Origin of the sequence: Pseudomonas sp. FJ2-5-13, from assembly GCF_029201605.1 — a bacterium.
GTDB lineage: Bacteria > Pseudomonadota > Gammaproteobacteria > Pseudomonadales > Pseudomonadaceae > Aquipseudomonas > Aquipseudomonas lactis.
This window is the reverse complement of record NZ_CP104045.1, coordinates 287,221-401,890: the sequence shown is the minus strand read 5'-3', so window position 1 is coordinate 401,890 and position 114,670 is coordinate 287,221. Positions and strand designations below refer to the sequence as shown.

At 59.7% G+C, this 114,670-nt stretch carries 101 protein-coding genes, 2 tRNA genes and 1 pseudogene (2 of these 104 running past the window's edge); 67 read left to right on the top strand and 37 right to left on the bottom strand.

All coding sequences use genetic code 11. The features are described 5' to 3' along the window. From hisH to N2A98_RS01735, 3 genes are all read right to left on the bottom strand, one after another. Positions 1-492, bottom strand: partial view of an imidazole glycerol phosphate synthase subunit HisH gene (hisH, locus tag N2A98_RS01745; RefSeq protein ID WP_003187782.1) — the 5' portion only. 147 nt of this gene lie to the left of the window's left edge; only the first 492 of its 639 coding nucleotides appear in the window; it begins with the start codon at positions 490-492; its stop codon lies beyond the left edge, outside the window. Continuing rightward, positions 492-1,088 carry an imidazoleglycerol-phosphate dehydratase HisB gene (hisB, locus tag N2A98_RS01740; protein WP_003187781.1) on the bottom strand — a complete coding sequence of 199 codons (597 nt, stop codon included), beginning with the start codon at positions 1,086-1,088 and terminating at the stop codon, positions 492-494. The genes hisH and hisB overlap by 1 nt, the downstream gene beginning before the upstream one ends. Before the next feature lie 277 nt (positions 1,089-1,365). After that, the gene (locus N2A98_RS01735) at positions 1,366-3,027 is read right to left on the bottom strand and encodes an OFA family MFS transporter (RefSeq protein ID WP_047712368.1); all 1,662 of its coding nucleotides are present in this window, start codon (positions 3,025-3,027) and stop codon (positions 1,366-1,368) included. A gap of 326 nt (positions 3,028-3,353) precedes the next feature. Here N2A98_RS01735 and N2A98_RS01730 point away from each other — a divergent pair, with 326 nt between their 5' ends. From N2A98_RS01730 to N2A98_RS01715, 4 genes are all read left to right on the top strand, one after another. Beyond that, complete coding sequence (locus N2A98_RS01730) at positions 3,354-5,570, top strand: AsmA family protein (protein ID WP_275622949.1); 2,217 nt, start codon at positions 3,354-3,356, stop codon at positions 5,568-5,570. Continuing rightward, positions 5,567-6,634 (top strand): A/G-specific adenine glycosylase, encoded by a 1,068-nt coding sequence (mutY, locus tag N2A98_RS01725; RefSeq protein ID WP_275622948.1) that lies wholly within the window; start codon positions 5,567-5,569, stop codon positions 6,632-6,634. The genes N2A98_RS01730 and mutY overlap by 4 nt, the downstream gene beginning before the upstream one ends. Beyond that, entirely contained in the window at positions 6,631-6,903 is a 273-nt protein-coding gene (locus N2A98_RS01720) for an oxidative damage protection protein (RefSeq protein WP_017529562.1), read from the top strand. Before mutY ends, N2A98_RS01720 begins: the two co-directional genes overlap by 4 nt. A gap of 103 nt (positions 6,904-7,006) precedes the next feature. Continuing rightward, positions 7,007-7,082, top strand: a tRNA-Phe gene (locus N2A98_RS01715). 129 nt (positions 7,083-7,211) lie between these two features. On the opposite strand, the gene N2A98_RS01710 is transcribed toward N2A98_RS01715, so the two are convergent. Genes N2A98_RS01710 through N2A98_RS01695 form a run of 4 tightly spaced genes read right to left on the bottom strand, consistent with a single transcriptional unit; the run spans position 7,212 to position 11,989 of the window. Then, positions 7,212-8,939, bottom strand: coding sequence for an FAD/NAD(P)-binding protein (locus N2A98_RS01710; protein ID WP_275622947.1), 1,728 nt, complete (start codon positions 8,937-8,939; stop codon positions 7,212-7,214). 56 nt (positions 8,940-8,995) lie between these two features. Beyond that, complete coding sequence (locus N2A98_RS01705) at positions 8,996-10,654, bottom strand: CoA-transferase (protein ID WP_078802325.1); 1,659 nt, start codon at positions 10,652-10,654, stop codon at positions 8,996-8,998. Then, positions 10,651-11,034 (bottom strand): cupin domain-containing protein, encoded by a 384-nt coding sequence (locus N2A98_RS01700; protein WP_032894038.1) that lies wholly within the window; start codon positions 11,032-11,034, stop codon positions 10,651-10,653. The genes N2A98_RS01705 and N2A98_RS01700 overlap by 4 nt, the downstream gene beginning before the upstream one ends. A 58-nt stretch (positions 11,035-11,092) precedes the next feature. After that, complete coding sequence (locus N2A98_RS01695) at positions 11,093-11,989, bottom strand: EamA family transporter (RefSeq protein ID WP_275622946.1); 897 nt, start codon at positions 11,987-11,989, stop codon at positions 11,093-11,095. Between the two features lie 101 nt (positions 11,990-12,090). On the opposite strand from N2A98_RS01695, the gene N2A98_RS01690 reads away from it, so the two are divergent. Further along, positions 12,091-13,029: a LysR family transcriptional regulator gene (locus N2A98_RS01690; RefSeq protein WP_044270607.1), complete on the top strand. Its 939-nt coding sequence runs from the start codon at positions 12,091-12,093 to the stop codon at positions 13,027-13,029. A gap of 163 nt (positions 13,030-13,192) precedes the next feature. Then, entirely contained in the window at positions 13,193-13,864 is a 672-nt protein-coding gene (locus tag N2A98_RS01685; RefSeq protein ID WP_044270606.1) for a hypothetical protein, read from the top strand. Positions 13,865-13,900: 36 nt separating this feature from the next. Here N2A98_RS01685 and N2A98_RS01680 read toward each other — a convergent pair whose 3' ends face one another. Together N2A98_RS01680 and N2A98_RS01675 are read right to left on the bottom strand one after the other, a co-directional pair. Then, a complete protein-coding gene (locus tag N2A98_RS01680; protein WP_275622945.1) occupies positions 13,901-15,508 on the bottom strand; it encodes a hypothetical protein in 1,608 nt (535 codons plus the stop codon). An 87-nt stretch (positions 15,509-15,595) separates the two neighbouring features. After that, entirely contained in the window at positions 15,596-16,561 is a 966-nt protein-coding gene (locus tag N2A98_RS01675; protein WP_275622944.1) for an arsenic resistance protein, read from the bottom strand. Positions 16,562-16,719: 158 nt separating this feature from the next. Here N2A98_RS01675 and N2A98_RS01670 point away from each other — a divergent pair, with 158 nt between their 5' ends. Then, the gene (locus N2A98_RS01670; RefSeq protein ID WP_014716505.1) at positions 16,720-17,133 is read left to right on the top strand and encodes a hypothetical protein; all 414 of its coding nucleotides are present in this window, start codon (positions 16,720-16,722) and stop codon (positions 17,131-17,133) included. A 119-nt stretch (positions 17,134-17,252) separates the two neighbouring features. Here the strand turns inward: N2A98_RS01670 and gabP are convergent, their stop codons facing one another. Then, entirely contained in the window at positions 17,253-18,644 is a 1,392-nt protein-coding gene (gabP, locus tag N2A98_RS01665; RefSeq protein WP_003187762.1) for a GABA permease, read from the bottom strand. Between the two features lie 555 nt (positions 18,645-19,199). On the opposite strand from gabP, the gene N2A98_RS01660 reads away from it, so the two are divergent. From N2A98_RS01660 to N2A98_RS01590, 15 genes are all read left to right on the top strand, one after another. Then, entirely contained in the window at positions 19,200-19,973 is a 774-nt protein-coding gene (locus N2A98_RS01660; protein WP_044270596.1) for an ABC transporter ATP-binding protein, read from the top strand. Positions 19,974-19,986: 13 nt separating this feature from the next. Beyond that, on the top strand, positions 19,987-20,748 hold the full coding sequence (locus N2A98_RS01655) for a transporter substrate-binding domain-containing protein (RefSeq protein ID WP_044270594.1): 762 nt from the start codon (positions 19,987-19,989) through the stop codon (positions 20,746-20,748). A gap of 74 nt (positions 20,749-20,822) precedes the next feature. Continuing rightward, positions 20,823-21,518, top strand: coding sequence for an ABC transporter permease (locus N2A98_RS01650; protein WP_044270592.1), 696 nt, complete (start codon positions 20,823-20,825; stop codon positions 21,516-21,518). A 38-nt stretch (positions 21,519-21,556) separates the two neighbouring features. Then, positions 21,557-22,246, top strand: a complete 690-nt coding sequence (locus N2A98_RS01645) for an ABC transporter permease (RefSeq protein WP_032803763.1) — start codon at positions 21,557-21,559, stop codon at positions 22,244-22,246. Next, a complete protein-coding gene (locus N2A98_RS01640; RefSeq protein ID WP_275622943.1) occupies positions 22,227-23,414 on the top strand; it encodes a methyltransferase in 1,188 nt (395 codons plus the stop codon). Before N2A98_RS01645 ends, N2A98_RS01640 begins: the two co-directional genes overlap by 20 nt. Before the next feature lie 489 nt (positions 23,415-23,903). Beyond that, positions 23,904-23,979, top strand: a tRNA-Thr gene (locus tag N2A98_RS01635). A gap of 361 nt (positions 23,980-24,340) precedes the next feature. Further along, on the top strand, positions 24,341-25,261 hold the full coding sequence (locus tag N2A98_RS01630; RefSeq protein WP_275622942.1) for a LysR family transcriptional regulator: 921 nt from the start codon (positions 24,341-24,343) through the stop codon (positions 25,259-25,261). Positions 25,262-25,548: 287 nt separating this feature from the next. Further along, entirely contained in the window at positions 25,549-26,574 is a 1,026-nt protein-coding gene (locus N2A98_RS01625; protein WP_044270588.1) for a nucleoid-structuring protein H-NS, read from the top strand. Then, positions 26,571-27,761: an isocitrate/isopropylmalate dehydrogenase family protein gene (locus N2A98_RS01620; RefSeq protein WP_078802322.1), complete on the top strand. Its 1,191-nt coding sequence runs from the start codon at positions 26,571-26,573 to the stop codon at positions 27,759-27,761. Before N2A98_RS01625 ends, N2A98_RS01620 begins: the two co-directional genes overlap by 4 nt. Further along, a complete protein-coding gene (locus N2A98_RS01615; protein ID WP_078802321.1) occupies positions 27,745-28,458 on the top strand; it encodes an RraA family protein in 714 nt (237 codons plus the stop codon). The genes N2A98_RS01620 and N2A98_RS01615 overlap by 17 nt, the downstream gene beginning before the upstream one ends. A gap of 104 nt (positions 28,459-28,562) precedes the next feature. Next, positions 28,563-29,018, top strand: coding sequence for a flavin reductase family protein (locus N2A98_RS01610; protein ID WP_223816913.1), 456 nt, complete (start codon positions 28,563-28,565; stop codon positions 29,016-29,018). A gap of 30 nt (positions 29,019-29,048) precedes the next feature. Beyond that, positions 29,049-29,411, top strand: a complete 363-nt coding sequence (locus N2A98_RS01605) for a hypothetical protein (RefSeq protein WP_003187739.1) — start codon at positions 29,049-29,051, stop codon at positions 29,409-29,411. 73 nt (positions 29,412-29,484) lie between these two features. Next, a complete protein-coding gene (locus N2A98_RS01600; RefSeq protein WP_275622941.1) occupies positions 29,485-30,456 on the top strand; it encodes a nitronate monooxygenase in 972 nt (323 codons plus the stop codon). A gap of 68 nt (positions 30,457-30,524) precedes the next feature. Then, the gene (locus N2A98_RS01595; protein ID WP_125969364.1) at positions 30,525-31,298 is read left to right on the top strand and encodes a hypothetical protein; all 774 of its coding nucleotides are present in this window, start codon (positions 30,525-30,527) and stop codon (positions 31,296-31,298) included. Next, positions 31,295-32,164 (top strand): DUF6282 family protein, encoded by an 870-nt coding sequence (locus N2A98_RS01590; RefSeq protein ID WP_044270579.1) that lies wholly within the window; start codon positions 31,295-31,297, stop codon positions 32,162-32,164. The genes N2A98_RS01595 and N2A98_RS01590 overlap by 4 nt, the downstream gene beginning before the upstream one ends. Positions 32,165-32,207: 43 nt before the next feature. On the opposite strand, the gene N2A98_RS01585 is transcribed toward N2A98_RS01590, so the two are convergent. The 4 genes from N2A98_RS01585 to N2A98_RS01570 are packed head-to-tail and all read right to left on the bottom strand — an operon-like array spanning position 32,208 to position 37,189. Beyond that, complete coding sequence (locus N2A98_RS01585; RefSeq protein ID WP_003187734.1) at positions 32,208-33,398, bottom strand: LLM class flavin-dependent oxidoreductase; 1,191 nt, start codon at positions 33,396-33,398, stop codon at positions 32,208-32,210. 17 nt (positions 33,399-33,415) lie between these two features. Further along, the gene (locus tag N2A98_RS01580; RefSeq protein ID WP_275622940.1) at positions 33,416-34,654 is read right to left on the bottom strand and encodes an MFS transporter; all 1,239 of its coding nucleotides are present in this window, start codon (positions 34,652-34,654) and stop codon (positions 33,416-33,418) included. Beyond that, the gene (locus tag N2A98_RS01575) at positions 34,647-35,621 is read right to left on the bottom strand and encodes an LLM class oxidoreductase (protein WP_047712359.1); all 975 of its coding nucleotides are present in this window, start codon (positions 35,619-35,621) and stop codon (positions 34,647-34,649) included. The genes N2A98_RS01580 and N2A98_RS01575 overlap by 8 nt, the downstream gene beginning before the upstream one ends. Before the next feature lie 8 nt (positions 35,622-35,629). Next, the gene (locus tag N2A98_RS01570; RefSeq protein WP_044270572.1) at positions 35,630-37,189 is read right to left on the bottom strand and encodes an MFS transporter; all 1,560 of its coding nucleotides are present in this window, start codon (positions 37,187-37,189) and stop codon (positions 35,630-35,632) included. A gap of 159 nt (positions 37,190-37,348) precedes the next feature. On the opposite strand from N2A98_RS01570, the gene N2A98_RS01565 reads away from it, so the two are divergent. Further along, positions 37,349-38,248: a LysR substrate-binding domain-containing protein gene (locus tag N2A98_RS01565; RefSeq protein WP_047712358.1), complete on the top strand. Its 900-nt coding sequence runs from the start codon at positions 37,349-37,351 to the stop codon at positions 38,246-38,248. Between the two features lie 114 nt (positions 38,249-38,362). Here the strand turns inward: N2A98_RS01565 and N2A98_RS01560 are convergent, their stop codons facing one another. After that, entirely contained in the window at positions 38,363-39,679 is a 1,317-nt protein-coding gene (locus tag N2A98_RS01560) for an OprD family porin (protein ID WP_044270569.1), read from the bottom strand. A gap of 408 nt (positions 39,680-40,087) precedes the next feature. On the opposite strand from N2A98_RS01560, the gene N2A98_RS01555 reads away from it, so the two are divergent. Beyond that, on the top strand, positions 40,088-42,163 hold the full coding sequence (locus N2A98_RS01555) for a TonB-dependent siderophore receptor (RefSeq protein ID WP_275622939.1): 2,076 nt from the start codon (positions 40,088-40,090) through the stop codon (positions 42,161-42,163). A 133-nt stretch (positions 42,164-42,296) separates the two neighbouring features. Here N2A98_RS01555 and N2A98_RS01550 read toward each other — a convergent pair whose 3' ends face one another. From N2A98_RS01550 to N2A98_RS01540, 3 genes are all read right to left on the bottom strand, one after another. Beyond that, positions 42,297-42,512: a hypothetical protein gene (locus tag N2A98_RS01550; RefSeq protein ID WP_044270565.1), complete on the bottom strand. Its 216-nt coding sequence runs from the start codon at positions 42,510-42,512 to the stop codon at positions 42,297-42,299. A gap of 235 nt (positions 42,513-42,747) precedes the next feature. Then, positions 42,748-43,854: an agmatine deiminase gene (aguA, locus tag N2A98_RS01545; protein WP_275622938.1), complete on the bottom strand. Its 1,107-nt coding sequence runs from the start codon at positions 43,852-43,854 to the stop codon at positions 42,748-42,750. Between the two features lie 121 nt (positions 43,855-43,975). After that, on the bottom strand, positions 43,976-46,885 hold the full coding sequence (locus N2A98_RS01540; protein ID WP_275622937.1) for an aminotransferase: 2,910 nt from the start codon (positions 46,883-46,885) through the stop codon (positions 43,976-43,978). A gap of 151 nt (positions 46,886-47,036) precedes the next feature. On the opposite strand from N2A98_RS01540, the gene rfbB reads away from it, so the two are divergent. Genes rfbB through N2A98_RS01505 form a run of 7 tightly spaced genes read left to right on the top strand, consistent with a single transcriptional unit; the run spans position 47,037 to position 54,118 of the window. Next, positions 47,037-48,119, top strand: coding sequence for a dTDP-glucose 4,6-dehydratase (rfbB, locus tag N2A98_RS01535; RefSeq protein ID WP_069556673.1), 1,083 nt, complete (start codon positions 47,037-47,039; stop codon positions 48,117-48,119). After that, positions 48,116-48,991 carry a glucose-1-phosphate thymidylyltransferase RfbA gene (gene rfbA, locus N2A98_RS01530; RefSeq protein ID WP_044270562.1) on the top strand — a complete coding sequence of 292 codons (876 nt, stop codon included), beginning with the start codon at positions 48,116-48,118 and terminating at the stop codon, positions 48,989-48,991. Before rfbB ends, rfbA begins: the two co-directional genes overlap by 4 nt. Continuing rightward, the gene (gene rfbC / locus N2A98_RS01525) at positions 48,988-49,533 is read left to right on the top strand and encodes a dTDP-4-dehydrorhamnose 3,5-epimerase (RefSeq protein ID WP_078802316.1); all 546 of its coding nucleotides are present in this window, start codon (positions 48,988-48,990) and stop codon (positions 49,531-49,533) included. Before rfbA ends, rfbC begins: the two co-directional genes overlap by 4 nt. A gap of 8 nt (positions 49,534-49,541) precedes the next feature. Then, on the top strand, positions 49,542-50,411 hold the full coding sequence (gene rfbD, locus N2A98_RS01520) for a dTDP-4-dehydrorhamnose reductase (protein ID WP_200888181.1): 870 nt from the start codon (positions 49,542-49,544) through the stop codon (positions 50,409-50,411). A 34-nt stretch (positions 50,412-50,445) separates the two neighbouring features. Further along, positions 50,446-52,254, top strand: a complete 1,809-nt coding sequence (locus N2A98_RS01515; RefSeq protein WP_034134664.1) for an ATP-binding protein — start codon at positions 50,446-50,448, stop codon at positions 52,252-52,254. Beyond that, positions 52,251-53,636 carry a sigma-54 dependent transcriptional regulator gene (locus N2A98_RS01510; RefSeq protein WP_047712351.1) on the top strand — a complete coding sequence of 462 codons (1,386 nt, stop codon included), beginning with the start codon at positions 52,251-52,253 and terminating at the stop codon, positions 53,634-53,636. Before N2A98_RS01515 ends, N2A98_RS01510 begins: the two co-directional genes overlap by 4 nt. 26 nt (positions 53,637-53,662) lie before the next feature. Then, positions 53,663-54,118 (top strand): thioesterase domain-containing protein, encoded by a 456-nt coding sequence (locus tag N2A98_RS01505; protein WP_275622936.1) that lies wholly within the window; start codon positions 53,663-53,665, stop codon positions 54,116-54,118. A gap of 129 nt (positions 54,119-54,247) precedes the next feature. Here N2A98_RS01505 and cysQ read toward each other — a convergent pair whose 3' ends face one another. Both cysQ and nudE read right to left on the bottom strand, forming a co-directional pair. Beyond that, positions 54,248-55,084: a 3'(2'),5'-bisphosphate nucleotidase CysQ gene (gene cysQ, locus N2A98_RS01500; RefSeq protein ID WP_044270548.1), complete on the bottom strand. Its 837-nt coding sequence runs from the start codon at positions 55,082-55,084 to the stop codon at positions 54,248-54,250. Beyond that, a complete protein-coding gene (gene nudE, locus N2A98_RS01495; protein ID WP_032894100.1) occupies positions 55,081-55,647 on the bottom strand; it encodes an ADP compounds hydrolase NudE in 567 nt (188 codons plus the stop codon). Before nudE ends, cysQ begins: the two co-directional genes overlap by 4 nt. Positions 55,648-55,734: 87 nt before the next feature. Here nudE and yrfG point away from each other — a divergent pair, with 87 nt between their 5' ends. Next, positions 55,735-56,400 (top strand): GMP/IMP nucleotidase, encoded by a 666-nt coding sequence (yrfG, locus tag N2A98_RS01490; RefSeq protein ID WP_044270546.1) that lies wholly within the window; start codon positions 55,735-55,737, stop codon positions 56,398-56,400. Positions 56,401-56,527: 127 nt separating this feature from the next. Here yrfG and lysM read toward each other — a convergent pair whose 3' ends face one another. Beyond that, positions 56,528-56,968, bottom strand: coding sequence for a peptidoglycan-binding protein LysM (gene lysM, locus N2A98_RS01485; protein WP_032894105.1), 441 nt, complete (start codon positions 56,966-56,968; stop codon positions 56,528-56,530). Between the two features lie 242 nt (positions 56,969-57,210). On the opposite strand from lysM, the gene fdhD reads away from it, so the two are divergent. The 3 genes from fdhD (at position 57,211) to N2A98_RS01470 (ending at position 61,198) form a co-directional block, all read left to right on the top strand. Further along, positions 57,211-58,050: a formate dehydrogenase accessory sulfurtransferase FdhD gene (gene fdhD / locus N2A98_RS01480; RefSeq protein WP_275622935.1), complete on the top strand. Its 840-nt coding sequence runs from the start codon at positions 57,211-57,213 to the stop codon at positions 58,048-58,050. Further along, positions 58,047-60,395, top strand: a complete 2,349-nt coding sequence (locus N2A98_RS01475) for an FdhF/YdeP family oxidoreductase (RefSeq protein WP_275622934.1) — start codon at positions 58,047-58,049, stop codon at positions 60,393-60,395. The genes fdhD and N2A98_RS01475 overlap by 4 nt, the downstream gene beginning before the upstream one ends. 320 nt (positions 60,396-60,715) lie before the next feature. Beyond that, positions 60,716-61,198, top strand: coding sequence for a glycine zipper domain-containing protein (locus N2A98_RS01470; RefSeq protein ID WP_275622933.1), 483 nt, complete (start codon positions 60,716-60,718; stop codon positions 61,196-61,198). 146 nt (positions 61,199-61,344) lie between these two features. Here the strand turns inward: N2A98_RS01470 and N2A98_RS01465 are convergent, their stop codons facing one another. The 3 genes from N2A98_RS01465 to N2A98_RS01455 form a co-directional block, all read right to left on the bottom strand. Further along, positions 61,345-61,776 (bottom strand): thioesterase family protein, encoded by a 432-nt coding sequence (locus N2A98_RS01465; RefSeq protein ID WP_047712346.1) that lies wholly within the window; start codon positions 61,774-61,776, stop codon positions 61,345-61,347. Between the two features lie 12 nt (positions 61,777-61,788). Further along, the gene (locus N2A98_RS01460) at positions 61,789-63,726 is read right to left on the bottom strand and encodes a RecQ family ATP-dependent DNA helicase (protein ID WP_078802313.1); all 1,938 of its coding nucleotides are present in this window, start codon (positions 63,724-63,726) and stop codon (positions 61,789-61,791) included. Positions 63,727-63,952: 226 nt separating this feature from the next. Beyond that, complete coding sequence (locus N2A98_RS01455) at positions 63,953-65,128, bottom strand: tetratricopeptide repeat protein (RefSeq protein ID WP_044270540.1); 1,176 nt, start codon at positions 65,126-65,128, stop codon at positions 63,953-63,955. A 175-nt stretch (positions 65,129-65,303) separates the two neighbouring features. Between N2A98_RS01455 and N2A98_RS01450 the strand changes: the two genes are divergently transcribed. The 6 genes from N2A98_RS01450 (at position 65,304) to N2A98_RS01425 (ending at position 69,017) form a co-directional block, all read left to right on the top strand. Next, positions 65,304-65,474, top strand: a complete 171-nt coding sequence (locus tag N2A98_RS01450; protein ID WP_005783831.1) for a YhfG family protein — start codon at positions 65,304-65,306, stop codon at positions 65,472-65,474. Then, positions 65,474-66,073: a putative adenosine monophosphate-protein transferase Fic gene (locus N2A98_RS01445; RefSeq protein ID WP_275622932.1), complete on the top strand. Its 600-nt coding sequence runs from the start codon at positions 65,474-65,476 to the stop codon at positions 66,071-66,073. The genes N2A98_RS01450 and N2A98_RS01445 overlap by 1 nt, the downstream gene beginning before the upstream one ends. Before the next feature lie 170 nt (positions 66,074-66,243). Continuing rightward, on the top strand, positions 66,244-66,567 hold the full coding sequence (locus N2A98_RS01440) for a hypothetical protein (RefSeq protein ID WP_044270537.1): 324 nt from the start codon (positions 66,244-66,246) through the stop codon (positions 66,565-66,567). 261 nt (positions 66,568-66,828) lie between these two features. Further along, entirely contained in the window at positions 66,829-67,410 is a 582-nt protein-coding gene (locus N2A98_RS01435) for a hypothetical protein (RefSeq protein ID WP_275622931.1), read from the top strand. Between the two features lie 317 nt (positions 67,411-67,727). After that, positions 67,728-68,084 (top strand): DUF1493 family protein, encoded by a 357-nt coding sequence (locus N2A98_RS01430; RefSeq protein ID WP_275622930.1) that lies wholly within the window; start codon positions 67,728-67,730, stop codon positions 68,082-68,084. 69 nt (positions 68,085-68,153) lie between these two features. Next, positions 68,154-69,017, top strand: coding sequence for a DMT family transporter (locus N2A98_RS01425; protein ID WP_275622929.1), 864 nt, complete (start codon positions 68,154-68,156; stop codon positions 69,015-69,017). A gap of 59 nt (positions 69,018-69,076) precedes the next feature. Here the strand turns inward: N2A98_RS01425 and N2A98_RS01420 are convergent, their stop codons facing one another. Beyond that, complete coding sequence (locus N2A98_RS01420) at positions 69,077-70,618, bottom strand: phosphoenolpyruvate carboxykinase (protein ID WP_005783824.1); 1,542 nt, start codon at positions 70,616-70,618, stop codon at positions 69,077-69,079. A gap of 179 nt (positions 70,619-70,797) precedes the next feature. Next, positions 70,798-71,700 (bottom strand): Hsp33 family molecular chaperone HslO, encoded by a 903-nt coding sequence (gene hslO, locus N2A98_RS01415; protein ID WP_003187686.1) that lies wholly within the window; start codon positions 71,698-71,700, stop codon positions 70,798-70,800. Between the two features lie 124 nt (positions 71,701-71,824). Here hslO and N2A98_RS01410 point away from each other — a divergent pair, with 124 nt between their 5' ends. Continuing rightward, entirely contained in the window at positions 71,825-72,628 is an 804-nt protein-coding gene (locus N2A98_RS01410; RefSeq protein WP_275622928.1) for a phosphatase PAP2 family protein, read from the top strand. A 235-nt stretch (positions 72,629-72,863) separates the two neighbouring features. On the opposite strand, the gene N2A98_RS01405 is transcribed toward N2A98_RS01410, so the two are convergent. Further along, on the bottom strand, positions 72,864-73,271 hold the full coding sequence (locus N2A98_RS01405) for a S4 domain-containing protein (protein WP_032894118.1): 408 nt from the start codon (positions 73,269-73,271) through the stop codon (positions 72,864-72,866). A gap of 116 nt (positions 73,272-73,387) precedes the next feature. Between N2A98_RS01405 and N2A98_RS01400 the strand changes: the two genes are divergently transcribed. From N2A98_RS01400 to rimK, 3 genes are all read left to right on the top strand, one after another. Then, a complete protein-coding gene (locus tag N2A98_RS01400) occupies positions 73,388-74,167 on the top strand; it encodes an EAL domain-containing protein (RefSeq protein WP_275622927.1) in 780 nt (259 codons plus the stop codon). Between the two features lie 79 nt (positions 74,168-74,246). After that, positions 74,247-74,663 carry an ATP-dependent zinc protease gene (locus tag N2A98_RS01395; RefSeq protein ID WP_229999889.1) on the top strand — a complete coding sequence of 139 codons (417 nt, stop codon included), beginning with the start codon at positions 74,247-74,249 and terminating at the stop codon, positions 74,661-74,663. Continuing rightward, the gene (rimK, locus tag N2A98_RS01390; RefSeq protein WP_003187674.1) at positions 74,660-75,565 is read left to right on the top strand and encodes a 30S ribosomal protein S6--L-glutamate ligase; all 906 of its coding nucleotides are present in this window, start codon (positions 74,660-74,662) and stop codon (positions 75,563-75,565) included. The genes N2A98_RS01395 and rimK overlap by 4 nt, the downstream gene beginning before the upstream one ends. Positions 75,566-76,172: 607 nt before the next feature. On the opposite strand, the gene N2A98_RS01385 is transcribed toward rimK, so the two are convergent. Together N2A98_RS01385 and ompR are read right to left on the bottom strand one after the other, a co-directional pair. Beyond that, positions 76,173-77,486 (bottom strand): ATP-binding protein, encoded by a 1,314-nt coding sequence (locus tag N2A98_RS01385; protein WP_003187671.1) that lies wholly within the window; start codon positions 77,484-77,486, stop codon positions 76,173-76,175. Positions 77,487-77,603: 117 nt separating this feature from the next. Further along, entirely contained in the window at positions 77,604-78,344 is a 741-nt protein-coding gene (gene ompR, locus N2A98_RS01380) for a two-component system response regulator OmpR (RefSeq protein ID WP_003187669.1), read from the bottom strand. A gap of 356 nt (positions 78,345-78,700) precedes the next feature. Here ompR and N2A98_RS01375 point away from each other — a divergent pair, with 356 nt between their 5' ends. From N2A98_RS01375 to tauD, 7 genes are all read left to right on the top strand, one after another. Next, a complete protein-coding gene (locus tag N2A98_RS01375) occupies positions 78,701-81,025 on the top strand; it encodes a Tex family protein (protein ID WP_014716472.1) in 2,325 nt (774 codons plus the stop codon). After that, positions 81,025-81,408: a PaaI family thioesterase gene (locus N2A98_RS01370; protein ID WP_044270474.1), complete on the top strand. Its 384-nt coding sequence runs from the start codon at positions 81,025-81,027 to the stop codon at positions 81,406-81,408. Before N2A98_RS01375 ends, N2A98_RS01370 begins: the two co-directional genes overlap by 1 nt. Positions 81,409-81,622: 214 nt before the next feature. Beyond that, positions 81,623-83,206, top strand: a complete 1,584-nt coding sequence (gene gshA, locus N2A98_RS01365) for a glutamate--cysteine ligase (RefSeq protein WP_047712341.1) — start codon at positions 81,623-81,625, stop codon at positions 83,204-83,206. 258 nt (positions 83,207-83,464) lie between these two features. Further along, on the top strand, positions 83,465-84,442 hold the full coding sequence (gene tauA / locus N2A98_RS01360) for a taurine ABC transporter substrate-binding protein (RefSeq protein ID WP_275622926.1): 978 nt from the start codon (positions 83,465-83,467) through the stop codon (positions 84,440-84,442). 18 nt (positions 84,443-84,460) lie between these two features. After that, positions 84,461-85,240: a taurine ABC transporter ATP-binding subunit gene (gene tauB, locus N2A98_RS01355; protein WP_275622925.1), complete on the top strand. Its 780-nt coding sequence runs from the start codon at positions 84,461-84,463 to the stop codon at positions 85,238-85,240. Next, complete coding sequence (gene tauC / locus N2A98_RS01350; RefSeq protein WP_275622924.1) at positions 85,237-86,073, top strand: taurine ABC transporter permease TauC; 837 nt, start codon at positions 85,237-85,239, stop codon at positions 86,071-86,073. The genes tauB and tauC overlap by 4 nt, the downstream gene beginning before the upstream one ends. A gap of 14 nt (positions 86,074-86,087) precedes the next feature. Then, the gene (tauD, locus tag N2A98_RS01345; RefSeq protein ID WP_275622923.1) at positions 86,088-86,924 is read left to right on the top strand and encodes a taurine dioxygenase; all 837 of its coding nucleotides are present in this window, start codon (positions 86,088-86,090) and stop codon (positions 86,922-86,924) included. 146 nt (positions 86,925-87,070) lie between these two features. On the opposite strand, the gene mgrA is transcribed toward tauD, so the two are convergent. The 3 genes from mgrA to epsC all read right to left on the bottom strand — a co-directional run bounded on the left by mgrA (position 87,071) and on the right by epsC (position 91,522). Beyond that, entirely contained in the window at positions 87,071-88,108 is a 1,038-nt protein-coding gene (mgrA, locus tag N2A98_RS01340) for an L-glyceraldehyde 3-phosphate reductase (protein WP_044270464.1), read from the bottom strand. A 127-nt stretch (positions 88,109-88,235) separates the two neighbouring features. Continuing rightward, entirely contained in the window at positions 88,236-90,197 is a 1,962-nt protein-coding gene (gene betT / locus N2A98_RS01335; protein ID WP_171905481.1) for a choline transporter BetT, read from the bottom strand. A 398-nt stretch (positions 90,198-90,595) separates the two neighbouring features. Further along, positions 90,596-91,522, bottom strand: a complete 927-nt coding sequence (gene epsC / locus N2A98_RS01330; RefSeq protein ID WP_014716464.1) for a serine O-acetyltransferase EpsC — start codon at positions 91,520-91,522, stop codon at positions 90,596-90,598. Between the two features lie 166 nt (positions 91,523-91,688). Here epsC and N2A98_RS01325 point away from each other — a divergent pair, with 166 nt between their 5' ends. The 13 genes and pseudogenes from N2A98_RS01325 to N2A98_RS01265 all read left to right on the top strand — a co-directional run bounded on the left by N2A98_RS01325 (position 91,689) and on the right by N2A98_RS01265 (position 104,271). Further along, positions 91,689-92,684 carry a D-cysteine desulfhydrase gene (locus tag N2A98_RS01325; protein ID WP_044270460.1) on the top strand — a complete coding sequence of 332 codons (996 nt, stop codon included), beginning with the start codon at positions 91,689-91,691 and terminating at the stop codon, positions 92,682-92,684. A 172-nt stretch (positions 92,685-92,856) separates the two neighbouring features. Then, on the top strand, positions 92,857-93,651 hold the full coding sequence (tcyJ, locus tag N2A98_RS01320) for a cystine ABC transporter substrate-binding protein (RefSeq protein ID WP_044270458.1): 795 nt from the start codon (positions 92,857-92,859) through the stop codon (positions 93,649-93,651). Continuing rightward, positions 93,651-94,316 carry a cystine ABC transporter permease gene (tcyL, locus tag N2A98_RS01315; RefSeq protein ID WP_003187646.1) on the top strand — a complete coding sequence of 222 codons (666 nt, stop codon included), beginning with the start codon at positions 93,651-93,653 and terminating at the stop codon, positions 94,314-94,316. The genes tcyJ and tcyL overlap by 1 nt, the downstream gene beginning before the upstream one ends. Before the next feature lie 3 nt (positions 94,317-94,319). Further along, positions 94,320-95,066: an L-cystine ABC transporter ATP-binding protein TcyN gene (tcyN, locus tag N2A98_RS01310; protein WP_014716461.1), complete on the top strand. Its 747-nt coding sequence runs from the start codon at positions 94,320-94,322 to the stop codon at positions 95,064-95,066. A gap of 370 nt (positions 95,067-95,436) precedes the next feature. Then, positions 95,437-96,225 carry a hypothetical protein gene (locus N2A98_RS01305; RefSeq protein ID WP_275622922.1) on the top strand — a complete coding sequence of 263 codons (789 nt, stop codon included), beginning with the start codon at positions 95,437-95,439 and terminating at the stop codon, positions 96,223-96,225. 185 nt (positions 96,226-96,410) lie between these two features. Further along, positions 96,411-97,652 carry an SfnB family sulfur acquisition oxidoreductase gene (locus N2A98_RS01300; protein ID WP_047712332.1) on the top strand — a complete coding sequence of 414 codons (1,242 nt, stop codon included), beginning with the start codon at positions 96,411-96,413 and terminating at the stop codon, positions 97,650-97,652. Between the two features lie 40 nt (positions 97,653-97,692). Continuing rightward, a complete protein-coding gene (locus N2A98_RS01295; protein ID WP_047712331.1) occupies positions 97,693-98,886 on the top strand; it encodes an SfnB family sulfur acquisition oxidoreductase in 1,194 nt (397 codons plus the stop codon). Then, on the top strand, positions 98,886-100,247 hold the full coding sequence (locus tag N2A98_RS01290) for an LLM class flavin-dependent oxidoreductase (protein ID WP_275622921.1): 1,362 nt from the start codon (positions 98,886-98,888) through the stop codon (positions 100,245-100,247). Before N2A98_RS01295 ends, N2A98_RS01290 begins: the two co-directional genes overlap by 1 nt. Positions 100,248-100,255: 8 nt before the next feature. After that, a pseudogene (locus N2A98_RS01285) lies at positions 100,256-100,345 on the top strand (outer membrane lipoprotein carrier protein LolA); the annotation flags it as partial. 10 nt (positions 100,346-100,355) lie between these two features. Continuing rightward, on the top strand, positions 100,356-101,171 hold the full coding sequence (locus tag N2A98_RS01280; RefSeq protein WP_078802306.1) for a MetQ/NlpA family ABC transporter substrate-binding protein: 816 nt from the start codon (positions 100,356-100,358) through the stop codon (positions 101,169-101,171). Beyond that, a complete protein-coding gene (locus N2A98_RS01275; protein ID WP_078802304.1) occupies positions 101,168-102,283 on the top strand; it encodes an ATP-binding cassette domain-containing protein in 1,116 nt (371 codons plus the stop codon). Before N2A98_RS01280 ends, N2A98_RS01275 begins: the two co-directional genes overlap by 4 nt. After that, entirely contained in the window at positions 102,273-102,917 is a 645-nt protein-coding gene (locus N2A98_RS01270; protein ID WP_078802303.1) for a methionine ABC transporter permease, read from the top strand. Before N2A98_RS01275 ends, N2A98_RS01270 begins: the two co-directional genes overlap by 11 nt. Before the next feature lie 91 nt (positions 102,918-103,008). Further along, on the top strand, positions 103,009-104,271 hold the full coding sequence (locus N2A98_RS01265) for a hypothetical protein (RefSeq protein ID WP_047712326.1): 1,263 nt from the start codon (positions 103,009-103,011) through the stop codon (positions 104,269-104,271). A 306-nt stretch (positions 104,272-104,577) separates the two neighbouring features. On the opposite strand, the gene N2A98_RS01260 is transcribed toward N2A98_RS01265, so the two are convergent. Further along, on the bottom strand, positions 104,578-105,681 hold the full coding sequence (locus N2A98_RS01260) for a hypothetical protein (protein WP_047712324.1): 1,104 nt from the start codon (positions 105,679-105,681) through the stop codon (positions 104,578-104,580). A 176-nt stretch (positions 105,682-105,857) separates the two neighbouring features. Between N2A98_RS01260 and N2A98_RS01255 the strand changes: the two genes are divergently transcribed. After that, positions 105,858-106,484 carry a class I SAM-dependent methyltransferase gene (locus tag N2A98_RS01255; RefSeq protein ID WP_047712323.1) on the top strand — a complete coding sequence of 209 codons (627 nt, stop codon included), beginning with the start codon at positions 105,858-105,860 and terminating at the stop codon, positions 106,482-106,484. Between the two features lie 103 nt (positions 106,485-106,587). On the opposite strand, the gene N2A98_RS01250 is transcribed toward N2A98_RS01255, so the two are convergent. The 4 genes from N2A98_RS01250 to N2A98_RS01235 form a co-directional block, all read right to left on the bottom strand. Then, positions 106,588-108,780, bottom strand: a complete 2,193-nt coding sequence (locus N2A98_RS01250) for a glycoside hydrolase (protein WP_275622920.1) — start codon at positions 108,778-108,780, stop codon at positions 106,588-106,590. Between the two features lie 242 nt (positions 108,781-109,022). Further along, positions 109,023-112,088, bottom strand: a complete 3,066-nt coding sequence (locus tag N2A98_RS01245) for an efflux RND transporter permease subunit (RefSeq protein WP_032894148.1) — start codon at positions 112,086-112,088, stop codon at positions 109,023-109,025. Next, positions 112,085-113,155: an efflux RND transporter periplasmic adaptor subunit gene (locus N2A98_RS01240; protein ID WP_044270439.1), complete on the bottom strand. Its 1,071-nt coding sequence runs from the start codon at positions 113,153-113,155 to the stop codon at positions 112,085-112,087. The genes N2A98_RS01245 and N2A98_RS01240 overlap by 4 nt, the downstream gene beginning before the upstream one ends. Further along, positions 113,152-114,234 carry an efflux RND transporter periplasmic adaptor subunit gene (locus N2A98_RS01235; RefSeq protein WP_034125475.1) on the bottom strand — a complete coding sequence of 361 codons (1,083 nt, stop codon included), beginning with the start codon at positions 114,232-114,234 and terminating at the stop codon, positions 113,152-113,154. The genes N2A98_RS01240 and N2A98_RS01235 overlap by 4 nt, the downstream gene beginning before the upstream one ends. Before the next feature lie 121 nt (positions 114,235-114,355). On the opposite strand from N2A98_RS01235, the gene N2A98_RS01230 reads away from it, so the two are divergent. Further along, positions 114,356-114,670, top strand: the beginning of a protein-coding gene (locus N2A98_RS01230) for an AAA family ATPase (protein ID WP_003187620.1). 849 nt of this gene lie beyond the right edge of the window; only the first 315 of its 1,164 coding nucleotides appear in the window; its start codon is at positions 114,356-114,358; the stop codon falls past the right edge of the window.

Genomic DNA, 114,670 nt, shown 5'->3' with positions numbered 1-114,670 from the left:
CTGGCGCGGGTTACCGGCGGCGATGTAGTAGCTGTGCACGAAGTAGAAACGCGCCATGTCCGGGATGTCGTGCCACAGCGGGTGGTCGACGGTGCGGCGCACTTCGTTCCAGCCCATGTGCGGGACTTTGAGGTGCTCGCCCTCTTCATGCAGGTCTTTGCCGAAGAACTTCACCTGGCCCGGAAACAAGCCGATGCAGTCGACTCCGCCGTTCTCTTCACTGCTGTCGAGCAAGGCTTGCATGCCCACGCAGATGCCGAGGAACGGACGATCCTGGCTGACCTCGCGCACCAGGCTGTCAAAGCCCAGGCGGCGGATTTCGGCCATGCAATCGCGAATCGCGCCTACACCGGGGAACACCACGCGGTCGGCTTCGCGAATCACGTTGGCATCGCTGGTGATCAGCACCTTACCGGCACCTACATGCTCAAGGGCCTTGGCCACCGAGTGCAGGTTACCCATGCCGTAATCGATAACCGCGACCGTCTGCATTACAGGACGCCCTTGGTCGACGGCATTTGCCCGCCCATGCGCTCATCGACTTCCACAGCCATGCGCAACGCGCGGCCGAAAGCCTTGAACACGGTTTCGATCTGGTGGTGAGTGTTGGTGCCGCGCAGGTTGTCGATGTGCAGGCTGACCAGTGCGTGGTTGACAAAGCCCTGGAAGAATTCCTGGAACAAATCCACATCAAAGCCACGGCCCACGTTCGCGCGGGTGTAAGGCACGTGCATCTGCAAACCCGGGCGACCGGAGAAGTCGATGACCACACGCGACAGCGCTTCATCCAGCGGGACATAGGCATGGCCGTAGCGACGGATGCCTTTTTTGTCGCCGATGGCCTTGGCAAACGCCTGGCCGAGGGTGATGCCCACGTCTTCCACCATGTGGTGGTCGTCGATATGCAGGTCGCCTTTGCCGACGATATCCAGGTCGATCAGCCCGTGACGGGCGATCTGGTCCAGCATGTGCTCAAGAAAAGGGACACCGATATCAAATCGGGCCTTTCCGGTGCCATCCAGGTTGATCGAGGCTTTGATCTGGGTTTCCAGAGTGTCGCGCTCGACAGATGCCTTACGTTCGGCCATCACCAGCTCCGCAAAATCATTGGGCGAAAAAGGCAGCCATTATAGGGGCGCGGGCGCTAAACAGAAACAACGAAGGGGATAAGACTGACGAGTTGGAGCGAGGAATGTCGGGGATAGACATGTGCATACATGTGAGCATGGGTTTATGTGGGAGCTGGCTTGCCTGCGATAGCATCACTGCGGGGCAACTGGTACACCGAGGTGCCTGTATCGCAGGCAAGCCAGCTCCCACACAAGCCCGGCCCCCACAGGAGCCGGGCCCACCCTTATTGCGGTATCAGTGGAACAGTACTGCGGTCTTCTGCAGGGTCACCCACACACCCCACGCCAACGGAATACCTACCACCAGCCACGCGGCAATCGCCAGCGGCTTGCTGGCGGCGGAGGCTTTCCACTCCAGCACGGTGCTGGCATCGGCACCTTTGTCATGGCCCAGCGCCTGTTCGGCTGCCAGTTCGGCATCGGTCATGAAGTACTTGTCGGCCACCGGGCGCACCAGCAGGTTGCAGATGAAGCCCAGCACCAACAGTCCGGCGAGGATGTACAAGGTGATGTCGTAGGCCGCGGCCCGTTCAACGCCGATGCTCAACTGGTATTCACGCAGGTAGTTCACCAGCACCGGGCCCAGTACGCCCGCAGCGGCCCAGGCGGTCAACAGGCGACCGTGGATCGCGCCAACCATCTGGGTGCCGAACAGATCGGCCAGGTAGGCCGGGACCGTGGCAAAACCACCGCCGTACATCGACAGGATGATGCAGAACGCGGCCACGAACAGCGCCACATTACCCAGGTGCCCCAGGTTCGGGATCAGCGCATACAGGGCAAAGCCCAGGGCGAAGAACACGAAGTAGGTGTTTTTACGCCCCAGGTAGTCAGAGAACGAGGCCCAGAAGAACCGGCCACCGATGTTGAACAGGCTCAACAGGCCGGTAAAACCAGCGGCAATGGCTGCAATGGATGCCAACTGGCCCGCATCCAATTGACCAAATGGCACATCGACACCCAGGAGTTTGCCGCCAAACACTTCCTGCAGCAGCGGCGAAGCCATGCCCAGGATGCCGATACCGGCCGACACGTTCAGGCACAGCACCAGCCAGACCAGGCGGAACTGTGGGGTTTTCCACGCAACATTCACATGCACATGGCGGTGAGTGATCATCGCATTGCTGGCTTTCTTCGCTGGCGCGGTCCAGCCCTCAGGCTTCCAGCCGGTCGGGGGTACGCGATACAGCAGGGCGCCACCAATCATGAACACGAAGTAAATCGCCGCCATGACCACAAAGCTCTGCCATACACCGACGCTGGTCGGCGAAGAGAAATGGCCCATCAGCGCCGCGGCCAAAGGTGCACCCACCATCGCGCCGCCGCCAAAGCCCATGATCGCCATGCCGGTCGCCATGCCGCGCTTGTCCGGGAACCACTTGATCAAGGTCGAAACGGGCGAGATATAGCCCAGGCCCAGGCCAATACCGCCAATGACCCCGGAGCCGATCCACATCAGCCAGATCTGGTGGGTATAGATACCCAGGGCCGAGATCAGCAGGCCACCACACCAGCACAGCGCCGAGACAACCCCGGCCTTGCGCGGCCCGGCGTGTTCCAGCCAGCCGCCCCAGATCGCTGCGGAGCAGCCCAGGAAGATGAAGAACAGGGTGTAGATCCAGCCCAGCATGGAAATGGGCCAGTCGCATTGAGACGAGAAGACTTGAGCGATAAAGCCCATGTCCGGTGCGCAAGCCACCGGCGCGGTGATGCCCAGCGCCTTGGACAACGGCAGCCAGAACACCGAGAAACCATAGGCCATGCCGATGCACAGGTGGATGGCCAGGGCGGCCGGTGGAACCAGCCAGCGGTTGAAGCCCGGCTTGGCGATGATGCGCTCCTTGGACAGGAACGCAGGCTGTGCGGCGGCAGTGCCGGCCACAGTGCTAGTGCTCATTGGTGTTTCCCCCAGTTATTGGTATGCGTCCGTCAGGCGCTCTCTCCCTCGGCCTTGCACGCAAAGCGTGGCCGTTTCGTTGAGTGAAGCTCCCTTTTAGGCGCGACGTTAAGTCGCAGAAGGCGGACGAACGTGCAGAGATTAGCACCAGTGGATGACAGAAAAATCAAACTGCCACTACCTTTTTTGGATTATCTGTACTTTTCTGACGTCAAAATCCTATTTCCGCGCCCATGGATACAATGTAACGATCCGTGAACTGACGCAGGCCGTCGGGCGTTATACTCTGCGGCTACATTTTGAAATCGACATACAAGGACTCGCCCATGAAAGCGTTCGGCAAAATCCTGGGTCTGGTACTTCTCGGGCTGTTGCTGATCATTGTGGCGCTCGGCTTTGCCCTGACCCACCTTTTCGATCCCAACGACTACAAAGAAGAAATTCGCCAGATAGCCCGCGACAAGGCCCACATCGAGCTGACGCTCAATGGCGATATCGGCTGGAGCCTGTTCCCCTGGCTGGGCCTGGAGCTTCACGAAGCCAGCGTCGCGACCCTGACCGCACCGACTCAACCCTTTGCCGACTTGCAGATGCTCGGCCTGTCGGTACGCGTACTGCCGCTGCTGCGCCGCGAAGTGCAGATGAGCGATGTGCGTGTCGAGGGCCTGAACCTGCGCCTGAACCGCGACAAGCAAGGCCACGGCAACTGGGAAGACATCGGCAAGAACCTGCCCGACGAAACCACAGGCACCCCCGCTCCCGCGCCGGTCGAACCCGTGGCTGAAACCAAGCCGGAAAAGCCACCGCAGCCGATCCGCCTGGACATCGACAGCCTGACCATCAACAACGCCCGCGTCGAATACACCGATGAACAGACCGGCAAGCACCTGAGTGCCGAAAGCATCCAGCTGAGTGCCGGTGCCATCCACGAAGGCGCCAGCATCCCGCTGAAACTCACGGCCTTCCTGGGCAGCAACCAGCCGCTGATGCGGGTCAAGACTGAGCTGAACGGCAACTTGCGCATCCAGCGTGCGCTCAAGCGTTATCAGTTCGAAGACATGCGCTTTAGTGGCGAGGCCACTGGTGAGCCGTTGCAGGGCAAAACGGTGAGCTTCTCCACCCAAGGCCAATTGCTGGTGGACCTGGCGGCCAATGTCGCCGAATGGACCAACCTGAAACTGGCGGCCAACCAACTGCGCGCCTTGGGCGAACTGAAGGCCAATGACCTGGACAAGACCCCGCAGATCAGCGGCGCCCTGTCGGTCGCCCAGTTTGACCTGGCCAAGTTTCTTGAAAGCGTCGGTCATCCGTTGCCTGCCATGGCCCCCGGTAGCCTGAGCAAGGTCGAGCTGGTGAGCCGCCTCAAGGGCACGCCCACCAGCGTCGCCCTGGAAGACCTGAACCTGAAGCTCGATGGCAGCACCTTCACCGGCCGTGTCGCCGTGGATGATTTCGCCAAGCAGTCCCTGCGTGTGCAGCTCAAGGGCGATACCTTCAATGCCGACAATTACCTGCCGGCCAAATCCGAAGCTGCCAAAGGTGCAACCGCCGCACGCCAGGCCGAAGTACAGAGCAGCGAAGCCGGCGCCATGGCCGCAGGCGGCAACACGCCATTGCCGGAGGCGCCGACCAAAGGCGCCTGGAGCAACGACAAACTGCTACCGCTGACCCGCCTGCGCAGCCTGGACGTGAATGCAGACCTGGCCTTTGGCGAGCTGACCCTGAGCCAGCTGCCCATTCAGAACGCGGTGCTCAAAGCCTCCGGCATTGATGGCCAACTCACGCTCGACACCCTAAGCGGCGGGCTCTATAACGGCACGTTCCAGGCCAACGGCACACTCGACGTACGCCAGGACACGCCCGTACTGGCCCTGCAAAGCCACATCAAGCAGGTGCCTGTTGAACGCATCCTGCAGGCCCAAGGGAAAACCCCGCCGGTCAAAGGCCAGCTCACCCTCGACAGCAACCTCAACGGCCGTGGCAACAGCCAGAAAGCGCTGATCGACAGCCTCAACGGCACCGCCAGCCTCGTGATCAACAACGGCGTGTTGCTCAATGCCAACATCGAGCAGCAACTGTGTACCGGCATCGCCCTGCTCAACCGCAAGACCCTGAGCACCACGCCAGGCGGCAAGGACACGCCCTTCCAGGAGCTGCGCGGCAACCTCACGTTCCGTAACGGCGTGGCCAGCAACCCCGACCTGAAAGTGCGCATCCCCGGCCTGACCCTCAACGGCAACGGTGATGTGGATTTGCGCGTGCTGGGCATGGACTACCGCGTGGGCATCATCGTCGAAGGCGACAAGCGCGACGTGCCGGACCCGGCCTGCCAGGTCGGCTCCAACTTCCAGGGCATTGAGGTGCCGCTGCGTTGCCGTGGCCCGCTTGAGCTGGGCGCCAAGGCCTGCCGCCTGGACAAGGACGGCCTGGGCCAGGTCGCCCTCAAGGCGGCCGGCAATCGCCTTAACGAGAAGCTGGAAGAAAAGCTCGACAAGGTTAACCCCAAGCTCAAAGACGCATTGAAAGGCCTGTTCAACCGATGAGAAGCGAGCAGTTTTCACAAGCGGTACTGGACTGGTACGACCGCCATGGCCGCCACGACCTGCCCTGGCAACAGGGCATCACCCCTTACCGGGTGTGGGTGTCGGAGATCATGCTGCAACAGACCCAGGTCAGCACCGTGCTCAACTACTTCGACCGGTTCATGGCGTCCTTGCCGACGGTCGAAGCCCTGGCCGCCGCGCCGGAAGATGAAGTGCTGCACCTGTGGACGGGCCTGGGCTACTACACCCGGGCGCGCAACCTGCAAAAGACCGCGAAGATCGTGGTGGCCGAATACGGCGGCGAATTCCCTCGCGACGTGGAGAAACTCACCGGGCTGCCAGGTATCGGCCTGTCGACCGCTGGCGCGATTGCCAGCCTGAGCATGGGCCTGCGCGCACCGATCCTCGACGGCAACGTCAAACGCGTACTGGCGCGCTTTACCGCGCAAGAGGGTTACCCGGGCGAGCCCAAGGTGGCCAAGCAGCTGTGGGCCACTGCAGAGCGCTTCACGCCCTTTGAACGCGTCAACGCCTACACCCAGGCCATGATGGACATGGGCGCCACCCTGTGCACCCGCAGCAAACCCAGTTGCCTGCTGTGCCCGCTGGAAAAAGGCTGCGAAGCCCACATGCTCGGGCTGGAGACGCGCTACCCGATCCCCAAGCCGCGCAAGACCATCCCGCAAAAGCGCACGCTGATGCCCATGCTGGCGAACGCCGAGGGCGCGATCCTGCTTTACCGTCGCCCGTCCACGGGCTTGTGGGGCGGCTTGTGGAGCTTGCCGGAGCTGGACGACCTGCAAGACTTGGATCACCTCGCCAACCAGCACGCGCTGGCGCTGGGCAAGCATCAGGAACTGCCGGGGCTGATCCACACCTTCAGCCACTTCCAGCTGGCCATCGAACCCTGGCTGGTCCAGGTCGAGGAATCCGCCCATCACGTGGCCGAGGCCGACTGGCTCTGGTATAACCTCGCCACCCCGCCGCGCCTGGGCCTTGCCGCCCCGGTGAAAAAACTGCTGAAGCGCGCGGCCGACGTATTGAACGCAGGAGTTTCGTCATGACCCGCACCGTTATGTGCCGCAAGTACAAAGAAGAACTGCCAGCCCTGGAACGCCCTCCTTACCCAGGTGCCAAGGGCCAGGACATTTACGACCACGTCTCGGCCAAAGCCTGGGGCGACTGGTTGAAACACCAGACTCTGCTGATCAACGAAAAACGCCTGAACATGATGAACGCCGAAGACCGCAAATACCTGGCCGGCGAAATGGACAAGTTCTTTTCCGGCGAGGAATACGCCCAGGCCGAAGGCTACGTCCCACCTGCTCAATAATTGATCAAAAACCGGGGTCTGCACGTAAGCGACGGTAATAATTAAATATTTTTTGAAAACTTGCTTGACGACCCCCTGAAAAACCCGTTTAATGCGCCCCGTTGCCCAGATAGCTCAGTCGGTAGAGCAGGGGATTGAAAATCCCCGTGTCGGCGGTTCGATTCCGTCTCTGGGCACCAAAATACCGAGAAACCCCAAGGAACAATGTTCCTTGGGGTTTTTTATTGCCTGCGATTCAACCGGCTTCAGGTCCCGGAGCCGAAACGATCTGCGCGGGCTTGATTTAAATGGCCAGGCTCAAAGCGCCCTCAGACCAGCTGAGTCGTCGGCGACGCCAGTTCCCCTCGCACGGGTGACCCAAGCACGCTTGCGTTCCCCTGAGCAGCCTTCAGGCCGTAGCGCCTACTCTGCCTGGTGCTCGCCGACGCGGAGGCCGTACGACCTCTTCGAGTGACAGAGCGACGACGAGGCGCTCGCGCCGAAGGCAACGCCGCGTGAGAAATGCTGCCTGACAATACGCTGAGCGCATCTTCAACCTGACGCCGGGCCAACCTGACATTGACGTCCATCGCATTCGTCCAGAAATACGTGCCAGCGGCCAGGCTGCCAAGCACCGAGACATGCGGCCAGGCCTCACCGGCTGCACCCACCAACCTTCCTGTCTCGAAGTCCAACTCAAAGCCGCCGAACTCATTGGGCTTGGCCAACTTGCGACGGAGCAAATTCACCACGAGCGGCACGTCAGACTGCTCCACCTGAACGGAGTACCCGGTGGCGTTAATGACATATTCACTTTCGATGACGGTACGGAATGCGCTGCGACGGTCGTCAATGCGCGTCTCAAAGACCTTTGAAGCCTGGTTGTAAGTGACCTGGCTGACGCCGCCGAGTACCAGTAGGCGATCAGCCTTCAGCAACGCCTGCAACTTATGGGCATTTTTGACCGGCACCGAGACTCGGTAAGAAGACCAGAGACTGCCGAATGTCGTCTGAAATACCTGCTTGTCGTCGCGAGACAGGCGATGCCAGACATAATCGATAATGGAGTTGGTCGAGTAAATGACCGACTGCCACAGACGCTCGGCATTGTCTGCCTGGATGATTTCGGACGTTATGTAGTCCAACACACCGGCGCCCGAATTCAAGATGCGCGTCAAGTCCAAGGCGTCACCGGTAACCTCCTCGATCTCACGCAGCAACATCGTAAAGACGTCATGCAGCTTGAGCTGGCCACCATTTGCATCACAGAAGTTATCGATGTGGGCCCGGGTCAGATGAGTCAATGTATGAGGCCGATTAAAGGTACCGCGCACGCTGGGCAGACGGCCGGTGCGCGATGCCATGACAATTTTTCCCTGGTGCCCGGCTTCCGTCAGTGAGAGCACAGTGTCAATGGCCGACAGTCCGGTCCCTAGCACACACACCGACGCGTTGGCCGGTATGTTGCGCACCATGTCCCGGGTTGGGTATGGGGTGCGCACGAAGCCAGCCACGTCATTGAGCTGAGTAAACCGCGTCGATGGCAGGTTTCCCATGCTGAGGACAACCCGATCCGCCACGTAGGCCACGCCGCTCTCGGTATCAATGCAAGGGCGCTGGTCAGACAGTGAGATCAAGTCTGTGACGGTTGAGGTCACTGCGGTGACCTTAATGCCATGGGCGCGGGCCACGGCCATCGTCTGCTCATACTGATGTGCCAGGTATCTGCCGAACAGGCTGCGCGGCAGGAAGGCGTGATCGTCGATGACTGTTTGTGGAAAATCGATCGCCTGATCTGCGCCATGCTGTTCCAGCCAGCGAATAAAATGCCGCTTGTCGCCTGCCACCGCAGACATGGCGTCGGCTCGCGTGTTGAGCAAGTTGCACTCGAAGTCGGCCTGGTACGCATAACCCGGCCCAGGTGTTTTCTGTGACTCAAAGATCAGCACATCCAAATGATGACTCAGCCCCTGACGAACAGCTTCATCAATGAGTTGCGTAAAATATGCGACGCCGACAGAACCACCGCCCACTATGGCAATTGTTATTTTTTTCATGGTGTTTTCCAAAACGCGTAGTGCGAAGAATGAAGAGCCATCAATGAAATGATGAGTTAGTCACGCGAACGCCAGTACTTGTCTGTGACAGAGAGCGGCTGATGCAGAAAAATCGACGCAGGCATCAACTCCACGTGGTCAGCCACGATGATATCGGCCGTACTGCGAGCGAGAATATCGCGCTCGATGTCGATACCCGGCGCAACTTCCTTGAGTATCAAGCGGCCGTCCTTCAATACGAGCACAGCCCGTTCAGTGATGAACAGAATCGGGCAGTTGCGTGATTGCGCATGGGCGGCATTGAAGCTCATGTGCTCAACGGCCTGGATAAACTTGGTGATACCCCCTTCACGCTCAATGCTTAACTGCCCGGATTCAAACCCCAGCTCCAGACCACCGGCCGTGAAGGTTCCACAAAACACCACGCGCTTGGCGCTTTGCGAAATGTTGATAAAACCACCGACACCGTTGAGCCGCCCGCCGAATCGACTGATGTTGACATTGCCACGGCTGTCGGCCTGACCAAACCCGAGGAAGGCCAGATCGATTCCGCCACCGTCATAGAAGTCGAACTGGCTGGCTTGATCGAGAATCGCTTGAGGGTTGCTCGAAGCGCCGAATGACAGCCCGCGAGCAGGCGTGCCACCGATAACCCCGGACTCGACAGTAAGCACATGGGCGGAGCAGCGCTCCTCGCTCGCCACCCTTGCAATGTACTCCGGGGTGCCAATACCCAGGTTAACGATCGGCGCGTTGTACCGGGCTATTTCATACAAGGCTCGGCGCGCGACGATTTTTTTGGCGCACAGCGGTAACGGCGTGACTGCGGTATCGGAGCGCGACCGCCCGGTATAGGTGTTGTTTCTGACCTCACCGTAGGTTTGCCAATGTGTGTCTGGTGTGGATAAAACCAGATAATCAACAAAGATCCCCGGAATACGGATCGCCTGAGGATCGAGCGAGTTACGGTCGACCAATTCCATCACTTGCACGATGACGATACCGCCGCAATTGTGAACGGCCTGCGCCTGGGCGAGGCTGTCCTGAAAGTTGGCTTCGTCCTCCATGCTGATATTGCCGTCGACATCTGCTCGGCTTCCGCGCAAAAAGGCGACATTGATGGGCATCGACGGATAGAAAAGTTCTTCACGCCCCCCAACGTTTACCACTGAGATCAGCTCTTCAGTCGTAGCCGGGCCGACTTTGCCCCCCTCCTGCCTGGGGTCGATAAAGGTGTGCAAGCCAATCCCTGAGAGCACCCCACTTTTGCCCCCGGCGATTGAGCGGAACAGGTGGCTTATCACGCCCTGAGGCCAGTTGTGCGCTTGGATTTCACCACGCAGTGCCATCTGGCCTATCGACGGTGCAAGCGCCCAGTAGCCTCCGATCACCTTTTTCAGCAGGCCTTTGACAGCCAGTTGATTAAGCCCACGGCTGGCCTTGTCACCCTGGCCGGCCGCAAAAACCAGGGTCAGGTCCGATGGTTGTGCGGTAGCGGCAAAACGCGCCGCCAGTGCTTCGGTGAGCAAGTCTGGGTGCCCACAACTGCCGAACCCCCCAGTGGTGATCGTGCAATTATCGGGTACCAGGGCCGCCGCCTGGCTGGCGGTAATGACGCGCTTAGGCTCCATCACATAATCACTGCCGAACGAGGCCGCTGCGAGCGTCGCCGGGGGAGCCTGGACGTTGAAGCCGCTATTGAGGGCGCCCATCATGCCTGCGCCTGCGCCAGGGAAACGGTCTGCACGGGCTTTTCCCACACTACCAGGAAGGTGCAGCCTTCATCGCTCCACAGCGCATGCTCACTGTCAGGCGGGCAGACTTCAAGCGTGCCGGCTGGGTGTGCACCGGCATCGTTATGCAGCACGCCATCGAGCACGAAAATCAGTTCGTAGCCAGGATGAAGGTGGCGCTGGGTACGGGCACCCGGCTGATAACGTACCAGGGCCGCTGATGGCCCATCCACTTCCGGGCCTTGGTACAAATGCACGATATCGGTCTTGGTTCGGCCATTGGCGGTATAGGGCACCCACGGCAAGGCTTCTTTGCTGCGTACTGCGTTGAGTACATCTTTAAGGATTTGTCCGGTATGCATGATACTTCCTTGTTCGCTGGATAAAGAGGCGTTAGATAGGGGTGGTTAAACGTTGAGCTCACTTCTTGACATGGGTGCACGCATAAACAGCCAGTGCGGTAATCGCAAAACCTACAGCGTTAATTGCACTGAACGATTCACCGAGGAATACAAAGCCCATTAAGGCTGTTACTGCGGGAATAAGATGGAACAGGCCTGCTACTTTGCTCGCCTCACCTTTGCGCATGAGGATGTAGAGGATGCTGATAGCGCCAATAGAGTTGACCAGTGACAACCAACCGGACGCGAAGATCATTGTTGGGGTCCACTGAACCGCTAGATTTTCAAAGTGGTCGGCGAGAAAGAACATCACGAAAGAGGCCGTGGCCAACTGGATAAAACCACCCGTGCGTAAGTCCATGCCGGTGCAGTATTTCTTCTGATACAGGCTGCCGGCCGTGATGCCAACCAGTGCCAGCACTACGCACAAGTAACCTGTCAGGCTCGCCGTTGCACTTACACCCAGCTGTTCATAGACCACCAGGGCGACACCGAACAATCCGCCCACCAAGCCGAGCCACTCGACACGACTGACTTTTTCGTTAAGAAACCGAGTGGCGCCCAACGCGGTAAACACCGGCATCGTGCCGACAATCAGCGCGGCCACAGCAGCCGACACGCCCAGATCCAGCCCCATGTACAGGCCAGCAAACTGAAGCGCCTGGATCAAGATGCCCACCACCACCAGATGGCCGAACTGAGCGCGGGTTTTCGGCCACGGGGCTTTAGTCGCAAGCGCCACGCCCAGCAGGATCAGCGCGGCACTGGCAAAGCGAATGAAGATCAGGGTGTAGGGCCCCACAAAGGGGAGTGCCACTTTGCCAACGACATAACCGGAACTCCACATGACGATGAAGAGCAAAGGCAGTAGAGTGACGGGCAGGGCAATATTGAAACTTCTGGTCAGGGCTTTCATGAATCCTCCAAGGTTTAACCGCTAGAGAATTCAAAGTATTTAACCCACCCGCTGCGCACAATACGGCCAAAAAGAACAAGCCTGTGTCCTCTGGAGAAACAATGGAATCTTTCTCAGATAATATTTCGGATGTCTTTGTTTTCGTTAAAGTTGTCGAACTGAAAAGTTTCTCCAAAGCGGCCCGTTTCTTCGGTTCGACCACCTCAACCGTCAGCAAACAAATGCGCAGGCTTGAGGAAACGCTCGGGGCCAAGTTGTTAAACCGCACCACGCGAAGCCTGGCGCTCACAGAAGCGGGAGAACTTGCCTATCAGCACGGTGTTCGGATTACCGAGGAAACCGGCGCCTTACTCAACTCGGTCGAGAGCTTGCAATCAGCGCCCCGGGGCCACCTGCGGGTCACCACATCGGTTGCCTTTGGCAATCTCCACTTGAGCAACCTGGTTGGGCAATTCCTCAACGCCTACCCCGATATCAGCGTCACGCTCTCCTTGAGCGACCGCTATGTGGATATTGTCGAAGAGGGGTTCGATATTGCGATACGCCTGACCAGTACGCCCGTGGACAGTTTTATAGCGCGACGCTTGGCCAAACTCGATTACGTGTTATGTGCAACACCCGGTTATTTAAGCAGCCACTCCCCCATCGCCACTCTCGGTGATTTGGCCGCACATAACTGCTTGATCAATGGCCTGGCGCGGGAAGCATCCTGGCGTTTTCTTCGCGACGGCGAAGTGACCGAAGTGCGCGTATCAGGGCGTTTCTGTGTCAACAGCAGTGAGTCGGTGAGGCAGGCCGTGATGGAAGGTGTGGGCATAGGCTTGCTGCCCACGTTCTCCATCGCCGACGATTTGCGCAAGGGCAGCCTTAGCGTGATTTTGCCCAAGTACATTGCAGAGGGTACGTTCGGCGACAGCATTCATGCGATTTTCTTGCCGAGCAAGTTTGCCGTGCCCAAGTTGCGGGTCTTTGTGGACTTCCTGATCGAGAAATTCGAAGACGGTGGTGGATGGTTGCCAGCCCCCCAGAAGGCGGAATAACCACGGGCGCCATGACGACCAGGACCGCTGCCCTGTATCCTTAGTGGCCTAGTGCCTGCGATTGGCAGAGGAAAGCCATCAGGCTTTTATCCTCCGTGCTGGTTATTTTTCTCTGGGTTCAATCGTTCAGCCTTTACCCAATTCTCAGTTGTAAGGTTTTTTCATGACCCGCTTCTTGCTTTGCACCCTATTCATACTGACCGCCCTGCTCAGTGGGTGTGCCACGCAGTTGGACGTAGCAATCAACGCGACGCCTGATCCCGATTATCAATTTGACCGACAGGCAACCGTGTTGGTGACCTCCACGGGCGGCAGCGATGAAAACTCGCTCAATGCCCGCTACTACCTGCGCGACATGGTCCGCGCCATGCAGGACCAGGGCTTTGGCAATGTTTTTACCGATACCACGCTGCCCAAGAACCACGCGCCGATCAAAATGACCGTCACCCTGGATGTCGATAGCAAGCAGGTGACTTATCGCTACACCGCTACCGAATACGGGCAAGTGGCAAACAGCACCACCACCCAATGCAAGAAGAACAAGAAAAAGACCGACCAACTGACCTGCACTAGCACCCCAAACACCTCCTACGGCCCGGTAGGAACTTCGGAGCGCACCGGCTACACCACGCTTACCACCTTCCGGGTCACCGCTCGCGATGAAGCGAGCAGGCGCGCGGTCTACCTGCTACGGGCGTCGTCCTATAACGACGATTGCCAAGCCGCCAAGGTCGAAGCCTTTCTGGTACAGCAGGGTTTGCAGAACCTGAATTTCCAGGACCGTGTGCAGCGCAATTACACGGTCACGATGCCTGAAAGCTTCCGTTGCAAGTAATCAGCTGCTCGGCAGGCCCTTGGCTCAAGGGCCTCCTTACTTGAGCAAAAACACCATCAACGGGTTGTCATTCAAACGCCCTTGATAGCTCGGTGCCAGGTGCTCCACCGGCGACCTCTTCAACAGCGCAGTCTCCTTGCGCGACACAATCACCCAGGAAGGCCGGGGCAGCGCCGCCAGCTTCTCAAGCTCGTGACGCCCGACAAACAGCGGCTGTTCATCGTGATCCAGGTTCATCATGTAGCGCACAGCCCAGGTGTCCCGCGCCAGGTCGACAAACACCAAAGGGCCCGGCTGAGCCTCGCGCAACGCCTCCACCTGGCTGACAAACCGCCGGGTGTCGAATTGCAGGTCCTTGGCCGGTTCTATCACCGTCACCAGCAACAGCCATTGCGCCGCCAGGGCGATCAGACTGAGCCACACCAACCGCCATGCTCGCTGCCAGGCAATCAACGCTGCGGCTTGCAGCACCACCAGCACGCCGATCATCAACGGCAAGGAAATCTGCGGCCAGTAGCCCTGCTTGTGCCAGGCGTGTCGGCACACAAACAACACCACCACGCACAACGTCGGCAGCGCCGCGACCAGCCATTCATAGCAACGGCGCACGCCCACCAGCCAGCCTTGCGCGTGAAGCAGCCCATAGGCAGCGACAGCCGCAAACATCGGCACCATCGGCAGGATGTAATAAGCGCGCTTGAAATGCGGTACCGACAGGCCAAGCAGAATTATCAAGCCGCAGCCCCCCAAGCGCACCAGCAATTGCAGGTGCTCATTGGCCCAACGCTCGGGCCAGCGATGGCGCAACGCAAACAGGCTCGCAAATGCCAGGGGTACCACCGGGAAGTAGCGGTACAAGCTCAGTTGGAAGTAAAAGTAAAACGGCTCACCCGACTCATCCAGACGCCCACCGACTTGCATCCTGAAGACCTCATCGGCAAACGCAGCGCCACCACTGAACCGCGCAAGCTTCATCAGAAGCCACCAGCACGCTGCGAGCAGCACCAGGCCGACAACGCCGTGGCTCAGCACCTGCCGGACACGCTCCAGAGGGTTGCCCAACGCCCAATACACACATACCACCGCGCAGACCTCAATCAACCCCAGCGGCCCCCGTATCGCAAACCCGAGGATGAACAACGGGAACACCGCCAGTTGCCTCAGCCGTGACCCGAGGCGCTCGCCGGTGTGCAGCAGGTAGAAACTGCCCACGCATAACAACGCGACCATCTGATCCAGGCACACCGAGCGCGACTTTTCGAGCAACTGGGCGGTGAGCAGTGTGAGCAGCACTGTCAGCAGCGCCCAAGCACGGCTGTAGGGTGCCAGCAGGCGGTACATCAGCGCGATCACCCCCGCCGAGGCGAGCGCCGTGGGCAGCACATTCGCCAGGTGGTTCGGCGCATCGAACAAGCGGGCGAAGACATAACTGAAGAAGGTCGCGGTGCCGGGGTAATCCGCGTAGGGCTGGCCGTAGGTGGTGGGGAAAAGACTCGCGCCATGGCGATACATTTCCTGCAGGAACAGCGCCCAACGCCCGTCAAACCCCTGGGGCTGCTGATCCCAAATGCCCACTGTGAATAACAAGAGAGCGACCAGGAAAATACCCAGTGACTCCAGGCGAAAACGGTTGCGATGATCCATCGGGTGACCTGTCAGGTGGGAAGCGCTGGCGTATGGTGCCGAACGTGTCCCTGAATAGCGCCTGAACAGACCTGAACATTCACGCAGTTACCGGCTGGTGGGCCACACCACGGCAGGGATCAGGCGGACGTAGGCCAACTCGGCAACCAACTCGATCAGGGTTTGCAGGATCACCACCGTTGCGGCCAAGCCGCGCACATCCTCCGGCAGGGCCAGCGCCAATGGCAAAACCACCAGCGAGTTACGGGTCGACGCACTGAAGGTCACCGCCCGTGCCGTCAACGCTGGCAGTGCGAACAGCCGCGCAGCCACAATGCCCGTCAACGGCGCCAGCAACACAAAGGCCACGTAGACCGGAATGACTGGCAGCAACAAATTGATATCCCGTACCACCGCCGTGATGTGCGAAGCCAGCACTACAAACAACACCAACGCCATTGCCGGCACCGGCATCCACGCCCAGGCACTGTTCCAACGTCCAATAGCGCTCGAACGCCGCGCGAGAGCGCTGGTCAGGACCGCCAGAAGCATCGGCAGCACAATCAACCCCACGAACGCCTCGACAAAAGGCCCTGCATCCACCACCACGGAGGATTGCTCGCCCAACATTAGCCCCAGGTAGACCGGCAACAACAGCAGTTGCAGCAACAGCAGCAGCGGTGTTGCCGCCAGCATCGACCGCGAATCGCCCTTGCCGATATGGGTAAACACCACCACATAGTCGATACAGGGCGTCAGCAACACCAGCAGAGCGCCCACCAGCAACGCCGGGCGTTCCACCAGGCCGCGGGTCAACCCCCACACCAGCAAGGGCACCAGGATGAAATTGGCCAACAGCAAGGCCGCCATGAAACGCTTATTGCCCACGGCTTGGCGCAGCTCAAGAAAGGGAATTTGCAAAAACATCGCATACATCAGCACGGCGATGGCAGGTGTCACCCAAAGGCTGAGGCCCTGCGCCGACAAGGGCCAGAGCAGGCCAAACGTGACGGCCACAAAGACGGCAACGAAGTAGATCGGGACCTGATGGTGTTCCAGGGTGTCACGGGTCATGGGCGAGCTCTGGTGGGTCAATAGACTGTCAGCCTAAGTATCCGCGCAGATAAGGTCGAGCATTACAGCAATCACTGCCGCCCCGGAAACCCTTGGGATTTAACCCAACCTGCGCTTCAATACACCCTCTAGACCCAGACCCCAAGGACGTCGAGCCCATGGCCTCGCCAAACAAGCAGCAAAAACGCGCCCACCGGGCAAAAGCCAAGGCCAAGCAAAACCGTACCCAGCGCGCCGTGGCGCACAAACCGGATGCTTTCGCGGGCGACGACAGCCGCATCGACCTTGAGTCGGTGGATTTGACTGAACTGTTCGTCGAAATGCGTACCGCCGGCGAGATCAGCCAGCAGGCCCTGTGTGCGGTGTTCCTGGCCCACCCGTTGCTGGCGTTGGTGCTGGAGCAGGAAGGCGAAGAGGAAGCGACCGACTTTATCCTGGCGGCGCTGATCGAGTATCGGCAGTGGGCGACAGACAGCGATGATGAGGCCGCCGCGCTGGCGTGGATTGAGTCGCCGCAGTTCCAGGCCGATTACGTGGCGGCGTCCCAGGCCCTGGCCAACGCCCCCGACTAACACCAAACAAAAATGTGGGAGCGGGCTTGCTCGCGAATGCGCTAGACCAGTCAATAATTGAATGACTGTCAGAATGCATTCGCGAGCAAGCCCGCTCCCACAGTTTGAATAGCGGCGTATCAGTTAAGCGCCGCAGCCCCCACTCTTTGGGCCTTGCGACGGCTCGCCACCACCAACCCCGCCAATACCACCAGCAAGCTCAGAACCCCGGTGGCGATGATCTCGACCCGGTGCGCTTCCTGGAACAGCATGATGGTCAACGTACCGACGATAAACACCATTACCGCGTACGTCAGGCCTGGGAACAGCCACATCTTGAAGACGATCTTCTCGCCCGCCGCCGTTCGCTTCTGGCGCATGCGCAGCTGCGACACGGCAATCACCAGGTACACCAACAACGCGATGGCGCCAGAGCTGGCCAGCAGGAATTCGAACACCGCCGCCGGGGCGACGTAGTTAGCGAATACCGCCAGGAACGCAGCACCGGTAGACAGCAACACCGCCCAGTAAGGCGTGCCGCTCTTGTTGGTACGCTTGGCCACGGCCGGTGCGTCACCGCGACGGCCCAGGGAGAACAGCATGCGCGACGCGGTGTACAGCGCCGAGTTGAGGCAGCTGGTCACGGCAACCAGCACCACCAGGTCGACAATCAGCTTGGCGTTCGGAATGCCCATGCGTTCCAGCACAGTCTGGTAGGAACCTACGGCCGCCAGGGTCGGATCGTTCCAAGGCACCAGGGATACCACGATGAAGATCGACAACAGGTAGAACAAACCAATCCGCCAGATCACCGAATTGGTGGCCTTGGTGATTTGCTGGCCTGGGTTCTTCGATTCGGCGGCGGCGATGGTGACAATCTCGGTGCCCATGAACGAGAACATAGTGGTCAGGATCGCTGCCAATACCGCGCCCATGCCGTTGGGCATGAACCCTTGGGTATCGAACAGGTGCGAAACACCGCTGACCTGGCTGGTAGGCAAGAAGCCGAAGATCGCGGCGAGGCCGAGGATCACAAAGCCGACGATCGCAACGACCTTGATCAATGCAAACCAGAACTCGAATTCACCGTAGTTTTTCACGCTGAACAGGTTGGTTGCGGTGAGCAACAAGGTAATCACCAGGGTGAACACCCAGATCGCCACGTCGGGGAACCAGGCGTGCAGGATGGTCGCCGCCGCGTTGGCTTCCAGCGGAATCACCAGCACCCAGAACCACCAGTACAGCCAGCCGATGGTGAAACCGGCCCAGTGGCCGATTGCCCGGTCGGCATAGGTAGAGAACGAACCGGTATCCGGTGACGCAACGGCCATCTCGGCCAGCATGCGCATCACCAAGACCACCAGCGTGCCGGCGGCTGCATAGGCCAACAGTACAGCCGGGCCGGCAGCAGCGATCGCATGGCCGGAGCCGACAAACAAACCGGCGCCGATGACACCGGCAATCGACAGCATGGTGACGTGACGCGGTTTGAGCCCCTGTTCGAGGTCATTGGAGCTTTGCGTACTACTCATTGACACACCTTTGCGAGGAATTGCGAAAACGGTTCGCCCGGCTTGTAGCCTTTCTCGTGAAAAGAATCCAACAGGGCGTTCTTTATTTTTTACGCAAGATTTGCGCCAAAATATTTCAGAGCCACAGTTGACGGGGGCTGTAGGACAATTCGCCACCCATCGCAAGTCATTGAGAACAATGGCATTCCGCTATAGCGTTACCGTGCGACTCACATTCACGGCGCACCGACGCACCAAAAACACACACAAAAAGTACGTGACGCCCCATAAGCGGGCTGATATGGACCGTTTGCCGGGTTAACCCTTCCAACACCCGGCCAAAGCTGGCACCATCGCGCCCTTTTTTACGCGAAGCCTGTGGATCTTTCCGGGTCAAACGTCTGTAGGTTGTTGATGGCGCGACACACTGCTGCGCCGATGCGACACCCTGCCGCAGGCCACCGGTTAACCGTCCGCAGCGCTGTTGGCTGTCGTCCAAACGCTATGCTAGCTTGGCGCCTCGCCAGGAAGGCGGCCCAACAGCGAAGATCGCAACGAACACAATGAGGACCGCACATGGCCCAGGCCACGCCCGCGCTTGAAATCCGCAACTTGCATAAACGCTATGGTGAGCTTGAGGTACTCAAAGGTATCTCGCTGACCGCTCGCGACGGCGATGTGATCTCGATCCTGGGTTCCTCCGGTTCCGGCAAGTCCACCTTCCTGCGCTGCATCAACCTGCTGGAAAACCCGCATCAGGGCCAGATCCTGGTGGCCGGCGAAGAACTCAAGCTCAAGGCCGCGAAAAACGGCGAACTGATGGCAGCCGACGGCAAGCAGATCAACCGCCTGCGCAGCGAAATCGGGTTTGTGTTTCAAAACTTTAACCTATGGCCGCACATGACCATCCTCGACAACATCATCGAGGCCCCTCGCCGCGTGCTCGGCCAGAGCAAGGCCGAAGCCATAGAAGTGGCCGAGGCCCTGCTGGCCAAGGTCGGGATCGCCGACAAGCGCCACGCCTACCCTGCCCAGCTCTCTGGCGGCCAACAACAACGCGCGGCGATTGCGCGTACCCTGGCGATGCAGCCTAAAGTCATTCTGTTCGACGAGCCGACTTCTGCGCTTGACCCGGAAATGGTCCAGGAAGTACTTAATGTGATCCGCGCACTGGCCGAAGAAGGCCGCACCATGCTGCTGGTCACCCACGAAATGGGCTTCGCCCGTCAGGTATCCAGCGAAGTGGTGTTTTTGCACCAGGGCCTGGTCGAGGAGCAAGGATCGCCACAGCAGGTATTTGAAAACCCGCTTTCGGCGCGCTGCAAACAATTCATGTCCAGCAACCGCTAACGGAGCAACATGCATGCAGAACTATAAAAAATTCCTTCTGGCCGCGGCCGTCTCGATGGCGTTCAGCGCCACAGCCATGGCAGAAACCTTGAAGATGGGGATCGAAGCGGCCTACCCGCCATTCAACAATAAAGACGCCAGCGGCAACGTTGTCGGCTTCGACAAAGACATCGGCGACGCCCTGTGCGCCAAGATGAAAGTCGAGAAGTGCGAAGTGTATGTGTCCGACTGGGACGGCATCATCCCGGCCCTGAACGCCAAGAAGTTCGACTTCCTGGTGTCCTCGCTGTCGATCACCGACGAACGCAAGCAGGCAGTGGACTTCACCGACCCGTACTACTCCAACAAGCTGCAGTTCATTGCGCCCAAGACCACCGACTTCAAGACCGATAAAGCTTATCTCGGCGGCAAGACCATCGGTGCCCAACGCGCAACCCTGGCCGGTACCTGGCTGGACGACCGCAATATGGAAGACGACTACAACGTCAAGATCACCCTGTACGACACCCAGGAAAACGCCTACCTCGACCTGACCTCCGGCCGTGTCGATGGCATCCTGGCGGATAAGTACGTGCAGTATGAGTGGCTCAAAAGCGAAGCCGGCTCCAAATATGAATTCAAAGGTGAGCCTGTTGTAGAAAGCGACAAGATCGGTATCGCCGTACGCAAAGGCGATCCACTGCGCGAGCGCCTGAACAAAGCCCTGGCAGAGATCAAGGAAGACGGCACCTACAAGAAGATCAACGACAAGTACTTCCCGTTCAGCATCGAATGATCTGAACGGCCTGCCCGACGCGCTCTTGTGAGCGCGTCGGCTTTTAGCAATGCCTGCCGCGATATGAAAACACCATGAATTTCGATCTCTACGGATTCGGGCCGGCCCTCGCCGCCGGCGCGCTGATGACCGTCAAACTGGCGCTCACGGCCCTGTGCCTGGGGCTGCTGCTCGGCCTTGCCGGCGCCTTGGCCAAGACTTCCCCGTACAAGCCACTGCAATGGCTGGGCGGCGCGTATTCGACCATCGTTCGCGGTATTCCCGAGCTGCTGTGGGTGCTGCTGATTTACTTCGGCACCGTCAATCTGATGCGTGCGCTCGGTGAGTTCTTCGGCAACCCCGACCTGTCGCTGAGTGCCTTCGCCGCCGGCGTCATCGCCCTGGGCCTGTGCTTCGGCGCTTACGCAACGGAAGTGTTTCGCGGCGCGATCCTCGCCATTCCCAAGGGCCACCGCGAAGCCGGCGTGGCGTTGGGGCTGTCGAAGTTTCGGATTTTCACCCGGCTGATCATGCCGCAGATGTGGCGTATCGCCCTACCGGGCCTGGGCAACCTGTTCATGATCCTGATGAAAGACACCGCGCTGGTGTCGGTGATCGGCCTGGAAGAAATCATGCGCCACGCGCAGATCGGCGTGACCGTGACCAAGCAACCGTTCACCTTCTTCATGGTCGCCGCATTCATGTACCTGGGCCTGACCGTACTGGCGATGACCAGCATGCACTTTCTGGAAAAACGCGCCGCCCGCGGCTTTGCAAGGAGCACCCAATGAGCGGCGACTACAGCTGGTTATCGCACTTTGACCTGGGCCTGAACTGGGCCGTGATCATCAAGTGGCTGCCGAAGTTGGCCCAGGGCGCCACACTGACCCTGGAGCTGGTGGCAATCGCCGTGATCGCCGGCCTGCTGCTGGCGATCCCACTGGGCATCGCCCGCTCTTCGCGCCGCTGGTACGTGAGTGCCCTGCCCTATGGCTACATTTTCTTCTTCCGTGGCACACCGCTGCTGGTGCAGTTGTTTTTGGTGTACTACGGCCTGGCGCAGTTCGATGCCGTGCGCAACAGCTTCATGTGGCCGTACCTGCGAGACCCGTTCTGGTGCGCCACCGCCACCATGACCCTGCACACCGCCGCCTACATTGCCGAGATCCTGCGGGGCGCGATCCAGGCCATACCGCCTGGCGAAATCGAAGCGGCGCGCGCCCTGGGCATGTCCAAGCCCAAGACGCTGTTCTACATCATCCTGCCCCGCGCCTCGCGCATCGGCCTGCCGGCCTACAGCAACGAAGTGATCCTGATGCTCAAGGCCAGCGCCCTGGCCAGCACCGTGACCCTGCTGGAACTGACCGGCATGGCGCGCACCATCATTGCCCGCACCTACCTGCCGGTCGAGATCTTCTTCGCCGCCGGGCTGTTCTACCTGCTGATGGCCTACGTGCTGGTGCGCGGCTTCAAACTGCTGGAAAAATGGCTGCGCGTCGATGCGTGCCAAGGACGTTGAGGCACGCTTCCAGGAGCTAGATGCATTCCTGACTGAACACCAAGGGCTGTGGCGACCACGGCCCTTTACCCAGTTACAGTTGCCCTGGGAAACCGAGCTCCCTGCGTTATCCCAATGGCTGCGCCAGCGTTCACTGGCCGAGGCCGAAGCCAGTCACAACCAACCTCACCACCTGCCCGCGCCCGCCCCTTTTCCACAGCTGGCCGCTCACGCGCTGCGCCTCGGCACTGTGGATAAGTTGCCCACACACACCCTTGAACCCGCTCGCCATCGCCTGAATGTCGACGTGCCCGGGCGCAAATGGCAACAGATCGAAGCCTTCGGCGCCGCGCTGACCTTTACCCAAACGCCTGCCCACTGGCTGGACTGGTGCGCCGGCAAAGGCCACCTAGGCCGCCGCCTGCTGCAACCCGGCCAACATCTGACCTGCCTGGAATACGACCCCGCCCTGATCGCCTCCGGCCAAGCCTTGAGTGATCGCCACGGCCTGCCCGCAACCCATCACCTCCAAGACGTGATGGCGGATGTAGCGATCCAGCCTGAACACACCCCCGTCGCCCTGCATGCCTGCGGTGACCTGCACGTGCGCCTGTTGCAACTGGCCAGCGCCGTCGGTTGCAAACAACTGGCCCTGGCGCCCTGCTGCTACAACCGCATCACCGCCGACAGTTATCAGGCCCTCTCCGCCGCTGGGCGCGCCTCCCTGCTACAACTGTCGATTGACGACCTCGGCCTGCCCCTGAGCGAAACCGTCACCGCCGGCAACCGCGTACGCCAACAACGAGACACCTCCATGGCCCGACGCCTGGGCTTTGACCAACTGCAACGTCAACTGCGTGGCTGCGACGACTACCTGCCAACACCCTCCCTGCCCGCCAGTTGGCTAGATAAACCCTTTGCCGACTATTGCCAAGAACTGGCAAGCCTCAAAGGCTTATCCACAGACAAACAGAATTGGCCGGCACTTGAGGCCCACGGCTGGCAGCGCCTGGCCGAGGTGCGCAACCTGGAACTCGTGAGAGGCTTGTTTCGACGCCCATTGGAACTGTGGTTGGTGCTGGATCGGGCCCTGTTTATGGTGGACCAGGGCTACAACGTCGAGGTAGGCAGCTTCTGCGAATCGTCGTTGACTCCTCGCAACTTGATGGTGCTGGCCGAGCGCCAATAAAGGGCAAAAAATCCTACACGCGACCTGTGGATAACTCTGTTGATGAATTCTTTACAGAGGCCGTAGATACCGGCCCTTCACACCAAAAGCCAATCTGGTCATTTTTTGTTCACAAAATAAAGTGCACACAAAACAGGCAGTTGCAGCGTGTTGAGAACTGCTGCACAAAATGGCTGTTTCGTGACAGCTATTACCAACCGATTGTGCATAAGCATCTGGCGCCACGCGCATAACGGGCGCCTTATGCGGGCTGTTTTGGCGTGTTCGGCAACGAGTATCAGGTTAGGAGGGAGGTCTGCCCAAGCGATGCTTGAACCTATCGGCGTTCGTCTGCTGCCTGGAGCTGGACCCGAACTATGCAAGTCCTTTTCAACCTGTGAAAACACAGGGAAAACGCCCTAATCGAGAGAAACTTCCGATTTTGCAAAAATAGTCAGAATTCAGGGGTTTACAGAACCTTTCCAATCGCTATAATCGTCGCCCTAACACGCCGGTATAGCTCAGTTGGTAGAGCAACTGACTTGTAATCAGTAGGTCCCGGGTTCGACTCCTGGTGCCGGCACCATATCTCGAAGCCCCGCAATGCGGGGCTTTGTGGTTTCTGCGGTTTGGAAATTAAGCACTACACTTCAGCGCACTCCGATGACGCGGTAACCTCCTATCGCCGCTCGACAGCTGCCAATTGCATCGCCCCCCCTACCAGAAAAACACAACGCGAGTCACCAAAATATCGGACAGTTTTGTCCTTTGTGATCTGACATTTGCGACGCACATAGACCCTGCGCAAACACATAACATCGATGCGATTCAGTTTCCACATTGGATCCAATAGGACTTATCCAGCATTGAGCCTGACTGGATAATTACTACGCCGTCGGTTGTGCCCGACATTTTTTACCGTTGCTATTGATATAAGGAAATATTAAATGAATATAGCATCCAGGAATAGAATCGCGTCGAATGCAGAGCCAGCTATATCCTGTCAAACAGCACATTTAAACTGGGAAGACCTTCGTTACTTCGTGGCGTTCTCCCAAGTGAACTCCTTGAGTGGAGCGGCGCGTGTCTTGGGCGTCGAGCATGCTACCGTGTCTCGACGTATCGCGGCGCTAGAAAAATCACTCAGCGTAAAATTAGTTGATCGTAGAAAGCGCCTGTACGAACTTACAACGGTCGGGCGCAAACTCGCAGACCTGGGAAAACAGATCGAGACTCAAACGGAGGCGATTGAACGCCTGGCTGTCGCGGCCGCGCAAACCCAGCAAGTTGTCGAGGTGACGGTCAGCGCCCCGCCTTCCGTTACCTCCGAGAAACTGATACCCAGCCTGGGACGTTTCCGGTCAACGCATCCGAACATAGTTTTGCGTCTTCTAGGCGATAGCCAATATTCGTCTCTGTCCAAGTGCCAGACACATCTGTGCATTCGCTTCGCCAAGCCTCGCCAAATTGGAATTGTCGCGCGCCGGATAGGTTCGGCCTCCTTTTCATTCTATGGCGCCAAGGCCTATCTGCAAGACCGTTCTCCGGAGCAATATGAGTTCATCGGCTACGAAGCCGAAGCCATGACCCTTCCTCAAAATGACTGGCTAAAAAAAATTGTCGGGGATCGTCCATGCGTCCTCAAAGCAAAAACGGTCGAGCTGCAGGTTCGGGCAGCCGAGGCCGGCGTGGGCATTGCGCTGCTGCCCAGCTTCGCAGTGCAAAATAGCTCACAGCTTTGCCGGCTTGAGCTTGCAGACCCGTTGATGGTGGACGTCTGGCTAGGGGTGCACGAGGACTTCCGTGCGATCCCCTCCATCCAGGCCGCCATGAATTACGTTGAGGCCTGCTTCCACGACAATGATTAAAGGCAACAAACTGATCAAGCGCCCTGTGTCAGTCGGCATTGATCCAGTATGGGAAAAAATTCACAGGCACCGGTGATTAACGCACGTTTACAAAACTATACGTATTGACGAGGATCAATACCGAACACCTCAACAGGTGTTTGCAAGACCGAACTGCAATGAGTTTCGGCTGGCTCTATATACCCAACGAAGGTCACCCCCTACAAAAAAAATAAAGGGGGGATTAACTACCTTCGGTCAAATGTGTGCCCACCTCTTAACTGCCATCAACCGCAGGAGAAATTATCATGGGGAAAGTAAAAGTTGTGGACGTCACGCTGCGTGACGGAGGATATCGCAATAATTTCAACTTCACGGACGAACAGGCCCTGGTAATAACATCAAGCTTGGCAGAGGCCGGGATTAATGTATGTGAAGTTGGTTATTGCAGGGGGTCGTTCGCGCCCAACGTTGAGCATGGACTGACAAGCAATATAAATGCTGAATTTATCGAGCGCGTTCGCCGGGCTGGCGGTGGCCGAATCGAGCTTGCGGTGATGGTCCACCCTAAAAACGTGGGTAACGAGGATTTCGCCATGCTCAAGGAGCAGGGCGTCTCGATGATCCGAGTCTGCTTACGCCGAGAGCAGTTGACCGAAGGGCTTGCCACTCTTTCACTCGCTCGCGATTACGGTTTCAGCGTTAGTGCAAATGTCACCCATGTGACCGCACAAACGCTCAGTGCCGTCATTGACACCTCGGTGCGCGCTGAGGGCGCTGGTGCAGACATCATCTGTTTCGCAGACTCTAATGGGCACATGCTCCCAAGCGATGTCGATCGACTGATCAGTCGCCTCTCCAACCGACTGGCAGTGCCATTGGGTTTCCACGCCCATAACAATCTTTCAATGGCTCTGGCTAACGCAGCCGCTGCCATCGAATCGGGCGCCGAGTACATCGACACGTCCATCTGTGGGATGGGGAAAGGGGCCGGCAACTTGCACTTGAGCATGCTCGTCGCCTATCTCGAGCGCATTGGCACTAATCATGGATTTGACCTCGTCAAGGTTCTTGAACTTTCGAACCTGACCGCGGCGTCTATCCCATTCAACAACATCCCAAGCCCTCTGCTGGACATCATTATGGGGGCGTACAACTTCCCGTTCGACAGTACAAAACGCATGCGAGAAACCGTCGAGCGCTTTCAACTGACGTCCGAGTATCGTGCTCTTGAAATCATGCATCAACAGGATCAGGTCGCACGCCTTGCACCCAGAGCCATCGCGAATGTTTACGGTCGCGACACCATGACCGCACAGGAGATAGCTGGATGAGCGACTACCTGACACGCAAGCGTATTTGTGTGCTTCCCGGTGACGGTATTGGCATCGAAGTCATGGAGGCCGCACTGCCAGTCCTTAAGGCCTTGAACCTGCCGTTCGATCTCGAGTTCGGGGACATCGGTTGGGAATGCTGGAAGCGGGAGGGCAATACCGTTCCGGATGAAACCTGGGAAAAGATCAATCAGTGCGACGCCACCTTGTTAGGCGCCATCACTAGCAAACCCCTTGCCGAAACAGAAGCAGAGCTGCCCCCTCATCTTCAGGGGCAGAACCGCCGCTATGTAAGCCCGGTGATCCAGCTAAGGCAAAACCTGGATCTTTACGCAAACGTGCGGCCGGTCACTGACATCACGGGCGAAAATCGATTCCGTTTTGTCGTCATCCGGGAAAACACTGAAGGGCTGTACGCCGGTCTGGATTATGGACGGATACCTGATCAATTCCTGCCCTTGCTGCAAGAGCGGGAAGCATTGGGCGCGCCATGGCGTCGTGAAGGGCAGGAGGACGCGACCATTTCCGTGCGCCTACAAACGCGCAGCGGGCTTGAGCGCATCTTCGAATACGCATTTGACTATGCGTCCCGGCATGGATTCGACCGAGTCACCTTCGTAGACAAACCCATGGTACTTCGTCACAGCAGCGCTTTCACTCGAGGTGTATTTGAAAGTGTCGCCCAGCGATACCCCGGCATTGAAGGCGTAATCGAGAACGTGGACGCAGTAGCGCTTTGGATGGTGCAACGCCCGGAGCGTTTCTCCGTTGTAGTGGCTGAGAATATGTTCGGCGATATCCTTTCTGATCTCGGCGCAGGCGTCATGGGTGGCCTGGGTTTCGCCCCGAGTGGGAACTTCGGAAAGCTGGGCGCATATTTCGAGCCGGTTCACGGCAGCGCTCCGGCCCATGCAGGGCTCAACAAAGCCAATCCCAGCGCGATGTTCATGACCATCGCTCTGATGCTCGAGCATCTGGGTTATCCGCAGGAAGCACACTACGTGACGGCGGCGGTCAGCCGGGTGGCGCGTTCAAGCGTGCGCACCTATGACATGGGGGGTTCGCACTCCACCGCGCAGGTTGGCGAAGCCATTATTGGAGAATGCGTTTCCATGGCCGCGCTGAACTGGGCACAACCTTGCGTTTCAACCTCACCCCAGGGAGCAACACATGCCCAAGCTCTTTGAATCGGTCCAACTCTCTCAAGCATTGCTGGACGAATGCGAACAATTGGATACCGCGTCACTGTCCGATGCCCTGGACAGCCTTGGCGTTTCTGGCGGCCTTCTGGGCATCACCACCCAAGTTCCTGGTAGTCGCTGCGTGGGCATTGCTTTTACCGTGCAGTATGAGCCGGTCGGAGATTCTCATGGGTTCAAAAATGCGGCCAATTATATTGATCAGGTCCCGCCTGGAGCCGTGATCGTCAGCTCCAATGCGGGGCGCCAAGACTGCACGGTATGGGGCGATATCATGACGCACTTCGCCGTGGCCAGAGGCATAAAAGGCACTGTAATTGATGGAGTGGCCAGGGACATCGATACCGTCGTCAAGCTGGGGTATCCCCTGTTCAGCCGCGGACGGTTCATGCAGTCCGCAAAAAACCGGACTCAGCTCAAAGCGGTGCAGGTCTCGCTTGAGATCGGTGGCGTCACCGTCAATCCTGGAGACCTGCTGGTCTGCGATGGCAGCGGCTGCCTTGTCATTGCGCAGCATATAGCGGCCGAAGTTATTCGCCGTGCGCGTGCCGTAGAACACACCGAACGCCAGATTATCGGAGCGATAACCGCGGGGGCCTCATTAGAGCAGGCTCGCAAGACCTACCGCTACGACCAGCCTTGGTTGGGTGCTGCTCAGAAGGTAGAAGCGGAGTTAGCCCAATGAGCCTTTCGCATGAGCTATCCGCCAGCGCCAGGGTCTTGAGCGCGCCGTTGAAACCGCACTGCTTCACAGACAAGGGTTCAGTCACTCAAGAGTTCAAGAAAGCGATGCGTCGCCTGACCTCCACGGTCACTCTTATTGCGACTGAACATGAGGGTGCACCTTTTGGGATGGCTGCAACCGCCGTAACGTCGGTGTGTACAGACCCTTCCTCCATCCTTGTCTGCATTAATCACGGGGCAAGCATGTACAGGCCTCTGATTGGTCATGGAAGGTTTTCGGTGAACTTGCTTCGGGTTGGCCAAGAGGACTTGGTGAAGGTTTTTGGTGGCGCAGTCACCGGCCCTGCCCGGTTCGAGACAGCCGACTGGCAACACTCCAACGGCCTACCGTATCTGCCCAGTGCCCAGGCTTCTCTTTTCTGCACCGTTGCCCAACGCATGAGCCATGGAACCCACGAAATAATCATCGGTCACGTCGACGACCTTGTCGTGGCGCAAGACATCACTCCACTGCTCTGGCAGGACGGGAAACCCACAGGCTCCATACCTGTAATGCCTTGAACACTCGTTTTTCACTATTGGAAGATAATCATGAAAATGGAATTGTTTGATCCTCAATCTGTTTCGGATGACACCGCGATTTATCTCGTGAATGTGGTGCATGTTGAAGAAGGCGCGCAGGACCTTGCAGTGGAAATACTGGAGGACACGGTCAACTATGTTGCGCGAACGTACAGTGCCTTTCAGTGGAGCCGTTTGATGAAGAGCACAGACGGCAAGACGGTCATCAACCAGGCTCAGTGGAGCGATCGTGGGCAGTTCGAATCGCTTTTCATCGACGAAGAGTTTTTATCACGTTATTCGCGCTTGAAAGAAACCGGTACCTGGGAATATCACTTGTACACCGTCGCCACCTACATCACCCCTGCCACCGCCCGCGAAACTGTCGGCTAACTGCAATCGCATGCGCAGCGCTTGGCGCTGCGCAATACCCAAGCCTATTCAATATTCGATCAAGGAAGAAGTTATGGCCGCAATCCGTTCAGCATTGACAACCTTCTTGGGCATCCAGCACCCACTGGTCCTCGCACCGATGGGAGGTGCATCAGGAGGACACCTGGCAGCCGCCGTTTCAAACGCAGGGGGGCTAGGCCTGGTGGGAGCAAGCTACGGAGATCCTGACTGGATGGTTCAACAGTTGTCGCTCATGCAGGATTTGGACAAGCCCTGGGGCGTCGGGCTGGTCATGTTCACGGTGGCGAAACGTTTCGAGCTACTGCATTTGGCACTGGAGTTCGGCCCGCAGGTTGTAGCGCTGTCCTTTGGTGACGCTCGTCCATTTATCGAGCCCATTCATCAAGCGAACGCCAAAGTCATCGTGCAAGTACATGACGTTGACCAGGCGTTATACGCACTCGACGCCGGTGCCGATGCACTGATCGTGCAGGGTGCAGAAGCTGGGGGGCACAGCTTGCGCAGATCCTCCATGCCTTTGTTCCCGGCAGTTCGCGATGCCGTGGGCGAGAGCGTAATCCTGATCGGAACAGGTGGGATAGCTGATGGCCGAGGAATGGCCGCCGCCATGGCACTCGGAATGGATGGGGTAATGATGGGAACGCGATTCCTGGCCTGCGACGAAGCGCTTCCCTCTGACCGTGTGAAAAACAGGCTGCTCCACGCCGTCGCAAGCGACACTGTCAGAACTCGCATCTTTGATGATGTGCGCGGAATATCTTGGCCCGCAGAGTACAGCGGTCGGGCGATCGCGAACCAGTTTTCCGAGTCGTGGGTTGGTAACGAGCAGGCGTTCTCGCTGGCCCTTGATGAGTTGCGGCCCCAGTACGAACGGGCACTGGCAGCAGACGACGTAGGAACTAAAGCGATCTGGGCAGGCGAGGTGGCCGATCTGATCAAGGACGTACAGCCGGCACGCTCGATAGTCGAGGCCACTCTCAAGGGCTATGCCGATACGGTCGCCAAGCTGGGACGCACCCTCTAAACGGACTCACGGGGCACAATCAGCCTGCTTGTAAAAGTAGGCTTTGTTATTTCTGCAGGAGCGAAACAATGAACCAGGACGTGCAATTCAAAGTGTATGGGCAAGGAAAACAGTGCGTTTTTGTACTTTCACCCGTCATGCCCACATGGGACGAGGGCGCCTTTATCGCGCCGCTGACAGGTCATTTTCTCAGCGCAGGCTATCGGGTGGTGGTGTTTGATTCGCTCTCGATACCCGTTGCCTGCGGTGAGACGCTGAACACTTTCAGTGAGCGTTGGGCTGAGTTGCTGCAACCCTGGGGCGTACCCGACGTGCTTGTCGGTGTCGCGTTGGGCGGCGCGCTGGCGCTGGAACTGGTGCATACCTCCTCGCTTGCGTCAACGGCAGCTTTGTTGCTGCTCTCTTCCCCAGCCAAAGCCGACGCTATATTGGATGCCAGGCTTGGAAGAATGGCGGAACTTGCACAGCTTGGCCACGTTGAAGAGGCCAAGCGTCTGCTGGATGCACTCGTCCTACCCGAAGGCAAACACCCCCAGCAAAGTCCAGAAACCCAAAACAGTGTTCATCTTGAAATACAGGGGCAGCGCCTCTCAGGTGGTTTTGGGTTGTTAGCCGGTATCGATCTCAGTCACAGTCTGCTGGCATACCAAGGAAGGGTTCTGAGCGTTTTTGGCGAGCGCTCCCAACTTGTCAACCAACCGCACGTGGTACGCACCTCTGGAACCCACCAACGCACACTGTGCATAAGAGCGGGAGGCATGCGGCCGTTGGCTGACGATCTCGATTCGGTTGTGAACGCTATCGACACTTTTCTTATACCTCGCTCGGAACACGCGGCATGAACGCGCTCAAAGATACCAGCCATTCCCCGAACTTTATCGACCTGCACTACCACGCGAACCCGGACGCGTTCGTTCGCCGCCACGGCGCAATAGATGCCGGAAAACTGTACGCAGCGGCCAACGGCCGGGTGGTATTGAAAAACCACTTGGGCTGCACTGCCGCACAGGCCTGGGAAGCACGCTCACAGGGTTTCCCTGTCAGTGGTTCCTTGGTTTTGAATGAGATTGCAGGCGGTGTGGACTTCAGGGTGGTGGAGCGAAGCCTATGTATGCGCGGCGACGAACCGGGACGCTTCATTGTGCACTTCCCGACGGTGACAGGACGAAAGCACACCAGTACCCTCGCGCGAAATGTCAGCCATCCATTGTTGGTAAGTAAACCCATCAAGCCTCTGCGCGTCACAACAGACGCCGGGCGCTTGACGCCCCAGGCCCTGGACATACTCAAGATGGCGTGTGATTACCCCCTGGTCATTTCTACCGGCCACGCTGACGCTCGCGAGGTACGTGCTCTGGTAGATGAATCTGTTCGATTAGGCGTGCCGCGCCTGATGCTCAACCAGCCGGCCAATCCATTGACTGATTTGAAGGCTGCCGAGCTTTTGGAGATCGCCACGGCTCCTAACGTATTCATTGAGCAGACCGCACTCACCTATCTTTTAGGCTATCAACAAGAAGACGACTTTCGCGAGGTGCTATCGACCGTCCCCAATGTTGTCTACAGCTCGGATTTGGGCCAAACGAGCCAGATGGACGTCAACGACTGGCTCGAACAAAGCCAGCGGTGGTTTGATACGTTTGAGCTGGATAACGCTCGCCGCGTGCAAGTGACCCTTGCCAATCCGCAGAAAATGTTGGAGCTCTAAATGGGAGTTGGGCCCCCAGGTGCATTCGCCTGGGGGCCAGCGATCACACCATTTCCACAGCTTCGCGCGCCTCGTTGAGCACGGGCGATGCATCACTGAGGAACGGCTCGCGCAAACCTGCCGCTTCCATGAGCGGTTGAACGCCCGCTACGAAGTCCTTGATGCCTTGGTGGTAGTCCAACCAGGTGAGCGCAATGCCATCAATGCCCCAGTCTGAATATTTCTTGAAGAGCTCTACAATCTGTTCTGGCGTGCCCACTAACGGTACGCCGGCAAAACCGGCCTTGAAGTGGAAACGGAACCGAACCGCATCCTCGGGAGTGAAAATCCCGGTCTGAATGCCCAACTCGGTCGTGATGATGTCGCATCCTTCATCGTCGCCCATTTGGTTGGCGTAATAATCCAGGTACGCCTCGGCTTCTTCCTGAGTGTCTTTTTGAACAACGTAGCCATAGCACCAGATCTTGAGGTCTCTGCCGAACTCATTTTTGGCCAGATCCTTGTAGGACGCGATCTGTTCACGCACCGCCGCTTCGCCATCCAAGTGCTTGATGATCAAGAACGCCGCATCACAATGTTCTGCACAAAACCTTTTTCCACGTGGGGAGCCGCCAGCGTTGATGAGGTAGGGCTTGTTGAGTGGCTGTGGCTGGGAGATCGCGTCGCAGATCGTGAAGTACTCACCTTTGAAATCAAAAGGCGTCTGCTGCTGCCAGGCGTTCTGCGCGATGTGCAACCATTCCTCAGCGTAGTCATATCGCTTGTCGTGTTCCATCATGTGACCGCTGAACATCCTCATCTCAGCGCCGTACCAGCCACACAAAATATTCAGGCCAAATCGTCCGCCGCTGATGTGGTCAATCGTAACCGCCTGTTTGGCGGCAAACAGAGGGTGCACAGTGGGTAAGTGCGAGGTGGTGAACACTGCGATCTGATCGGTCAATGCGGCAATGCCCGCCGCCCAAGTGTAAGTTTCGTAACACACACCACCGGTGTTGTTGGCACCACCAAAGCCTTTCCAACGGCCTACCGGAATGAACGCTTCAAACCCTGCCCGGTCCGCGTCTTTTGCAATTTCCAGATTGCCCGCCCAGTCATCCCCGCGAATCCGCTCGGGCGCATTCGTCACCGTACAGCCGCCCTCGGTGTTCGTAGAAAATACCCCTAGTTGCATCTTGTTACGACTGACACGCATTGGATTAGGTTTTACAGGGGTGGACTTTGTCGTGCGCATGATGACCTCCCAGGTCGTCAGTAGTGGTGAACTTCTTGCTTATTTCTCGCAACAAACCAGGCGGCGAGCAGGGCACAGCTAGCGAGCAGACCCGCCAGCGTATAAGCGCCGAAGGCCAAGTCAGTTCGATCGATCAGGAAACCTGTTGCTACAGGCAGCAGACCTGCAGGGACATAGCCCCCCATATTGAGCAATGCGTTAGCCTGCGCTCGCTTGTTGTCCGATATCCTTAACGCGATTAACGTCAATCCTCCCAACTGCCCCAGCCCCTGACCCGCACCCGCTAGCAAGGCGGCGATAATCAGGACGACGGGAGAGGAAATCGCTATCGCAGTGCAGATACCCAGCATCGAGAAGAAGGTCGCAGTGGCACTGAAATAGAAGATATGTTCCACAGTGCGTCGGCGCAGCGCCATCTGGACGACGAAAGCCGAGATGAACATTAGAAACGCAGTGGCTCCTGCCATCAGCGGCGTCTTGATGTTAAGCAGACTTGCCAATAGCGATGGCCCTAACGACAAGACAAATGAGGTCGCTGTAATACCAGGACCGAACAGCGCGATTCCTAACAGTATGTGAAGGCGATGATGTCGCTCGACCGAAGGGAACCTCCATTTTGCATGGCCTATTGGCTGGGCCTTATTGGCTTCGTCTGGCATCGTCCAGGCGATCAGGAAAGCGAGTGCAAGTATCCCTAGCTCCAAGGTAAACACCTTTTCGATCGGCTGACTTGCAAACGTGGCAAAGCTGCCAGCCAGCAAGGGCCCGAGACCTGCTCCCAGCACCATTGACATCGAGGCCACTAGCGAAGATAACCTTCGCCGCGGTAGACCTCCTTGATCCACCACACTTGCCATCCCCGCCGAGACAATGATCCCTACGGCAATACCTGTAAGCAGCCTTGCGAACAGCAAACTCTCCACCGATTCGGCGGACTTGAATAACCATGCAGCCGACATCGCGCAGACCAGGCCCGGCAGGAGTACCACCCTGCGCCCGTAGCGGTCAGAGACTTGCCCGGCAACCAGCAAACTGAGCAATAGCCCCAGGATATAGGCCGCGAATATTAACGTGAGGGTCGAAGATGCAAACCCGAGTTGCCCCTGCCACACGACATAGAGCGGGGTCGCGGTATTGGACAGAATAAACACCGACACCACCATCCAACCCGCCAGCCACATACGTAGCGGACTGCGTGGGACAACCATGCTTTGATTCAACAAGTCCTGAGCTGACGGCGCGTTTTGTTCAGACAAGGTTTGCTCCCTGGGCTGGAAAATGCGGCAGCACATATTCTGCTAGCTCCTGTAAGACATCTTTGGCAGGACGACGTAACGGCTTCAGGTTCAATGCGACATGTGAAACACCTTGCGCTTGTTGTCGCTCCCACAAATCAATAAGCGCATTGCGTCCGGTGCTTATGCCTCGCCCCACCTTCAACGGAGCGTCGGGATTTTCTTCCAGATTGAAGAATGTCGCATAACCATATGGCTTGAACGTTCCTGGCGCAGAACAAGACCTCCACTGCTCAATCAAATTGGGCAGGCTGCCAAAGTCACTCTGGTGCCAGAGCCATCCATCCATATTCGACGCCAACCACTTCATGTCTTGACCACAACGGCCAACGGCAAGCATCGGCATTGCCGTAGACCAGGGCTTTGGAAGCAAATCCAGGGTGCCGTCGAGCCTGCCATAGTGGCAAAACTCGTACGTGGGAAACGCCTGTTGGGTCGCTATACGCAGGACTTCGCAACCCTCCCTGAAACGCTGCGCACGATTGTCGAACTCCCGGCTGAACGCTGGGTATTCGCTGGGCCGATCACCCGTTGAGAGCCCAAGCAGAAAGCGCCCCTGCAGTAACACATCAAGGGTCGCGGCTTGCTTGGCAACCATCAAGGGATCGCGCAACGTCAACACCACGCCGGCAGTGCCGATGCAGATACGTTGAGTAACCACGCCTAAGTGAGCGGCGTACACCAGCGGATCGAACATCTGCCCCGCGTCCCCGAACTCCGGGTCCAGCAAGGGCACGTCGCGCAGCCATATCGCGGAGAAACCCGCGATGTCGGCTTGGCGCGCCAGATCAACATGATCCTGCATGGTCGGTGCCATGCGATCGGGATACCCTTCCAGCGGCGCGATCAGCCCAAACGTAAGATGGCCAGGCGCAAACACACGTGAAAACGCAGGGTGAGTTCGATTGGAATCGTCGCTCGTTTGCATCTGGCCAATCATTCGCCGTCACCCACGATCACCGGGCGGACTGCTTCCGCCGGTTGATGATCATGCGCGCTGACTCGACCCAGTGTTGCGTACACAGCAATGGCCGTCAGTACGCTACCAGCCCCAAGGATGAACAGCAGGTGCCGAAACCCTTTCGCATACTCGAGGCGCAACAGCTCCGACTGCCCTGGCAGCTGATTACCTGCGCTGTGCAGATCGCCGAGCGCTGCCCGGCTGGAGGCTCCCATAATCTGATCCACAGCAAAATGGGTAGCGGCGTCGAACAGCCCCCATTGAATGAACGTCGCCAGCAACGCACCGGCGATGGCGATCGCTATTCCGTCGGCGGACACACGAACAGCGTTGAAAATGCCAGTCGCCATTCCCGCACGTTCTTTCTCCACCACGCTGACGGCCATCCCATCCATCAACCCCCAAGGCAGGCCAATGCCGATACCGATCAGCGCCATGGGCATCACTGCATTGCTGGCACCACTATCGAGCACAACACCCAGCCAGAATAGCCCGGCAGCCACCAACACCAGCCCGACTGCCGAGAGCATCCCTGAGGTGTAGTGACGCGCGAGCTGGGCCGCTAGAAACGGTACAAACAACAACGGTGCAGCCAACGCAATCATCATTTTTCCGGTTTGCAGGGCACTGAGTCCATCGACCCCGATAAATCGCGCCGGCAGCATGATAATAAGCACGACAAAAAAGAACGCCGGGCTGGCTGCAAGAATCTGCACGCCTACGAATTTGGCTTGTTTGAACAATGAAAGGTCGAGCATCGGGCTACTGACACGACGCTCAATCGCCACGAAAATCATGAACAGAATGATCGCGCCAGCGACACAGCCCAACACGATGGGGCTGGCCCAACCATCCTCTGGCGCGAGAAGGACGCCATAGGTAAACAACGTCAATGCGGCCGTAAAGCTCAGAGCTCCCGGCCAATCCATACCGTTGTTAGCCGGATCTTTAGAGTCCGTCGCACTCACGCACACGAGCACGAAGCCCGCGATGCCTATCAATGCAGTCGCATGGAACGTCCACTTCCAACCAGCCGAGTCGACTAATACTCCCGCGGCCAGCGGGCCGAAGGCTAGCCCAATGCCGAACGTCGTACCGAGCAGACTGAATACTTTGGTGCGCTCTGCGCCGTGGAACACCTGGGCCAATGACGACATGGCGCCCGCGAACGCCGCTGCTCCGCCCAACCCCTGCACAAGGCGCAGGATGTCGATCTGCAAAACAGTCGAAGAAAAGGGAATAGCGACGGTAGACAACACGAAGATGACCAGGCCAACCAGCCATACCCGCTTGCGTCCATAGATATCCGTCAGGCTCCCCGCCGCCATCATGGCGCTGCCATAAGTGAGGATATAAGCGTTGACCACCCAACTGAGCTCTACAGCAGATCCACCCATGGCAGCACTGATGGAAGAAAGCACTACGGCTGGCCCGGTAAAGCAAAGCGGAATGAGTACGCCTGTGAGGCAAGCTGCGAAAAGCTGCAGCCACTTCAATAACGGGGGAGCCGTCTGAGCGCTGTGTGTTGAGTTCATCTGAATGGTTCCTTCATTGATATGCGCAGGTGTCGGTCCTTCGCGCACAGTTGTCTGCGGTGATCGGCCCATCCAAAGGTTAGGGCTTGCGTCTCCAAACAAAAACAGGCCTATAATCCGAACATATCGGACTCTGGTGTCCGCAGTGAGGGCCATCCGTTGGAGTCGCTTGGCAGCATTTCATTATTTGTATTGGTGGCTGAAACTCGAAGCTTTACCGAGGCAGGGAAACGATTGGGCATCTCTTCGTCGGGTGTCGGTAAAAGTATTGGTCGGCTGGAAGACAGGCTCGGGGTACGTCTTTTCCAGCGCAATACGCGAAGCATCGCCCTGACGCTGGAAGGCTCACTGTTTCTTGAACGCTGTCGACGAATACTTTCAGAGCTTGAAGCTGCAGAAATGGAGCTGAGCAACGCGCGTGAAAAACCGAGGGGCAAATTGCGAATCAGCCTGCCTCTCGTCAGCGGCCTCGTCATGCCGGCAATCATTCAGTTCATGCGCACCTACCCGGAAATAGAACTCGACATCGACTTTTCTGATCGCATGGTCGACGTTATCGAGGAAGGTTTTGACGCCGTGTTACGCACAGGCGAGCCCACTGACTCGCGGCTGATCTCTAAACGGCTGGGGGGCTTCCAGCTGCAGATTGTGGCGTCTGCAGCCTATCTCGCAGCGTATGGGGTACCCAAACGCCCAGCGGATCTGGCCATGCATTCATGCCTGCTGCACAAGTTTCCTTCGACGGGAAAAGTGGAACCTTGGCCTTTACGCGTTGCGGCTGGAGAGCCGGATTTCGAGCTGCCTCAAACAATGGTGTGCAACACGACTGAAGTGATTGTCGATGTGGCTCGTTCAGGTTTGGGCGTTGCCTGCCTGCCTGATTTCATGACGACCCAATCCATCAAGAACGGCGAATTGGTGCAAGTGCTGACGGACTATACGGTTCATACCGGAGTCTTTCGGCTTGTATGGCCTTCCAGCAAACACCTTTCACTGAGGCTGCGAGTCTTCATAGACTTTATGCACAGTCAGCTATTTAACAGCGCCGTGAACGAATAATAAGCGGGTGGCGTATGTGCACCTCCAGGTCGCCCGCTTAGCCGGCGAGCAATAAAAAACCCCGAACCAGTCGGGGTTTTTTATTGCCTGGCATCAGGCACGACATTCGATCAATTAGAAAACGTTGATCGGGTAGTCGGCGAACAGACGGATTTCGTTACCGCCTACGTTGTACTCGCTGGCGTTGTTGGAAACGCGCAACCACGAGGCGCGCGCACGCAGGCTCAGGTCTTTGGCTGGGCCGCTCTGTACCACGTACTTGAACTGGTTCCAGATTTCACGCTCGGTGCCATCGCCACGGTTGGTGCCGTCGTCGATGTTGGTACCGCGCACGTAGGCAATGTTGTAGGTCAGGCCCGGTACGCCGAAGGTGGCGAAGTCGATGCCGTAACCTGCTTGCCAGGAGCGCTCGTCCTTGCCGTTGAAGTCGGACCAGTAGGAGTTGGCCAGCAAGATGGTATTGCCGCCGTCGCCGATGCCGCCAGCGTTGCGGTAGCCGCCGTACAGGTAGCCGGTGTCACCGGTGCTACGCTGGTGAGCGATGGTGAAGCTGTGCGGGCCAACGGCCCAGGTAGCGCCCAGGCTCCAGATTTTGTTGTCGCGAGCGTCCGCGTCTTTTTGGTTTTCCAAGGCGAAGCTGCGATCCAGCTTGGTCTTGTAGCCATTGAAGTCAAACGTCAGCGACTGCTGCTGCGGCAAGGCCAGCACGTAGTTGACGTTGACGTATTGCTTCTTCAACACGTCCTGCATGTCGGAGGCATACAGCGCGGCCGATAGGCTTTCGGTGAATTTGTAGCTACCACCGATATAATCGATGCTTTTCAGGCGGCCGCTGTCGGTGCCTTCCATGCTCTTGCGCGCTTCTTTGGTGAAATGACCCGCGTCCAGTTGCAGACCGGCGATCTCTTTAGAGACGATCGAAGTACCGGTGTAGGTTTCCGACAACAGGCGAGAGTTGTCGTACTGCAGCACAGGCACAGCCGGGAACTGATCACCGTACTTGAGTACAGTGTTGGAAACGCGGAACTTCACGGCAGCGCCGCCTTTGGCCAGGTCGTGTGGTGCCGAGCCTGGGTTTGGCTTGCCGTTGTCATCAACAGTGCCGTTGCCCTGCTTGAAGAAGTCGATACCGCCGGCGCCAGCGCGACCTTTACCACCGTCCAGGCGGATAGCGTATTGGCCAATCACATCCACACCCACACCTACAGTGCCTTGGGTGAAGCCGGACTCGAACTTGCCGATGAAGCCTTGGCCCCATTCAGCTTTGTCCTGCTTGCCGTTTTTGTAGTCACGGCTGATGTAGGCGTTACGTGCTGCGATGTTCAGGTGGCTGTCTTCAACGAAACCCTTGGATTGCTCCTGGTCGTTTGCCATTGCTGTCGATGCGCTCAAAATCCCCAGAGCGATCAGACTCATCCGTTGCTTCAACATTTTCTTATATTCCTTATTACGGGTTGAGTACGCGCTGTGACACCAGGCTCCTGTTGCTTTTTCTGGTGTCGACTTTGCCGGCAAAAAGAAGGCCCGCGGACGACTGAACTGCCGCGGGCCTTTTTTTATTGGATTAGTCATGGTGGTGAGCCACAGGCGTTGGGCGCAATCCTATGCGGGCGTTGAACTATGTGTCAATTTCGTGAATCGTCTGTATTTAGGCGATATTCGTCTAAGCGGCGCGATGAAGCCCGGGGATGAAAGCCTGAAAAGCGCCTTGAATCCCCCTCGAAACACATTAAGTAACAAATCCGACAGGGTAGGCATCAGGGAATAGATAACGCGCGCAAATGCAAAGCATTACCATTCGCGCACAATTTTCCTGCCACATCATTTGGATACACTCCCATGCCTGCCCCTCGCCTGACGCCCCTCTCCCTAGGGCTCTCTGTTCTGCTGTCTGCCGGTTTTGCCGGTGCGGCCACGGTCTTGCCCGAAACCTCGATCAGTGTGGAAGCAGATGAAGACGACCCCCGGGTCAAGGAAACCAGCACCGCCACACGCACCGCGACGGCCGTTCGCTATGTGCCCCAGGCGATCGACTCAGTCAAAACCGAAAGCCTGCGTTCCTATGGCACCAACGACCTGGGCCAGGCCTTGAGCGGTATCCCCAACGTCAGCAGCGGCGCCGATACACGCTTCGACAGCCTGCGCATACGCGGCTTCGACGCCAGCAATGACTTCTATCTGGACGGTATTCGCGACGACAGCCAGTACGTGCGCGACCTGCATAACATCGAGCGTATCGAAGTGCTCAAGGGGCCGGCCGCCGTGCTTTACGGGCGAGGCGGCCAGGGCGGGATCGTCAACCGGGTGAGCAAAATGCCCACCCCAGGGCAAAAGTCCAGTATCGAAGCCCAAGGCGGCAGCAACGATTTGCGCAGCCTGTATGCCGACCTGAGCACCGACCCCACCGACAACATCAGCCTGCGCCTGAACATGGGCAACCAGGACAACAACAGCTTTCGCGATGGCGTCAGCGGCAACCGCCAGTTGTTCGCGCCGTCGATGAGCTGGCAGCTCACTCCAGAGCTGAACTGGCTGGTGCAATACGAATACAGCCGCTACAACCGCACCCCAGACCGTGGCATTCCGGGCGTCAACGGGCGCCCGGCGGATGTGAGCCGCAGCACCACTTACTTTGATCACGGCGATTACATCGACGATAAGTCTCAGTCCCTGCGCTCCAAACTCGCCTACGAGCTCAACGCCGACTGGCAACTGCACCACACCCTCGGCGTGTTCAAGCTAGACAGTGATTTCGACAATACCTACCAGACCGGCTATGAGCCGAAAACCAACACCGTCACCCGCCAACACTGGCAGCAGGACCTGACCACCCGCAACGTGTTCAACAACCTGGAGCTGGAAGGCGGTTTCGACACCTTTGGCCTGGAACACCGCCTGCTCACTGGTATCGAGCTGGGCAGCCAGCGCCGCGATCCGAAGCTGTACTCCGCTCGGGATGGCAAGACAGTGCCGAGCCTGGACCTCAACCAACCCAATCGCCGCCTGAGCCACACCGGGAGCATGCGACTGTCGAGTAACAACCACACCGAAGTCGAAAGCCGCGCCCTGTACGTGCAGGACCAACTGCGCCTGAATGACCAGTGGCAACTGCTGGGCGGACTGCGCTACGACCGTTTCGAAGTGGACACCACCAACAAGCTGCTCGACATCCAACAGAACGTGAAAAGCCACAGCACCAGCCCCCGCGTCGGCCTGGTGTGGACGCCTCTGGAGCACCACTCGTTCTATGCCTCGTGGAGCAAGACCTTCTCGCCAGCCGGCGGCGGCCTGATCGGCATCACGCCGAACGCCACCGGCAACGCCAACGACCTGAGCCCGGAGCTGACCAAGCAAAAGGAAATCGGCGTGAAGAGCGACTGGTTCGACGAGCGCCTGAGCACCACCCTGGCCGTGTACGAGCTGGAACTCTACAACCGCCGCACCACCGACCCGCTGGACCGTACCGTTACCCTGCTTACTGGCGAACAACGCTCACGCGGCGTGGAGCTGACCGCCACCGGCAAGATCGTCGATAACTGGTATGTGCGCGGCGGCGTGGGCCTGCAGGACGCCAAGGTCGAGAAAGACAACAATGGCTTTGAAGGCAAACGGATCAGCGATGTGGCCAAGCGCAACGCCAGCCTGTTTATCACCTGGAAACCAGAGATGGGCTGGTACGCAGAAACCGGTTTGACCCTGGTGGGTGATCGTTATGCCGACAACCTCAACACTGTGGTGTTGCCGGGTTATGGCCGCTGGGACGCGCTGGCCGGGTTCCGTCAGAAAGAATGGGACGTGCGGGCAGCACTGAACAATATCGCCGACAAAAACTACTACGCCTCGGCGACCAGTGCGGCGCAGATTCAACCGGGTGAGCCGCGAAGTCTGGTGGTTACTGGCACCTACAGCTTCTAATATTTCATCTGGAAAAATACAGTCCGTGTGGGAGCGGGCTTGCTCGCGAATGCGGTAGATCAGTCAGCATATCCGTCGCCTGACACATCATATTCGCGAGCAAGCCCGCTCCCACATTTGTATTTTGGTGTCTTTAGTTGCTCATCAACTCGCACAACGCCTGCACTTCGTCCTCCGTGAACAACCCCACCGGGTAGCGCTCACTCATCACGCTACGCAAGTCAGGCGCTTGCCTGACCTGTCGCGAGCCGTTTGCCTTCAACCAAAGCGCCAACGCATGGATCGCATCACCGTCGACCCGCAAAGGGTGGAACGTACGCGTGTTCATCAGGTGGACATCGGCATTCATTTCAGCGCTCTCTCCTACTGCGTGAGCGGCTAACTTACTCAAGGTTTGTGACAGAACTGCGCGGTCATCCCCCTTGGGCCACTGTAACCACAGCGATACAAGAGCTATGCCAATGTGCCCTGTTCATTGGCATACAGGCATGAAAAAGCCCGCGACCGGGCTGGGTCGCGGGCTTGCGGGGAGCACTGCAATGGCGCAGTGCTCGTACGCCATCAAGGCGCTGTTACAACTGCACTCACTTTCGCTGCGGGGCTGGCTGCTGTTGGGTCAGGCAATGGATATTGCCCCCACCCAGTAACAGTTCGCGGCCCGGCACCATCACCACTTCATGCTGTGGGAAGAGGTTCTGCAGAATCTGCTTGGCCTGGCCGTCCAACGGGTCATCGAAACTCGGCGCGATGATGCCGCCGTTGACGATAAGGAAGTTGACGTAGGAACCGGCCAACCGCACGGTCGGATTACGCTCCTGGCTGCCGTCAACCAGGTCTACCCCGGCGCATTCCTCTTCGGTGGCATACAGCGGACCCGGGATCGGCATTTTATGCACGATGAACGAGCGGCCCTGGGCATCGGTGCTGCTTTGCAGCACGTCCAAGGCTGCGTGGCAGCGTGGGTAGTTCGGGTCTTGCGGGTCATCGGTCCAGGCCAACAGCACCTCGCCCGGGTGCACGTAGCAGCAGAAGTTATCCACATGGCCGTCGGTTTCGTCGTTGAACAGGCCGTCCGGCAACCAGATGATCTTATCCACAGCCAGGTTATCGCTGAGCACCGCCTCAATGGCCGCACGATCAAGGTGCGGGTTGCGGTTGCGGTTCAACAGGCATTCTTCGGTGGTGATCAGGGTGCCTTCGCCGTCGACATGAATCGAACCGCCTTCAAGCACAAAGCCTTCAGTGCGGTACCGCGGTGCGCGCTCCATCTCGAGGATCTTGCCTCCCACCTGGGAATCACGGTTCCACGGCGAATACAGGCCGCCGTCAAAACCACCCCAGGCGTTGAAGTCCCAGTTCACACCCCGTACTTCACCACTGCCGTTGATCACGAAAGTCGGGCCGGTGTCGCGAACCCAGGCGTCGTCATTGGACATTTCCACCAGGCGGATATTGGGTACGTCCAGGCGGGCACGGGCGTTTTCATACTGGCCGGCGGAAACCGCGACAGTCACCGGCTCAAAACGCGCGATGGCCTTGGCCACCGCCACATGGGCCGCCTGCGCAGGCTTGCCGCCCAGGCGCCAGTTGTCTGGGCGCTCGGGCCAGATCATCCAGGTCTGGGTCTGGGGCGCCCATTCGGCAGGCATGTGAAAGCCATCGGCGCGGGGTGTGCTGTGCAAGGTGGTCATGGCGATCAGGGCTCCGAATGGGGTGAAGGGCAACTTTATAATGGATAAAAATCGGCTTTAACAGCCTAAAAAAAGGATAGGTGCTTTCTATTGCAAAAAATAGCCGATAACCATCGATAAATCACAGTTGCTCATCCAGTACTTTCGACAGCATGTCCACAAAGAAATCCACGCTGCGCCGGGAAGTGACCATCGGCGGCTTGATCTTGAGGATATTCAGGTAATCCCCGGTAGGCTGCATGAAAATCCCCAACTCACGCAGGCGATCACACAACAAGGCGGTTTCCGCCGTCGCAGGTTCGAGGGTATGGCGATCACGCACCAGTTCAAGGCCCAGATAGAATCCCGAACCGTGTACAGCACCGACGAGTGGATGGCGGTCGATCAATTCCTCCAGTCGTGCCTTGAAATGCCCGCCTACCACTTGGGCGTTTTCCCAGAGCTTTTCCTCCGCCATCACGTCCAGCACTGCCATCCCGATCCGGCAGCTGACCGGGCTGCCTCCGGATGACGAGAAGAAGTAACCCTCGGCCTCCAGCGCCTCGGCAATTTCTCGGCGGGTGATCACTGCGCCCAACGGCTGGCCGTTGCCCATGCCTTTGGCCATCGTGATGATGTCGGGCACCACTCCCTGCTGTTCAAATCCCCAGAAGAAATGCCCCATGCGGCCGTAACCCACCTGCACCTCGTCGGCGATGCACACGCCACCCTGGGCACGGACCAAGCCATACACCTGTTTTAGGTAACCCGCTGGCAGGGAGATGCCGCCGGCATTGCCGTACACCGGCTCACAGATGAACCCGGCCAATTGACGCTGGCTCGCGGCAATTTTCGCCAGGTTATGCTCCACGCTTCGTACATAGTCCGGCGCGCTATCTGGCCCACGGAACTCACCGCGGTAGGTATTGGGCGCGGTCACTGGGTGCACCCAATCCGGGCGGCTGCTCAAGGCCTGGGGGTTATCGGCAATCGAGGTAGACACGGCATCCGCCGCCACCGACCAACCGTGATAGGCCTCCAGCACGCTGAGCATGTCGCGCCCGCCGCTGTAGGCCCAGGCCAGGCGAATCGCCAGGTCATTGGCCTCGGTGCCGCTGTTGACCAGGAACACCCGGTCCATGCCCTCCGGCGCCAACGCCAGCAGGCGCTCGGAGAACTCGGCAATTGCCGCATAGTGAAACCGCGAGTTGGTGTTGAGCAACGACCACTGCCGCGCTGCCACTTCAGCCATGCGCGGGTGGCCATGGCCCAGCACGGCCACGTTGTTGAGCATGTCGAGGTAGGATCGGCCCTGCATATCGATCAGGTGGTTACGCCAGCCACGCTCGATACGCGGCGGGTCGGCGTAGTAGTGCTTCTGGGAGCGCGCAAAGCTGGCATCCCGCCGGGCCAGCAGGGCCTCTGGGTCCAGTTCCGGCTCCGCATCACAGGCCAGGCCCAACAGCGCCGAGGGTGACGGGCACAACGCCTGCCATGCCAACGCCCGGGAAGGTGTGCAGAACAGCGGTGGCTCAAGGTCGGCGCGGCACAACTGCACGGTCAACGGCGCATGAACCTCGCCCAGCACCTGCCCTTTGACCAGCGTTGCGCCCGGCTTGAGTGATGTGCGTACGCCCCACAGGCGCAGACTCAGCCCACTGCTATGCAAACACAGTAAGCCGTCGGTGCCCTCGCGCAGCGTTCCCGCAAAGGGCGCCTCCAAAACCGTGCCGTGGGGCAGATGCAGCTCGACATGCAGAGGGAAGGTCTCGGGCTCCACCGCACTGTCGGGACGGGTGCGCGACAAGCGGTATTGCCCATAACGACTGGCCGCCTGCCCATGCGCCGTCGCCGCTTCATCCAGCAAGCGCCGATCTATGCCGGGAGTCTCCCAATTGCCTGCCTCGAAATGCGGGCTGAGTACGCCCAGGTCGATCAGGGCGAACTCGCGCCCCACCAAGCCTGGCAATAAAGGCGCGAAGTCTTGGATGGCGACGGGCGGTAATGTTTCGCCGACGCTGCTAAGAATCGCCGTTTGCATGAGTTCAAAGGACACCGACGTGGCGATATGGAAGATTTCCCACTCGTGTTCGGCGTTTTTCTTTAGATAAGCGTTATCCGGGTCCAGGCGTTGCTGCTGCTCACTGCTGAGCACCAACACCGCCGCGCGAGCGACGATCAACGGCCACAGCACCTCTAACTCTTCGCGCTGCAACGGCGTGACCGCGTGACAGGCCTGGATCGCCGGCAACAGGGCAAATGGATCACCGTCGGCATGGTGCAACAGCGACGCGCAGGTCACCGACAGGTCGGTAATTCGCCAGGTGCGCACCAGATCGCCAAAATCGATCACGCCTTGAATACGCCAGTGCCGCTGGGCATCACGCTGCCACACCACGTTGTCATCGGTGATGTCCATGTGCACCGCTTGCCAGGGCAGGCGTGCCGCCAACGGCTGCACATGCGCCTCGACCTGCCTGGCCACCTGTTCCAAAGCGGCACGCTGCGGCAGATCGGGCAAGGTTGCCAGCAGGTGGGTGATCAATGCCTGGGCGTGGCGCGGGTCCCATTGCAAGGTGCGCTCCAGGCCAGGGTGTTCGAAACCTGCCAGCGCATGGCTCATTTGCCCGCACAGCTCACCAAAGCCTTCGATCACGGTGCGGCTCAGGTGGGGCAAATGCGTCAGGGGCTGGCCGTCGATGTAGTCCAACAGCCGCAGGTGCAGGGTTTGGCCGTCGACGTTGACCGTCAGCAGCTCCTCGCCCTCAACGGTCTGGATGACCTTGGGCACCCGCAGGCCGGGGTGCGTGCCCAGGCTGTGGAAGGCTGCGTGCTGGGCCTGGAGTTCAACCGCGGCGTAGTCACCCCGGCAGATTTTCAGAACGAAACGGCCCCGCGTGCTGTCAATTCTGTAGTTGAGGTCTTGTTGGCTGCCCAATGAGCGTAATTTGCCCGTCAGTCCATAGTGTCGATCGAGCAGGCATGCGGCCTGCTCGGGGGTGACTTGTGGGCAAGGCAAGCTGGCACGGTGGGTCAACGTGGCTAACGACATTGTGACGACCTTTGATTTTTCAGGCGTCTATATCGCCATTGTTCTGTGGCGTTAATCAACCCCTTCTGCTCACGGCACTTGCGCCGGCCCGATTCACAACTCAAGCTATGCTACTTTCGCCCAGTGTCCGTCTAAGGAAAAGGCCCTCGACATGCGTATTCTCATCACCGGCGGTGCCGGATTTATTGGCTCGGCCCTGATCCGGCACTTGATTCAACACACTGAGCATGAAGTGCTCAACCTGGACAAGCTGACTTACGCCGGCAACCTCGAGTCGCTGGCCAGCATCGCGTCCAACAGCCGCTATGAGTTTGTCCAGGCCGATATCATCGACCAGGCCACCGTCAGCGCCGTGCTCGCACGCTTCGAACCCGATGCGATCATGCACCTGGCGGCCGAGTCCCACGTCGACCGCTCCATTGACGGTCCGTCGGATTTTATCCAGACCAATATCGTCGGCACCTACAGCCTGCTAGAAGCCACGCGCGCCTATTGGCAGAAGCTGGCGGAGCCGGCAAAAAGCGCATTCCGTTTCCACCACATCTCTACTGACGAGGTGTATGGCGACCTGCACGGCGTGGACGATCTCTTCACCGAGACCACGCCTTACGCACCGAGCTCGCCCTATTCCGCGAGCAAGGCAGCGTCTGACCACCTGGTACGCGCCTGGCAGCGCACCTATGGCCTGCCTGTGCTGCTGACCAACTGCTCGAACAACTACGGGCCGTTCCACTTCCCCGAAAAATTGATCCCGCTGGTGATTCTCAACGCCCTGGCGGGCAAGCCACTGCCGGTATATGGCGATGGTCTGCAGGTGCGTGACTGGCTGTTCGTTGAGGATCACGCCCGTGCGCTGCTCACAGTGGTCACGACTGGGGTTGTGGGCGAAACCTACAACATCGGCGGCCACAACGAGCAGAAGAACATCGACGTGGTACGTGGCATCTGCGCCCTGTTGGAAGAATTGGCGCCACAACGCCCAGCCGGCGTGGAGAAATTCACTGACCTGATCACCTTCGTCAAGGATCGCCCAGGCCACGACCAACGCTACGCCATCGACGCCAGCAAAATCGAACGCGAACTGGGCTGGGTCCCGGAAGAAACCTTCGAGACCGGCCTGCGCAAAACCGTGCAGTGGTACCTCGATAACCTGGAATGGTGCCGCAGAGTCCAGGACGGCAGTTATCAAGGTGAACGACTGGGCAATACTGACGTGAAGGATTTGATCGCATGATGAAGGGAATTGTATTGGCCGGCGGTTCCGGCACGCGTTTGCACCCCATTACCCTGGGCGTGTCCAAACAGTTGTTGCCGGTGTATGACAAGCCAATGATTTACTACCCGATCTCGGTACTGATGCTGGCCGGGATCAAGGATATTCTGGTGATCTCCACGCCAGTGGACTTGCCGCAATACCAGAATCTGCTGGGCGATGGCAGCCAGTTCGGCGTGCGCTTCACCTACGCGGAGCAGCCTTCGCCGGACGGCCTGGCCCAGGCATTTATCATCGGCGAAGAGTTCATTGGCGATGACCCTGTGTGCTTGATCCTGGGGGACAACATCTTCCACGGCCAGCATTTCGGCGAGCAACTGCGCACCGCCGCCGAACGTCCTTCGGGCGCCACGGTGTTCGGCTACTGGGTCAAAGACCCTGAGCGTTTCGGTGTGATTGACTTCGATAGCGAAGGCCGCGCCTTGTCCATCGAAGAAAAACCGGCTAAACCCAAGTCCCACTACGCGGTAACCGGCCTGTACTTCTACGACAACGACGTGATCAAGATCGCCAAGGCGGTCAAGCCTTCGCCACGTGGCGAGCTGGAGATCACTGATGTCAACAATGCCTACCTCCAACGTGGCGATCTGCACGTTGAACGCTTCGGCCGTGGGTTCGCCTGGCTCGACACCGGCACTCATGACAGCCTGCTGGAAGCCTCGACTTACGTTCAGACCATCGAGCACCGCCAGGGCTTGAAAGTGGCCTGCTTGGAAGAAATCGCCTACGAAAATGGCTGGATCAATCGTGATTATCTGCTGGAGCGTGCCAAGTACTTTGGCAAGACCGGCTATGGTCAGTACCTGTATATGCTCGCTGGAAACACTAAATGAACGTGATTGCCACTGAGCTGCCCGGTGTATTGATCATCGAGCCGAAGGTTTTTGGCGATGAGCGCGGTTTTTTTTATGAGAGCTTCAATGCCCGCGCGTTTGAAAAAGACAGCGGGTTACAACTGCAGTTTGTGCAGGATAATCACTCGCGCTCGCAAAAAGGCGTGCTGAGAGGTCTTCACTACCAGGTAGAACACGCTCAGGGAAAACTCGTGCGTGTGACTGCCGGCGAAGTATTGGACGTGGCGGTGGATATCCGCCGCAGCTCGCCGCATTTTGGCAAGTGGGCCAGCGTACGCCTATCGGCAGAAAATAACCGCCAGTTATGGATTCCACCAGGCTTTGCCCATGGATTCGTCGTGCTGAGCGACTACGCCGAATTCCTTTACAAGACCACGGATTACTACACGCCGTCTGCGGAGCGTTGTATCCGTTGGGATGACCCGGATCTCAACATCGACTGGCAGCTCAATGGCACCCCGACGCTGTCCGCCAAGGACCAGAGCGGTAAAACCCTGAAAGACGCGGATCTATTCCTGTGATGGCGCCTCTGAAAATCCTCATCACCGGCCAACACGGCCAAGTCTCCCAGGAGCTGCAACAGCGGCTCCAGGACCTGGGCGAACTCATCGTCCTGGGCCGCGACCAGCTTGACCTGGCAGACGCAGACCTCATCCGCCAGCAAGTGCGCGCCCATCGCCCTGGCCTGATCATCAACGCGGCGGCCCACACCGCCGTCGATCTGGCCGAGAGCGAACCGGACGCTGCGTTCGCCATCAATGCCATCGCCCCCGGCATCCTCGCCGAGGAAGCCAAGGCGCTGGGTATCCCGCTGATCCATTACTCGACCGACTACGTGTTCGACGGCAGCAAACCTGGCCCGTACACCGAAAACGACACCCCAAACCCCTTGGGCGTCTACGGCCAGAGCAAGCTGGCGGGTGAGCAGGCGATTGCGGCTGTAGGTGGCCAGTACCTGATCTTGCGTACCAGTTGGGTCTATTCGAGCCATGGCAAGAATTTCCTGCTGACCATGCAGCGCCTGCTGCAGGAAAAACCGCAGATGCGCATCGTGGCCGACCAGATCGGTGCGCCGACCTGGGCCGGGACTATCGCCAACAGCACCCGTGTGCTGATCGAGCAGTGGCAGGCCGGTAAGGCAGGGGATTGGGGCGTTTACCACCTCACTGCCCAGGGTGAAACCTCGTGGTTCGGTTTTGCCGAGGCGATTGGCGAGCAACTGCGCGCCGAAGGCAAGGCCTGCGCCGAGCTGGAACCGATCCCTTCCAGCGCCTACCCGACCCCCGCCAAGCGCCCGCTGAACTCGCGCCTGGACTGCACGCGCCTGCAACAGCAATGGCACGTCAGCCAGCCACAGTGGCAGGACGCATTGCACGAGTGTCTTGCACAGCAGCACTAGGCATAATGCGCCTGTACCCACAGGCGCGACTTCCATGACCCCACCTCTTGCGCGAAGACCCCGCTGGCGCAGCCTAGCCCTGCTGGCTCTGTGCCTGGCACCGCTGTTGTGGCCGCTGGAGCATTTGGCCGAGCGCTATTACCGCAGCGAACTGGCCGGGCAAAATCGCCAGACCCTCGACCTCTACGTCGCCAACTTGCTGGGCACCCTGCACCGCTACGAAATACTGCCGCAGATCCTCGGTGACTTACCGGCCCTGCGTACTGCATTGGACGCTCCCCATGTCAGCACCCACCTGGTCAGCGCCAACCAGTTGCTCAAGGATGTCGCCGCCCAGGCCGGGGTAGAGGTGATGTATCTGATGGACACCACCGGCAAGACCCTCGCCGCGTCCAACTGGGACAAACAAGACAGCTTTGTCGGGCGCAACTTTTCCTTCCGTCCGTATTTCAGCGAAGCCATGGCCGGGCGCCTCGGCCGGTTCTTCGGCCTGGGCACCACCTCGGCCAAGCGCGGCTACTTCTTCGCAGCAGCGGTACGTGACGGCGATACTATCATCGGGGTGCTGGTGGTGAAGGTCGACCTGGACCACACTGAAAGCCTGTGGGGCAATACCCCCGAACAACTGTTGGTCACCGACCACAACGGCGTGGTGATCCTCACTTCGCGCCCGCAATGGCGATTCCGCGCCACGCGGCCACTGACCGCCGAAGAACGCCAGGCCATCATTGCTATCCAGCCCTACCCCACCCGCGACCCGCAGCCACTGAGCCTCAGCAGCAGCGCTTGGCTGCGCCAATCCACGGCCATCGCCGAAACCGGCTGGAACGTGGAAATCCTCGCGCCGCGCTCGCTGATCAACCGTCCGGTGCGCACGGTCGTCGCCGTAGGCGGCGCCACGTTGTTGGTGCTGATGCTGTTGCTGGGGTTGCTGATGCAGCGCCGCCGGCACTACCTGGAACGCATCGCCTTCGAAGCCAAGGCCCGCCGCGAGTTGGAGATGCGCGTGGCCGAGCGTACCAGCGACCTGGAGGGCCTGAACCGGCGCCTGAAACAGGAAGTGCTGGAGCGCGAGCATGCCCAGCAAGAACTGGTGCGCGCCCAGGACGACTTGGTCCAGGCCGGTAAACTCTCGGCGCTGGGCACCATGTCGGCGAGTATCAGCCATGAATTGAATCAGCCACTGGCGGCGATTCGCAGCTATGCCGAAAACGCCGAAATCCTGCTCGACCATGAGCGCACCAACGACGCCCGCGGCAACCTCAAGCTGATCAGCGAATTGACCGGGCGCATGGCCTCGATCATCGCCCACCTGCGCGCATTCGCCCGCCGCGACCGGCATGCGCCGGAGAGCGTGGCTTTGCAACCGGCGCTCGACGACGCCCTGGCATTGCTGGCCAAGCGTCGGCGTTCGATGGAGGTGGAGTTGATCCGCGACCTGCCAGAGGCGACCTTGTGGGTGCAGGCAGGTGAAACTCGCCTGCGCCAGGTGCTGGGTAACTTGCTGGCCAATGCTCTGGACGCCCTCACCGAAAAAGGCCCGCCACGCAAACTGTGGCTGAGTGCCGAAACCACGCCCCAAGGCGTCAACTTGTATATTCGCGACAACGGCCCGGGCTTTTGCATGGAAGCCCTGGGCCGTGCCAGCGAGCCGTTCTACACCACCAAGACGCGCACCCAAGGCCTGGGGCTAGGGCTGGCGATCTGCGACACCCTGATGCGCGCCTTTGGCGGCGAACTGTCGTTTGCCAACCACAAGGAAGGCGGCGCGCTGTTAACCTTGAAATTGCGTGCCGGCTCGCCGGGCGTCAGTCTGCAACCGTCCGAGGACCGCAGTGTATGAGTATCGACAACTCGATTCAGGTGGTCTTGATCGACGACGATCCACACCTGCGTCAGGCCCTGTGCCAGACCCTGGACCTGGCCGGCCTGAAAGTCCTGCCCCTGGGCGAAGCCACCGGGCTCACCGCACGCCTGTCCCGCGACTGGCCGGGCGTGGTGGTCAGCGACATCCGCATGCCCGGCATGGACGGCCTGGAACTGCTAGCTGAATTGCACGGCCAGGACCCAGACCTGCCGGTGCTGCTGATCACCGGCCACGGCGACGTACCGCTGGCGGTGCAGGCCATGCGTGCCGGTGCCTATGACTTCCTGGAAAAACCCTTCGCCAGTGACGCGCTGCTCGACAGCGTGCGCCGTGCCCTGGCCCTGCGCCGGCTGGTGCTGGACAACCGCAGCCTGCGCCTGGCCCTCAGCGACCGCCAGCAACTGAGCACGCGCCTGGTAGGGCACTCGCCACAGATGTTGCGCCTGCGCGAGCAAATCGGTGCACTGGCCGCGACCAAGGCCGATGTGCTGATCCTCGGCGAAACCGGGGCAGGCAAGGAGGTCGTCGCCCGCGCCCTGCACGACCTCTCAAGCCGACGCAGCGGCCCGTTTGTCGCGATCAACGCCGGGGCCCTGGCGGAATCGGTGGTGGAAAGCGAACTGTTCGGTCATGAACCCGGCGCGTTTACCGGGGCGCAAAAGCGCCGCATCGGCAAGTTCGAGTTTGCCAATGGCGGCACGCTGTTTCTGGATGAAATTGAAAGCATGAGCCTGGATGTACAGGTCAAGTTGCTGCGCCTTTTACAGGAGCGCGTAGTGGAACGCCTGGGTGGCAATCAGCTGATCCCGCTGGACATCCGCATTATCGCCGCCACCAAGGAAGACCTGCGCCAGGCCGCTGACCAGGGCCGTTTCCGTGCCGACTTGTATTACCGCCTCAATGTTGCGCCGCTGCGCATCCCACCGCTACGTGAACGGGGTGAAGATGCGCTGATGCTGTTCCAGCACTTCGCCGATGAGGCCAGCAGCCGTCACGGCCTGCCCTTGCACGAACTGCAACCGGGCCAGCGCGCGCTGTTGCTGCGCCACAGCTGGCCGGGCAATGTGCGGGAACTGCAAAACGCCGCGGAGCGTTTCGCCCTCGGCCTGGAGCTGGCCCTGGACAACACCCAGGACCATCCCGCCGCCGGCGTGCTGACCTCCACGCCAGGAGGCCTGAGCGAGCAAGTCGAACAGTTCGAAAAAAGCCTGATCGCCGCCGAACTGACCCGCCCCCACAGCTCCGTGCGCAGCCTCGCCGAAGCCCTGGGCGTGCCGCGCAAAACCTTGCATGACAAACTGCGCAAACACGGCCTGAACTTCGCCGACAGTGCCAGCCAGAGCGCCGACGACGAATGACATCGTCTACCCACGAAGAGGCCGCCATGAGCCGCGATAGCCGTTACCTGGAATCCATCCTTCACCATGACATCCCACTCACCCGGGAAATGGGCCTCAAGGTGCTCGACTGGCAACACGACCAACTGCAACTGCACCTGCCCTTGCAGGCCAATATCAACCACAAGAGCACCATGTTTGGCGGCAGCCTCTACTGCGGCGCGGTGCTGGCGGGTTGGGGTTGGCTGCACCTGAAGCTGCGTGAAGCCGGGATTGAAGACGGGCATATCGTGATTCAGGAAGGGCAGATCAGCTACCCGCTGCCGGTGACCCAGGACGCGACAGCCATTTGCGAGGCGCCGCAGGAGAAGGTGTGGAAACGCTTTGTGGCGACCTATCAGCGCTATGGGCGGGCGCGATTGGCGCTACAGACGTGGATTGTGAATGAAGGCAGTGAGGAGCGTGCTGTCGTCTTTACCGGCCAGTACGTCCTGCATCGCTAGCAGTCGTTACACAAGACAAATGTGGGAGCGGGCTTGCTCGCGAATGCGGTATATCAGTCGATATCTTCGGTGACTGACACTGCGCATTCGCGAGCAAGCCCGCTCCCACAGTTTTAATCCGCAGTGGCCTTAAGATCTGGCCAGGGTCAACAGCCGCTCACGCCACGCGGCCTTGGCTGGCAACGCCAGAAAGAACGGATTTAACAGCGATTCCCGCGCCGGGTAGCTGAACGGCTTGCCATTCAACTCCAGCACTTCACCCCCCGCCCCTTCCAATACACCCTGGGCCGCTGCGGTATCCCACTGCGAGGTCGGTGCCAGGCGCGGATAACAATCGGCACTGCCCTCGGCCAACAAACAAAACTTCAACGAACTGCCGATATTGGCCAGTTTCAACTCGCCCAAGCCCTCGCTCAAACCATCTAACAGACGCTCCTGCTCAGGGCTGGTATGACGGCGGCTGGCCACCACGGTAAAGGCCTCGCCCGCCGCCCTGGTCTGGCGTACCTGAATCTGCTTGGGCGCCGCATTGACGTCCGACCGCCAAGCCCCCAGGCCCGCGCCGCCGAAGTAGCAACGGCCAGTGGTCGGTATCGACACCACGCCGAACACCACGCGGCCCTGTTCGATCAAGGCAATATTGACGGTGAATTCTTCACTGCCGGAAATGAATTCCTTGGTGCCATCCAAAGGGTCCACCAACCACCAGCGCTGCCAGCCGGCACGCACACTCTGATCGATATCGGCGTCCTCTTCAGACAGCACTGGAATGCTTGGGTCCAGCGCGGTGAGGCCTGCGAGAATCAGATGGTGGGCAGCCAAGTCGGCAGCCGTCACAGGGGAATCGTCCGCTTTGGAGGTCACGGCTACATCGGCACGCCAGTACGGCAGGATGGCTTCACCGGCCTGGCGCGCCAGCTCAATGACCGGGGCGATAAACGGGTGGCCTAAAAACAGTTCGCTCATGCGTTGAACGCTCCACGCTGGGTCAACAGGTCTCTGACCAGATACAGCGCCGCCAGGGCGCGACCTTCGCTGAATTGCTCGTTTTGCGCCAACGCCGATAGCTCACGCAGGTTGACTCGGTCTACCCGCATCGGCTCGGGCTCATCACCTTCAAGGCGCTCTTCATAAAGATCGGTAGCCAGCACCACCTGGATTTTCTGGCTCATATAACCAGGCGACAATGACAGCTCGGTGATGTGCTCCAACTGCCGTGCGCCATAGCCGGCCTCTTCCTTGAGTTCGCGGTCTGCCGCCGCCAGCACGTCTTCGCCGGGCTCGATCAAGCCTTTGGGTAATGACAATTCATATTCGTCAGTGCCGCCGCAGTATTCTTCCACCAGCAATGCATGATCTTCATCGATCATCGCTACAATCATCACGGCGCCGTAGCCCGTGCCACGCCCGACAAGACGCTCGTAGGTGCGCTCAACGCCATTGGAAAAGCGCAATTGCACTTCCTCCACGCGGAACAAACGGCTACTGGCGACTATTTCGCGGGCGAGGACAGTGGGTTTCTGGCGCATAAACGGCTCCTTGGCGTGATCGGGTTACTATACCGTGGCTTTTCCGATTGTCTGTGTCGGATATCTTTACTTACATGAGACCCCACCATGCCCTCTCTGCCCTGGCACGCCATCGACACCGTCCTGCTGGACATGGACGGCACCCTGCTCGACCTGCATTACGACAACCACTTCTGGATGGAGCACCTGCCCCAGCGCTACGCCGAACTGCACGGTGTGAGCCAGGCCATGGCCGAAATGGAGCTGCAACCGCTGTTTGAGCGTAACGCGGGACAGTTGCAATGGTATTGCCTGGATTTCTGGAGCACTGAACTCAAGATCCCGGTGCGCGAACTCAAGCTGGAAACCGCCCACCTGATTGCCCTGCGTCCGGATGCCGATACGTTCCTGGCGGCGATCAAACAGGCCGGCAAGCGCGTGATCATGATCACCAACGCTCATCGTGATTCGCTGTCATTGAAGTTGGAACGCATTGAACTGGCGCCGTATTTCGAGCGATTGATCAGCTCTCACGACTACGGTTTTCCCAAGGAAAACCCGCAATTCTGGCAAGCCCTGCAAGCGGATATCCACTTTGACCCGGCCCGTAGCCTGTTTATAGACGACACCTTGCCGATCCTGCGCAGCGCCCGGGATTTCGGAGTAGGGCATTTACTGGCCGTGAAAGAGCCTGATAGCAAGAAAGGACCCAAGGACACTGCAGAATTTTTAGCCGTCGGGGACTATCGAGAACTCATTGCCGGACTTATGTAGGAGCGAGCTTGCTCGCGAAAAACGTCAACGATAACGCGTGCTTCCTGGATAAACGCGGTGCCTGTGAGTTTTTCGCGAGCAAGCTCGCTCCTACAAAAGGGCGAGCTTGCTCATTTTATCCTGCGTATTACTCAGGGATACGCAGTGTCTGGCCTGGGTAGATCTTGTCCGGGTGCGACAACAGTGGCTTGTTAGCCTCGAAAATCTTGTTGTACTTATTCGCGTCGCCATAAACCGTTTTAGAGATTGCGCTCAGGGTGTCGCCGCTTTTCACTACAACAAAGCGCGAAGCCACAACCACTGGACCGGATACTGTGATCTGGTCATCCACACTTGCCACGCCAGCAATGTTGCCCAGCGCCAAAAGGATCTTTTCTTTCTCTTCCTGCGTGGCCACTTCACCGGTCACTGTGACCTTGTCGCCATCCACCGTGGTTTGCACGTTTGGATTACCCAGGCCCACCTTGCTCACATGCTCCTTCAACTGCTCACTGGCGTTCGCATTACCCGGCGTCAACAGGTCGACAATCTTTTCGCCGGCTTCTTTGATAAAGCTAAAAATACTCATGGTGCGCTCTCCTTGGGATTTAATTTCCAGATGCCCAAGACTAGACCAGTCCTGCCGACTTGGGTTCCAGACTGGCTAAAGACTCAAAAGTATCTCAATCACCCCTGCCTGGAATAAGCCCAACGAAAACGCCGGTGAACCTTGATCGACGCCCTCTATCAATAGATCAATACTGGCGATTAGACGTGACCCTTTGTCGCGCCTAGTCTAAACACTGATCAATCCGCCGGTGGTACTGCCCCATGAACGCCAAGCGCCCTCACTGCGCGGCGCCCGCTCTTGAATCGACCGCGCCCGTCGTCAGCCAGAGCTATCACTATTGCAATCTTGAACACACAGAAGTCGCCAGCACTGCGCTGGCCGAAGAAGTGGCGTTGGCGATTGCCTATAACGATATCAGCCAGGCGGTGATGCTGGTGACGCCTACGGACCTGGAAGACTTCATTGTAGGTTTCAGCCTCGGCAGCGGGATTATCGCCGACGTTAACGACATTTATGATCTGAAAATCAGCGGTTCAGGGGCTGCCCAGTATGCTCAGGTACAGGTGTCCAGCCGTGCGTTCTGGAACCTCAAGCAGCAACGCCGCCAATTGGCGGGCACCAGCGGCTGTGGCCTGTGTGGCGTGGAAGCGGTAGAGCAAGCATTGCCCGACCTCCAGGTACTGCCCGGCGCGCCCTTGCCGCCGGCGCAGTGGCTCGATGGCCTGCGCCAACGTATCAGCGCATTCCAACCCCTGGGCCAACACAGCGGTGCCGTGCATGCGGCAGTGTTTATGAATAGCCAGGGCGAATTGCTGATGGGTCGCGAAGACATCGGTCGGCATAACGCTCTGGATAAATTGATTGGCGCGCTGATCCGCCAAAAGATTCCGACCGACGGCGGCCTGGCGATTGTTACCAGCCGCTGCAGCCTGGAATTGATTCAGAAAGTTTTGCGCGCGGGCATCCAGACCCTGGTCAGCCTGTCGTCGCCCACCGGCCTGGCCCTGCAATGGGCGCGCCGGCACAACCTCAACCTCATCCACCTGCCGCAAAAAAGCGCGCCACGGGTCTATAGCCCTGCGATGGAGCACCAGCCATGAGCCTTCACCACCAAGCCGACCAGACCCCAACCCCACGCTACAAGCCCTACAAGGGCCCAGCCGGTGGCTGGGGCGCCCTGATCAGCGTGGCGCAAGCCTGGCTGACCAGCGACAACGCCCTGAAAAACCTGCGCATGATGCTCAAGACCAACCAGAACGGCGGCTTCGACTGCCCGGGCTGCGCCTGGGGCGACTCGCCGGAAAGCGGCATGGTCAAGTTCTGCGAAAACGGCGCCAAGGCAGTCAACTGGGAAGCCACCAAGCGCCGCGTCGATGCGGCCTTCTTCGCCAAGCACAGCGTCACAGCGTTGCTGGAGCAAAGCGACTATTGGCTGGAATACCAGGGCCGCCTGACCGAGCCGATGCGCTATGACGCCCAGACCGATCGCTACGCGCCCATCAGTTGGGAAGCCGCCTTCGACCTGGTCGGCAAGCATCTCAACGCATTGCCAAGCCCGAACATGGCCGAGTTCTACACCTCGGGCCGCGCCAGCAACGAAGCCGCCTACCTGTACCAGCTGTTTGTACGCGCCTATGGCACCAACAACTTCCCGGACTGCTCGAACATGTGCCACGAAGCCAGCGGTGTAGCCCTGGCACAGAGTGTGGGCGTGGGTAAAGGCACCGTGACCTTTGATGACTTCGAGCATGCCGATGCCATTTTCGTCTGGGGCCAGAACCCCGGCACCAACCACCCACGCATGCTTGAACCGCTGCGCGAAGCAGTGAAGCGCGGCGCCCAGGTGGTGTGTATCAACCCACTGAAAGAGCGTGGCCTGGAGCGCTTCCAGCACCCGCAGCATCCGCTGGAAATGCTCACCAACGGTGACAAGCCGACCAACACCGCCTACTTCCGCCCGGCGCTGGGTGGCGATATGGCGATCTTGCGCGGCATGGCCAAATTCCTGCTGCTGTGGGAACGCCAAGCCCTGGCCGAAGGCAAGGACGCGGTGTTCGACCACGACTTCCTCAACGAACACACCACCAACGTCCTGGAATACCTGGGTCAGATCGACGACACCTCGTGGGAGGAGATCGTCGAACAGTCCGGCCTGACCCTGGTGGAGATCGAACAAGCGGCACGCATGTACGCCAAAGGCAAGAATGTGATCATGTGCTGGGCGATGGGGATTACCCAGCACCGCCACTCGGTGCCGACCATCCAGGAAATCGCCAACCTGATGCTGCTGCGCGGCAATATCGGCCGCCCAGGCGCCGGGCTGTGCCCGGTGCGCGGCCACAGTAACGTGCAGGGCGACCGCACCATGGGCATCAACGAACGCCCACCGGTGGCGTTTCTGGACGCACTGGAGCGTCGTTTCCAGTTCCAGGTGCCGCGAGACAATGGCCATAACGTGGTGGAAGCGATTCACGCCATGCTTGAAGGCCGCTCCAAAGTCTTTATCGGCCTGGGCGGCAACTTTGCCCAAGCCACGCCAGACAGCACGCGCACCTCTGAAGCACTGCGCAATTGCGACCTGACCGTGCAGATCAGCACCAAGCTCAACCGCAGCCACCTGATGCACGGTAAAGATGCGTTGATCCTGCCGTGCCTGGGCCGCACCGACATCGACATCCAGGCCGACGGCCCGCAAGCGGTGACGGTGGAAGACTCGTTCAGCATGGTCCACGGCTCCAACGGCCAACTGCAACCGCTGTCGAAACTGATGAAGTCCGAGCCGGCGATTCTGGCAGGCATTGCTGCCGCCACGCTGGGCAGCACGCCCGTGGATTGGAACTGGCTGGTGGCCGACTACGGACGCATCCGCGACCTGATCGCCGACACCATCCCAGGCTTCAAGGACTTCAACGAGAAGATCAAACACCCAGGTGGCTTCTACCTAGGCAACTCCGCCGGCGCACGCCGCTGGAACACACCGTCGGGCCGCGCCAACTTCCGCCCGAACATCTTGCCCAAAGACCTGATCCACGAACGCACCCACGCCACGGGCCGGGTGCCGGACCTGATCATGCAGTCGATGCGCTCCCATGATCAGTACAACACCACCATCTATGGCCTGGACGACCGTTATCGCGGGGTCAAAGGCCAGCGTGACGTGCTGTTCGTCAACGAAGCCGACATCATCCGCCTGGGCTTCAAGCCGGGGCAGAAGGCAGACATCGTGTCGCTGTGGGAAGACGGTCGTGAGCGCCGCGTGAAGGGCTTTACGCTGCTGGCATTTGATATTCCGGCGGGGCAGGCGGCGGCTTACTATCCGGAAGTGAACCCGTTGGTGCCATTGGAAAGTACTGGCGACGGTAGCCACACGCCAACATCGAAGTTCGTTGCGATTCGTCTGGAGGCGGCGAGTGATACTGGGTTAATCATGGCGCGCTCGGCCTGACCCGGGATCTTGTTGTTTGAACTACCGCTTTCGCGAGCAAGCCCGCTCCCACATTTGAAATGCATTCCAAGTGTGGGAGCGGGCTTGCCCGCGAAGAGGCCAGCACAAGCACCGCACATTCTGCAGGCACAAAAAAAGGCCGCTTTTGCATAAAAGCGGCCCTTCCGAAGTAACTAAAGACCTGCAAAAACGACTTAAGTTCCCTATACAAAACAGTAGCTTAGCAAATTGTATACAACCTCTGCCGCCGGTCGGATTTCGATTGTCAGCGGCTCGATACAACCTCAGGATCGCGCCGTCATCCCTTGAGGTTTCCCTGAATGAAGTTCTCCTTGATTCTCTTGTTGTCCCTTGGCCTGGTCAGTGGCGCAGCCATGGCAGGCGGCACCACCGAAGCCGGTGTAGGCGGCGCATTGGGTGGGGTTCTAGGTTCCGTTGTCGGCCAGCAGTTGGGCGGCAACACCGGTTCGACCATCGGCGCGGCCCTGGGCGGCGCTGGCGGTAGCGCGGTCGGCGCAGACAAGCGTAGCCGTGGCGAAGCCGCCATTGGTGGCGCACTGGGCGCAGCCGGCGGCAACGTCTTGGGTCGCAGCGTCGGCGGCAGTACCGGTGCATTGGTCGGCTCAGCAGCCGGCGGTGGCGCGGGTGGCGCGCTGGGCAACTACATGGGTAACGAAAGTGATCGCGACAGCCGCCATTACCGCGATCGCGACCGTGACGACCGTCGCTACTACCGCGATGGCCACCCAGGCCGCGGCCATGCCTATGGGCATCGCAAGAACAAGCATCGTTATCGCGACTGATCAATACGTGCTCTGACGAACACATCCAGTGTGGGAGCCGGGCTTGCCCGCGATCGCAGTGAATCAGGTTTAGAGGTATTGCCTGATACTGCGCCATCGCGGGCAAGCCCGGCTCCCACATTTGGTATGGGTTGCTTGTAGGTGCCTCAAACCACCAAGCGCTGCATCGCCTCGCGCAACATCCCCGGAATCGGCACTGGCTGGTTCGACGTTCGGTCCACAAACACATGGACAAAGCGCCCCGCCGCACACGCCTCCTGCTCACCCACCTTGAAAACCGCCAGCTCATACTGCACCGAGCTATTGCCCAGCTTGCCTACCCGCAGGCCGATTTCAATGCGCTCGGGAAACGCAATCGACGCAAAGTAATCGCAGGCAGAACTCACCACAAACCCCACCACCTCACCGTCATGAATATCCAACCCGCCCTGTTCGATCAGGTAGGTATTAACGGCGGTGTCGAAGAAGCTGTAGTAAGTGACGTTATTCACATGGCCGTAGGCATCGTTGTCATGCCAACGCGTGGTGATCGGCTGGAAGTGGCGGTAATCGTCGCGCACAGGCGTTGAGTCAGGCATCGGCAAGTCTCGTCAAAGTTGATCCAATTGAGCATGGGCCCAGTCGCGCACCTCAGCGTAGGGGTAGTCTTCCAGCGCAGCAAAACCCGGAATGCCCCGCGCCTTCAACTTGGTAAACAACGGTACGCTGATACCGCCAAGAAAACGCGTCAAACGCTCCGCATTCGGCAAGTGCCCCGTGTACTCATGATGCCTGTGGATAAAATCACCGCACAGCCCCATGAAGTTTTTATCCACAAGCGGCGGCAGGCTCGGCGGTGCCGGCAGATGGGCAACCTGGCCGTGGCACACCGAACAATGCCCGCAATGCTGGGGCGCATTTTCATCACCAAAGTAGCGCGCCAGACGTTGCCCCAGGCAGTGCTCGGTGGCGAACAGGTCGAGCATGGCGTGAATCCGCGCGACTTCTGTCACCTCATGCTGCTTGAAGCCTGTGTATAACTCGGCGCTTAGCGCCTGCGGGTCAAAATCGGTGTCGAGCAAACTGTAGACCTCAGTCATCTGCTTGCTTTCGAGTTCGATCAGGCCCTGCTCCTGAAAATAATCCAGCGCCTTCACCACCCGGCTACGTTCGGCATTGTGCTGTTGATAAAGCGCGTCGAAATCCACCGTCGCCCAGGTTTTAGCGCGCTTGCATACCTGGATGATCGCCGCGACAAACTGCTGCCGCTCGCCGGAAAAACGCGCCAACAAGGCCTCGGGTTCGATCACGTATTTGAAACGGTATTCCGCATAAAACGCATAGCGCGGTGCAATCACGCCCTTGAGCTCCAACTGCACCAAGAGCGTCTTGAGCGGCAGCTCGCGAATATTGCTGTGGTCCGACAGCGACCTGAGCAAGAACTCCCACTGCCCTTCGCTGCGCGCCGCCTGCAACTCCTCCAGCACACGACGAATGCCTTCCTGCTCCGGCGTGTCACCGTACACGAAGTTTTCCAGCACATTGAGGCTGTCGCGGTTGGCCAACACCAGGCAATCCGATGGCTGCCCGTCACGCCCGGCGCGGCCGATCTCCTGGCTGTAGTTCTCGATGGACTTGGGCAAGTCGAAGTGCACGACATTGCGGATATCACTCTTGTCGATGCCCATGCCAAACGCGATGGTTGCGACAATACAATTGGAGCGCCCGCCCATGAAACGCTGCTGGATACCCTCGCGCTTTTCATGAGGCAGCCCCGCGTGATAAGCCTCGGCCTGAATGCCGTGGCGGTTCAGATGCTCCGCAATCTGTTCGGCGGTTTTCTGCAAGGTGACGTAGACGATACTCGGCTGGTTGGCCCGCGCTTTCATCCACTCCACCAGCCTGTGGCGTTTGTCGTGGCCGCCGACCGGTTCCACCAGCAGGTTGAGGTTGGGCCGATAGAAGCCCGTGGTCACTACATCCCCGGCAGCAATGGCGAACTTGGCCTGCATGTCGGCGATCACCTTGGGTGTGGCCGTGGCCGTCAGCAACAGCGCCTGCGGGATGTTGAACTGGCGCTGGTAGTCCGGCAGCTTCAAATAATCCGGACGGAAGTTGTGGCCCCACTCGGAAATACAGTGCGCCTCGTCCACCACCAGCAACGAGATCTGCACGCTGTTCAGGAAATTACGGAAACGCTCGTTCTTCAAACGCTCCACGGAAATCATCAGGATCTTGAGCTCGCCCGATCGCGCACGGGCCATGACATCATTGGCCTCATCACGGCTCTGGGCCGAATCGATACTGCCCGCCGAAATGCCATGGCGCTGCAGGAAACCCAACTGGTCCTGCATCAATGCCAGCAACGGCGACACCACCAGCGTCAGGTGCGGCAGCAACACGGCCGACAGCTGGTAACACAAGGATTTGCCCGACCCCGTAGGGAAAATGGCGGCGGCAGAACGCCCAGCCAGCACGGCGCTGACCGTCTCTTCCTGGCCCAAGCGAAAGTGTGGGTAACCAAAGACCTGCTGGAGGGTGTCGTGCATAAGGCTGTCACTCCATTGACCGCTGAACGTGGCTTAAAAACGTAGCCCAGTAAGTTCGGCGAATCGAGAAAGGTCGCAAGAAAAAAAGAGACAGGATGATACACAGGGGGAGGGATGGCCCAGGGCCGAAGTGGGACTTTTCTGAGAACGTAACAGGAAGCAGCAGATTAAAAATGTGGGAGCTGGCGAGCCCTCCCCCACATTTCACAACCGAGCTATAGCTGAATCAGCGGTTCTGCACCCGCTCAATCGCCGTGTCATACACCGGGTTGGCCTTTTGCTCTTTGGCCAACTGGTAATGACGCAACGCATCCGGGAACTGGCCGGCCGCTTCATAGATACGTGCAATGTTGTAGTAAGCACCGGCACGCACGGTCGCGGCATTGGTACCGGTCGCCAGGGCGATAGCCTTGCGGTTGGCCCAGATCGACTCCGCAGTATTGCCGGCTTTCTGATACGCCAGGCCCAGGTTGCCGTAAGCCTTGCCGAAGCCGTTATCCAGCTCGATGGCTTGACGGAAGAAGTCGATGGCCTGGTCCAGGTTACCGGCCTGGTAGGCCGCTTCGCCCTTGAGGTTCAGCTTTTTCGCATCGGCCTGTACCGACGAGCTCACCGTCACGGCGGTGACGGCCACGCTGTCATCCAGCAACGGCTTGACCTCGTTGAGCACATCTTCGGCGCCGACTCTCACGCCGGTGAAGGTGTTGATGTCCTGGAAGTCGCCACTGCCGGTCATGCGGAACACGGTCCACAGGTTGCCGGTGCGGTTCTGCGGCACATAGTAGGTGCGTACCAGGGATTGCCCCATGTACACGAACACCTTGGCCTCACTGTTGGACAACTCGCTGGAGGTGGGAGAGCCGCTGTTGGAATAGTCGTGCACGGCATAGACGTAGCTTTCGCCGTAATGCTTTTTCTGCAGGGTGATGGTCTCCGGGCCATAGCTATCGGTGTCATCCACGTCCAGTTCGGCGTCGGTGCCCTTTTTATTGTTGAAGAAGATGTTATTGCCGGGGAAGATCATATGGGAATCGAGGTCACGCGGAGCCTTGCCCCAGGTCAACACCACACGCAGGCCGTCGAGGTTTTCCATCACCGGGCTGATGGCATAGGTCATGCCTTTGCACGGGCACTTCACCACCAGGTTGGAATAGCCAGGCTTCTTGATGATCAGCAGGTTGCTGGCATCGTCAGCCGCCTCACTGGTCAGCGTGACCTGGCCTTGCGCGTTGGTACGGCCCACCACGTTCTGTGCACCATTACGTTGCAGCAGCACTTCGGCATCGGCGATTTTCTGGTCCTTGACCACCGCACTCAGCACCTCAATCGGCAACTGCTCGGCCTGGACAGAAAACGCCACCGCACACAAAGACATCGCCGAGGCGACACGAAGCAAACCCATGCTTAACTCCCTTTAAGTAGTGGGCGGAATCGCCCTACAAGATTTTGCGGTGAAACATACGCTGAAATGAGCTCGCTGGCAGATTTTTTATACAGATTGTGACGGGGTTTTTATCCCGCCTACCGAGCTACGCATTGCGCTACAATCAAGCCTTGCTTTCCAAGAGGACGCAGCGATGAGCGAACTGACGTTTGAGCAAAAACAGGATCACTATCACAAGATCCGCCGTTCCAATTACCTGGCCAGCCTGCGCCTGGAAGGGTTCGATACCCAACCGGCCGACGTCGACAAACCCCTGCCGACCCGCGAAGCCGTCCTTGCCAAGTACCGCAACACCTCACGCTGATGCTCGACAAATACGGGGTGGGCCAGGACCCGTACTGCTATCCCGGTAGCAGCATCCTGCGCAACCGCCTCGATTTGCTCAATGAAGCACGCTTGCATCAGGCCGAGCGGGAATTATCCGAAATCGCCGTAGGCAACCTTCCACTCTTTCCGCCGCCCTACGACCTCGATCGCCTGCAACACATTCACCGCGTCCTGTTCGGTGACATTTATGACTGGGCCGGCGAACTGCGCAGCGTCAACATCCAGAAAGGCGACACGCTGTTTTGCACCCCGGAGCGTATCCCCCCAGAAGCAGCGAAAATCGTCCAGCATATGCAAGACGCCAATTGGTATGTCGGTGCGACTCAGGCTGACCTTGTGCGTCAAATCGCTGAAGCTTATGGCGACCTGAATGTCATTCATCCCTTCCGCGAGGGAAATGGACGGGCGCAGCGGATCCTGTTTGAACAGATCATCGTGAATGCGGGGTTTTCGGTGAATTGGTGGCTGGTAAAACATGCGGCCTGGATACCCGCGAATATTGATGCGGTGGCGTGTGACTATCGGGGATTGGAAGCGATTTTTGAGCGGTGTATCGGCAGGCCTCTCAGTGTCTGATCGAACTTCGAACGCCTAAACCATCTGTTTATTGCTCGAGAACAAACTCACTTTTAAGGTTGGGCTCGTCGCTACCAATTCAGCGACCGGGCTTGGTCACCCGAAAAACAGCAGAGACAACGTGCCAGCTCTTCTGGCGTATTTCTTTGAATCTGTATTGGAACACTGTGATGACAAAGCCGAACCTTCCCACCAATCGCTATCGTCAGCTACGCACCAACTTCACCGACACTCACCCGCTTCTCATCGACACTCAAGCATCAGCCGAAGACATCCAATCTGCCGCCCACCAGCGCATCCGCGCCGCCAGCGACTTACTGGAAACCTTCTCCTGCCTGACCTTCGAACACGCCGACCTCAAAGACATATCCCACATCATCAATGCGCTGTACCTGCTCGTTCAGGACGGCTGTGATTTGCTGGAAGCTACTCAACACGTACAACTGCCACCAGCGACCGATCAGCCACCACACAGCAATCCGCTACACAGCTAAACCTGTGGGAGCTGGCTTGCCTGCGATGGCGGCGTATCGGACTACGTTTCCAAACCTGACACACCGCCATCGCGGGCAAGCCCTAATACCCGTAGGAGCGAGCTTGCTCGCGAAAAACTCACAGGCACCGCGTTTATCCAGGAAGGACGCGTTACCGTTGACGTTTTTCGCGAGCAAGCTCGCTCCTACAAAAGGCCTTAGGGCTAGCCCGGTTTCCACATCTGCTCGGTTCAGCCGGCAGAATCGGTATCAAGTCATAAAATGCAGGAAGGCATTGTAAGAAACCAAAAAACGGCGCGTCGTCCGTTTCCCAAACTGCTTCAAATACCCGTTCAACCCTCTATACCAGTTACGCGTAGCCGCCTGAAAATAACCTCCTATCAACTGTCTCGGAAAAACCGTGAACATCGAAAGGACTCAATATATATCGGCCACTATGGCATCACTTTCACGGTAATTCGACTCACCGTGATGCCAAACAATCGAAAAGAGCTAGCCACACTTTGCTTGCTGGAAGCAAAAGCTTCAGCGATAGAGGTCAGCTTGCGGCTTCAGAAGTTGTACGAAAAGATGCTCGCCCGAGATCTACCCTGCGTCATGACAGTGGTCGTCTCAAAGCCACTGACCAGGAAGCAGGCAGATAGCTTGAACAATCGGAACAACCTCATAAAAGACATCATTTCTGGCGCAGTTGCAGCCCCTGTCGGGATCATATCCAGCAAAGCAGAATCGATAGTCGAGAACGCTATCAGCGATTTGATTTCTCGCAGGATCCGCAACTTTCACAGCGCAGACATCGTCATTGGCCTGGATGCTCAGGTCAGCGGTGGCATAGGCCCGTAGCGCTCAAGCGTCTCAATGCATGTGTACTCCAGATGAATTTTAGTCAATGGCTTTACCTACAAACAGCGCTATTATTCGCTCTCCATCTGCTGCTGTATTACAAAATCACTGACTGCACGTTAAGAACGCGTTTCGCCGTTACCTTCATCGTAACGGGACTGCTTCTGTTGTTCTGGCTACCCCACATCGCCATTGTCCTGAACATTCAACTTCTTCCCCTGGCCTTGTTTTTGATAGGTTTGACTCTCTTCATCACGCGAAACAAATACCGCCTGCAACGTAAAAGGCCTCCTCACCCACTCCTACGCACCCCAACCATGAACCTGGCCCCCAACTTCCCCGAAGACCCTGTCATGCAGCAACTCCTGCAATTGCTGCATGAAGAAATCGGTCTGCCGAAACACAAGACCATTAGCCTGCAAACCTCGCTCAACTTCGACCTTGCTTGCGATGGCGTTGAGGCCAAGCAATTCATGGAGGCGCTGGAACAGGATTTTGGGGTCGACCTAAGCGACTACGACGCTTATCGTTACTTCCAACCGCCGGTGTTCGACGTGTTTCTGAAACGGCGCGCCAAGGGCCGTGGTGACAAAATACCGTTGACCATCGGCATGCTCTACCTGGCGATCAAGACCCACAGGTGGGACACGCAAACGCTGGAAAACCTGAGCTGACCTGAGCAAGCCCGCTCCCACATTGGGACTGCGCCAAGCTGGCGATCGGTATACAAACAAGGACCTTACATGGACGTAACAATGGGCCTGCTGGCCGCCCTGCTCTGGGGTGGCACGGACTTTCTGGTGGGCCTCAACGCCCGCGCCGTTGGCGTTAAACGCGCGGTGTATTTCGGCCAAGCCCTCGGCTTTTTGATCATGACCCTCCTGCTGGTCATTTTCCCGGCCTTCCTTTTCAAATCCCTTGATGCGCCATTCAGCGTCTGGCTTTTGGGTATCGCCGCCGCCCTGCTGACGGTGTCCGGCGCCCTTGCACTGTCCAAAGCCTTTGCCTTGGGCAAAGCGGCCATCGTCGCGCCGCTGGTGACGTCCTATGGAGTGGTGACCACCCTGCTGTCCTGGGCCAGCGGTGAGCACATCAGCCTGGTACAACTGGGCTGCATCGCTTTATGCGTGATCGGCGTTGTGCTGTCCAGCATTCACAAGGACAACGGTACGCTCCACAACAACCCGCGCCTGTCGATTGCCTACGCCATGTTCGCCGCAACCTTGTACGGCACCAGTTTCTGGCTGCAAGGCCGCTACACACTGCCGGCGTTGGGGCCGATCACCATGTTGTGGCTGGGTTACCTAGTGGGCCTGTGCGTGCTGGTGGTGATGGTGCTGAAGATCAAGGATGGCCTGAAGATCCCGCCACTGAAAAACTGCGCGACGTTGACCGGGGCGAGCTTGATGAATCTCGGCGGGTTCTCGGCGTTTTCGTGGGGCGCGATGGCCGGCTCGGTGTCGGTGGTGACCGTGATCAGTACGCTGTCGGGAGGCATTGCGGCGATTCTGGGGTTCGTGTTTTTCAAGGAACGATTGTCAGCGGTGCAGGTGGCAGGCGTCGTGCTGGTGCTGGTCGGTGCAGTGGTACTGCACATCGCCGACTAATCGTTCGCGCATAAAAAAGCCGCCTACTTAAGAGGCGGCTTTCTTACAACCAGCGAATCTTACAACTTAGGACCCGCCGCCTTGATCGCATCACTCACTTCAAACTTCTTGAAGTTTTCGATGAACAGGCCAGCCAGCGCCTTCGCCGCTTCGTCGTAGGCAGCCTTGTCAGCCCAGGTGTTGCGTGGGTTCAACAGGCCGGTTTCAACGCCGGGTACGGCCAATGGCACGTCGAGGTTGATAGTATCCAGGTGTTCGGTTTGCGCACCGATCAACGCGCCGCTCTGGATGGCTGCAATCACGCCGCGAGTGGTCGGGATGTTGAAGCGTTTACCCACGCCGTAGCCGCCGCCGGTCCAGCCGGTGTTGACCAAGTAGACCTTGGAGCCGAAACCACGGATGCGCTTGATCAGAAGCTCTGCGTATTCGCCAGCCGGACGAGGGAAGAACGGCGCGCCGAAGCAGGTGGAGAACGTCGACTTGATGCCGCTGCCCGAACCCATTTCGGTGGAACCCACCAGAGCGGTGTAGCCGGACAGGAAGTGGTAGGCCGCTTGTTCTTCGCTGAGGATCGACACAGGCGGCAGTACGCCGGTCAGGTCGCAGGTCAGGAAGATCACCGCGTTTGGCTCGCCGCCCAGGTTCTTTTCGGAACGCTTGGCAACGTGCTCCAGCGGGTAGGCGGCACGGCTGTTCTGGGTCAGGCTGACGTCGGCGTAGTCGGCGTGCTTGGCCTCGTCGATCACGACGTTTTCCAGCACCGCGCCATGCTTGATGGCTTTCCAGATCACCGGCTCGTTCTTCTCGGACAGGTCGATGCACTTGGCATAGCAACCGCCTTCGATGTTGAACACCACGCCTTCGCCCCAGCCGTGCTCGTCGTCACCGATCAGGTAACGGCTTTCGTCGGCCGACAGGGTGGTCTTGCCAGTGCCGGACAGGCCAAAGAACAGGGTCACGTCGCCTGCTTCGCCGATGTTGGCGGCGCAGTGCATTGGCAGCACGTCGGCAGCCGGCAGCAGGAAGTTCTGCACCGAGAACATGGCTTTTTTCATTTCACCGGCGTAACGCATGCCGGCAATCAGTACTTTTTTCTGGGCGAAGTTGAGGATCACGCAACCGTCGGAGTTAGTGCCGTCACGCTCTGGCACGCACTCGAAGTTGGCCACGTTGAGCACTTGCCACTCTTCACGACCGGCCGGGTTGTACTGGGCCGGGTTGATGAACAGGCAACGACCGAACAGGTTCTGCCAGGCAGTCTGGGTGGTCATTTTCACGGCCAGGTAGTGGTCTTCTGCAGCCCCTACGTGAACATGGGAAACGAAATGCTCTTGCGCGTTGTTGAAGGCCTCGACGCGAGCCCACAGAGCATCGAACTTGTCGGCCGGGAACTTGCGGTTGATCGGGCCCCAGGCAATGGCGTCCTGGGTGGAAGGCTCTTCAACGATGAAACGGTCAACCGGCGAACGACCGGTGCGGTGACCGGTTTCTACGACCAGCGCGCCAGTATCGGCAAGCACGCCTTCACCGCGCTGCAGGGCTTCTTTGACCAGATCGTCAACACTCAGATCGGTGTATACGGCGTTATTGGCTTGCGTCATGAGGTTCCCCGTCGGCCTATGGCCGAGTGCTCCAAACGTTTTGTAGTAGAAAGTTGCGCACTACTACCGCGAAAAAAGTGGGCCGGATTATGCCAGAAAAGCCCAAAAAGAGTAGGGCCCTCCCGTCAGAACACCTCTAATCCGGCGTTTGTCAGGTGATTTACCTGTGCTTAAACGTTTTAGTGGCGGGTGTCGGAAGGGGTGTCGCTGCCTGCGCCAGCGAACAATTGCGCTACATCAGCCGCATCGAACAGGTAGCGCTGGTTGCAGAACTGGCAGTCGATCTCGATATGGCCGCCATGTTCCACCACCAGATTTTGCGCATCTTCCAGGCCCAGACTGACCAGCGCGTTGCCGGAACGCTCGCGCGAGCAGCTGCAATTGAAGCGCAGGCCTTGTGCGTCGAACAGGCGCACGGCTTCTTCGTGGTAGAGACGGTGCAGGATGGTTTCGTTGTCCAGGCCCAGCAGTTCTTCGGCCTTCAAGGTGTCGGCCAGGGCGATGATATGCCGCCAGCTTTCGGCACGGTCATCCTCATCCTTGATGCGATCGGCCGGCAGTTGTTGCACCAGCAAACCGCGAGCGCGCTTGCCGTCGGCGTTAAGCCAGAACTTGGTGCCCACTTGCTGGGACATGACGAAGTAGTTGGTGAAGCATTCCGACAGGGTCTGGCCGTCGAGGTCGACAATACCCTGGTAGCGCTGGCCTTCGGTCGGGTCGACAGTCAGTGCCAGGACGCCGTTGGGCATCAGGTCGGCCAGGGTAGCGTCTGCAGCAATCTGCTCAGCGTCGTAACGGGCCAGGCCACGGATCTCGCGCTCGCTGGAGCACTCGATCATCAACATGGGCACCGGCCCTTCGGAGCGAGCCTGCAAGATCAGCAAACCGTCGAACTTCATGGTGCCCACCAACAGCGCCGCGGCGGCCATCAACTCGCCGAGCAATTGCGCGACCGGCTCCGGATAGGCGTGTTTGGCAAGGACTTCGGCATAGCTGAGCTCCAACGAAACCATCTCGCCGCGGGCATCGCTCTCATCGAAGATGAAGCGTTGGGTGAAGTCGGTATCCGGTAGATCAGTCATAGGTCTGGGTATCTGAAGTGATGACAAAATGATTACAAGGTTTATAAAATTAAACGCTTTAGCACCATCTTGGTGCGACTTCTCCTGAATTCAAGGAGCACAATAGAGCGATGAGGGACAGTTTATGAACAATCCGGGTTTGTTCCAAGCCAACTGGAACCTCCGGCGATGGGCTCTTTGCAATCTACTCGCTATCGGGCTGCTGTGTTTTTGGCTGTGGCCCACGGGCCAGATGCTCTGTGTGATTTTCGACGAATGGCTGTTTCATCTGCTCAATGGCCCACTGGCCACGAACTCGACCTGGTTGCATGTATGGGCCGTGGCGAGCCTGCGGCCGTTTGATGCAGTGGTCGGCGTGATTTTGCTGGCGCTGCTGATTCGCGGCGACTGGGTGTTCAAGGCCGTGCAGGTGCGCCAGGCGTTTTTTGGCTTCCTCGGCATTCTGCTGTTGTTGCTATTTATCCGCATGCTGTTCTCCAAACTCGCGGCGCACATGGGCTGGCAGCACAGTAGCCCGTCGATGGTCATCAGCGGCGCGATTCAAATGAGCGACTTTTTCCCAGGGCTGGAGAAAACCTGGGAGCTGAAGGACCGCTCGAGCCAGAGCTTCCCCGGCGACCATGCTTCGGTGCTGTTGATCTGGGCGATGTTCATGAGCGTCTTCGCCCGGCGCATCGGCGAGGTGCTGGTGATCTGGGGCCTGGCGCTGCTGTTCATGATGCCGCGGCTGGTGGCCGGCGCGCACTGGGGCCAGGACGATTACATCGGTGGCGTACTGCTGGCGCTGTTGGCGTTGGGGTGGGGGTATTACACGCCGTTTGCGGCGAAGGTATCGGGCGCTTTGTTGCGCATGACGGCGCCGCTTTTCGGGCTACTGAGCAAGTTGCCCGTTCTTGGGCGGTTGAGTGTCATGCGCACAACTCTTTAACCCCCCAAGGCTAAAAGTGGGCTTGCCCTAATGCCAGTCAGTTAAGCGGTCATCGCCTTCTGTAGGAGCGAGCTTGCTCGCGAAAAACGTCAACGATAACGCGTGTTGCTGAATGAACGCGGCGCCTGTAAGTTTTTCGCGAGCAAGCTCGCTCCTACAAAAAAGCCTTAACTGGCTGGCATTAGGGCTTGCTTGCTCCCACATTTGGTCGAGTTTGCATGGGCGACTCGTGTAATCAATCGTCATTGCCGCTGCCGCGGAATTTGAACAGATCGCGGCGCTGCTTCTTGCTCGGCTTGCCATCGGTGGTCAAGCCTGAAGCGCCCGCCTTGCGCATGGCCGCAGCGTTTTCGCGCTTGGCGATGCTGGCTTCGGTCTCGACATACAGTGCCTGCGCTTCAGGCGCGCCGCGGCGCACAATGGAAAGCGCCTGCACCACAATGGTTTTTTCATCAAACCCTGTACGAATCTGAAACTCGTCGCCGACGCGCGGCTCCTTGCCCGGTTTGCAGCGCTCGCCGCGATGGTGCACCTTGCCGCTCTCTATAGCCGCCTTGGCCAGGGCGCGGGTCTTGTAGAACCGGGCTGCCCACAACCACTTGTCCAACCGGACCTTCTCTTGCTCTTCCTGCTTTTGAGCCACTTGAATTCCTCGCTCTGAAAAATGTCGCAACTTTACCGTTGAAACCCTTCGACGCATAAACCCCAAGGCTCACCTAAGATACGCCAGGTAGCACCCTGTTTTCGCGAGGATACGCCGTGACCGACTTTCCCGTTTCACTCACCTCGCCCAACCAGCGGTGCGTGGGTTGCCAGCAAAGCGAGCCGCTGGGGTTCGATTTTGCGTTTGCCTACCAGCCTATCGTAGACCTGCGTGACCATTCGATATTCGCCCACGAAGCCTTGGTGCGCGGTACCCAGGGAGAAGGCGCTCTGTCGGTGCTGGCTCAGGTCAACGAAACCAATCGCTACCGCTTCGACCAGCGCTGCCGGACCAAGGCCATCGCGGGTGCCGCCGCCCTGGGTGTGCAGACTCATCTTTCCATCAACTTCATGCCCAATGCCGTATATCGCCCGGAGCTGTGTATCCGCAGCACGCTGGAGGCCGCCCGGGCGCACAATTTCCCACTGGACCGGCTGATTTTCGAGACCCTGGAAAGCGAGCACGTAGATAACTATCGCCATTTGACGAATATTCTGCGTGAATACCGCGAATTCGGCTTCAAGACCGCCATCGACGACTTCGGTGCGGGCTATTCGGGGCTGAACCTGCTGGCCGATTTCCAACCTGACTTGATCAAGCTCGACATGGCGCTGATTCGCGATGTCGACCAGGATCGTGTCCGTCAAGTGATCGTCCGGGGGATTGTCACAATCTGTGAGCAGTTGGGGGTTACTGTCATCGCCGAAGGCATCGAAAGTGCCGGCGAGCGCGACTTCCTATCCGACTGCGGAATATTTCTGATGCAGGGTTTCTGGTTCGCCAAGCCTGCATTCAAAGCGTTGGCTGAGGTATCTCCTCAAGCCTGGGCAAATTGACCGGTTAACCCTATTGAAGACATTTGACCATTTGACCGTTGTAGGTCTGCGTGAGTGGGTGGCACTTCCCGACTTGGGAGTGGCGGGCCTGCGCGCGAAGATCGACACCGGCGCCAGCACCTCAAGCCTGCACGCCACCGATATCGAGCCGTTTGAGCGCGACGGTGAAAAGTGGGTGCGCTTTACCGCGCACCTGGGCAGCGTGGTGCAACTGCGTCACCGTCGCTGCGAAGCGCCCCTGGTGACGATGAAAACCATCAAGAGCTCCAACGGCCATGCACAGGTGCGCTACGTGATCAGCACCACCCTGGCCCTGGGTGATCGGGTATGGCGGGTAGAGTTCACCCTCGCCTGTCGCAAAGCCATGCGTTACCGCCTGCTGCTGGGCTCCAAGGCGTTGATTGACGGCCAGTTGGTGGTCAATCCGGGCCTCAAGTACGTTCAAGACAAGCCGGTGTTCCCGGTCTCCACTATTTCTGCCCCAGGTGCTGCATGAAGATCGCTGTGCTGTCGCGAAACCCGCGTCTGTATTCCACCCGCCGCCTGGTCGAGGCCGGCACTGAACGTGGCCATGAAATGGTGGTGATCGACACGTTGCGTGCCTACATGAACATCGCCAGCCACAAGCCGCAGATCCACTACCGGGGCAAGCCCCTGGAAGGCTTTGATGCGGTGATCCCGCGTATCGGCGCTTCGGTGACGTTCTATGGCTGCGCGGTATTGCGCCAGTTTGAAATGATGGGCGTGTTTCCGCTGAATGAATCCGTGGCCATTGCGCGCTCGCGGGACAAGCTGCGCTCCCTGCAACTGCTGTCGCGTCGGGGCATCGGCCTCCCGGTCACCGGTTTTGCCCACTCCCCGGATGATATTCCCGACCTGATCGAGATGGTCAACGGCGCACCGTTGGTGATCAAGGTGCTGGAAGGCACCCAGGGCATCGGTGTGGTGCTGTGTGAAACAGCAACGGCAGCGGAGTCGGTGATTGAAGCGTTCATGGGCCTCAAGCAGAACATCATGGTGCAGGAATACATCAAGGAAGCTGGCGGCGCGGACATTCGCTGCTTCGTGGTGGGCGACAAGGTGATTGCGGCCATGAAGCGCCAGGCCAAGCCCGGTGAGTTCCGCTCCAACCTGCATCGTGGCGGCAGCGCCAGCCTGATCAAGATCACCCCTGAAGAACGCATGACCGCGCTACGGGCGGCCAAGGTGATGGGGCTGAGCGTGGCGGGTGTGGACATCCTGCGATCCAACCATGGCCCGCTGGTGATGGAAGTAAACTCATCGCCAGGCCTGGAAGGGATCGAAACCACCACCGGTAAGGATGTGGCGGGGATCATCATTCAGCATCTGGAGAAGAACGGCGGGCCGAATATGACTCGGACCAAGGGCAAGGGCTGAATACCCACACCTACCACCCATCACAAAACACCTGTGGGAGCTGGCTTGCCTGCGATAGCGGCCTGCCAGCCGGCGGCTATCTACCTGGCGCCCCTCGGTCCCAATGTGGGAGCGGGCTTGCTCGCGAAGGCGGCCTGACAATCAACACAGTTATACCGAGTACATATCCATTCCTGCGGTAACGGCCACTTAGGGTTCCGCTCTGACAGCGGCTCACTTTTGAAAAGCGCAAAAGTAAGCAAAACGCTCTTGCCCCACCACTCGGCACCTCGCCTAGGCTCGGTGTGCCCGTAATCCGCCAGTGATTTGGGGGGCCGCCGCCACGCGCCATCCATGGCGCGGGGCGGCTAAACCGGCATCCCTGCCGGTTTACCCCCCAAATCCCTGTCGAATTCCGGCCAGCGTGGTTTAACGGGGCGCCTAAGATCAAAAGCAGATCAAGATCAAGAGCGACTCGCTTCGCATCGTAGTTACCGTCGGCTGCTACAACGTACAAAATTGTGTAGATACCTATGCTGCGATAGCGGTAGCTCAGTCAACAACGATGTTGAATGTGCCACCCTCTTCGCCGGCAAGCCAGCTCCCACATTTGCATTCATATTGCTTGTTAGACAGCGTCCCTAGGCAACATCAACCCCAGCGGCAGCCGCACTCGTGCTTCCAACCCACCGCCTTCCCGGTTGCGCAACTCAACATTGCCGCCATGCATCGACGCAATGCGCCGCACAATCGCCAACCCCAACCCGGTGCCCTTGCCACCTCGGGCTCGGTCGCCACGGGTGAAGGGGTTGAAGATACCTTCCAATTCCGCCGGATCGATTCCTGTGCCACGGTCCATCACACTCAGCACCACGTAAGGGGCGGCACTGTCGCCGGAGACGTACGCGGCCACTTCCACATCGGAACCGGCATGGTGCAAGGCGTTGCCAATCAAGTTGTTCAGCAGGCGCTTCATCGACACCCGGCGTAAGGCGAACGGCTGGATCGGCTCCAGGCGCGTGCGCACCTGCTCACCGTTCTGGTTATAGGGCGCAACCACTTCACGCACGAGGTCGGTGAGGTCGACCTCCTCGACCACCTCATCGCGCCCGTCACGGATGAACGCCAGGAACTGGTCCAGGATGGCGTCCATGTCTTCGATGTCGCGCACCATGTCATCGGTGAGGTCGGTATGGTCACCCATCAGTTCCAGGGACAAACGCAATCGCGTCAGCGGCGTGCGCAAGTCATGGGACACCCCCGCCAGCATCAACTCGCGCTCGCGCCCAGCTTGTTCGACGTCTTCCGCCATCTGGTTGAAGGCGCCGTACACCTCGGTCATCTCACTGGGCGTGTCGCTGACCGGCAGGCGCACACTGCGCCCCTGGCCCAGTTGGCGAGCGGCAAACACCAGGCGTTTGAGGGGTTGGTTGAGCTGGCGGACGAAAATCCACGCAGACGCCGTTGAGAGCAAGCCAATGGCCAGGAACCAACCCAACACGTTCCAGATTTTTTGCCCGCGCAGCGGGTGCGGATAAAGCGGAACCTTGATCCACGCATCCCCCAGGCTGGGCGCTCGCACCCACAGCGCAGGCGAAACATGCATACGCAGGCGCACCTCGGTGTCGGCGCCCAATTCGGCCTGCATCTGGCGCTGGTAAATCTCGCTGTAGGGCCAATGTTGCTCGCCTTCAGGCACACCGGCGCCGTCAACCCGAGTCAGGGTCGATGCCTTGGCTACCTTTTCGCGGTTCTCAGGGTCTACCGCCCAATAACCACGCAACGTCAGGGCGACGCCATGGCTGTACTGCCGGTCTACCAGCACGTCTTCGTTCATCAGCAGATAAACCAGCGTGAGTGCCTTGGAAAACAGAACGACAATAAGCACCAGCCAGAGGGTGCGGGAGAAGAAACTTTGTGGGAACCACAGCGGGGTTTTCATAGATGAAAGCTGCACACCTTGCAGGAACGAGCGGTGCTCGCAGAATTGCAGACGCCGGGCATCCCGTCGACCCTCATGGGGTCAAACGCCAGGATACCCGCCCCTGCAAATCATCGGTCACTTGGTTGCGGTGCCATCCGGCACAAACACATAACCCACACCCCACACGGTCTGGATATAGCGCGGCTTGGACGGGTCCGGCTCGATCATCCGGCGCAGTCGGGAAATCTGTACGTCAATGGAGCGCTCCAGGGCGTCCCATTCCCGGCCACGGGCCAGGTTCATCAGCTTGTCACGGGTCAGCGGCTGGCGAGCGTTCATCACCAAGGCCTTGAGCACTGCGAATTCACCTGTGGTGAGCATGTGCACTTCTTCACCGCGCTTGAGCTCACGGGTGGCCAGCGACAGTTCGTAGTCGCCAAAGGTGACGCTTTCGTCTTCGCTGCCCGGTGCGCCCGGTACCGCCGGTGCCTGGCGACGCAACACGGCCTTGACCCGCGCCATCAGCTCATCGGGGTTGAACGGTTTGGCCAGGTAGTCATCAGCACCCAGTTCCAGGCCTTTGATACGGCTCAGCTCATCGCCCTTGGCGGTGAGCATGATGATCGGGATCTGGTTGTTCGCACCGCGCAGGCGCTTGCACGCGGTAAGGCCGTCTTCGCCGGGCAGCATCAGGTCGAGTACGACCAGGTTGAAGACTTCACGCCCTAACAGGCGATCCATCTGCTCGGTGTTCGGCACCGCGCGGGCACGATAGCCCTTGGAGTTGAAAAAACGCTCCAGCAGGCTGCTCAGCCCCGGATCGTCATCAACGATGAGAATTTTTTCGCCTTCAGCAGTTTGTGCGGTGCTGCTCATTGGATGCTCCTCTTATCTCGGCGCGCATTATGGCGTAGCTGCCGTTATACGCACCGTGTGCATTGTTAGCAGATTTTTCATCTACTGCCAGCGAACCCACGCCCTACAACCTGCGGCGCAGTAGCCCCCAAGGGCAGAACGCTGGTTATAATGCGGCGCCTGCGTGCAGGGCAACGTCAGATCGTTACCGTTTACTGCCGGGCTTTTTTTACCCGCTTGTCGTGAATTTTTCGATTTCGAGGGTCAATAGCCAGCCTCTTGACCCAGGCAGCGGCGCCAGTCGGGCCGCTCAACCAGCCTCGCCGTGCCTTGTTTAACGGGCCGGCGCGCTGATTTTAAGAATTTCAGGTGGTTTTATGGACAGCATCAACAGCCGCATCGCCGAGGAACTCGGCGTACGCCCACAACAGGTCGAAGCGGCCGTCGCTCTACTGGATGAAGGCTCCACGGTGCCTTTCATCGCCCGTTACCGAAAAGAAGTGACCGGCAGCCTCGACGACACCCAACTGCGTCACCTGGAAGAGCGCCTGCGCTACCTGCGAGAACTCGACGAACGGCGTATCAGCATCCTCGCCAGCATCGAGGAACAGGGCAAGTTGACCCCGCAACTGGAACGCGACATCAAGCTCGCCGACACCAAGACCCGCCTCGAAGACCTTTACCTGCCGTACAAACAGAAACGTCGCACAAAGGGCCAGATCGCCCTGGAAGCCGGCCTGGGTGACTTGGCCGATGGCCTGTTCAACGACCCGTCGCTGACGCCAGAAACCGAAGCCGCACGCTTTATCGATGCTGAAAAAGGCGTCGCCGACGTCAAGGCTGCCCTCGAAGGGGCCAAGTACATCCTGATGGAGCGCTTCGCCGAAAACGCCAGCCTCCTGGAAAAACTGCGCACCTACCTCAAGCAAGAAGCCATCCTCAGCGCCCGCGTCATCGCCGGTAAAGAGGAAGAAGGCGCCAAGTTCCGCGACTATTTCGAACACGACGAGCCGCTCAAAAGCATGCCGTCCCACCGCGCCCTGGCGATTTTCCGCGGCCGCAACGAAGGCATTCTCAGCTCCGCATTGAAAGTCGGTGACGAGCTGCCGGGCACCATGCACCCGTGCGAAGGCATGATCGGTCAACAATTCGGCATCCAGAACCAGAACCGCCCGGCTGACAAGTGGCTTGGCGAAGTGGTGCGCTGGACCTGGAAGGTCAAGCTCTATACCCACCTGGAAACCGACCTGCTCGGCGAGTTGCGCGACGGCGCCGAAACCGAGGCGATCAATGTGTTCGCCCACAACTTGCACGACCTGCTGTTGGCCGCACCGGCCGGCCCACGTGCCACCCTGGGCCTCGACCCGGGCCTGCGCACCGGTTGCAAGGTCGCGGTGGTCGACGCCACCGGCAAGCTGCTGGACCACGCCACCGTGTACCCGCACGTTCCGCACAACAAGTGGGACCAGACCCTGGCTATCCTGGCCGCCCTGTGCGCCAAGCACGCGGTGGACCTGATCGCCATCGGCAACGGCACCGCCAGCCGCGAAACCGACAAGCTGGCCGCCGAGCTGATCAAAAAATACCCAGCCATGAAGATGACCAAGGTCATGGTCTCCGAAGCAGGCGCTTCGGTGTACTCGGCGTCGGAGTTGGCCTCCAAGGAATTCCCAGACCTCGACGTGTCGATCCGTGGCGCGGTGTCCATCGCCCGTCGCCTGCAAGACCCGCTGGCCGAACTGGTGAAGATCGACCCTAAATCCATCGGCGTCGGCCAGTACCAGCACGACGTGTCGCAGCTGAAACTGGCACGCGGCCTGGATGCGGTGGTGGAAGACTGCGTAAACGCCGTGGGCGTGGATGTGAACACCGCATCCGTGGCCCTGCTGGCGCGGATCTCCGGCCTCAACGCCACCCTGGCACAGAACATCGTCAGTCACCGCGACGAAAACGGCGCGTTCAAAACCCGCGCCGCGCTGAAAAAGGTCGCACGCCTGGGTGAAAAAACTTTTGAACAGGCTGCTGGTTTCCTGCGCGTAATGAACGGCGACAACCCGCTGGACGCCTCTGCGGTTCACCCGGAAGCCTACCCGCTGGTGCAACGCATTGCCGCCGAGACCGACCGCGATATCCGTTCGTTGATCGGCGATGCCGCGTTCCTCAAGCGCCTGGACCCGAAGAAGTACACCGACGAAACCTTCGGTGTGCCGACCATCACCGATATCCTGCAAGAGCTGGAGAAACCAGGTCGCGACCCGCGCCCCGAGTTCAAGACCGCCGAGTTCCAGGACGGCGTCGAAGACCTCAAGGACCTGCAACCCGGCATGATCCTCGAAGGCGTTGTAACCAACGTGACCAACTTCGGCGCATTCGTGGACATCGGTGTGCATCAGGACGGTTTGGTGCATATCTCCGCGCTTTCGGAGAAGTTCATCAAGGACCCACGTGAAGCGGTGAAAGCTGGTGACGTGGTCAAGGTCAAGGTCATGGAAGTCGATATCCCGCGTAAACGCGTGGGCCTGTCGATGCGCATGAGCGACACCCCCGGCGAGAAAATCGACGGTGCCCGTGGCGCTCGCCCAGGTTCGGCGCCGCGCCAGTCGCAGAACAACGCGCCGCGCAAGGAAACCGCGACTGCCGCGCCGAGCAACAACGCCATGGCGTCGCTGTTTGCCAACGCCAAACAGCTGAAGAAGCGCTGATGCAGATCCCGGCCGGTTTGACCCAGAGCGCCTTCAGCGAACTGATCGGCTGCCGCCTGCAACGCCTGGAAGAGGGCGTTGCCGAGGTGGCCCTGACCCTGGAGCCGCACCTGCGCAACCGCGCGGGCAAGCTCCATGGCGGGGCGATTTTCAGCCTGGTGGACATCACCATGGGCCTGGCATGCTCCAGCGCCCATGGTTTTGACCAGCAGAGCGCCACCATCGAATGCAAGATCAACTATATCCGCGCTGTGGAAGACGGTGAGGTGCTGTGCACCAGCCGGGTGATCCACACCGGTCGCCGCACCCTGGTGGTCGAGGCCGAGGTGTACCAAGGCGAAAGACTTGTCGCAAAAGCGCAGGGCACGTTCGCTGTCCTATAGCTCCCCACCCCCGATTTGAGTTAATTTCGGCGCTGCGATAACAGCGTCGGAATTTTCTCGCTGCGCTGTAGCCCAATTCATGGAGTGAAGTCGGCAAATTCAGAGCGGGTCAAATCGACTCAAAACCAGGCGATCACGCCAGTTTCAACTTCACCCTTGTAGACCGTCCTGCCCACCCCCATATTGGGGCGACTGACGCGTGAAGGAATCCAACTTGAGCGAACTTCTCAACCGCCGCCTGGCCCTGCTCGGCAAGCGCGAACACCTCTCCCTGCTAGAGCAATGCTTGCACGGCATCGAGCGCGAATGCCTGCGTGTCACCAACGAAGGTCGCCTGGCGCAAACGCCGCACCCCGAAGCCTTGGGCGCCGCGCTGACCAATGAACAGATCACCACCGACTACTCGGAATCGCTGCTGGAGTTTATCACCCCAGCCCTGCCGAACCCGGCCGATACTCTGAGCAGCCTGGACAAGATCCATCGCTTTGCCTACTCCAAGCTGGGCAGCGAATACCTGTGGAGCCCCTCGATGCCGTGCCCGTTGCCGGCCGAGGAAGATATTCCGATTGCCTACTACGGCACCTCCAATATCGGCCAGCTCAAGTACGTGTACCGCAAGGGCCTGGCCCTGCGTTACGGCAAGACCATGCAGTGCATTGCGGGCATCCACTACAACTTTTCCCTGCCGGAACAGCTGTGGCCGTTGCTCAAGGAAACAGAAGGATTTGTCGGCACCGACCGTGACTATCAGTCCACGGCCTACATCGCGCTGATCCGTAATTTCCGACGCTACAGTTGGCTGTTGATGTACCTGTTCGGTGCCTCGCCCGCCCTGGACGCCGGCTTCTTACGCGGGCGCTCGCACCAGCTTGAAGTCCTCGACGCCGACACCCTGTACCTGCCCTACGCCACCAGCCTGCGCATGAGCGACCTGGGTTACCAGAGCAATGCCCAGGCCGGCCTGACGCCGTGCTACAACGATTTGGCCAGCTACACCGACAGCCTGCGCGAAGCGGTGGCAACACCCTACGCGCCGTACGTTGAAGTCGGCACGCACAAGGATGGCGAGTGGGTGCAACTGAACACCAACATCCTGCAGATCGAAAACGAGTACTACTCCAACATCCGCCCCAAGCGTGTGACCTACACCGGCGAGCGGCCGATCCAGGCGCTGATGGCCCGTGGTATTCAGTACATCGAAGTACGCTGCCTGGACATCAACCCGTTCCTGCCGATGGGTATCGACCTGCCGGAATCACGTTTCCTCGACGCGTTCCTGCTGTACTGCGCACTGAACGACAGCCCGCTGTTCGCCAACAACGAGTGCGGTAACGCCACCTCCAACTTCCTCAGCGTGGTCAAGGAAGGCCGCCGTCCGGGCCTGCAACTGCAGCGTGACGGCCAGCCGGTGGACATGAAAGAGTGGGCGGCCGAGTTGCTGGAGAAGATTGCCCCGCTGGCCGCCCTGCTCGATCAGAGCCATGGCATCACCGAACACAGCGAGGCACTGGACGCCCAGTTGGCCAAGGTCAAGGACCCGTCCCTGACCCCCTCGGCCCAGGTGTTGGCAGCCATGGCTGAGCGCAAGGAAAGCTTTGCGCAGTTCTCCCTGCATCAAAGCGAAGTGCATGCCGAGTACTTTCGCAAGGAGCCTTTGGCGGCTGACGAACAAGCGCGCTTTGAAGAGCTGGCCCGTGCGTCGCTGGCGCAACAGGCGGAGCTGGAGCAGAACGAAGTGGGCGATTTCGACGTGTTTGTCGGCTCGTACCAGGCAAGTATCCTCGCCATTAGCAACTAACCTAAGGCTCGCTCCCCTGGGGAGCTGGCTTGTGTGGGAGCTGGCTTGCCTGCGATAGCGGTGGGTCAGCAACCCACCTGTTGACTGATACACCGCTATCGCAGGCAAGCCAGCTCCCACATTATTCTGCCAGCCTGAAAACAGGCTTCGCCATTTACCCTCATAAGCTAATTCGAAAAAGTTATTTATTTTCTAATTCTTAGATCATTTAGTCTCCTCTCACGCCGACCTTCGGCCGCCTGATTGAGGAGCTTCCCCTTGAAACTGCTGACCCCTCTGCGCCTGTTGGCCGCATTGTCCCTGGCCGGTGCCAGCCTGTTTGCCCAGGCGGCGGATGTGACCATTGCGTACCAGACCACCGTGGACCCGGCCAAAGTCGCCCAAGCCGACGGCGCCTATGAAAAGGCCACCAACGCCAAGATCGACTGGCGCAAATTCGACAATGGCGCCGACATCATCGCCGCCATCGCTTCCGGCGACGTACAGATCGGCTACCTCGGTTCCAGCCCGCTGACCGCCGCAATCACCCGCAAAGTCCCGGTGCAAACCTTCCTCGTCGCTACCCAGATCGGCGGCGCCGAAGCCCTGGTGGCGCGTAACGGTTCGGGCATCAACAGCCCGCAAGACCTGATCGGCAAAAAGATCGCCGTGCCCTTCGTTTCCACCGGCCACTACAGCCTGCTCGCCGCGCTGAAACACTGGAACATCGACCCGGCCAAAGTCACCATCCTCAACCTCGCCCCGCCGGCCATCATCGCCGCCTGGAAGCGCGGTGATATCGACGCCACCTATGTGTGGGACCCGGCTCTGGGCGTGGCCAAGGAAACGGGCAAGGTGCTGATCACCTCCGGGGAGCTGGCCAAGTTCGGCGCGCCGACGTTCGATGCCTGGATCGTGCGCAAGGATTTTGCCGAGAAGCACCCGGAGATCGTTACCGCTTTCGCCAAGGTCACTCTGGATGCCTACGCCGCCTACCGAAAAGACCCACAAGCCTGGCTCGCCGATGCCGGCAACGTCGACAAGCTGGTGAAACTCTCCGGTGCCAAGGCCAGCGATATCCCGTTGCTGCTGCAAGGCAACGTCTACCCGCTCGCTGCCGACCAGGTCACCCTGCTGGGCGCACCGACCACCAAGGCCGTCACCGATACCGCTGCGTTCCTCAAGGAGCAGGGCAAGGTCGATGCCGTGCTGCCGGACTACGCCCCTTACGTCAGCGCCAAGTTCATTACCAACTGACCCCAGGAGTTCACTGCGATGGCCTTGCTACAGCTGGAGCGCATCAGCGCACAGTACCCAGGCGCCCCGGAACCGGTACTGTCCGATATTTCACTGGAACTAGGGCCCCAGCAATTGCTGGTTGCCCTGGGCCCGTCCGGCAGTGGCAAGACGTCGTTGTTGAACCTGATTGCCGGCTTCGTCGAACCGTCTGCCGGGCGTATCACCCTCGATGGCGTGCCGGTCAAAGGCCCCAGCGCCGAACGCGGCGTGGTGTTCCAGGACGACGCCCTGCTGCCCTGGCAGGACGTGTTGGCCAATGTGGCTTTCGGACTGGAACTGGCCGGCGTACCCAAGGCACAGCGCGACGTGCGCGCCCGTGAAATGCTCGCACTGGTGAACCTGGCCGGTTTCGACAGCCGCCGCATCTGGCAACTCTCCGGTGGCCAGAAGCAACGCGTCGGCCTGGCGCGTGCGTTGGCGGCCGACCCGCGCGTATTGCTGATGGACGAACCCTTCGGCGCCCTGGATGCCTTCACCCGTGAACAGATGCAGGAGTTGCTGCTGCAAGTGTGGCGGCGCACGGCCAAGCCGGTGTTCCTGATTACCCACGACATTGAAGAGGCGGTATTTCTCGCCACCGACCTGATCTTGCTCGCGCCCAACCCCGGCCAGATCGTTGAGCGGTTGCAGCTGGACTTCGGTCATCGGTATGCCGCCGGAGAATCGGCCCGCGCCATCAAGTCCGACCCACGCTTTATCGAAACCCGCGAACACGTGCTGGGCAAAGTGTTCTCCCAACGGCAGGTGTACGCATGAGCAGCTACGAACTTCCCGCCACGGCCACCGAGCCTGCGACACATGCCGTGATCCCGCTGCGCCGGCGCCTGAGCACGCGCTGGATCAGCCTGCTGACCCTGGTGGCCTTGCTCGCCCTCTGGTGGGCCGTCACCGCCACCGGTTTGATCGAGCCCCTGTTCCTGCCGCCACCGTCGGCCGTGCTGCAAAAAGGCTGGCTGTTGGCGACCACCGGTTATATGGATTCCACCTTGTGGCAGCACCTGGGCGCGAGCCTCAGCCGCATCGGCCTGGGCCTGGGCTTTGCGGTACTGTCCGCCGTGCCGGTGGGGATCGCCATCGGTGCCAACCGTATTGCCCGTGGCATTCTCGATCCGCTGATCGAGTTCTACCGGCCGATTCCGCCCCTGGCCTACCTGCCGTTGATCGTGATCTGGTGCGGCATTGGCGAGCTGTCCAAGGTGCTGCTGATCTACCTCGCTATCTTCGCCCCGATTGCCATCGCCACCGCCACTGGGGTGCGCACCGTCGACCCGGCCAAGCTGCGGGCTGCGCAGTCGCTGGGCGCCACCCGCGCACAACTGATTCGCCATGTGATCCTGCCCAGCGCCCTGCCCGATATCCTCACCGGTGTGCGCATCGGCCTGGGCGTGGGCTGGTCGACCCTGGTGGCGGCCGAGTTGATTGCCGCCACCAGCGGCCTGGGGTTCATGGTGCAGTCAGCGGCGCAGTTTCTGGTCACTGATGTGGTGGTACTGGGCATCCTGGTCATCGCCCTGATCGCCTTCGCCATGGAAATGTGCCTGCGCGCCCTGCAGCGTAAATTAGTGCCCTGGCATGGCCAGGCACACTGAGTGAAGAACCCACAATGAGCAGCCTGACCGTTACCCCATTAAGCACCGCCCTGGGCGCCCAGATCACTGGCGTCGATATCACCCAGCCGCTGAACCCCGAACAGCGCGAGGCCATTGAACAGGCGTTGCTCGATTATTCGGTGCTGTTCTTCCGTGACCAGCCGATCACGCCCCAACAACAGGCACGGTTCGCGGCGAACTTCGGCGACCTGCACATCCACCCGATCTACCCCAACGTGCCGGAACAGCCTGAAGTGCTGATACTCGACACCGCCGTCACCGACGTGAGAGATAACGCGGTCTGGCATACCGACGTGACCTTCCTGCCCACGCCTGCCCTGGGCGCGGTGCTCAGCGCCAAGCTGCTGCCAGCCTTCGGCGGCGATACCTTGTGGGCCAGTGGGATTGCGGCGTATGAGGCGCTGTCCGAGCCGTTGAAGCGCTTGCTCGATGGGCTCACCGCCACACACGATTTCACCAAGTCGTTCCCGCTGGAACGCTTTGGCAACACCGCCGAAGACCTCGTGCGCTGGGAGGCAACCCGCAAGAAAAACCCGCCGCTATCGCACCCAGTCGTGCGCACGCATCCGGTAAGTGGGCGTAAATCGCTGTTCGTCAGCGACGGTTTCACCACCCGAATCAATGAACTGGAACCGGCCGAAAGCGAGGCGATTCTCAAGCTGCTGTTCGTCCACGCCACCCGCCCGGAATTCACCATCCGCTGGCGCTGGCAGGAGAATGACGTGGCGTTCTGGGATAACCGCGTCACCCAGCATTACGCCGTGGATGACTACCGGCCGCAGCGTCGGGTGATGCACCGGGCGACGATTCTTGGGGATGTGCCGTTCTAACGCCAAGCACGATATATCCATCAATGAAAATAAAAATGTGGGAGCGGGCTTGCTCGCGAATGCGGTGATTCAGTCACCTATTTACTGACTGACACTCCGCTTTCGCGAGCAAGCCCGCTCCCACATTTTGGTCGCTGGGCGGCAGGTTATTCGGCGGTGGACGGCTTCTCCCACAAGTTGATGCCACCTTCCTGCGCAAACCGATCAATCTCCGCCAGCTCTTGCGCACTGAAGCTCAAGTTCTTCAACGCCCCGACGTTCTCGATAATCTGCTCCGGCCGGCTCGCACCGATCAGCGCACTGGTCACCCGTGGGTCGCGCAATGTCCACGCCAGCGCCAACTGGGCCAGGCTCTGGCCACGGCGCTTGGCGATTTCATTCAGGCCGCGTACATGGGCGATGTTGGCCTCGGACAGGTGCTGGGCCTGCAACGAGCCACCACCCGGACGGTTCACCCGCGCATCGGCCGGTACGCCGTTGAGGTATTTATCGGTCAACAAACCCTGGGCCAGCGGCGTGAAGGCGATCACCCCGGCGCCGAGTGCTTCAGTGGTGTCCAGCAGGTCTTTTTCCACCCAACGGTTGAGCAGGTTATAGGCCGGCTGGTGGATCAACAGCGGCACTTTCCACTCGTTGAGCAAGGCTGCGATTTCGCGGGTTTTTACCCCGGAGTAAGACGAGATACCGATGTACAACGCCTTGCCTTGTTGCACGGCGGTGGCCAGGGCGCTCGCGGTCTCTTCCAGGGGCGTGTCGGGGTCGAAGCGGTGGGAATAGAAGATATCCACATAGTCGACGCCCAGGCGTTGCAGGCTCTGGTCCAGGCTCGCCAATACGTATTTACGCGAACCGCCACCCTGGCCGTAAGGGCCGGGCCACATGTCCCAACCGGCTTTGCTGGAGATGATCAGTTCGTCGCGATAGTGCTTGAAGTCTTCGCGCAGCAAGCGACCGAAATTGATCTCGGCGCTGCCGTAGGGCGGGCCGTAGTTGTTGGCCAGGTCGAAGTGGTTGATGCCCAGGTCGAACGCCGTGCGCAGCAACGCGCGCTGGGTGTCGATCGGGGTACTGTCGCCAAAGTTGTGCCACAACCCCAGGGACAGTGCTGGCAGCACCAATCCACTGCGGCCTACGCGGCGATAAGGAATAGATTCATAGCGGTTTTCGGCAGCAATGTACGTCATCGAATCCTCTCTTGATCTAGGGCAAATAAGGCCCGGGAATAGCCATATTCCGGGGCCTTATAAGCAGCTGAATCGCTTAAGTCTGCCTCTTCCTTTTACAGCAAAGACCTACTTGAGAGGAACGCTATCAGCGCACCATGTGCAGAAACTGCAGGTGCCGCTCGTACTGGTCGAGGATGTCATTGATGATCTGCTCCTTGGTGTAGCCCACCAGGTCATAGTCCTGGCTGCCCTCACTCAAGTGCACTTCGGCCCGATAGTAGCGGCGGTTGTTAATCTCTTTCTTGCCGATGCCGCCCAGGGCGAACGACGGCGTGAAGTAGCCGCGCATCTGTACCTGGTAGATGAACGGACGTTCTTCACCATGGCCGATCTCCAAGCTGACACTGTCGTTGGAAGGGTCGGGCTGTGTCACCACCGTAAGGCCCTTCTCGACAAACACTGCGGTCACTTCTTCAATTGCCGGGCGCACCGTGGTGTCGAGGAAACGGTAGACCTCATCGCGGGATGGGAAATGCACCGCCTGGCTCAAACGCTGGCGCCAGCCGCCTCGGCCTTTGCGTGAAGCGGAAATCGGCGCCAGGGAATGCAACTGCGCGATCTGCTTTTGCGACTCCAGGTAGAACGCCTTGTGCAGCCCCCACATCATCAATAGCAGGATCAGCGAGAACGGCAGCGAGGTCAGCACCACCGCAGACTTGAGCGAGTCGATACTGCCGGCGAACAGCAAGGCACTGGTGACCAAGGCGGTCATCGCGCCCCAGAACACACGCAGCCACTTCGGCCCGTCTTCGTCAGCATTGCCGCCTTTGGACGAGAGAGTGGAGAGCACCACCGTGCCGGAGTCCGCCGAGGTCACGAAGAACACAAAGCTGATGAACACCGTGACCGCGATCACGGTCTTGCTCCACGGGTAGGTTTCCAGCAGCAGGTAGAGGCTCATCGATGGCTCATCGATCGCCGACTGGCCCAGTGCGGCCATGCCATGGTTGAGCACCTGGTCGATGGCGCTGTTACCGAAGATCGACATCCACGCCAGGGTGAAGCCCAGCGGAATCAGCAGCACGCCAAACACGAATTCGCGGATGGTGCGGCCACGGGAAATACGCGCGATAAACAGGCCCACAAACGGCGACCATGCAATCCACCAGGCCCAATAGAACACCGTCCAGCCGCCCAGCCAGTCGCTCGGCTCGTTGTAGGCGTACACATCAAAACTCTTGGTGGGCAGCGCCCCCAAATAGTCACCGATGTTCTGGATCAAGGTGTTGAGCAGGTGCTGGGTAGGCCCGGCGAACAACACGAACAGCAGCAGCGCACAGGCCAGCAGCATGTTGATGTCGGACATCACCCGCACGCCCTTGTCGACGCCGGCCACGGCCACGATGATCGCCGCGCCCATCATCAGGGTGATCAGGCCCACCTGGATCCACTGGGTATGGGCAATGCCAAACAGGTAGTCCAGGCCAGAATTGAGGTGCAGCACGCCAAAGCCCATGTCGGCGCCCAGGCCGAACACCGTGGCAATGATGCCAAAGCCATCCACCGCGTAACCGATAGGGCCATTGATGCGCTTGCCGATCAGCGGGTACAGCGCCGAGCGCAACGCCAGCGGCAGGTTATGCCGATAGGCGAAATACGCCAGAGCCATGCCGACAAACGCGAACACGCCCCAGCCATGCAGGCCCCAGTGCAGGAACAGCACCTGCATGGCCTGGCGCGCCGCATCGGCGTTCATTGCTTCGCCCTGGGGCGGCTGCACCAAGTGCGTCAGCGGCTCCGAGACACAAAAGAAAAACAGCGTGATGCTGATCCCGGCGGCGAACAACATGCCGGCCCAGGACAGGTAACTGAATTCGGGCTCGTCGTGGTCGGCACCGAGTTTTATCTTGCCGTAGCCCGATAGCGCGGTGACCACCACGAAGACCAGATACAGGGTCATCGCCAGCATGTAGTACCAGCCGACCGTGTTGGCCGCCCAGTTTTGCGCCGCCAGCAGCCAGGCACCGGCCTGTTGCGGGATAGCGATGACCGTGATGCCAAACAGCAGGATGACGGTGGCGGCAAAGTAGAAAACGGGCGCATTCATGCGCACCAGGCCGCTGGATGAGGTAGACGATGCACTCATGAACGATGCACCTCAAGGTTGCGGGATATGGCTGTAAAAAACGGACTCAGCAAAGGTAAGCCTCCTGTTGTGAGCGGGCAGCGAACCACCGGTTTAACTTGAACGAACGTTCAAGTTAAACATGAATAGGCGGTCTGGGACTAATCTCGGGGCCGAGTGGTAGGTGTTTCCTACACTAGCTCAGGGATTGGTATGACGGATGAAGGAGGCAAATCGTTCAGCGATATAACTTTGAAATGGGGATAAAAAATGTGGGAGCGGGCTTGCTCGCGAAGGCGGTGTGTCAGCCAACACATGCTTGAACTGACACGCAGCCTTCGCGAGCAAGCCCGCTCCCACAGGGGGTGTGCGACCTTCGGCTACTTCTGCGCCCCATCATCATGCTGCAAGTTCGCCTGGGTAATGTTCGCCCCGGCCGGCACGCTGCGGGTCAGCCACACATTGCCGCCAATGGTCGAACCCTGGCCAATGGTGATCCGCCCCAGGATCGTCGCCCCGGCGTAAATCACCACATCATCTTCAACAATAGGGTGACGCGGATGGCCTTTCTGCAATTGCCCATCTTCATCCGCCGGAAAGCGTTTGGCCCCCAGCGTCACGGCCTGGTAGATGCGCACCCGCTCGCCGATGATCGCGGTCTCGCCAATCACCACGCCCGTGCCGTGGTCGATAAAGAAACTCGGGCCGATCTGCGCGCCGGGGTGGATATCAATGCCGGTGGCCGAGTGGGCGATTTCCGCACTGATCCGCGCCAGCAGCGGCAGGCCGGCGCGGTACAGGTGGTGGGCCAGGCGATGATGGATCACCGCCAGGATGCCCGGGTAGCACAGCAGCACCTCATCCACACTGCGGGCGGCCGGATCGCCGTGGTAGGCGGCCAGTACATCGGTGTCCAGCAGGCTGCGCAAAGATGGCAGCGCCAGGGCGAAATCCTGGATCAGGCGAATGGCGTGGGCGTTGACCTCACTGTCATCCTCACCGCTCTGGCGTGCGGCATAGCGCAGCTCCAGGCGCGCCTGGGCGAGCAGGGCGTTGAGCGCAACGTCGAGGGTATGGCCCACGTAGAAGTCTTCGCTTTCTTCGCGCAGGTCCGCCGGGCCCAGACGCATCGGAAACAGCGCGCCGCACAAGGCCTCAAGAATCTGCGCCACTGCCTCGCGGGACGGCAATTCGCGGCCACCATGCTCGCCACTCAAGCGCCCATTGCGCGTTCGCCACTGGTCGCGGGCGCCGCGCAGTTGGCTGACGATGGTCTGCAATTGCCAATGACTGGAACGCTCACTCACGGTATTCACTCCTGACGAAATGGCCATCACTTTACGGTATGCACCCGGGCAGCTCTTAAGAACCAATGGTGCGAGCCTAAGAACCTTTCGTCATAAGCGATTGACGGTTGCCCGATGAAAAGTGCCTGCCTATAGTCCCCCCATCACTCAGCCACCGTGCGTAACCATGATCAAACAACAGCTCGACCGTTTTGACCGCCTGGACCTACTGGGCAATGCCACCGCCCTGGAAAAACTCGAGCGGCTGTCGGCCTGGCTGGGCAGGGACGTCTACGTCAAACGCGATGACACCACGCCGCTGGCCATGGGCGGCAACAAGCTGCGCAAACTTGAATACCTGGCTGCCGACGCGCTTGCCCAGGGCGCCGACACCTTGGTCACCGCTGGCGCGATCCAGTCCAACCATGTGCGCCAGACCGCCGCGCTGGCCGCCAAACTCGGCCTGGGCTGTGTGGCCCTGCTGGAAAATCCCACCGGTACTGAAGACCCCAACTACCTCGGCAACGGCAATCGCCTGCTGCTGGAGCTGTTCGACGCCAAAGTGGAATTGGTGGAAAACCTCGACAACGTCGACGACCAACTCAACGCCCTCGCCGACCGCCTGCGCAGTAACGGCAAGAAGCCGTACCTGGTGCCTATCGGCGGCTCCAACGCCCTCGGCGCATTGGGTTACGTGCGCGCCGGGCTGGAGTTGGCCGCGCAGATTGAAGACAGCGGCATTGAATTCGCCGCCGTGGTGCTCGCCTCTGGCAGCGCCGGCACCCACAGCGGCTTGGCCCTGGCCTTGAGCGAAGCATTGCCGCAGTTGCCGGTGATCGGCATCACGGTGTCGCGCACCGAGCAAGCGCAATTGCCCAAGGTGCAGGGCCTGGCCGAACGCACTGCCGAGTTGCTCGGTGTGGCTATTCCCGACGCCTTCAAAGTCACCCTGTGGGACGAGTATTTCGGGCCGCGTTATGGCGAGCCAAACGCTGGCACGCTCTCGGCGATCAAACTTTTGGCCAGCCAGGAAGGTCTGTTGCTGGACCCGGTGTATACCGGCAAGGCCATGGCCGGTTTGCTCGATGGTATCGGGCGCCAGCGCTTTGAAGAGGGGCCGATCATTTTCCTGCATACCGGCGGGGCGCCGGCGTTGTTTGCCTATGACTCAGTATTCAACTGATTGAACAGGGCTATATTCAAAAATAGAATATGAAATTGTATTTTTATTATTTTCAAGACTTAAAAACCCACCTTATCATCGCGCCGAAGGCGAAGACGCGCTTCGCACTTTAGGGCAGGATACGACTACCGCGTCACCTGCTTCGCTCACCATAAAAACACAGGGGCTCTCCATGACTATTTCTGCATTTCGTCGCACGCTGCTGGTTGGCACATTGGGCCTGGCGCTTGGCGCTGGCTGGCTGGGCCAGGCCGTTGCCGGCGAGCAGTTGAACACCATCAAGAAGGCCGGCGAGATCAAGATCGGCCTGGAAGGCACCTACCCGCCGTTCAGCTTCGTCGATGAAAGCGGCAAGCTCAGCGGTTTCGAAGTGGAACTGTCCGAGGCACTGGCCAAGGAGCTGGGCGTCAAGGTCAAGCTGCAAGCCACGCCATGGGACGGCATCCTCGCCGCGCTGGAATCCAAGCGCCTGGACGCCGTGGTCAACCAGGTAACCATCTCCGAAGAGCGTAAGAAAAAATACGATTTCTCCACGCCTTACACCGTGTCCGGCATCCAGGCCCTGGTCCTGAAGAAGAACGTCGACTCGATTAAGAAAGCCGACGACCTGGCCGGCAAGAAAGTCGGTGTAGGCCTGGGCACCAACTACGAACAATGGCTCAAGGACAACCAACCCAAAGCCATTATCAAGACCTACAACGACGACCCAACCAAATTCCAGGACCTGCGCATCGGCCGTATCGACGCCATCCTGATCGACCGTCTGGCCGCCCTGGAATACGCCAAGAAAGCCCCCGACACCGCCGCTGCCGGCGACGCCTTCTCCCGTCAGGAATCCGGTATCGCCCTGCGCAAAGGCGAGCCCGAGCTGCTCGACGCGGTGAACAAGGCTCTGGACAAACTGCGCGCCGACGGCACCTTGAAGACGCTGTCCGAGAAGTACTTCAACGCTGACGTCACGCAATAATGGAAGCAGGTTTCCAACTCGCGCTGGACTCCGCGCCCTTTCTGCTCAAGGGCGCGTACTACACGGTAATCCTCAGCCTGGGCGGGATGTTTTTCGGCCTGCTGCTGGGCTTCGGCCTGGCCTTGATGCGCCTGTCGCGCTTCAAGCTCTTGAGCTGGACGGCTCGGGTCTACGTGTCGTTCTTTCGCGGCACGCCGTTGCTGGTGCAGTTGTTCCTGATCTACTACGGCTTGCCGCAAGTGGGCATCGAGCTGGACCCTATCCCGGCCGCCATGATCGGCTTTTCGCTGAATATGGCCGCCTATGCCTGTGAAATCCTGCGGGCCGCCATCGCCTCCATCGAGCGTGGCCAGTGGGAAGCCGCTGCCAGTATCGGTATGACCCGTGCGCAGACGTTGCGCCGGGCCATCCTGCCCCAGGCGATGCGCACGGCGTTGCCACCTTTGGGCAACAGCTTTATTTCGCTGGTCAAGGACACGGCGCTGGCCGCCACCATCCAAGTGCCCGAGCTGTTCCGCCAGGCCCAACTGGTGTCGGCACGTACCTTCGAAATCTTCACCATGTATCTGTCCGCAGCCCTGATCTACTGGATCCTGGCGAGCATCCTGGCGCATCTGCAAAATCGTCTGGAAGACCGGGTCAACCGGCATGACCTGGAGTCTTGAAGCATGATCGTGGTTGAAAAACTGACCAAACAATTCAACGGTCAGGTGGTGCTCAACGGCATCGACCTTGAGGTCAAGGAAGGCGAAGTGGTCGCCATCATCGGCCCCAGCGGTTCGGGCAAGACCACCTTCCTGCGCTGCCTGAACTTCCTCGAAGAGCCCACCAGCGGCCGTATCAAGGTGGGTGACATCGAGATCGACAGCAGCAGGCCGCTCAACCAGCAACAGGGCCTGGTGCGGCGCCTGCGCCAGCATGTGGGCTTTGTGTTCCAGAACTTCAACCTGTTCCCCCACCGCACCGCGCTGGAAAACGTCATCGAAGGCCCGATTGTGGTCAAGAAGATGCCACGGGAAGCGGCGGCCGAACTGGGGCGCAAGCTGTTGGCCAGGGTGGGCCTGGCGGGCAAGGAAGCGTCCTACCCAAGGCGGTTGTCCGGCGGCCAGCAACAGCGTGTGGCGATTGCCCGCGCATTGGCCATGGAGCCGGAGGTGATCCTGTTCGACGAACCCACCTCGGCCCTCGACCCGGAACTGGTGGGCGAAGTTCTGGCAACCATCCGCAGCCTGGCCGAAGAAAACCGCACCATGGTCATTGTCACCCACGAGATGAGCTTTGCGCGGGACGTGGCCAACCGGGTGATCTTTTTCGACAAGGGCGTGATCGTCGAACAGGGCGAAGCCAAGGCGCTGTTTGCCAACCCCAGGGAAGAACGCACCAAGCAGTTCCTGAGCAAATTCCTCGCCCACTGACACCTCCCAATGTAGGAGCGAGCTTGCTCGCGAAGAACGTTAACGATAACGCGGTGAATCAGATTGACCGAGTTGCCTGCACGTTCTTCGCGAGCAAGCTCGCTCCTACAACGGGTTGCAGGTTGAGCGTGTAAAAGCCCCCCTCGCAAGCGCCTTAAAATCCCCCTCCCCGTCAGACCCTTCTGAATCTCTCCAAACCCGCCGTTTAGCCCTTTGCCTCCATTGACGCTCCCCGGCCAACCCTCTTATCTAGCGCCTTGAGGATTGGATCCTATCCCGGCTACTGACTGAATCGTGTCTTTCGACCCCCTTGCGCCTGTGCGTCGAGGTTTCGGAACGATTGCTGCTGGCTGCATCAAGGAGATTACTTATGACACACACTCAAACCCCGGCCACGCTCCGTGCCCCAAGGCTGCCCCAAGCTATTGGAAACGGCATCAGCGCCCTGGCTTCCGCCCATTTGCAGGTCGACATTTCACCCTACCCGAGCATGGAGGAAGGCGACCTGATTGAACTGTTCTGGAACAACTGCTTTGCTGCCTCGCGCAAGGTGACGGCATGCAAGATCGGCACGTATACCCACCTGTGCGTCCCGGAGAGCTTTGTGCAGGATGGCCCGGCACGCGTCCATTACCAGGTCTTGCAGATCGGCCATGGCCCGATGCGCTCGGCGGTGACCCTGGTGCGGGTCAAGACCAACTACCCCGGCGGTCAGCCTTCGCCGCGCCTGAACCCTGAAGGCGGCGATGAAAACCAGAACCTGGCGCCCGTGAACCTGCCCGAGACGATCCGCCGCCATGGCGTCAACAGCAGCCAGGTAAGGCGCGGCATTCCGCTGACCATCGAGCCTTACCTGAACATGAGCACGGGCGACGCCATCACCTTGCGCTGGGGCGATGTACGCTTGGACCTGCCCCGCATCCAGGCTCAGGGCGTCGGCCTGGCGGTGCAGGTGTGGGTGCCGCCCCACGTGATTATCGAAGCAGGCGACGACTGCCGATTGGAGGTTACCTACTGCATTCTCGACCGCGTGGGTAACAACTCCCGCTGGGCGCCCGCCCGTACACTGCGCATCGCCGCCTGCACACCGCCCTGCCCAGCCTCGTCCGCGCCGGGCTATCAACCGCGTCGCTTCGGATCACCCTGTGAACCGGGGTGACAGCCCTTCTATGCATATTCCTAAAAGTTAGTTTATTTAAATAATTAACACGCTTAGGGTATATGCACCGGACCACCGGACATTCCTGATTTTTCTGTTTATTTCATTGAATGCGAGGTCGGTATGGTCAGAATTACCCCGGTGCACAACGCCAGGGCATTGCGTGCAGCCAAGGAGCGGCGCTGATGTCTAACTTGGCTCTAACATCCCCCCAGAGTGATCTGGACGTAGCCCCCCTGCTGTTGCCCGCCACGGTGCTGCGCAACGACGCCCAGGCGCTGAGCGCCGCCCACGAACTGGCCCAGGCTGCGCGCGCGCAGGCCGCCCAGCGCGACCAGCAGCGCAAACTGCCCTGGGCGCAGCTCGAACAGTTCACCCGCAGCGGCTTGGGCAGTATTTCCATTCCCCGTGAATACGGCGGGCCGCAGGTGTCGTTTGTGACCCTGGCCGAAGTCTTCGCGATCATCAGCGCGGCCGACCCAGCCCTCGGGCAGATCCCGCAAAACCATTTCGGCATCCTGCATGTGTTGCAGGGCACCGCCACCGAGCGCCAGAAAAAGCAGCTGTTCCAGAGCGTGCTCGACGGCTGGCGCATCGGCAACGGCGGCCCCGAACGCGGCACCAAAAACACCCTGGAGCTCAAGGCGCGCCTCACGGCCGAAGGCGACGGGTTCGTGGTCAGCGGGCAAAAGTTCTACTCCACTGGAGCCTTGTTTGCCCACTGGGTGGCAATCAAGGCCCTGAACGATGACGGCAAGCAGGTCATGGCTTTTGTACGTCGCGGTAGCGAAGGGCTGCGCATCGTTGATGACTGGTCCGGCTTTGGCCAACGCACCACCGCCAGCGGCACCGTCTTGCTTGACCGCGTGGCCGTGGAGCCGGAACTGGTCATCGACAACTGGCGCCTGGGCGAAACCCCGAATATCCAGGGGGCCGTGTCGCAGTTGATTCAGGCCGCCATCGACGCCGGCATCGCCCGCGGCGCCCTCGACGATGCCATTGCTTTCGTGCGTGAACGTTCACGCCCGTGGATCGACGCCAAGGTCGAGCGAGCCAGCGACGACCTGTATGTAATCGCCGATATCGGCAAGTTGAAGATCGAACTGCACGCCGCCGAAGCCCTGCTGCGTAAGGCCGGCCAGGTGCTCGACCAGGTCAGCGCCGCGCCGATCACCGCGCAGTCCGCCGCCCACGCCTCGATTGCCGTGGCCGAGGCCAAGGTGCTGACCACCGAAGTGGCGCTGCAGGTCACGGAGAAGCTCTTCGAACTGGCGGGCAGCCGCGCCACCCTGGCCGAATTCAACCTTGACCGTCACTGGCGCAACGCCCGGGTGCACACCCTGCACGACCCGGTGCGCTGGAAGTACCACGCCATCGGCGCCTATCGACTCAACGGCACCTTGCCGGCTCGTCATTCCTGGATTTAACCAACCAGAACACTTTTTCCACGAGCTTCTGGAGAAACTCATGACCCTTTCTCACCCCGTCGCAGTCATCACCAGCGACGAACAAGCGCTTATCGTCGCCAGCGACCTTGCTGAAGACTTGCGCCGCGACAGCGCTCAACGCGACCGCGAACGCCGCCTGCCATTGCCCGAGCTGGACGTGTTTTCCCGCTCTGGCCTGTGGGGCATCAGCGTGCCCAAGGCCTACGGCGGCGCGGGCGTGTCCAACGTCACCCTGGCCAAGGTCATCACACTGATCGCCCAGGCCGATGGCTCGTTGGGCCAGATTCCGCAAAACCATTTCTATGCCCTCGAAGTACTGCGCGTGAACGGCAGCCCCGAGCAGCAGCAACGCCTGTACGCCGAGGTATTGGCCGGCCAACGCTTTGGCAACGCCTTGGCGGAACTGGGCACCAAGACCGCCCATGACCGCATCACCAGCCTCACTCGCGACGGCGATGGTTTTCGCATCAGCGGGCGCAAGTTCTACGCCACCGGGGCGATCTACGCCCAGCGCATCCCCACCTCGGTGGTGGATGCACACGGCGTGCAGCAACTGGCCTTCGTACCGCGTGACAGCGCGGGCCTGACGGTGATCGACGACTGGAGCGGCTTCGGCCAGCGCACCACCGGCAGCGGCTCGGTGGTGTTCGACAACGTGTGGGTGGCAGCGCAAGACGTGGTGCCGTTCCAGAGCGCCTTCGAACGCCCGACTACCGTTGGCCCGCTGGCGCAGATCCTCCATGCGGCCATCGACACCGGCATCGCCCGTGCGGCCTTTGAGGACGCCTTGCATTTTGTGCGCACCAAGACCCGCCCGTGGATCGACGCCGGCAACGACAAGGCCACCGAAGACCCGCTGACTCTCAAGAGCTTCGGCCACTTGAGCAGCCGCCTGCACGCCGCCGAGGCCTTGCTGGAGCGCGCAGGTGAATTCCTCGACCGCGCCCAGGCCGACAGCAATGCCCAAACGGTTGCTGCTGCCTCCATCGCCGTCGCCGAAGTGCGCGCCCTGAGCACCGAGATCTCCCTGGCGGCCGGCAGCACCCTGTTCGAACTGGCCGGCAGCCAGGCGACCCTGGCCGAGCATGGCCTGGACCGCCACTGGCGCAACGCCCGGGTGCACACCCTGCACGACCCGGTCCGCTGGAAATACCATGCGGTCGGCAACTACTACCTCAACGATGAAAACCCGCCGCTGCGGGGGACCATCTGATGAGCAAAAAAAAGATCCTGCTCAATGCCTTCAACATGAACTGCATCGGGCACATCAACCACGGTTTGTGGACCCACCCACGGGACACGTCCACCCACTACAACACCCTCGAATACTGGACTGAACTGGCGCAAATCCTGGAGCGCGGGCTGTTCGACGGTTTGTTCATCGCCGATATCGTCGGTGTGTATGACGTGTACCAGGACTCCATCGACGTGCCGCTCAAGGAGTCGATCCAGTTACCGGTCAACGACCCTCTGCTGCTGGTGTCGGCCATGGCCGCTGTCACCAAGCACTTGGGCTTCGGCCTTACCGCCAACCTCACCTATGAGCCGCCGTACCTGTTCGCCCGGCGCATGTCGACGCTGGATCACCTGACCCGTGGCCGGGTGGGTTGGAACATTGTCACCGGCTACCTCGACAGCGCCGCCAAGGCCATGGGCCTCACCGAACAGGTCGAGCATGACCGGCGCTACGACCAGGCCGATGAATACCTGCAGGTGTTGTACAAGCTCTGGGAAGGCAGTTGGGAAGACGACGCGGTGCGCAACGATCGCCAAGCGCGGGTGTATGCGCAACCGGGCAAGGTGCACAAGGTTGCGCACCACGGCGAGTTTTATCAGGTGGAGGGTTACCACCTGTGCGAGCCATCGCCGCAGCGTACGCCCGTGCTGTTCCAGGCCGGCAGTTCCGAGCGTGGCTTGCTGTTCGCCGGGCGGCACGCCGAATGCGTGTTTATCAGCGGGCAAAACAAAGCCGCGACCAAGCGCCAGGTGGACAAGGTGCGCGCCAGCGCAGTGGAGGCTGGGCGCAACCCGGATGACATCAAGGTGTTCATGGGCCTTAACGTGATCGTGGGCGCCACCGAAGAGCTGGCGTGGGCCAAGCACGCCGAGTACCTCAGCTACGCCAGCGCGGAAGCCGGCGTGGCGCATTTCTCGGCCTCGACCGGGATTGATTTTGCCCAATACGGGCTGGACGAACCGATCCAGTACGTCAAGAGCAACGCGATCCAGTCCGCGACCCAGAACCTGCAGAACAACGACTGGACCCGGCGCAAATTGCTCGACCAGCACGCCCTGGGCGGGCGCTATATCACCTTGGTGGGCTCGCCTGAACAGGTGGCCGATGAGCTGGAATCCTGGATCAGCGAAACGGGGCTGGATGGTTTCAACCTGACGCGCATTGTGACGCCGGAGAGCTATGTGGATTTCATTGAGCTGGTGATACCGGAGTTACAACGACGGGGCTCGTACAAGACCGAATATGCGCAGGGAACGCTGCGGGAAAAAGTCTTCCACGACACGGCCCGCTTACCCAAGCAACACACCGGCTCTACCTACCGCCACCACGCCCTGTAGGAGCGAGCTTGCTCGCGAAGACCGTCAACGATAACGCGGGCCGCCTGGTATGCCGAGGCGCCCTCCAGTTTTTCGCGAGCAAGCTCGCTCCTACAATGGAAATCGACTATGAAAAAGACATTGCTCAACAACCCAGTCAAAGCACTGGCCCTGGCCCTTGGCTTATTCAGCTCGGCGGTATTTGCCGCCGACGCCCCGCTGAAAATCGGCACCACCGCCGCCTTCGCCATTCCGCTGGAAGCCGCCGTACAAGAAGCCGGCAAGCAGGGCCTGAAGGTCGAACTGGTGGAGTTCACCGACTGGATCGCGCCCAACGTCAGCCTCGCCGCCGGCGATATCGACGTGAACTACTTCCAGCACATCCCCTTCCTGGAAAACGCCAAGGCCGCCGCCGGGTTTGACCTGGTGCCGTACGCGCCGGGCATCATCAACAACGTCGGGCTGTATTCGAAAAAATACAAAAGCGTTAACGAGCTGCCCGCAGGCGCCAGCGTGGCGATTGCCAACGACCCGATCAACAGCGGTCGCGGCCTGCAACTGCTGGCCAAGGCCGGGCTGATCACCCTCAAGCCGGGCGTGGGCTACAAGGCCACCGAAGAAGACATCGTCGCCAACCCGAAAAACATCAAGATCCTGCAAGTGGAAGCCGTGCAACTGGTGCGCGCCTATGACGACGCCGATCTGGTGCAGGGCTACCCCGCGTATATCCGCCTGTCCAAGACCTTCGATGCCGAGTCGGCGCTGCTGTTCGACGGCCTCGACCACCCGGAATACGTGATTCAGTTCGTGATCCAGCCCAAGAGCAAAACCGACCCACGGGTGATCAAGTTCGTCGATATCTACCAGCACTCGCCGGTAGTGCGTGCGGCCTTGGACAAGTCCCTCGGCAAGCTCTACCAGGTCGGCTGGGAAGCTAAACCATGAGTGCCGCCAACGCCCGCTTGCGCGACCTGGAGCACGCGCCCAGCCACGCCGAACAGACTGAACTGCACCCGGACTTGAACCGCGCCCACGTGCGGTTCATCAACCTGGGCAAAACCTATGACGGCACGGTGCATGCGCTGCAAGGCATTGACCTGGCGATCCAGCGTGGCGAAGTGTTCGGCATCATCGGCCGCAGCGGCGCCGGCAAGTCGTCGCTGATCCGCACCATCAACCGTCTGGAGCAACCCAGCAGCGGACGGGTGCTGATCGACCAGGTAGACATCGGCGGCTTCGATGAAGACCACTTGGTGGCGCTGCGCCGACGCATCGGCATGATCTTCCAGCACTTCAACCTGATGTCGGCCAAGACCGTGTGGCAGAACGTCGAGTTGCCGCTCAAGGTCGCCGGCGTGCCCCAGGCACAACGCGCGCGAAAGGTGCATGAACTGCTGGAACTGGTAGGCCTGCAAGACAAACACAAGGCATACCCGGCGCAGCTGTCCGGCGGGCAGAAACAACGCGTCGGCATCGCCCGCGCGCTGGTGCACGACCCCGAGATTCTGCTGTGCGACGAAGCCACTTCGGCCCTCGACCCGGAAACCACCCAGTCGATCCTCGGCCTGCTGCGCGAGATCAACCAGCGCCTGGGCCTGACCATCGTGCTGATCACCCATGAGATGGCGGTGATCCGCGACATCTGCGAGCGCGTGGTGGTACTCGAACACGGGCGTATCGTCGAGCAAGGCCCGGTGTGGCAGGTGTTTGGCGATCCGCAACATGAGGTCAGCAAGACCCTGCTCGCCCCCCTGCAACACGGCTTGCCGCCAGAGTTGCAAAGCCGCCTGCAACCCACGCCCGCCTCGGCCGACGCCGCACTGGTGCTGCGCTTGCAGTTCACCGGCAGCGACAGCCTGGAGCCAGACCTCGCGGCGCTGTTCAGCGCCCTCGGTGGCCGCGTGCGCTTGCTGCAAGGCGGCGTGGAACGCATCCAGGGGCATGCCTTGGGGCAACTGCTGCTGGCAGTGAATGCATCGCCGCACAACGGCGAAGAACTGCGCAAACGCGCGGCCAATTGGGCACAACAGGTGGAGGTGCTGGGCTATGTGGTTTGATCGTTTAGTGCAGGGCGCCATCGACACCTTGTTGATGGTGGGAGTGTCGTCGCTGATCGCGCTGCTGGTGGGCATTCCGCTGGCGGTCTTCCTGGTCACCAGTGACAAGGGCGGCATCTACCAGGCACCGGCCCTTAACCGCGTGCTGGGAGCGTTCGTGAATCTGTTCCGCTCCATACCGTTCCTGATCCTGATGGTGGCGCTCATCCCGTTCACGCGCCTGATCGTCGGCACCACCTATGGCGTCTGGGCGGCAGTGGTACCGCTGACCATCGCCGCCACGCCGTTCTTTGCACGCATCGCCGAAGTGAGCCTACGCGAAGTCGACCATGGCCTGATCGAAGCCGCGCAGGCCATGGGTTGCCGCCGCTGGCACATCATCTGGCATGTGCTGCTGCCCGAGGCGCTGCCCGGCATCGTCGGCGGCTTCACCATCACCCTGGTGACCATGATCAACTCATCGGCCATGGCCGGGGCGATCGGCGCCGGTGGCCTGGGCGATATTGCCTACCGCTATGGCTACCAGCGCTTTGACACCCAGATCATGCTCACAGTGATCGTGCTGCTGGTGGCGCTGGTGGCGGTGATCCAACTGAGCGGGGATCGACTGGCGCGGGCATTGAACAAGCGCTGAGTGCGCGTTCATACCTGTCAACTATGACAGTTGTTGACCATGTTCTTTGTATATCTAATCAGACCGTGAATGTTTCCCCAAGGACGGACTGATGATGAAAGCACACCTAATGAAAATTGCGGGCAGCCTGTTGGCGAGTGTACTTGCATTGACGGCCAATGCTGCCCAGTACGTCAAATTGGGGCCTATGGCTGGGCAGTGCGAAACCACCAGCATCAACGACAACGCTATTGCTGTCGGCAACTGCTCTCCCCCCAGCTCCAGCGCCAACAATATTCCCTGGGTGTCGAACGTGAACACAGCAGATTCACAGGTGGCGTTGGCGTCACTGGTTGCGGGCCAACCCTGTTACGCCAACGCTGTCTCCAACGGCAGCTGGATTAGTGGCACCTGTAAGAATGCCAATAATGGCGTCACAGCCGTAACGTGGAACGTCACCACACCGGGCAGTGCGACAGCGCTCGCACCGCTTCCTGGCACATTGTTACGCGCTGCTGATGTGCAGACCATCATTACCGCGTTCAATCAGCGTGGCGATATGGTTGGATCAAGCATCAGTAGCAACGGCAAGGAGTTCTCCACCATTGTGTGGCTCGCTGGAACCGACACGCCCAAGCGAGTTTACTCATCGCTGATTGGACTGGCTGGATACAACGACGGATGTTCCCCGGTGGACATCAACAATGTTCTCATGAGTGGCTACCCTAGCATTGCCATGAATTGTCCAGGCAACGACGGCATTCCCATTCCTAAAATAGCGCAGGCTAACGCCACTGGTTATACCGTGACATCCTTGCCCCTCGCTACCGGGGCCAACCATTGCGTGGTCACTGGCCTCAATAACGCCCTACAATCCATAGGCTTTTGCGAGTATCCCAACACCAATGCCAACCCGGCCCGAACAGCAGTCTGGAATACACCCACGTCGGCTCCGCTGACTCTGAATCTGGCAATCGGCACCATGAACTATGGACGCGCAATCAATAGCAACGGAATTGCCCTGGTAGAGCGCAAGGATAACGACGGCAGGACCAGCTATTTCACGTGGATTCCTCCTGCCGGAATATTGGGTATCCAGCTGATTGAGCCTCCACCGAAAACATGGACCCAGGCATTCAGCATTGCTGACAACAACACGGTGGCTCTGAACAGGACTAATGATGCTCAGTACACAGTCGGATGTATCTGGCATCCTGCCTCCGGTGAAAATCCTGCCAAATACAACTGCCTTGAAGCAATTGAAGGTGGCCGAAACAGTGCGCTCAAGGCCGTTTCCCAAAGCGGGAATTATGCCGCTGGTCAGAACGTTGATAGCGAGCAGGACGTTCAAGCTGTGGCGGTAAAACTTTACTGAAAGGGATGCTTACGAGCTCAAACACCATTTAATACTCGACACATTCGACCTAGGAGATTCAGCACATGCCAAACCTCATGACTTCCAGCGGCTTCGTGTCGGCCGTCTTCGTGCTGTTCGCTACCGTAAACGAAAATGCAGCAGCCACACCCATTTCTTCTGCACCGACATTCGTTGTGCCACAGAACTTCGCAGTCGTTGTCCGAGCCGGGGAAAACGGTTTTTCTTGGGTCAGCTCTCGAACCGATAACCGTTCGATGCAGGAGGTGAGGCCAGTGGGCTCTGCCCGCCTGGAAACCCGCTAGCTCACGGGCACTCATCCAGCTGGGCAACGCTGGCGCGGGGCACGAAGGTGATGGTTTTGTCCTTGGCCTGCCAGGGCCGCACGATGTAGCTGCCATCCGAGTCGGCCATCACCCGCAGTTTCACGCTGCGCTTGGGGTTGTCGGCGTCTACCAGCACGCTGGGGACCTTGGCCTCTGCCGCCCAGGTCATCAACGTACAAACGCGCCCTCCCGAGGCGGAGCCTTGCAGCGGCAGGCCGCCCAACTTGGCCCCACTCGCCGGGATCAGCCCGAGTAAAACGATGAGAGCAAAGGCCACCAATGAGGCGAACGCCACCGGGTTTTTCTGAACGCGCATGCGCACCACCAGGCAGGCGGCGCTCCCCTGAATCAGAAACAGCACGGCCATTTCGGCGGCCATGAACGGCGCAAAGAACACGGCGCTGTCGGAGTACTCGCTGAAGGCGCGGGAGACCGGCACCGTCACCATCAAAATGACCACCATTTGAACCACCCCGGCACCAGCACTGGCCAGCCAGAACTCGCCGGACAACTCACGCAGGGCAACATGGGCGGGCCGGGCGCGAATGATGATGCCGACATAGGCCACTACCGCCGCCATGATCGCCACGATCCAACTGAGCGTCAGCAACAGCCCACTTTCGGCGTTCACGGACAGGTACACGGCGGACATCCAGAATACAAACATCACCAACAGGCTGGCCGCCCAATGCCCCAGTAACCGCCGGTGCTGGGCCGTCTCTTGCGGCGACTGCGGGCTGAGATTGAGTTGATCACTCAGGCGCACACCGGTGCCGTTCAGGCGCGTGAACAAGATGAACGTGGGCACCAGGATCGACGCGCCCATCATGCCGATCACAAATACCAACATGGCGAACATCGCCGGCAATGCGGTGAACGCCGATGCCGACAAGATACTCAGCGGCACCTTTTCCATCTGGATGTACTGGTACAGGTACAGGCCGGCCACCGAGAGAATCCCCACCGTCAGCGGCCAGGCACGCTCATTGAGCCAGAGCAAGCCATTGCTCAATCTCGTGGCGTATTGGTCGACCTTGTTCGGTGCGGTGTCGTTGCCAACGGGTGAACGTTTTTCCTCTTCCATGGATGTATAACCCTCTGCAAATAAGGGCCGAATCTTACCCACAATTTCCCGTGGCGGTCTGTCGGATGCGCGCACTGCGACCGCCGTGAAGCGCCCTACAGCGGATACACGGTTTTCAACTCAAGAGTGGGCCGGGGTATAGTCCCCCTACCTCAGCCGCAGCCGTGCGCCATGCCATGAAACTTGCTCCCGACGACCTCAACCAGATCACCGCCGCCACCCTGGGCCACTACAACAAGGTGGCCGAAGACTTTCGTGAAGGCACCCGCGATCACGATGTGAGCCAGAACATCGACGCGCTGCTGCGGCATATCCAGGGCACGCCGCCGTTTACCGTGCTGGATTTCGGCTGTGGGCCGGGGCGGGATTTGCAGACGTTTACGCGCATGGGGCATATCGCCGTGGGCCTGGATGGCTCCCAGCGTTTTGCGCAGATGGCCCGCGAAGACAGCGGCTGTGAAGTGTTGCAGCAGGACTTTCTCAAGCTGGACCTGCCCGCCGAACGCTTCGATGGAGTGTTTGCCAATGCGGTGCTGTTTCATATTCCCAAGCAGGAACTGCCACGAGTGCTCAAAGAGCTGCACGGCGCGTTGAAGCCTGGGGGCGTGCTGTTCAGCTCCAACCCTCGGGGCGAGAACCAAGAGGGCTGGAATGGGCCGCGGTATGGGTCTTATCACGACCTGCAGGCGTGGCAGGCCTTGCTGATTGCGGCCGGGTTTGAAGAGCTGGAGCATTACTACCGGCCGGCCGGGTTGCCGCGGGAACAGCAGCCTTGGTTGGCGAGTGTGTGGCGTAAAGTTTAGTGCTGTGTTGTTCGGGCTGACGCCTTCGCAAGCAAGCCCGCTCCCACATTTTGGAATGCGATCCCCTGTGGGAGCGGGCTTGCTCGCGAAGACCTCACAGACGCTACCGATTCACCTGATACACCACCGGCTCCTCCCCCTCCACAAGCACCGTCACACTGCGCCCGGCATACCCCTCTTTCTCCACCGCCGAGAAATTCGCCACCAACCGCGTCCCGTCAGCAAAGGTTGTTTGCTGCACCTGCTTGTCTGCGCTCAGCCAGCGAAAATCAGTCATCGCCTGGGTCGCCAAGCGCTGGTGCAACGGCCGGAAAAAACGGTCCTGGCGCTGAATAATCGGCAACCGCGCCTTGAGCGTCGCCGCACTGAGGTGGTACAGCGGCGGCACGTTGTAGAGCAGTTGGGTCAGTTCATTGTCGCCCCGCACATTGCTCAGCTTGAGGCTGTCGAACAGCCAATGATGGGTGGTGATCACCGAGCCATGGAACACCGCCTGGTATAACGGCAGGCGCATCGTCGGCTCGAAATACACCGTGCGAAACGGCTCCTTCAACGGCACTGATTTGAAGAACACCGCCGGTTGCTCGGTTGGGTACCAGTTGCCGACGAAGTACGGCGACTGCGGGTCCTGGGTCATCTCGCGGTCGCCCCAGCCGATCACCGGGGTCTGCATGCCGTGGGCGAACAGGATGCCCTGGGCGGTGATGGCGTTGCCGTCTTCGGAGCCTGTGACCAGCTTCGGCACGGTGTTGATCCAGCGAGAGGCGTCGATATTGCCCTCGGCGTTTTGCGCCTGGGTCATGCTGGCGTCGCTGCGGTAGCTGTCGAACAGCATGCTGGTGGCGTAGGCATCGAGAAACCAGGCATTGAAGCCAGCCTTGGCGTGTACCGCCTTCACCCGCGCCTCCAGCAGCGGCCGCACACAACGCGGGTCGGTGTAGTGGCCGGACTTCTGGAAGCCGGTTTTCAGCTTGCCGTCTTTCAGCACGATCGCGCAGTCACGATAGGCCTTGGCGCCCAGGTGGGCAGTGGTCCAATCGGGATTTTCGGTGGCGGACAGGGCCGTTTCATAGGAGTCGTAAGGCGCCATCAGAAAGCCGGCTTCCACCCCGGCGCGAATCGCCTCGGGATGCCACAGGCCACCCTCCCAACCTTCGCCCAAGGTCAGCAGCAAACGCTGCAGCCCAGCGTCGCGCAGGGTTTGAATGGCGCTACTGCCCCAGGTTTGCGGGCTGTCACTCAAGGCCCCCGCAAAGTCGACGGCCAGTTCACTGCGCAGCTCGCCATAGCGGGCGGCAAGGCGGGTCATGTCTGGCTCTTGCACTTGCCAGGCCTGCCGGGCCTTGGTGTTGATCGCCGCGTTGAGGCCGCGCAGCAGCACGGTTTGCTCATAGAGATTCAATGCAGTGGGCTTCGCCAGCAGCTGTGCGCTCTCTTTGTCCATCAGCGTCTTGAGTTCATGGCTGCGCAGCCGTTTGATCAGTGTTGGCCAATCACGCACATCGCCCAAAGCCAGCAGGCCGTTGTCCCAGAGGTACACATGGCTGGCGCCCAGCAGTTTCTGGGCTTCGGGTGTTTGCCGCAGCTTGTCCGCCAACGGCTCATAACGGCCCTGCTCCACCAGCCACTGGCGGTAGCGCTTGGCGCCGGCCAACGGGTCGGCATCGCCCAAGTACAGGCGCAGCGTCATCGGCGCGTCAGGCGCCAGCGGGGTGAACTCATGGGACGCGGAGAGGGCCAGGCCGTTGCCGTCGGCGTGCCATTGCAAGCGGTTGTTGTAGGGGTTGGTCAATAACCAGTTCAACGTGAAGCCAGCGTGATCCACGCCCCACAGCGGCAGGCTCAGGTCCTGGGTGGTATTGAGCTCATCGCGCTCCAGCAGAAACGCCTTCCAGAGGGCATTGCCGGCAGGCACGTAATGCCCCTCGGCCAAGGGCCAGATCAACCCTTGCCCCATGGCCTCGGCGGGCTGGCGCAGCAGGGCCAGCTCACCGGGCGCGCGGGCGTTGATGGTCAAGGCCAGGTCGCGCTGTTCCAGGCGGGCGCTCAGGCGATAGGCGCCGTTGTCCCATTGCCAAGTGGCCTGGTCGGGGGTGTTCTGCAGTTGGCTGACGGCATGCGCCGCCACACCGCTGGAGGCCTGCACCGAGGCTTGGCCTGCGGGTGTCACGCGCAGCGCCAGGGTGGCGGGGTCGAGTTCGACGCGCCATAAGGCGTTTTCCAGTACGGTGGCGGCGAAGGCAGGCGATGCAAGGAGCAACGCGCAAAACAGCAAGGTGAAACGCAGGCACTGCATGAGGATCGACCTGGGTCTGGAATGAGGACCAGAGGGTACAGCATGCAGTAGTGAGCCAGGACGACATGGGGATTTTTCAGAAGCTTCACACAGCCTCAACCAGAATGAAGATCCAAGTGTGGGAGCTGGCTTGCCTGCGAAAGCGACAGTTCAGTCACAGATGCTGCGACTGACGCACCGCCTTCGCGGGCAAGCCCGCTCCCACAGGGGATCTGCGCTTAACTGACAGTCCTCTCTCAGAATTAATCCTGTTGTGGCTGATGTTCCTGTTTCGGCTCGCGGATCTTGTACCAGGCCACATACAGCGCCGGCAGAAACAGCAACGTCAGCAACGTCGCAATGATGATCCCACCAATCATCGCGTAGGCCATCGGCCCCCAGAACACTTCCCGCGCAATCGGGATCATGCCCAGGCTCGCCGCCGCAGCAGTCAGCAGAATCGGCCGGCGCCGGTGCTCGGTGGCTTCCACCACTGCATCCCACGGCGTGTAGCCGGCCTCTTCGTACTCGTGGATCTGTGTGACCAGAATCACCGAGTTGCGGATGATGATACCGATCAACGCCAGGATCCCCAGGATCGCCACAAAGCCCATGGGCGTGCCCGTGGGGATCAACGCCAGGACCACGCCGATCAGCCCCAGTGGCGCGACGCTGGCCACCAGGAACATCTTCTGCACGCTGTGCAACTGGATCATCAGGAAGGTGGCCATCAGAAACAGCATCAACGGCACCACCTTGGCGATCGGCCCCTGGGCCTTGCCGCTTTCTTCGACGGTGCCGCCGGTGGCGACTTTGTAGCCCACCGGCAAGCCTTCGCTGAATTTCTCGATGGTCGGCGCCAACTGCTTGACCAGGTCGGTCGGCTGCATCTCATCGCGCACGGCGGCCTTGATAGTGATGGTCGGCTTGCGGTCACGGCGCCACACCAGCGGCTGCTCCAGCTCGTAACGCACGGTGGCGAACGCCAGCAGCGGAATCGAGGTGCCGTTGGGCGTGACGATCTGCAGGTTCTGCAAGGTTTCCGGGGTGCCCCGCTCAGCATCTTCGGCGCGGCCGACCACGTTGATCAGGTAGATATCGTCGTGCACCTGGGTCACCGCCGCGCCGCTGACCACGCTGTTCATCAACTGCGCCACGTCTTCCGACGACAGCCCCAATTGCCGCGCCTTGTCCTGGGCGATGTCCACCCGCAGCACTTTGCCCGGCTCGTTCCAGTCGTAGATGATCTCGCCCAGGTGGGTGTTCTGATCCAGCAAGGTCGCCAGTTCAATGGCGTGCTTGCGCACCTGGTCGATGTCTTTGCCGGACACGCGGTACTGGATCGGCCGCCCGACCGGCGGGCCCATTTCCAGCGGCTGCACATAGCTGCCGATGCCGACAAAATCATCGCGCAGACGCTGTTGCAGGCGGGCGATCAGGGCGCCACGCTCTTCCAGGCCTTTGCTCACAATCACCAGTTGCGCGTAGTAGGGATTTTCCAGCTGCTGGTCCAGCGGCAGGTAGAAACGAATCGCGCCCTGGCCAATGTAGGTGCTCCAACGGGCGATGTCCGGGTCGTCCTTGATGATCGCTTCGAGGCGGTCAACGGCCTTGCGCGTCTCGTTGATCGAGGCGTTTTGCGGCAGGTTCAGGTCGACGAGAATTTCCGGACGGTCCGACGACGGGAAGAACTGGTTCTGCACAAATTGCATGGAGAACACCGAGGCCACGAACAGCGCCACGGTGATGCCAATCGCCCACCAACGGTTGCGCATGGCCCACAGCATGCCGCCATTGAAGGCACGGCCAATGCGCCCCGGCTCGGCGTTGTGCGGTTTCACATTGGCGCTGAGGATATGCACGCCGATCACCGGCGCAAACAGCACCGCCACCACCCACGACACCAGCATCGCCACGGCAATCACCGCGAACAGGGTAAAGGTGTACTCGCCCGCCGAACTGGCGTTGAGGCCAATCGGCACGAAGCCGGCCACGGTCACCAGGGTGCCGGTGAGCATCGGGAACGCCGTGGAGGTATAGGCGTAAGTCGCCGCCTGCTCCTTGGTTTCGCCTTTTTCCAGGCGCGTGATCATCATCTCCACGGTGATCATCGCGTCATCCACCAGCAGGCCGAGGGCGATGATCAACGCGCCCAGCGACACGCGTTGCATGGTGATGCCGCTGTATTCCATGAACACGAATACCAGCGCCAGCACCAACGGGATCGAGCACGCCACCACCAACCCGGCGCGCATGCCGAGGCTGATAAAGCTCACCACCAGCACGATGATCACCGCCTCGAACAATGCGCTGGTGAAGCCGCCGACAGCCTCTTCCACCACTTCGGCCTGGTCGGAGACCTTGTGCACGCCGACGCCCACCGGCAGGTCGGCGGTCAGCTCGTCCATGCGCCCGTGCAGGGCCTTGCCGAACGACTGGATATTGCCGCCCTTCTGCATGGCGATGGCCAAGCCAATCGCCGGTTTGCCGTTGAAGCGGAACATCGGCCGCGCCGGGTCCACATAGCCACGGCTGATGTCCGCGATGTCCGCCAGCCGATAGAAACGGTCATTGAGGCGCAGGTTGACGTTGGCCAGGTCTTTCTCCGAGGCGAACTGCCCGGAGGTGCGCACGGAGATGCGTTCGGGCCCTGCCTCGATCACCCCGGCGGGGGTCACGGCGTTTTGCGATTGCAGGCTTTGCACGACCTGGCGCTGGTCAATCCCCAATGCCGCGAGTTTGCGCGTGGAGAAATTCAGGTAAATCACTTCGTCTTGCTGGCCGATCATCTCGACCTTGCCCAGCCCCGGCACCGAGCGGATCTCGGCGCGCACTTGCTCTACGTAGTCACGCAGCTGGCGCATCGACAGGCCATCGCCGGTAAAGGCATACACCGAGCCGAACACGTCACCGAATTCATCGTTGAACGACGGCCCCTGCAAGCCCTGGGGGAAGGTGCCGCGAATGTCATCGATCTTCTTGCGAACCTGGTACCAGATTTCCGGAATGGCCTTGGCGCTGGTGGTGTCCTTGAGGAACACGAACACCGTGGACTCGCCCGGCCGGGTGTAGCTTTTCACATAGTCGAGGGAGTCGAGTTCCTCGAGTTTTTTCTCGATGCGGTCGGTGACCTGCTTGAGGGTTTCTTCCTGGGTCGCACCCGGCCAGCGGGTCTGGATCACCATGGTCTTGATGGTGAACGAGGGGTCTTCTTCACGGCCCAGGTTCATGTACGAGAACACGCCCATCAGCAGCGCGACGAACATCAGGTACCAGACGAAGGACTGATGCTTGAGGGCCCAGTCGGATAAGTTGAAGCTCCCTTTCATCGCGGGCTGTCCTCGTCGATTTTGACTTTTTGCCCGGGTTTCAGGCTGTTCACGCCGGCAGTGACAATGCGCTCGCCGGGTTTGACGCTGCCATTGAGCAAGGCGCTGTGGGCATCACGGCTGATGACCGTGACCTCACGCGGTTGCACGGTCTGGCTCTGGGTGTCGAGCAGCCAGATGCGGGTCTTGCCGTCGACTTCCTGCAAGGCGCTCAGGGGCAGTTCGATGCGCGGGGCGATGGCGGTGCTCAACGTCACGCTGATTGCCGTGCCCAGGCGGAACGCGGGCGGCGTTTCGGCCAGGCTCAGGCGTGCGCGACGGGTGCGCGTGGCGCTTTGGGCCTGAGGCTCGATCTCACGCACCACGGCGGTGGTGTGCACGCTGGGGTCCAGTTGGCCGGCGACCAGGAACACCACATCGGCAGGCAGACGTTCAGCCAGGCCGGCGGGCAGGTCGATCACGGCTTCCTTGATGTCCGGACGGGCCAGGGTCACCACTTGCTGGCCGGCGCTGACCACCTGGCCGGCCTCGGCATTCCAGGCAGTGACGATGCCGGCGTGGTCGGTGCGCAGTTCGGCGTAGTTGAGCTGGTCCTTGGCTTGATTGACCGAGGCGCGGGCCTGGTCGAGGGTCGCCTGGGTGGTTTTCAGGTCGGTCTGGGCCACATCCAATTGAGCCTGTGCGCCGACGCCACGGTTGAACAGTTCCTGTTGCCGCCGAGCGTTGGCCTGGGCGTTGATGAACTGCGCCTGTACCCGCGCCAGATCGCCCTGGGCAGCGCGTAATTGGTTCTGCTGGTCGGTGGGGTCAAGCACGGCGAGCAAGGCGCCCTTCTCCACTTCGGCACCGACATCCACGGCGCGGCGGGCGATGCGGCCAGGCACGCGGAAACCCAGGTTGCTTTCATAGCGGGCCTGGATGGTGCCGGCGAAACGACCGAGGTTTTCCTGATCTTCAGCCTTCACTTCCATGGACAGCACGGGCCGTATGGGTTCGGGCGGCGCCTCTTCCTTGGAGCAGGCCACCAGCAACAGGCTGGCGGCGACAATGAGCGTCAGTTGTTTCATGGCTGCGCTCCGGGTTGGGCGATTTCGACGACCATGCCGGGGTGCAGCAATTGCCCACCGGCTATCACGACTTTTTCACCGCCTTTGAGGCCCTCGCCGATGATCACTTTGCCGGTGAGGTAGCGCGCCACGGTGACCTTGTGCAACTGCGCCTTGCCTTCGCCGTCCACCAGCCACACGGCCGGCTCGTTGAGGTCTTTGGTCAGCGCCGACCAGGGCAGCTCGATGCTCGCCTTGGCCGGGCCATTGGCGGTGGCACTCACCACCGACCCCAGCTCCATGCCCTTGGGCAGGCTTTGCAGGGCGATCTTCACTTGGACGGTGCCGGTATTGGCGGCCACGGCGGGCGTGACTTCGCGGACTTTGCCCACGGCCTTGATGCTCGGGTTGTCCAGCAGGCTCACTGTAATCGGTGCGTCGGGCGGCGGCTCCACCAGCAGGGACTCATATACGTTGAACACGGCGTCACGTTCGCCATCGCGGGCCAGGCTGAAGATTGGCACGGTGGCCTGTACCACTTGGCCGACTTCGGCCTGGCGCGCGGTGATGATGCCCGGGGCATCGGCAATCAGCGAGGTGTAGCCCAATTGTTCGCGGGCATTGGCCAACTGCGCCTGGGCAGCGGCCAGGGCACTTTGGCTGCTGCGCAGCGCGGCCTGGGCGGCGTCGTATTCGCTGCGGCTGGTATAACCTTTGGGCAAGAGTTTTTCCTGGCGCACGAAGGCGGCGGCGGTCTGCTTGACCCGCGCCTGTTCAGCCACAACCTGAGCCTGGGCGGAATCGACATTGGTTTGCAGGTCCTTAGGATCGAGCTTGGCCAGCACTTGCCTGGCCGTTACTCGGTCGCCCACGTCGACCATGCGCTGGATGATCTTGCCTCCCACGCGAAAGGACAGATCGGTTTGCACCCGCGCCTGGATATCACCGGTCAACGTGACCGCCGCGGCAAAATCCGCCGACTGCACCGTTTGCACGAACACCCGTGAATGCTGCTTGGGCTCGGCCTTGTCTTGGCCACAGCCACTGAGCAGCGCCAGGAGGCCAAGGCTGAAAATAAATGTCGAGGTGCGACCGCCCATGCAGGCTCCTTTTGCGTGATGCCGACGTTCAAGTGTGTATGCGACTGTGAGCTTAGATCAGGGTTCCTTATCTGCATGGAGGATCCCATACTCCAATGGTTCCCATGCTGACTAAATACACATGCTTAAAACCCTCGCGGTGGCCAATTACCGCTCGATCAACAAATTGGTGGTGCCCCTGGACCGGCTGAACCTGGTCACTGGCCCCAATGGCAGCGGCAAGTCCAACCTGTATCGCGCCCTGCGCCTGTTGGCCGAAACCGCCCAGGGCGGGGTGATCAATGCGCTGGCCCGTGAAGGCGGGCTGGATTCCACATTCTGGGCCGGGCCGGAAAACATCAGCCGGCGCATGCGCAATGGCGAAGTACCGGTGGAGGCCGTGGTTGCCCAAGGCGTCAAACGCTTGCGCCTGGGCTTTGCCGGGGAGGACTTCAGC

What these genes read in the sequence shown, in the direction of transcription:
- N2A98_RS01605 (WP_003187739.1), top strand. Translation starts at nt 29,049, where the DNA reads ATGAAAATGGAATTGTTTGATCCTCAATCTGTTTCGGATGACACCGCG.
- N2A98_RS01570 (WP_044270572.1), bottom strand. Translation starts at nt 37,189, where the DNA reads ATGAACTCAACACACAGCGCTCAGACGGCTCCCCCGTTATTGAAGTGG.
- N2A98_RS01710 (WP_275622947.1), bottom strand. Translation starts at nt 8,939, where the DNA reads ATGAAAAAAATAACAATTGCCATAGTGGGCGGTGGTTCTGTCGGCGTC.
- N2A98_RS01305 (WP_275622922.1), top strand. Translation starts at nt 95,437, where the DNA reads ATGACACACACTCAAACCCCGGCCACGCTCCGTGCCCCAAGGCTGCCC.
- N2A98_RS01555 (WP_275622939.1), top strand. Translation starts at nt 40,088, where the DNA reads ATGCCTGCCCCTCGCCTGACGCCCCTCTCCCTAGGGCTCTCTGTTCTG.
- N2A98_RS01680 (WP_275622945.1), bottom strand. Translation starts at nt 15,508, where the DNA reads ATGGATCATCGCAACCGTTTTCGCCTGGAGTCACTGGGTATTTTCCTG.
- N2A98_RS01435 (WP_275622931.1), top strand. Translation starts at nt 66,829, where the DNA reads ATGCAGGAAGGCATTGTAAGAAACCAAAAAACGGCGCGTCGTCCGTTT.
- N2A98_RS01370 (WP_044270474.1), top strand. Translation starts at nt 81,025, where the DNA reads ATGCAGATCCCGGCCGGTTTGACCCAGAGCGCCTTCAGCGAACTGATC.
- N2A98_RS01250 (WP_275622920.1), bottom strand. Translation starts at nt 108,780, where the DNA reads ATGCAGTGCCTGCGTTTCACCTTGCTGTTTTGCGCGTTGCTCCTTGCA.
- N2A98_RS01425 (WP_275622929.1), top strand. Translation starts at nt 68,154, where the DNA reads ATGGACGTAACAATGGGCCTGCTGGCCGCCCTGCTCTGGGGTGGCACG.
- N2A98_RS01650 (WP_044270592.1), top strand. Translation starts at nt 20,823, where the DNA reads ATGAATTTCGATCTCTACGGATTCGGGCCGGCCCTCGCCGCCGGCGCG.
- N2A98_RS01420 (WP_005783824.1), bottom strand. Translation starts at nt 70,618, where the DNA reads ATGACGCAAGCCAATAACGCCGTATACACCGATCTGAGTGTTGACGAT.
- tauB (WP_275622925.1), top strand. Translation starts at nt 84,461, where the DNA reads ATGGCCTTGCTACAGCTGGAGCGCATCAGCGCACAGTACCCAGGCGCC.
- tcyJ (WP_044270458.1), top strand. Translation starts at nt 92,857, where the DNA reads ATGACTATTTCTGCATTTCGTCGCACGCTGCTGGTTGGCACATTGGGC.
- rimK (WP_003187674.1), top strand. Translation starts at nt 74,660, where the DNA reads ATGAAGATCGCTGTGCTGTCGCGAAACCCGCGTCTGTATTCCACCCGC.
- N2A98_RS01655 (WP_044270594.1), top strand. Translation starts at nt 19,987, where the DNA reads ATGCAGAACTATAAAAAATTCCTTCTGGCCGCGGCCGTCTCGATGGCG.
- N2A98_RS01260 (WP_047712324.1), bottom strand. Translation starts at nt 105,681, where the DNA reads ATGGAAGAGGAAAAACGTTCACCCGTTGGCAACGACACCGCACCGAAC.
- rfbC (WP_078802316.1), top strand. Translation starts at nt 48,988, where the DNA reads ATGAACGTGATTGCCACTGAGCTGCCCGGTGTATTGATCATCGAGCCG.
- N2A98_RS01375 (WP_014716472.1), top strand. Translation starts at nt 78,701, where the DNA reads ATGGACAGCATCAACAGCCGCATCGCCGAGGAACTCGGCGTACGCCCA.
- N2A98_RS01460 (WP_078802313.1), bottom strand. Translation starts at nt 63,726, where the DNA reads ATGCACGACACCCTCCAGCAGGTCTTTGGTTACCCACACTTTCGCTTG.
- N2A98_RS01610 (WP_223816913.1), top strand. Translation starts at nt 28,563, where the DNA reads ATGCGTCGCCTGACCTCCACGGTCACTCTTATTGCGACTGAACATGAG.
- N2A98_RS01295 (WP_047712331.1), top strand. Translation starts at nt 97,693, where the DNA reads ATGACCCTTTCTCACCCCGTCGCAGTCATCACCAGCGACGAACAAGCG.
- N2A98_RS01575 (WP_047712359.1), bottom strand. Translation starts at nt 35,621, where the DNA reads ATGCAAACGAGCGACGATTCCAATCGAACTCACCCTGCGTTTTCACGT.
- N2A98_RS01385 (WP_003187671.1), bottom strand. Translation starts at nt 77,486, where the DNA reads ATGAAAACCCCGCTGTGGTTCCCACAAAGTTTCTTCTCCCGCACCCTC.
- N2A98_RS01720 (WP_017529562.1), top strand. Translation starts at nt 6,631, where the DNA reads ATGACCCGCACCGTTATGTGCCGCAAGTACAAAGAAGAACTGCCAGCC.
- N2A98_RS01625 (WP_044270588.1), top strand. Translation starts at nt 25,549, where the DNA reads ATGGGGAAAGTAAAAGTTGTGGACGTCACGCTGCGTGACGGAGGATAT.
- N2A98_RS01595 (WP_125969364.1), top strand. Translation starts at nt 30,525, where the DNA reads ATGAACCAGGACGTGCAATTCAAAGTGTATGGGCAAGGAAAACAGTGC.
- N2A98_RS01640 (WP_275622943.1), top strand. Translation starts at nt 22,227, where the DNA reads ATGCGTGCCAAGGACGTTGAGGCACGCTTCCAGGAGCTAGATGCATTC.
- N2A98_RS01300 (WP_047712332.1), top strand. Translation starts at nt 96,411, where the DNA reads ATGTCTAACTTGGCTCTAACATCCCCCCAGAGTGATCTGGACGTAGCC.
- N2A98_RS01695 (WP_275622946.1), bottom strand. Translation starts at nt 11,989, where the DNA reads ATGAAAGCCCTGACCAGAAGTTTCAATATTGCCCTGCCCGTCACTCTA.
- mutY (WP_275622948.1), top strand. Translation starts at nt 5,567, where the DNA reads ATGAGAAGCGAGCAGTTTTCACAAGCGGTACTGGACTGGTACGACCGC.
- N2A98_RS01590 (WP_044270579.1), top strand. Translation starts at nt 31,295, where the DNA reads ATGAACGCGCTCAAAGATACCAGCCATTCCCCGAACTTTATCGACCTG.
- yrfG (WP_044270546.1), top strand. Translation starts at nt 55,735, where the DNA reads ATGCCCTCTCTGCCCTGGCACGCCATCGACACCGTCCTGCTGGACATG.
- N2A98_RS01690 (WP_044270607.1), top strand. Translation starts at nt 12,091, where the DNA reads ATGGAATCTTTCTCAGATAATATTTCGGATGTCTTTGTTTTCGTTAAA.
- N2A98_RS01550 (WP_044270565.1), bottom strand. Translation starts at nt 42,512, where the DNA reads ATGAATGCCGATGTCCACCTGATGAACACGCGTACGTTCCACCCTTTG.
- N2A98_RS01265 (WP_047712326.1), top strand. Translation starts at nt 103,009, where the DNA reads ATGATGAAAGCACACCTAATGAAAATTGCGGGCAGCCTGTTGGCGAGT.
- N2A98_RS01705 (WP_078802325.1), bottom strand. Translation starts at nt 10,654, where the DNA reads ATGATGGGCGCCCTCAATAGCGGCTTCAACGTCCAGGCTCCCCCGGCG.
- hslO (WP_003187686.1), bottom strand. Translation starts at nt 71,700, where the DNA reads ATGACTGATCTACCGGATACCGACTTCACCCAACGCTTCATCTTCGAT.
- N2A98_RS01600 (WP_275622941.1), top strand. Translation starts at nt 29,485, where the DNA reads ATGGCCGCAATCCGTTCAGCATTGACAACCTTCTTGGGCATCCAGCAC.
- N2A98_RS01620 (WP_078802322.1), top strand. Translation starts at nt 26,571, where the DNA reads ATGAGCGACTACCTGACACGCAAGCGTATTTGTGTGCTTCCCGGTGAC.
- N2A98_RS01630 (WP_275622942.1), top strand. Translation starts at nt 24,341, where the DNA reads ATGAATATAGCATCCAGGAATAGAATCGCGTCGAATGCAGAGCCAGCT.
- N2A98_RS01540 (WP_275622937.1), bottom strand. Translation starts at nt 46,885, where the DNA reads ATGTCGTTAGCCACGTTGACCCACCGTGCCAGCTTGCCTTGCCCACAA.
- betT (WP_171905481.1), bottom strand. Translation starts at nt 90,197, where the DNA reads ATGAATGCGCCCGTTTTCTACTTTGCCGCCACCGTCATCCTGCTGTTT.
- N2A98_RS01660 (WP_044270596.1), top strand. Translation starts at nt 19,200, where the DNA reads ATGGCCCAGGCCACGCCCGCGCTTGAAATCCGCAACTTGCATAAACGC.
- N2A98_RS01290 (WP_275622921.1), top strand. Translation starts at nt 98,886, where the DNA reads ATGAGCAAAAAAAAGATCCTGCTCAATGCCTTCAACATGAACTGCATC.
- nudE (WP_032894100.1), bottom strand. Translation starts at nt 55,647, where the DNA reads ATGCGCCAGAAACCCACTGTCCTCGCCCGCGAAATAGTCGCCAGTAGC.
- N2A98_RS01270 (WP_078802303.1), top strand. Translation starts at nt 102,273, where the DNA reads ATGTGGTTTGATCGTTTAGTGCAGGGCGCCATCGACACCTTGTTGATG.
- tcyL (WP_003187646.1), top strand. Translation starts at nt 93,651, where the DNA reads ATGGAAGCAGGTTTCCAACTCGCGCTGGACTCCGCGCCCTTTCTGCTC.
- hisB (WP_003187781.1), bottom strand. Translation starts at nt 1,088, where the DNA reads ATGGCCGAACGTAAGGCATCTGTCGAGCGCGACACTCTGGAAACCCAG.
- N2A98_RS01465 (WP_047712346.1), bottom strand. Translation starts at nt 61,776, where the DNA reads ATGCCTGACTCAACGCCTGTGCGCGACGATTACCGCCACTTCCAGCCG.
- N2A98_RS01615 (WP_078802321.1), top strand. Translation starts at nt 27,745, where the DNA reads ATGCCCAAGCTCTTTGAATCGGTCCAACTCTCTCAAGCATTGCTGGAC.
- fdhD (WP_275622935.1), top strand. Translation starts at nt 57,211, where the DNA reads ATGAACGCCAAGCGCCCTCACTGCGCGGCGCCCGCTCTTGAATCGACC.
- tcyN (WP_014716461.1), top strand. Translation starts at nt 94,320, where the DNA reads ATGATCGTGGTTGAAAAACTGACCAAACAATTCAACGGTCAGGTGGTG.
- cysQ (WP_044270548.1), bottom strand. Translation starts at nt 55,084, where the DNA reads ATGAGCGAACTGTTTTTAGGCCACCCGTTTATCGCCCCGGTCATTGAG.
- N2A98_RS01445 (WP_275622932.1), top strand. Translation starts at nt 65,474, where the DNA reads ATGCTCGACAAATACGGGGTGGGCCAGGACCCGTACTGCTATCCCGGT.
- N2A98_RS01675 (WP_275622944.1), bottom strand. Translation starts at nt 16,561, where the DNA reads ATGACCCGTGACACCCTGGAACACCATCAGGTCCCGATCTACTTCGTT.
- N2A98_RS01255 (WP_047712323.1), top strand. Translation starts at nt 105,858, where the DNA reads ATGAAACTTGCTCCCGACGACCTCAACCAGATCACCGCCGCCACCCTG.
- N2A98_RS01730 (WP_275622949.1), top strand. Translation starts at nt 3,354, where the DNA reads ATGAAAGCGTTCGGCAAAATCCTGGGTCTGGTACTTCTCGGGCTGTTG.
- tauD (WP_275622923.1), top strand. Translation starts at nt 86,088, where the DNA reads ATGAGCAGCCTGACCGTTACCCCATTAAGCACCGCCCTGGGCGCCCAG.
- N2A98_RS01560 (WP_044270569.1), bottom strand. Translation starts at nt 39,679, where the DNA reads ATGTTGAAGCAACGGATGAGTCTGATCGCTCTGGGGATTTTGAGCGCA.
- N2A98_RS01585 (WP_003187734.1), bottom strand. Translation starts at nt 33,398, where the DNA reads ATGCGCACGACAAAGTCCACCCCTGTAAAACCTAATCCAATGCGTGTC.
- tauC (WP_275622924.1), top strand. Translation starts at nt 85,237, where the DNA reads ATGAGCAGCTACGAACTTCCCGCCACGGCCACCGAGCCTGCGACACAT.
- N2A98_RS01410 (WP_275622928.1), top strand. Translation starts at nt 71,825, where the DNA reads ATGAACAATCCGGGTTTGTTCCAAGCCAACTGGAACCTCCGGCGATGG.
- N2A98_RS01240 (WP_044270439.1), bottom strand. Translation starts at nt 113,155, where the DNA reads ATGAAACAACTGACGCTCATTGTCGCCGCCAGCCTGTTGCTGGTGGCC.
- N2A98_RS01505 (WP_275622936.1), top strand. Translation starts at nt 53,663, where the DNA reads ATGAGCCGCGATAGCCGTTACCTGGAATCCATCCTTCACCATGACATC.
- N2A98_RS01450 (WP_005783831.1), top strand. Translation starts at nt 65,304, where the DNA reads ATGAGCGAACTGACGTTTGAGCAAAAACAGGATCACTATCACAAGATC.
- N2A98_RS01455 (WP_044270540.1), bottom strand. Translation starts at nt 65,128, where the DNA reads ATGGGTTTGCTTCGTGTCGCCTCGGCGATGTCTTTGTGTGCGGTGGCG.
- N2A98_RS01685 (WP_044270606.1), top strand. Translation starts at nt 13,193, where the DNA reads ATGACCCGCTTCTTGCTTTGCACCCTATTCATACTGACCGCCCTGCTC.
- N2A98_RS01470 (WP_275622933.1), top strand. Translation starts at nt 60,716, where the DNA reads ATGAAGTTCTCCTTGATTCTCTTGTTGTCCCTTGGCCTGGTCAGTGGC.
- lysM (WP_032894105.1), bottom strand. Translation starts at nt 56,968, where the DNA reads ATGAGTATTTTTAGCTTTATCAAAGAAGCCGGCGAAAAGATTGTCGAC.
- N2A98_RS01670 (WP_014716505.1), top strand. Translation starts at nt 16,720, where the DNA reads ATGGCCTCGCCAAACAAGCAGCAAAAACGCGCCCACCGGGCAAAAGCC.
- N2A98_RS01275 (WP_078802304.1), top strand. Translation starts at nt 101,168, where the DNA reads ATGAGTGCCGCCAACGCCCGCTTGCGCGACCTGGAGCACGCGCCCAGC.
- N2A98_RS01510 (WP_047712351.1), top strand. Translation starts at nt 52,251, where the DNA reads ATGAGTATCGACAACTCGATTCAGGTGGTCTTGATCGACGACGATCCA.
- gabP (WP_003187762.1), bottom strand. Translation starts at nt 18,644, where the DNA reads ATGAGTAGTACGCAAAGCTCCAATGACCTCGAACAGGGGCTCAAACCG.
- rfbA (WP_044270562.1), top strand. Translation starts at nt 48,116, where the DNA reads ATGATGAAGGGAATTGTATTGGCCGGCGGTTCCGGCACGCGTTTGCAC.
- N2A98_RS01440 (WP_044270537.1), top strand. Translation starts at nt 66,244, where the DNA reads ATGACAAAGCCGAACCTTCCCACCAATCGCTATCGTCAGCTACGCACC.
- N2A98_RS01475 (WP_275622934.1), top strand. Translation starts at nt 58,047, where the DNA reads ATGAGCCTTCACCACCAAGCCGACCAGACCCCAACCCCACGCTACAAG.
- N2A98_RS01430 (WP_275622930.1), top strand. Translation starts at nt 67,728, where the DNA reads ATGAACCTGGCCCCCAACTTCCCCGAAGACCCTGTCATGCAGCAACTC.
- N2A98_RS01700 (WP_032894038.1), bottom strand. Translation starts at nt 11,034, where the DNA reads ATGCATACCGGACAAATCCTTAAAGATGTACTCAACGCAGTACGCAGC.
- mgrA (WP_044270464.1), bottom strand. Translation starts at nt 88,108, where the DNA reads ATGACGTACATTGCTGCCGAAAACCGCTATGAATCTATTCCTTATCGC.
- N2A98_RS01235 (WP_034125475.1), bottom strand. Translation starts at nt 114,234, where the DNA reads ATGGGCGGTCGCACCTCGACATTTATTTTCAGCCTTGGCCTCCTGGCG.
- rfbB (WP_069556673.1), top strand. Translation starts at nt 47,037, where the DNA reads ATGCGTATTCTCATCACCGGCGGTGCCGGATTTATTGGCTCGGCCCTG.
- N2A98_RS01515 (WP_034134664.1), top strand. Translation starts at nt 50,446, where the DNA reads ATGACCCCACCTCTTGCGCGAAGACCCCGCTGGCGCAGCCTAGCCCTG.
- aguA (WP_275622938.1), bottom strand. Translation starts at nt 43,854, where the DNA reads ATGACCACCTTGCACAGCACACCCCGCGCCGATGGCTTTCACATGCCT.
- ompR (WP_003187669.1), bottom strand. Translation starts at nt 78,344, where the DNA reads ATGAGCAGCACCGCACAAACTGCTGAAGGCGAAAAAATTCTCATCGTT.
- N2A98_RS01280 (WP_078802306.1), top strand. Translation starts at nt 100,356, where the DNA reads ATGAAAAAGACATTGCTCAACAACCCAGTCAAAGCACTGGCCCTGGCC.
- N2A98_RS01735 (WP_047712368.1), bottom strand. Translation starts at nt 3,027, where the DNA reads ATGAGCACTAGCACTGTGGCCGGCACTGCCGCCGCACAGCCTGCGTTC.
- N2A98_RS01325 (WP_044270460.1), top strand. Translation starts at nt 91,689, where the DNA reads ATGATCAAACAACAGCTCGACCGTTTTGACCGCCTGGACCTACTGGGC.
- N2A98_RS01245 (WP_032894148.1), bottom strand. Translation starts at nt 112,088, where the DNA reads ATGAAAGGGAGCTTCAACTTATCCGACTGGGCCCTCAAGCATCAGTCC.